This window comes from Formosa algae, from assembly GCF_001439665.1.
Taxonomy (GTDB): Bacteria; Bacteroidota; Bacteroidia; order Flavobacteriales; family Flavobacteriaceae; genus Formosa; species Formosa algae.
In genome coordinates this window covers 1-104,504 of record NZ_LMAK01000082.1, presented here as the reverse complement: position 1 = coordinate 104,504, position 104,504 = coordinate 1, and the positions used below count along the sequence as shown (strand labels likewise).

Here is a 104,504-nt window from a genome sequence, read left to right as displayed (position 1 = left end):
AGACCTGCAATTATGGCTATTGCAATCGCATTTGAAGATGATTTAATAGGGGGATCTACTACACGCGTCATAAGTAAATATTATAAGTTAATTAGGGAGTATTATTTCTTTAAAGGATTGGATTAGAGTAAAAAAAAATCACTTGGTGTTTTTTATAACATCCTAGTGATTTTTTTTATAATTTAATTATTACCAACCTGGGTTTTGGGTTAGATTAGGATTTAATTGTAATTCGTCTGTGGGTAGCGGATTTAAATACGCTTTACTTTCATCAAAATTATAATTACCAGTACTAGCAAATGGTAATATAAAGCCGTCTGAATCTAGAGTAACATCAGACTCATCTAAAGTGGTGCTTACAATACCATCATAGTAGTATGCGCCTCTTGGCTGATCACCATCAAATAAAGCATGTGCTCTCCATCTATATAAATCATCTGCTCTAAAACCTTCAGCCATTAATTCTACAGAACGTTCTCTACGCACTTCGTATAATATATCTGTTAACGTATAACCGTAATTAGGCCAATTTGGATCTGTTACGATACCTGCTAAATTTAAATCTGGCATATCTACACGAGCACGTAATAAATTTATAGACTTATCTAAATCTCCTTGAGTAATAGTTCCTAATTCTGCTTTAGCTTCTGCAAAGATTAATAAGGCTTCAGCATATCTCATAATGATTCTAGAAGTATCCTCTGTAAAATCATCATAATTTTCATCATAAACTACGTTTCTATACTTTTCAGATTCATATCCCGTTAATCCAGAATTTGTTGAACCGAAATCTGGATACTCCCAATATTCTTCAGTACCATCATCTTTAATTTCTATTAAATCGCCAGGAGCCATTATAGTTGCTGCTAACCTAGGATCTCTATTCATTTCAAGCGTTGCAAAATTTTCATTTCCTTGATATAAAGAACTCACCGCAGTTGGATTACCATCTATACATAAATAACTATCTATAGCAAATTTTGTAAAACCACTTCTGTTAGGCCAGGTCTGTTGTAAAACATTATTTATACCTAAGTCTATTGAGTTATAATCTCTCCAAAGCATCACTTCACTATTACCAGCATATCCTGTTTGGTTAAATAATGTTTTATAATCGCTATATAAAGAAAACACACCTGAATCCATTAAATCTTCAGCAGCATCTGCAGCTGTTTGTAAAAATGTAGAACCATCTAAACCAGATACTCCAAAATCGGTACCACTATGGTAATGTTCCCAAGTTCCTTCATACAAAGCAACTCTTGCTTTAAGTAGTTGTGCTGCTTCTTTACTAACACGTGATGTTGCAACTTCTGTAAAAGATTGCATTAAAGAAATAGCTGTATCTAAATCTGAAATAATAAAATCTGCAACTTCATTTCTTGGATCTCTTGCTGCATACACATATTCATCATCAAGATTATCAAAATACACAGGGAAAATTGGCACATCTCCATATCTCTTTAATAATTCAAAATAAAAATAGGCTCTAAAGAAATATGTTTCTCCGGTGTACTGATCTATTAACGTTTGGTCTCCTGAAGCTTGATCTACATGATCTAAAAGCCAATTGGTCTCTCTAACTTCATCGAAACTCCAAACTGAAGCAGTTGCACTAGTTGGTACAGTATAACTTAAACCACTTAATCTATTACTAGGCTCTTCTGCAGTTCCAACATCAGAGTACATATCTGGTAAGATATTATAACCAATAGAAGTGGCAGACCAACCAGGCAAATCGTTATACCAGCCATTTACTGCGGCTTGTAGATCTGAAGGTGTGCTATAAAAAGCATCTTCAGAAACTTCATCTAAGGGTGTTTTATCTAAAAAATCATCACAAGATGTTAATGCTAGAATACCACTTAGAAAAAATAATTTTAATATATTTTTCATAATTATTTGTTTTTTTAATTTAGAATGAAACATTTATTCCTGTAGAAAGTATTCTTGATAACGGGTAAGACTGTGCACTACCTGTTAATCCAGTTGTATTTGTTTCAGGATCAAAGAACATTAAATCAGTAATAGTAAATAGGTTTTCTCCTGTAAAATAAAGTCTTAATTTATCTACATGAAACTTACGTGTTACATCACTTGGTATAGTGTATCCAATTTGTAAACTTTTTAATCTTGTGTAAGCTGCATTTTGCATGAATCTATCTGTATTATAACTGTAGTTTTTATTGTTTCTACCACCTCCGGTTTGATACGGTGTTGCGAAATACGCATCTGTATTTGGCCCTAGTGGACTAGCCGTATCTTCTGGTCTGAAATAATCTAAGTGACCTTTCCAAACAAAAGCATGGAACGGACCTTGAGATGGACCTAGAAAACGTTGTTGCGTTGCGAATGATAAATCACGTTTTCCTACACCTTGTATTAAAGCGTTAAAATCCCAGTTTTTATATGTCATTGCCAAATTAACCGAGTATTGGTAGCGTGGCGTAGAATTTCCTAAAACTTTATAATCTCCAGTATCTCCAAGAACATAATTACCTCTATCTATAACATTATCTCCGTTTACATCTTTGTACTGAATATCTCCAGCAACACGTGACCATCCTGTAATGAATGAATAATCTATAACTTCTGTTACAGCCGTAGCATCTTCATCTGTTTGGAATAATCCTTCAGTTTCAAATCCCCAGATATCTCCTAAGTTTTGACCTGCAAAATAATTAGTTAATGCTTTAGTTTCGTTAGGGTAATCTACAATAGTTCTTTCGTAATCACTTAATACAGCTCTAATACTGTAGCCAAAGTCTCCAAGTTTTTGTTTCCATGTCGCTTCAACTTCCCATCCTTCAACTCTAGATGTACCAATATTTGTTAATGGAGCAGACGTTCCTAATTGTGCAGGTAAATCAGCACCTTGTGCAGCCATATCTTCAATATCTGTTCTATACCAAGAGAAGCCTACACCCAATTTATTATTAAATGCACTAAGATCAAATCCTAAATCTGTAGTTTTTACAGTTTCCCAAGTTAAGCTTTCACTTTCTAAATCAGGTGTTTGAGCATAAGTTAAACGATCTCCATCAAATAAATAAGACGTTCCTGCTGTATTTAAAGATATCGTGGTAAGATATAAATAGTTATCTACGTTTTGATTACCTAACGTACCATAAGATCCTCTTAACTTAAAGGTGTTAATGGCATCAATCGGCCAAAAATCTTCTTTTGCAAGATTATATCCTGCAGAAAAACTAGGAAATCCTGCCCATCTATTTTCTGGCTCAAATCTTGAAGACCCATCCTTACGGTAACTAAATTCTACCAAATATTTTTCTTTATAATTATATCTAAATCTACTGAACACTCCAACTGTAGACCAGTGTGAAATAGATTCACTAACATCTTGATCATCATCCAAAGATGCATTTAAAGACACTATATTATTAGAAATTAAATAATCTGTAGAAGCACCTAGTGAATAATAGTCGTAAATTTCACTTTGGAAACCTACTGTTGCATTAAAATTATGATTGTTTATAGATTTATCATAATTCGCGTAAATATTAGGAGAGAAATACGTGTTGAATATTACTGTAGGATCGTAAGACGTAGACTCTTGAGAAACATGATCTACTAACCCATTAGGCACAACTTTCTGACTCGCTAAGATAGAGATCTCTTGAAAATTATTATTTCTTTTATAATTTAAATTGAAATTAAGTTGAAGACCTTCTAACGGTTCTATTATAAATTTTGGAATTACAATTACTTGATCGTTTTCGGTCTTAACACGTTGTTTATCCCAAAATGGATAATACGTGTGTTGTAATAATTCTAAACCATAAATAGGATCATATTGCGGTAAAGTTGGTTTAAGTTTTGTAACTAAATCCAAAACCCTAGATTTATTCCAGAACGTACTATTAGTACTTACTTCTGTTGGAAAATCTGTATAACTCTTTCTGTATTTGGTTAGTAACTCTATTCTTAACCAATCTGTAACTTGACTAGCAATTTTAGCATCTAAATTATATCTTTGGTAAGATTCGTCTCCTACTGCTAAAAGTCCGTCCTCATCATAAGCACCTGCAGAAATGTAAAAATTAGTTTTAGCATTACCACCAGAAATACTAAAATTACTCTTTATTCTCTGTGCCCATTTTTTCATAATAACATCGTCCCAATTTGTAGCACCAGTACCTTCAATACCAATTGTACCATAATCCCAATCGTTTCCTGAAGCATTAGAAGAAATTGATGGTGCACTTCCTGGGTTAGCCATGTTAGCAATAATGTTGGCCAAACCTTCATCGTCGTAATACGGAGTCTGATTATTATTTAAACGTGCATCATTCATAGTGTAAGCAAACTCTATAGGACTAGCACTTTCTGGCCATATAGAAGGTTGCGTTACAGAATAACTGTTACTAAAGCTAACTTTTACATCACCATTTAAATTTTTACCACTTTTAGTTGTTACGATAATAGCTCCAGCAGCAGCTTGTGATCCATATATAGATGCAGCAGCAGCATCTTTAAGTACTGAAACCGTTTTAATATCTTCAGGATCAATATCTGTTAAACTCATTTCAATACCATCTACAAGGACTAAAGGAGATGCTTCTCCAATTGTTCCAGTACCTCCACTTGTTACAAACCCACGAATATTAATATTCGTATCTGCCCCTGGTTCTCCACCTGAAGCTGAATTTGAAATTTGTAAACCTGGCACTGTACCTTGTAAAGAACGCGTAGCACTTGCCGTAGGTCTGTTTTCAAAAACTTCTGTACCTACTTGAGAAACAGCTGCAGTAAGATTTACTTTTTTCTGCTCTCCATACCCTACAACGACCACTTCGTCTAACTGAGACACGTCCTCTTCCAAAACTATAGTAATATCAGTTTCTCCTGCTACTGATACCTCTTTAGAAATATACCCCATATAGGATACAACTAGTATAGGTTTTGGAGTAATATGTGTAATTGTAAACTTACCATCGAAATCTGTTTGAACTCCATTAGCTGTACCTTTTTCAAGAATATTTGCTCCCAATAAGGGTACGCCATTAACATCTGTAACAACTCCTTTTATTTCAAGTTGCTGTAAACTAGAATTTATCTTATTCTCGATTTTTATTGTGTTACCATACAAGCTAAAAGCACTTGTAAAACACAAAAAAGCAAAAGAATTTAAAATTGTTATTAACAGCCTCTTTCTTAAGCAGAAAAAATTACTGTTTATCTTATTTTTCATAAGCTTCATTTTGGTTTAATATTAGACATTAGGTTAATTATTATTAGTTATTTTAAAATCATTTAAAAGTTTAAAATTTATTTCAAATAATTGATTTTCAATATTTTAATCACACCCTTTTTTAGCAAGGCATGTTTTAATAAAATACTCTTTATTAAGCCGTGTTTATGGCTGACTTTAAAAAGTTAACTAAACTTAAATATTTTTATAATTGTTTGTTAATTAATTCGACCAATAACTACTGAACTTCGACCAATACTGAATTGTTTAATTAATTTTTATTTAACACAAACATTATAAAATAAACATTTTGAAACCGTTTTAACACACACTATCATATGTTTTCCTAAAAAAACACATGATATTATGTAGATTATTTAAATAATCTAGAATTTAACTCTTTTTTAATGTATAAGATATTGAGAAGTTATATTAAAGAATTGTTAAGAATAGTTTAAGGATAACAATATCCGTTTTTTATTTAAGAATCCTAATCTGAAGGTTTAGAATATTGCTAACTATTATTAAAAATCTGTAGGTAAAGGCGGTACGTTTTGTACTTCTTTAATATTTTTATTCGCGTTAGAAGTGGTTTCTAAAGTACTGTACCAATACACACCTACACCGTATCCCATATCGCAATCTTCCCAAGACCAAACTTCCATATCTAGTTTTAGAGCAGTTTCAAATGGCATCACATCTAAGGCACGCGTACGGGTTTCTGTACTATATCCCATAGTATTACGTTCGCCTTCTTCTGTTTTTCTGTTTAATTTATTGTACTTATTAGACATGGGTTGTGCATGAAAAGGATGCTCGTAAAAATCTGTACTGACTCCTCCCCAAGAATAGGCGTAATAATCTTCTGTTCCAGTTCCAAAAATTGAAGGAAAAGCTTCGTTATCTACCCAAATTTTTTCATCGCCTTCTCCCCACCAAACTTTTGTTGGATTCATAACTGTAAGCGCATCGCCTACATAAACCCCTTTTCCTTTTAAAGTAATATAGTTCCAATCTGAATATGGACGCGTCGCTACTGGATATTCTCCTCTCCATGCTGCATTAAAGTACATCGAATCGTCCTCCCATTTCCATGTTCCTACCGACGCATTAACGTTTACTGAAACTGGAGCATCACTTAAATTTAAAATAGAAATTTTTGCAGACTCTTGATATGGCATCACCCAGCGTGACGTCATAAAACCTAATTCAGACACACTCGTATTCCAACCGCTTACTGGATTTAATCCTATTCCAGAACCAAAAAAATCACCTATTGGACACCAAACGGTCTCTTTACCATCAAATTCTATTTTTAAAACTACTTTTCTTGTAATTTCAGGATCGTTATAATTATCTAATGCTACAGATAATTCTCTAATTGCTGCATTTCCAGATGGTAACGCCATACCGTGTGCTTCGTTTGGAACCAGAACTTTTTTGAAATCAAAATGTGATGTAGACATCGAACTTTTAGGATGTAACAATGCTTCCCCAACCTGCTGAATTTTCTTTTTCGCACTGTTAAAATCAGACATGGTAAACGATTTTATTTTAGTAGCTGCATTATATTCTCTAAACGTAAATTGATAAAAGAATGCAGGTGCTCTTGTGGTGATTTTACAACTTTTAGCATAAGGTATCGGAAAAAAAGAGACTGCAGATCGGATAGATTTATGTGCAAATGGAAATGGGATTAATCCTGAACCATTAAAAAGTTGCAACATATTACCTTCTATCGTTGGCTCTGTAGCACCATCTATATAAATGCGAATTATAATATCTGTATCTGGAGTGTTTTTAGATCTAAACGGCATCCATGTTCTAACCAATGCCCCAGGAGCTTGGTGGTCCATTAACACCCACTCTTGTTCGCCTTTGCTATTTTTTTCAATACGAATAAAATTAGCATCCTTATCACTAGTGTTATTATCTTTATTATCAAACCAACCTGTAGGTTCCATTTTAGGGGCTTCAACCTCAACAGAATTTCTATTGTAACTACTGTGTTGTTTTAATCGGAAATTAGTTGATGGAAAACGCGCTATTTTATCGCGATCTACCATATCATGTAACAACGTCTTTATAGAAATTTCTGTCTGAATTTGTCCTTGAGCAGACACAGACACACACACACCTAACAAAAGTATGGCAAACATTAAAATTTTGGTTGGTTTTATCATTATAGTAATTGGTTGGTTATTTAAACTAAATAACATGAGTTGTGATATATTATAAAGGCTGATTTAATTCGTACTTTCTCTTAACGTATCGACTTTAAGATTTGCATTATTTGCAATGTGTCTTTTATAATCTTGAGTGTATAATGTGGCTATGCTGCTATATTTTTCTGCAAGTTTATTATAATCTTCCCATGCTTTATCATAGGCTTTAATCCATTTTTTTACATCCTTAGTGTTTCCGCGATCGTCTGCATATTTCATATACACTAAAGTTCTGTAAATTTTATACAGCTTTAAACCATATTCGGCAGATCCGATAGCGTGATTTTTAGTAGCCTCATTTTTCCAATCTATAGATTTCGCTAATTTTACAATCTCTTCCCACTTGGCAATAGATTCATCTTTCTGAGCTAGATTTCGCTCTTGTTCTATATCTCCTTTTACAACCATTGGCCAAGCAATACCTTGATCTCTTGTCCACCACGGATTCATATCTCTATAGGTACTATTTCTACCTCTTACTACAGCCTCTGCAGATAGCAAACATAGTTGTCTAAATTTTGCAATATTATCGCCTTCTAAATGTAGGCGTTCTGTAGCGTATCTATTAAAAATAAAGGCTTCACTTTTATCTGTATGTTGCCCCCATTGTGCGATAACCCAAGAATTTAAATCGCACCACAATTCATCTTTAATATACGGCCCATCCCAGCCTCCTCCACGAGACCATGTCCACATTCCAGCATATAATTCTGGTTTAGCATCTACAAACTCTTGAATACTATTAATGCGTGCTTCGGGCATTCTTGCATGTTCTTCAAATCCTTCTATAACACCATTGGCTATATAATTTGGATATGCTCCTTTACCTTCATATTCCCTTGCAGATTGCACCTCTATAATTTGACGATGACGCCCTTGCCCTATTACTTTACTGAATGCATTAGATCTATGAAAATCACCTTCACAGTGTTTTATACTTATAATTAAATTCTCATGTGGTTCTACAGCATTGCTTACTGCCATATAATTATCTAGATTGGTATCGAAAGCACCCCAAGTACGAAAAATAAGTTGTTTGTCTCGTTTTTCACAAATCTCTTCTTTTAAAATATTGATTAAAGGAATTATCGTTTTTTCAGGATCGTTTTTATCTTCAATAGCTCCTAAATGATAAGGCGCATCATGCAAATACGTTTCTCCAATACGGACCACTAAGCCATCAAGATCTGGAAACTGATCGAACATTTCATTTATCTGTGCACGAATTAATTTTTCCGTTATGGCATCATTTGGATTTCCAAAAGTGGTTTCAATATTATATTTTTCTATTAATCGTTTCGGAAATAACACCAAGTCTGACATGGCATAAATGGCCATATCTTGAGCTTTACATGCCGCATGCATCTGTTTAATTTGTGCGGCTTTTGCGTCTACCCACTTACGATCTTCAGTTCCTTTGGGTAAAATATCTTTATCAACAGATTCCCAATTAATGGCCAATGCTGGAGATTCAAAAAGAAAATAAACTTTTCCATTATACCCCATTTCTTTAATAACTGCAGGATCGTTATATTTAGATACATATGGTGTTTCTCCAGGATTATGATGGACCATATCTAAAATTAACGGATTCTCTGTTGTGTTTTGAGCACCTACGTGTAGTGCTGAAACGCTAAACAGCAACACGACTACTGAGATTATATGCTTTTTAAAACTTAAATGATTCATGTTTTATTATTTTAATTCTTTTTAAAATTGATTTTAAATTCTTTTTCTCTATAATCTCTAACCCCAATTAATGTAACCTGTTCTCCTTTATGTTTTCTCATGAATTTCTGCAGTGTTTTAATGTCTTTTACGATATTTCCATTAATCTTTTGAATAACCCAATCTCTATCCAAACTAGCATCTAACCACATCTTCCCTTTTTCTGAATCTATTTCTTTTATATAACATCCATAATTATAACCTCCTGTTGCATCTATTAAATCTGGATCATCAGCTATATTAATCATCACAGCACCTTCAATTTCTAATTCTAGTGCTTTTTTACTTGATGGTAGTTTTCCTTCTACTTTATACTCTCCTTTTATTAAGGTATCATACCAACTAGGGTAAACAACTTTGTTTACTTTATTAAATTTAACTTCATTTGTAAATCCTAAAGAAATACCATTTGGATTTATCGTTATTGCTTTTATAGTACTTGATTTTTTTATCTGAATAGGATGCTCGTATAACATGGAATTTTGATTTGGTTCAGTACCATCCAACGTATAGTATATTTTAGCTTTTTTATTTGCTCTTACATCTTTTTTTAATGTAACACTTATTTCATCTGAAAAATCTCCTCCAAAAGGTATAATTCGGGTCATTTCGTGTCCAAAACTATCCATCGGAAAATTCTTAAAACCTAATTTTAAAGCGGGTGAATTTTCTTTTACTTGATAATTCGCTTCTTCGACATTTACAAACATAGGATCTGCCGAAACAGCATGTTCATCATAGCCTTTATTTTGCCAATCTTTAAGACCAACACCTTTTATCACTTCAGAATTACTTGGATAATTAATATTCCAATATAAATTATGATCATAATGTTTACTCCACTTCGTTTCGGTTGGTAATCCAACATCTCTAAGAAAAATCTTTGTAGGTTCTTTTTTACCGGGTAGCGCACCAGAGATTACAAAAATATTATTATAAATTTCATCTTCAGAATCTTTTGGCCAAACATGAAATCCTAATGGAACTGCACTTACCGTTATATTATTAAAAACTTTACGAGACATTCCATCTCTTAATTTAATAGTTGATCCTAAACTAAGATTATTATAGATTTCATAATAGCTAGAGCCATCATCTAAATCTATTGTCCAGTTTCCTGCACTAATAGATTTACGGTAGTTAGCAATACGATTATTTCTAACAATAACATTATCTATCGCATCAAGCTTGGTTAGTTTTTTTATAAAATGTTCATCACTACCTCTAGAACCTCTCCATTGCCTTTCTCGTCCCCAAGAATTAAATGGCCCATGTTCTCCTGTTTCTCTAACCGTTTCCCAGATATCATTAAACTCTATTACATGGCCTCCCCAAGTACCATCATTGATACAAATACCTGCTCTTGGACAATTATAAATTGTATTGTGAGCTACTGTAATTTTATGACTCATAGAAATATAAACACCAGCAACTTGCTTTCCATAATCACCAAAATCGTGCATTATATTATTTTCTACAATACAGTTTTTAGGATAATCTAATGATTTTGGTCCAGGCTCCAAATCCATGTTTTTACGCATATCATCCCAATTTTTTCCATCAATATCTCTATCATCCCAAGTTTGATAAAAACGCACAGCCGAAGGTAGACCTACAAAAGCAACAGCACTTTCTCCAACATGTACAAAACGACTATTACTTACAATATTGTTACGATTATAGCCACTTAAAAACACCCCATTACCTCCTAAATATTCAAAATTATTATTAGTAATGGTACAGTTTTCTGTTCCTTGCAAAAAAATTGCTCCACCACGATGTATAGCCCAATCTCCACGTGCTAGAGGTTCATACAACTCCATAAATGTTGATTTTGAATGAGAAAATTCTAATCCATTTATTGTAATATGCTTTACAGGCTTTTCTGCATCTCCTTTTATTTGAATTAAATCTTTTAAAACAGGAACTTCAAACGTTGCATTATGTACATCAATTCCTTCTTCTGGATAGTAATACAACATGTTTTTTTCAACATCTAAAAACCACTCTCCAGGTGTATCTAACTCTTCAAAAATATTGTCTATAAAAAACAATGATAAATTTTTTCCTTTTCCTCCTATTCCTAAAGAACGCTGTAATTGCCAACCTCCTTCGCCCAAAAGGATTTTCTGTTCTTCAATATTAATCCCAGAAATACGGTATTGCATGTTTCCCCAATTATGACTTTGAAATGCATGTACAATTCCTGTACTTGGATTTTGCCATTTCTTATCTGGAAAGTCTTCTTTTTTTAATGTAAACCAAGTATCATATCTTTTATCGGTACCATCTAATACTTCTAAATAACCTTTTCCTCCTCTTAAAGGATTTTCATAATCGTAATTTGGATATCTAGAGCGTATTTTACGATTTCCGTTTACGAAAAGCTGATCAAAATCAATATTTTTTGGAACTTTTGTAGCATAAATACCTTTATCAAACAAATTCCATTTAAGATTGTTTAATGTTTTAGACCCTTTAAGTTTTACTATAGCTCCTGGTAAACTAGAAATAATGATAGGATTTTCTGCTGTTCCTGAAACTTCAGAATTAAATAGAATCGCTTCTTTTAAATGATAAACACCTTCATAAAACCATATTGTAACTGGCTCTCTACCTGCTATTTTTTTTAATTCTTCATTTGCTCTATTAAAACTAGCAAATGGTCTCAATTTTGTTCCTGAATTGGTATCACTACCATTAGGCGAAATAAAAAACTCCTTCATTGCCATTGTTTTTACAGAGCAAAAAAGAGAGTAAATAAAAAATAAACAATAAATTTTTTTCATGTTTTTTTAATTAAATATTTCTATGATATAATTCCCTGCTTCTAATGCAATATGATCTAAATTACCATGAATTATTTTATTATTCACTTTTATTGTAGATGTTCTTTTTACCATAAATTCTGCCTTCATATTTGCTGGAATATCAATAGTAAATTGTTTAGTTTTATCATCTTTTAAAATATAATCGCCCTTAATTTGACCTCTTAACGTAGGCACAACAATAGAGCTAGAATTTAAATTGTCTAATTGAGGTTGAATTTTTGCAACAGCATATCCTGGTGTTTTTGGCTGTATTCCCCAAAGATATCTTGGAATAATATTAGCAGGAGCTGCTCCCCAAGCGTGGTTCCAATCGGCATTGGGTTTATATTTCATATCCCAAGCTTCTAGCGTTATTGTCGACCCGATGTCTATCATATTATACCAACTTCTGTCGTGTGTAGCCGTCATGAGTTCTAAGGCATAATCACTTTCATTAGCATTATATAAAGCTTCAAGTAAATATTGCGCACCATACACACTACAAGCCATACCTCTTGTTTTAATAAAATCTACTACTGTTTTAATATCATTTTCAGGAACAATATTAAATGCCAACGCCATCATATTAGAGTGTAATGAAGCATGGGTTGTATCTTCTCCATCTGTATATATACCTAAATCTTGATTAAATAATTTAGTGTTGATAGATGCTTTAACCTGCTTGGCTAGTTGTTCGTAATCTATTACTTCGTTTGTTTTATTTAGAATTTTGGCAAAATCGGCCATGATTTCTAAATTTTTATAATACAAACAATTTATGACTGTATTAATAGGTGTAAACACAAAACCATCGCGTTCGCCTTCTACAGTGGCTAATTTCCATCCTGTATCTTTTTGTGCAGGGGGCCAATCTACAATATCTTTCAACTTTGTTTTCGGATTTTTAAATCCTAATTTTTTCATGAATTCTGGAGTTGCTTTAGAAGAACTTATTAATCCATCTGCTCTGCGAAGCTCCATTAGCGTTTTATATTTTAATTTATCGTAATACGTCTCGATAAGTTCTGTATTTCCAGTATACATATAATCGGCATGAAACATAAGCGCCACATGTAATTGCCATTCTGTGGGCCATGTTGGTTGTTCCATAAAATACTCTATGGTTTGTCTGGCCATAGCATATTCTCTATCTGTAGTGTAATGACTTAATTGATTTAGGTAAGCATCGGCCTCATAAGGAATACGTTCGCGATCGCCATCGACATACACGCCTGCAAATGTGGTTGCTTTGATAGAGTATTTACACAACTCCCAAACTTGATTTAAGATGGTATCTGAACTTTTAAAATAACTCTCATTATCTTCCCAATATCCAAAATATGCAATCTGATTAAAATCTGCCGCCTGTATTTCCCCCTTAACGTGCTCTATTTCTACATATCTAAAAGGCATTAATACCGGAAACGATACTGGTAAATGTATTGCTTCTGGCTTTGTGTTTCTTTTATCGGGTTTTATAGATATTGTATATGTGTGTTGCTCTGGATGTACAGGAACTACAATCTTTTGATACCGAATAGTCCCTTTAGGTGTTCTGTTTATTTTATAATCTGTAAGTTGCTCGCCAATATGAAACACAAGTGTATCGACTTCCGGTGTGTTATAATTAAATTCTAATGTTGCAAAGGCCGCTTTACCAAAATCTAAAAAATAAGCATTGTTAGATGTTTGTTTCAATACTTTAGGTTTTATACGGTCTATTCTAAAGCTATTCGCACTAGTTATGGTACCTGTATTTGCTCCAATTGTAAAATTTTGCGATTCTGAATATGGACTTTCCTTATGGTTTTCGTCCCAAATTTTTACTTTCCAAAAATACGTTTTACTTACTTTAAGCGCAGTGCCTTTAAATGCTATATCTATAGATTGATTACTAAGTACTTTGCCCGAATCCCAAACATCTCCTTGATCTTGCTCTAGAAATTCTTGAGTTGATGCGACTAAAATTTGATATGCAGATTGTGCCGTTATCGTATTTGGTAATTCCCAAGCAAATTCAGGTTTTTGATCTATAATTAATACTTCCTGAGGTTTTCGAATATATTCTACAGATAATCCTAATGGCGCAGATTGTGTATGGTCTTTAGCTGAAGGATTAGATTTACAAGCTGCAAATAAAGACATGCTTGTAACGAGCACGACAATCATTATATTATTAAATCTTAACTTTAGGAGTTTCAACATAATTATTGTTCTAATGAATATTCTATAGGTACAATGGTTCCATCTTCTCTAAAAGACATTTTTTCAAAACAAGCTGACCTTTTATGAAAAGATCCGTTATTAACGTCGCCACGGTGATATAAGAAATACCATTCATTTTTAAATTCTATAACTGAAGTATGATTTGGTGCATCTGGTGCGTTTGGAGCCAATTCGCCTTTAAGCGTAGCATAATGCTTTGGTAATGCAGAATCTGCCATCCAGTATTTTGTAACCGGCCCTACTCTCGCACTAAAATAATAAATATCATTTCTTTTAAAAATGTGTACAGCTTCACTTACGGTTTCTTCACTTAAACGAATCCAAGGCCCATCAAGTTCAACCATATTGTCTTTTAATTTTGCGCCCATAATATGAGCTCCGGGTGCTCCGATATTTACTTTATGGTCGTTCCCATAAATGTAGGCTTGACCATCATCATCTACAAAAACTGTTGGATCAAAAATAGTTGTAATCTTATCGGTTACAGCTTCTTCCCATGGACCAATTGGCGACTTGCTTTTTGCAACACCAATATCTGTTTTATTGTAAGGAAAATACAAATAATACCAACCATTTTTATAAGCTGCATCCGGCGCATTCATTTGTCCGTCTGCCCAACTATATGCTCGAGGTTTTAGCACAACACCATGATTTATCCACTTGTCTAAATCGGCAGATTCTAAAATCACATAATCTTGCATGGTACTATAAGACACCGCATTTTCTACATCTCTAGAACAATATACATACACTTTATCATTAAAAACTTCTGCAGCAGGATCTGCAGCATATACAAATCCTGTATCACTATCTTTTAAAATAGGATTTTGAGCTGTAATGTATTGAGTAATTAGCACCATACATACTAATGTAATCGTTCTTAATGATAATATATTTAAACCATTTTTCATGTTATATCTAGTCATGTGTGATTTTACTATGCTACAACCGATTATGAGTATGCATTACAAAACGTTTTTTTATCTGAAATTAAAATCCGGTAACCGAGCTATCTAAAGGTAATAATTCCTCGCCTTGTAATCCGTACTTTACCTCTATAACTCTAGGTTTATCGCTTGGTCTATATGTAATAGTTATGGGATGAAACCCTTGTTTTAAAGCTATTTTTCCGTAACGTTTTCTAGGTCCATGCCAACCGCTATTATCTACAACAAGATCTTCTCCAATCATAAGCACATCGCCACCATCTGAACGGGTTTCGAATTCATAAATACCATCTTTTTCAGCATTAAAAAATCCTTTATAAACTACAGAAAATGGTTTTCTATCTTTTAAATCTCCTAAGGCAATACTATCTACTTTTGTAAAATTAGATGTGGTTGGAGTTTTAACATCTGCCACTGTCTTAAATTTACCATCTAAAACCCATTGTTTTAAACCTTTTTCTTCTAGAGAAACCGTTACTGGATTTACATATGCTTTCTGAATAACTTTAGTCGATTTTAGATCATTATAAATATCGCCTCTATACGCACGCGCTTTTATCTCAATTGTATCATTTACTATAAACGGTCCGTCATATTTTATAGATTCTTGTGTGGGTACACTACCATCTTCAGTATAATAAATATCTACACCTTCTAAATCGTAAGCTAAATTTAAATTCACAGCTGTACTATCTACAATTACGATTTCTTTCTCTAAACCTCTCACTGCAGGAATATAATAATACACCCCTAAAGCATCTAACCTGTCATATTGATCTTCTACTCTACTGTTAAAATCTTCAAAATCTTTATCGTGTTCTGACCAAGCATTTTCAGAAATCACCAAAAATCTTGGAAAGGCCTGATATTGTAAGCGCTTAAAACTAGGAATATGCTCTGACCATAAATTTCCTTGAATTCCTAAAACATGTTTGGTTTCTTCTTCTGTAAAATCTGCAGGTACGGGCTCATAATTGTAAACGTTTTCTATAGGATTTCCATCGTTTAAATAATCGAAATAATAAGCTGCTGTAGTCGTAATTACAATATCATTCCCATTTGCTGCAGCGGTCTTTGGCGCATCTGGCACCCAGTTTCTCCACCACATTACATTAGCATCTTTTGTTAATCCGCCTTTTACAATTTCGTCCCAGCCCATGAATTGTTTTCCTTTAGATTTTAAAAATTGTTCTATATCTCTATTGAAAAAAGATTGCAATTCGTGCTCGTCTTTTAGGTTATTATCTTTAATCGCTTTCTGGCAATGCGGACACACTTCCCAAGAGGCAATATTAACTTCGTCTCCACCAATATGAACGTATTCTGCAGGAAATAATTCGACTACCTCATCCAATACATTTTTCATAAACTCATAAGTCGTTTCCTTACCTAAACACGTTGGATATGTAAATACAGTATCCCAACCAGATTCTTCGTTACATGATAAAAACGGATAGTTATCTATAGCCGATTTAAAATGCCCAGGCATATCGATTTCTGGAATTACAGTAATACATCTCGCATCTGCATACGCGACAATCTCTTTGATTTGATCTTGCGTAAAGAAACCACCATACTTACGTTCGCCATCAATTTCTTTAAAGTTAGATTCATCTATAGTATATAACTTATTTTCTACAGATCGGTCCATGCAAATGGTATCCTGATTATTTGGTGTTCTCCATGCTCCTTTTTCTGTTAGTAATGGATATTTTTTAATCTCTATACGCCATCCCTGATCATCTGTTAGGTGCATATGATACGTATTCAGTTTATACAATGCCATATAATCTAAAAATGCTTTAACCTCATCTATATTAAAAAAGTGACGACTAAAATCCATATGCATACCACGCCATTCATAACGCGGTTCGTCTTTTATAGTTACAGCAGGAACAAACCAATCTGCTGCAACGGTCTCTTGACTTTCTATAGCAACGGGTAATAATTGACGAATAGATTGTACGGCATTAAAAAATCCGCTTTCTTCTGAAGCTTGAATTGTAATTATGGTTGGATTAACCTCTAAATTATATCCGCCTTCTTTTAGTCCTGCTACAGTTTCAAATACAATTGCATTATCTGCACTAGTATTCTGAATAGCTAAATTGAAACCTGCAGCTTTACCGAACAAACCCGTTAAATAATTTGCCGCTTTTTTCTGGCTATCGTCTTTTAGAATAAGTGCTGTATTCGATTCTACTTTAAAAAAGCCTTCATTTAAATTTAAACTTAACGGTTTAGGAAGTATAGAAACATCTTCTTGTTTAAAAGTCGGATTGGGTTGTTGCGAGCATGAGGTAAAAATAACCGTTAACAACATTAGTACTACATATTTTCTCATACCTTATAGAATTATATTCTGTTTGTTTTTATTGTCTATATTTTAAAATTGGCAAAATTTCGCTTTCAAAATTTAACCTCTACTTGGATTAAGTTGAACGTTTTTTTCAACGGCTTTATCAAAATCTTCAATAATTGATTGCGATAATTTCGCTTTCTCTTTCCAAGACTTATCTCCGAATACACCTGCTTCAGAATAATTAAAAGGTTTAAACTTTATTTTTTTATAACTTTTTTTACTCTTAAAATTAAAATCAGCTTCTAATGGATTGTTAAACTCTGGATCGATTAAAAAGCTATGCTTATCAAATCCCTTTTTACGCCAATCTTTAAACGAGTGCTTATTGAAATCGTACTCTGTTCCAGCGGTATTCCAGTATATATTATAATCTATATCTGCAATAACATCATCCCAAGCGCCTTTAGCAACCATCCCTTCATTAAACACCACAATATTGTTGGTGAATGTAAAAGATTTGTGATCTTCAGCAATTGTGCATTGCATCTGATATTTTTTAGCAAAGGCCAATATGTTGTTGGTTACTATATTTTCTTTACCGTAATTTTCTTGAAAACCACCAGTTTTGGTATTGTAAACTAAATTGTTTCTGAATATAATTCCAGAAGACCCTTCATCTGCATACATTCCCCAGCCACCGTAAGAATACGAATGTATGTGATGAATCAAATTATTTTCGACCACCGTACCTTCTGAAGCCCCCAAAGTATAAATTGCAGCCATATCACTCAACAAATCCCAACCAATATGATGGATATGATTATAAGAAATTCTATTACGTTTGGCTAAACTTGGGGTGTATCCCCAAACCCAACCTACAGAAATTCCAGTGTAGTAAAAGTTTCCAATATCGTTATGTGTAATGTCATTATCGGAACTGTGTCCGACCCAAATTCCTACAGCTGCAGGAAACTCTTGTCCGCCAGACTGAATGATATTATTATTTATGGTGATATGATGTGTATGCTGCTCGCCTTCTAAAGCTTTAAAGTCGCCTAAATACACACCACCGCCTCCAATATTATGGATATATGTGTGATTGATTTCAGATTCACTAGAGCCTTTTCCAAACCAAATGGCATGCTGCCCAATCTGAGACACTTCACAATTCGTGATTTTAATATCTTTAGCGCCTTCTATCATGATTGCGGCATTAAGAATGGCTGCCGCTTGATTGGGTTCTGAACCTGTTGAAGGTATTTTGTAATGACAATGTTTAAAACTTAATCCTTCAAAATAAACATGTTCTACATAATTATTTTGTGTGGCATCTCCGGCTATCGTGATTAAATTCTCCAAAACAGGAGCAATAACTTGGGTATGTTCTAAAGTTTCTTCTGGTTTAGGTTTGTAAAATAGCTTGCCCTGATTATTTAAAAACCATTCCCCTGCAACATCTAAAGCCGCTTTGTAATTTTCAAAAACAACACGTCCACCTTTCTTTAAAGGATTCCATGGTTTCATGCCTTTTCCTGAGGTGGTTATCTTTAGACTATCTGCATCTAGAGCATCAATATGTCTTAACGTATAATCCCATTTATGGAAGGCTTTAAAACGCACATCCTTAATTTCATTTTTCTCAATTTTATGTAGCACATTAAAATCTTCAGTGTGTAAATAGAGGTCTTGTTCTGCCCGATCTGCAACTCTTGACGTTCCTGGTTTCCAAATATTTTGAGTAACTGTGTCTAGGACTATAAAACCTGTATTTGGTGTTTTTGCTAGAGTGGCACGTGAATTATTTACATAAAGTTGATCGAATTTCCATTTATAATATACGCTTTCTGGAATGGTCTTTTCCCACATCCCATCTTCATTTACAGAAAACCCTGAAATTAGTTTACCACCGCTAAATACCGGATGTGCACCTTCTTCTGCCTTATAAATTATAGGATCTGTTGCAGTTCCGCTATCTTCTGGCAATAATAAAAGAGGCGCTTTCATAAAATACATACCGTCTTCAATAATAACGTGAAACGTTTGTGTTGTAAAAGATGGATTTTTTTTAATTTCTCTTATAGCATCTCTGGCAGCCGTTAATGTCGCTAAAGGTTCTGCTTTTGTTCCCTTGTTTGTATCGTTCCCATTTGGAGAAATATATAGCAACTGTTGTGCATACATATTCATACCACATAAGCATAACAAACACCATATGTAATTATATATTTTCAATTATCTTTTTTTTGTAGATTAATGTTCTTGCGCTGTTAACTTTAGAAACTGTTCTTCATTGGCTAACCCCATCATATTAGTTTTACGGCCTTTTGTGCGCGCTGCAGTTTTACGTATAACCTCTAATTTTATATCTGTTGGTAAGCCTTTTGTTTTTGAATACTTTGGATTACTATCTGATTTAGGCAATGCATCAACTTTAATTTGAAATTCGTTTAAAACCGATTGCATTTCGGAATGATCTATTAAATTCTGAGTTTCGTACGGATCGTTTTCCATATCAAATAGGCGATGAATTTGCTGAAGCGTATCGACATAAACTTTATATTTTTCATTACGTAAAACCCGATCTCTAAATATAATATTGTTGACTAATCTGCCTTCTGTATTGACATGACCAGATAATCCCCCCATAGAAAGGATATAATCCCGTTCACTATTTTTGTCTTCTGCTCTAATTACATTCGCGAATGAATAGCCATCTAATTCATAGTCTGATGGTTTATCTGCACTTGCTAACTCTAACAATGTTGGAAAAACATCTGTAAAATCGACTAAAGCATTCGTTTCAAAATGTTTCTGATCTGGGGTTCTTACAATAAACGGAGCATTAATTCCATTCTCGGTTAAATAGGCTTTTCCACCACGTATATACGCACCATTTCGTTTTCCTATTATAGATGGCGATGTACCGTTATCTGTAGTTAAAACCACATAGGTATTATCTGAAAGTCCAGATTTTTCTAAATGATCTAGAATTTTTCCAACAATATAATCAGTATAACGCACCATAGCCAAGTGCTTTTCATATTTGGTTTTGGCTTCTGGTTCATGCGGTGTGCGCACAAACGGACTATGAGTTAATACCATAGGATAATACACACAAAATGGCACCTCTTTATTTTCTGTCATAAATTTAATGACGAAATCGGAGAAAATATCTGGGCCAAACTTCCCGGAATAGGTTTTACTTCCTTCTGTTGTAAAAATATACGAATCCCAATACCGATTATCACTCGGGGCATTTCCAGATTCGTAACCCGTCCACATACAAAAGTCATCGAATCCCGCTTTTTTCATGGCATTAGGTTCTATTCTAAAATCGTTTATTTGCCATTTACCTGCAATACACGTTTTATAGCCTAGCTGTTGTAAAGACTTGGCGAAACTCGGATTTTTATCAGCATCAAAATTTGCGCCGTGTCCCCAACGTGGCACGTCGTAATGGTTTACCCAACCGTTATTGTAAGGATATTGTCCTGTAATTAATGCCACACGACTTGGTGTACATTGCGGCATAGAATACACATTATTAAATTTTATACTTGTATTTACTAAAGCATCAATACGTGGTGTCGTTATTTCTGTTGCACCGTAGGTAGGAAACCACTCTTTCCCTAAATCGTCAACCATAATAAATACAAAATTTGGTTGTTTTTCAAGCTCCTCCTTTTTTACTACTTCGGCTGTCTCTTCGACTTTTTCTTTACATGAACACAAGCCTACAACTAAAGTGAGTAGTAACAGTTTTTTTATAATGTTGGATTTCAAAAGTTTGGTATCGTTTTAGTTAGTCTTCCATTCTATGTCACCTTGCTCTAAACTCCAGTCGTTACCGTAAAACCCAGTCGCTTCAATACCATTTATACCTTCTTTAAAAATGGTATTATTAAAAATCATAACATCGGGTGTATCGGTACCAGAACCAAAATATTTATTAGGTATGGCGGCTTTAAATCCGTTTAATCCTGTTCCTGTAATTACAGCAATTGAAGCTGTATCACTATCGGTTCTCGGGTAAGTTAAATAAGCACCATAATGATCGCCTTTAAACGACTGATCTCCAATTTGTATTTCGTTACGTTTAACTTGAACTGGACTATCATTAAGCAATACCTTCCAAGCACTGTTTGTTGAAGCATTACCATAAAGTATTACCGAACGATCTTTATATTTTTTCAATGAAAAATCTTTGTCCGAAATAATATCTATTGAACCGTTACCTCTGTAGTAAAACGTTTCGGCATCAAAGCGAGCCTTATTAAATGCCCAATCGTTTTCTGCTTTGGTTCCTTTAGTACCATACACAAAAATCATGTTGTCTTTAAAAGCTTCTTTAAAATTACCATAACGTGTTGGGTTTTTCTCAAACGCATCTGTAGGTGCTTCGGTTAATACCCAAGTTTCATTGTCTTTTTTAAACCAAGCTTCAGTTTTATTTTTCGCATCTAAATTCTGAAACTTAACACCATCAATATTAATATTTACGGTGTCTGAAGCAATCGTATGTTTTAAATCGACTTTAAATGTTTTTAAGTTTTCGGTTTCTATAGAAATATTACGTGTTTTTAAAACCTCATCCTTTTTAATTTGCTTTTCAGTTCTAACGTTTTGAGTCGCTTTTACACCTGAAAATTCAAATAATTTTTCCTGCTGATATAAGGTGATATAACGACTTTCTGAAGACACACCTGGATTAACTGTTCTAAACTCGAATGTTTTAACCACATCGTTATCCGGAATGGTATGCCATTTAAAATAATCGAAAATGGTATGAAAATCGATTCCAAACCAATGCTTTTTATCTTCATATTCTAAGTACGCAAAATCGGTATGAAACTCTGCTAAATGCTTACGCATAAAACGGGCTTGGTCTACAGAGACCACATCGTCTGCATCGCCATGTTGAATGTAAACACCATGATGTAAATAATTTCTTGACAGTTCTAAAGTATGACTGGCATGATTCGCTCTTGTAAACATATGCTCTAAAGCAGAGGCTTCTTCTAGCTTATCTTTACCAGCATAAGAAAATAGCGAATACCAACCAGAAATAGGTGCAATGGCTGCCCACTTATCAGGAAAAGTAGCACCTAAATGCCAAGTTCCGTGGCCACCCATTGAATGCCCCGTTAAATACGTACGTTTAGGATCTGTACCGTACATCTCTTCGGCAATATTCTGAACTTCCATGGCATCCCAACGGCCCCAATCTTCCCAATTAAAACCAAAATCTCTTCGATTTGTGGGTGCAATAACATGCCCCCAATCTTTTGCTTTATATTCTGCTGCTTGTCGTCTTGCTTCTACACTTGCGCCATGCACAGATAAAAACATGGCCGGTTTATCTTCTGTTTTTAAGTCGCCTTCTTTAACAGAGAAATATTGCACACTACCATCTATATCAGAAATAAATGTTCTAGAATAAAACTGCTCTGGTGATTTAACTTTATATAACACAGAAGCTTCATCTAAAAGTGTATTACCTTTATATAACTTCACTTTTACTCTAACCGTATCCTTTTCTGTATAATTATCTTCTACATAATAAGGTACTTTTCTCATAGCCATAGGAATTATAGCAGGAACTTTGGTCGCAATACTATGACCGTTAGTTTCTGTTACAATTTTTAGACCTTTTAGATTTTTTAAGGTTGAATTTAAGATACGTATAGATCCTATTTTAGTATCGTTTTCAGTGGTTAAAAAATCTGGAATAGTCATATCGCGTTCTAATAATGCGATAGGTTTTTTTATCGCTAACAGTTGCATGTTAACCTGACCACGACCACCTTTTACTAAAAATGTATTTTCGCCTTCTTTAAGTTGAATCGGATGAAAAGTTAAATGCTTATTATATACATCGCCACCACGAGGAACGCCATTTACATAGACTTCGTTATGCCCAGAAATCTCTAAGATTTTAAGTGCTTTTTCAGGTGAATTATAGGTTACAAATAAGTAACCCCCACGTAATTTTCGGCTTTTAAACACGCCCTTTCCATCGGCTTTAATCTTTTCCCAACGTTCGGTTTCTTCGCGTCTGTTTACACCTATACTATCACCTTCTTTTGGTCTGTAAACATCTTGTGTTATAAAATCGCTAAATACAGGATCTTTGTAAATAATAGTACGTCTAGCCTGATTTGTTGCTCCAACAACTAATCCATTTACTAATGGAATGGTGTCTTGAGCGCATAGCACTATACTTGAAAATAAACTTATAAATAATACCGAAACGTTTTTAAAATTCATTGTAATCGCTTATTTTATTTTTAGTTTTAAAACCTCATCGATGTCGTTTATATTCGCCGTATCGATATAAATAAAAGCGCCTTCTTTGTGTTGTTTAAATTTGTATTTGGTTTTACCATCAAAACTTGTAGCAGATACTATTTTAGCATCTAATTCTGGAATAAACAAATACGATTCTTTTGGTTGGTTTATAATATGTACATATAACGTATTATCTTTTTTGGTAATAGTTCCCCATTCTTGATCTTTAATTACGTTACCTCTAGTTCCGTAAATACTCTCTCCATATTTACTTGTCCACTCACCAATTTCTCCTAAAGTATCAACAAATTCTGGTTGAATTTTACCATTAGGCATAGGCCCAACATTTAATAATAAATTCCCGTTTTTTCCAGCTGCTTTCACTAAAAAATGAATCAGTTGTTTTGTAGTTTTAAACTTTTTATCATAAATACTATAGCCCCATTTTCCTGCCATAGTTGCACAAGATTCCAATGGTAATTGGCTTACGTGCACACCATCACTGTAACCGCCATGATTTTCTCCTGGTAAATCACGTTCGAAAGTTTGAATATCGTCTCCAGCTATTGGCTGAATGTGATGATTATTTGCTATTAACGTACTCGGACTTAGTTTGTGTATTAATGAATAAATCTCATCATATTGCCAATTTGCTTCTTTTTGATCCCAATGTCCATCAAACCAAATACATCCAATCTCACCGTAATTCGTTAATAATTCAGTTAACTGCGCTTTCATAAAATCTACGTATTTATCCCAAGCTTCAGCATCTCCTTTTTTACCTTGTTTATAATCGTCGCGTTTCCAATCTAATAACGAATAGTAAAAATTCAATTTAATACCTTCTTTTTTACAAGCTGCAGCCAATTCCTTCAATGGATCTTTACCATATGGAGTCGCATCAACAATATTAAAATCACTAGCATCTGTATCGAACATACTAAAACTATCATGATGACGCGAGGTAATTGTAATGTATTTCATCCCTGCATCTTTCGCTATTTTAACCCATTCTTCAGCATTAAATTCCTGTGGATTAAAAAAGTCTGCTAATCTGGAATAGTTGTCTCCATTTATTTTCTTAATTAACATGACCCATTCGCCATCGGCTAAAATACTATAGACTCCCCAGTGAATAAACATACCGAATTTCATATCCTGAAAATCCTCACGTGCAGCTAAGTTACCTGCTGTTGGTGTGTATTCTGGCATAGGGTAATCGTAATGCTTCTGCGCATTAACCGTCATTATGACCAAACTAAATAAGATGACTAAAACTGATTTTTTCATTGTATATAAATTATTATTTCGTGTTGTTGATTTAATTTAATTGCGGTGTTGCTCCCATTTCCATTTCTAAAACTCCCCCTTGAGTAATTTCTTCGTGAGTAATCCAATAGCGGTCTAATGGTTTGCCATTAAGTTTTAAAGATTGAATGTAAAGGTTGTCTTCAGAATTATTATGAGCTAAAATTTTGAAGGTTTTCCCTGTGTAATATTCATTATCTAATTTTATTTCAATGTCGTTAAACACCGGACTTGTTATTTGATAAATATTATCGCCAGGATTTACAGGATGAATACCTATTGATGCCAAAACATACCATGCAGACATTTGTCCAACATCCTCATTTCCGCACAATCCAAAAGCATCTGTTCCATATGCATTGCTACATATTTTACGAGTATATTTTTGGGTTAAATGTGGCACACCAGCTTCATTTAACATAAATGGCACGTGGTGTACAGGTTCGTTTGGATGATTGTAGTAATTATTCCAAAGGAAATCTTCCGGCGTATTATCAAAGAATGAAATTAATTCGTTTTTAAAAGCTTCTTCTCCGCCCATTAATTCCTTTAAACCATCTATATCATGCGGAACAAACCAGCCTTGCTGATACGGATTACTTTCTATACAACCTTGTCCATGCACCGTTTTGCCTTTCCACTCTAACCATATTCCAGAACTGTCTTTCGCTCTAAACCAATTAACCTCCTCGTTCCAAATGTTTTTGTAATTTTTACTCTTTTTGAAATACGTCTCAGCAATTTCATGTTTCCCTAAAGATTCTGCAAAAGTTGATAATGCCCAATCTGAATACGCATATTCTAAGGTTTTTGAAATGTGTTTGTTTGCATAGCCTAATTCGCCATTACCCGTATTATTTACAGTATTTAATGAGTATTGAAAAGCTTTCTCTACATCGTAATTTCTGATACCTTTCTGATACGCATCATTAATCACTGAAACAGCTGGGTTTCCTAACATCACTCCTGAATACGAGTTTAACATTTCCCAACGTGGCAAGTATTCTCTACCACTAAACTCCGCCATTTGTAATAAGGAATTAATCTCATCGTTTACCAAACTTGGATTGATAATGGTTTGCAAAGGAAATTGCGACCTAAACACATCCCAACCACTAAATATAGTGCGGTAGGTAAAATTGTCTGTTTGGTGTACTTTTTTATCCGCTCCGATATAATTACCATTAACATCTGAAAATGCACGCGGATCTATTAACGTGTGATAAAGTGATGTGTAAAAGATTGTTTTTTCTTTATCTGTAGCACCTGAAACCGATATATTAGATATGGCATCACTCCATAAATCACGTGCTTCTTGTCGTGTTTTATCGAAATCCCAATGATTAATATCATGCTCTAAATTTTCTTTAGCACCAGCAATACTCACAAAAGAAATACCACTTTTTACCAAAATTTCTTCTCCTTCTTTGGTGTCGAAATTATTATAAAAGCCAAGATGTTTCCCTTGCATTTCATTTTTGCCTTCAAAAATATCGGCATTTTTAACTGCATCTTGATAATTGTCTCTTCTAATAAAACGCATCTTTCTTGGTACATCTGGAATATTAGCGCTCCAAATACCATAGTCTTTTAGAGGTTTACTAAACTGACAATAGAAATACACCACGTAATCGGCATTTCCTTGACCAGCACCCCAACCTCCACCTTCTGGCGGACATTTCATCCAACCTTCAATGGTGTTTTCGTTTACTACTTTAATGTATTGTTCTGTAGACGTACCGCCCACTCTACGCGATAAATCTATTTGTATACGAGAACTATCGCTCTCAGGAAAAGTAAATCTGATAATTCCTGCTCTTGGTGCAGAAGTCAGTTCTGTTCTTACTTTATAATCATCTAAAGTGACGGCATAATATCCGGCTTGGGTGATTTCAGTATCGTGAGAATAACGCGAACGGTACCCACTTTCTGGATTATCTGGTACTCCTCGATTGGTTTGTAGTTTCCCTACTGTTGGTGTAACTAAAAAGTTTCCTAAGTCGCCAAACCAACCAATACCACTCATATGTGTAAAACTGAAGCCTTCCATAGTAGGATGCTCGTAAGAATATCCTGGACCATTATCGCCTCCTGTAAATGTATCTGGACTTAATTGCACCAAACCAAAAGGAGTTGCCGAACCTGGAAATGTTTTTCCAAAACCGTGCGCATCCTTAGATTTTTTACCATACGTTACGGCTCCAATTATTGGGTCGATATAATCTACGGCTTCACGTTCCTGTTTTACAACCGCATCTTGTACGACTTCTTCTGTATTTGATTTAGAAGATGAACAAGATACAGCAATAAAAACGCTGAATAAAAGCACACTAAATACAGCACTATGTTTATTAATTATTGTCATAAATTATAACTCTTTTTTAATGTGCAGCTGATGCTTTGGTCTGTCCTGTTTTAAACATATCTACCTTAACATCATTCTCTTGTAACGTTCCTGAAGTTGTTCTTCCATTTTCAACAATTTCTTTCAATTGTGCTGTCATTTTTTTAACAAGTTTTGGATGTTTATCATACACATTAGTCGTTTCTTCCACATCTGTTTTCATATTATACAACTGAATGTCTGGATAGTTTTCTTTCATCGCTTTACTATCTGTCGGACTAGACCATCCGCCAGAACCTGGAGTAAGTTCTAATTTCCATTTTTTATTACGAATAGAGAATTTTCCATTAATAGAGTGATGCACCACTAAGTTATAATCTGTTTTCGCTTTTTTATTCTCTAACAATGGTAAAATACTATATGAATCTACTCCTTCATCATCGCCTAAACTTAACCCAGCAATTTCTGCACATGTAGCCATTAAACTGGTTTGACAAATCAGTTTATCGTTTTCTGAACCTGCTTCTATTTGGCCTGGCCATTTTACGATAAATGGAATACGATGTGCCCCTTCCCAAATATCAGATTTATAACCTCTGAAATTTGCACTAGGATAATGTCCAAATTCTTTTTCTAATTTTCCTGCTTTTGCCACGGGTGCAGAACATCCATTATCACTTGTAAAAAACACCAAAGTATTATCTGCTATACCATTTTTTTCTAGAGCTTCTAGTACACGACCTACAACATCATCGGTTTCCATTACAAAATCTGCATAAGCACCCATACCACTTTTACCTTGCCAAGCTTCTGAAGGAACAACTGGACTATGTGGCGAATTCAACGCTAAATACATAAAGAACGGTTCATCTGTTTTAGAAGCATTAGCGATATAATCTTCAGCATTATCTCCTAAAAATTGTAACATTTTAATTGGCGGCATTTTATCTACAACCTTATCATCTTTAATCACGGTTTTCATCACTCTAGAGTGGTGGAAACCAATATAAGAATCGAAGCCACGTGATACTGGTCCGTTTGGCACTGTAGATCCTATTGCTGGTCCTACAACTTTTTTACCATCGTAAACCTGAACAGGATTTCCATCATCATCAACAAATTTGAATCCAAGATGCCATTTCCCAATCGCTGCTGTTTTATATCCTGCTTTTTTAAGCATTTTAGGAACGGTTGTCAGATCTTCAGCAATTAATGGATCTAATTCATCTCCACTCGCTAACACACCATGTTGTAATCGTGATCGCCAAGAGTAACGCCCCGTTAAAATGGCATATCGTGAAGGCGTACAAACTGCAGAAGCTGAATGCGCATCTGTAAACGTCATGGCTTCTTTAGCAAAAGCATCTATTTTAGGCGTCAGAATTTTTCCTTTTTCAGGATTTAAAGCCTGTACATCTCCATACCCCAAATCGTCACAGATAATATATAGGATATTCGGCTTTTTTTGAGCCGACATCGTACTCACAAAAAGCATTAGCAATAGTGTTAATTTTGAAATTTTCATATATTTCTATTTTAATCTTATTTCAGTAATTTCTCCTAATAACTCCCCAGCTTCGTTAAATAATCCTGCTTTTAAAAGGTTTTTAGGTTTAGTCTTAAAATGTGATTCATATTTATTCGAATTAACTGTAGGCTCGCTGCCGTCAACAGTATAATAAATATCGAATCCTACAGTTTCTGTCTCTAAATACACAATAGCTTCAGTATGTAATTGATCTATCGCAAATGCTGGGTAAACCGTAAACATACTTTTGGCCACGTTGATATTATCCCGTTCTAAACGTTCAAAATGAGCGTTTTGTAAAGCATATTGAAAACGTTCCCAACTTTTCACTTTAGGCTGACTCCAAGATACTTCGGCGCTTGCTAAAGTTCGTGGATACAACATATATTCAAAATGTGAAGCAGTTGGCGTAAATTCTGCCCATAAGCAAGTTTCGTTACCTAATACGCTACTCGCCTCTTCTTCTGTTAATTCTGATGGAATCGGTTCGTGATTATATACCTCAGATAATGGCAAGACCGAATTTGGTCCTTCAGGCTCCATAAACGTCGGACCTTGTACTCTGCTAATATAAGAATGCAAGTACGATGCCATAATTGTTGGATACCCTTCTCTTGGCGCTTGTAATTCTGGTGTATGCTTCCCTCTACGCCATGCCATAATAGTTGCACCTTTTGCGCCTTTTCCGCTTAAAATTTCATCCCAACCAATCATGGTTTTCTTTTGCGCAGTCACAATTTTATTCATACGTTGTATAAAATAACTTTGTAACTCTTCTTCATCTGCTAATTGATGTTCTTCCATTACAGATTGACAATGCGGACATTTTTTCCAATTGCTTTTGTTACACTCATCGCCACCAATATGGATGTATTTAGATGGAAATAAATCGGCAACTTCTTCAATAACATCTTCTAAAAAAGCATAAGTTGTTTCTTTTCCTGCACAAACTGCATTATCTGGTGCTTTACCACCAACAGCAACTTCAAAGTTTGCATCAGTTTCTCCATCATAACAAAATAATTCAGGATAAGATGCCACTAAAGCTTTACTATGACCAGGCACATCGATTTCTGGAATAACGTCTATATTTCTATTTTTAGCATAAGCAATCACTTCTTTAATCTCTTCTTGTGTATAAAAACCTCCTATAGGTTTAGGTTCTTCGGCAGTAGCAGGTTTTCTGCTCCACCAATGTATACTATCTCTTTCTGCACGCCAAGCTCCTTTTTTAGTCAGGTTTGGATATTTTTTTATTTCAATTCTCCAGCCTTGATCGTCTGTTAAATGCCAATGAAATGTATTGATTTTATAGGCTGACAATACATCAAGTTGTTTTTTGATAAAATCTACAGTTTGAAAATGACGAGACACATCAAACAACACCCCACGCCAATGAAACCTCGGATTATCCTGAACCAACATACTCGGAATTGCTGTTTCGGTTGAAGCACCTAAAGGAATTGCTTGCCTTAAGGTTTGAAATCCATTAAACAAACCAGCATAATCTGTTGCTTTTATAAGAATATTCGTTGGCGTTACTTCTAAAACATAACCTTCAGCATCTATTGATGCGTCCTTTACTTTTTTAAACGCAACGTAATTGGAATTAACATTCACACGGCTTGTTTTCACCTCTAATGTTAAGCCGACTTCTTGCTCCAGTTTTTCAACAAGTATTGGTTGTAATGCCTTTGCATAAGCTTTAGGTATAAATACTGTAGTTTTTGCATTTAATTTAAAGCCACCATCTTGAAATACGACAGATTCCGGTTGTGGAATAAACGTATTTTTCTGGTCTTGTGCCCAAACATTAAGCGTTAAAACAAAAAATAATATTGTAAGAATTATTGACCTCATAGTTATAAATTTTCTGCAATTAGTTTAGCAACTTCCTGTCCTTGTGCGCTTTTTCCTAATTGATTGTAATGCACATTATGTGGCTTTATAAACCACTCACTTTCATGTGGTTTAGTAAAAGCATACAAATCGTTTATTTGTATTGATGGATAATTTTCCAAAACAGATAAAGCAGCAACATTGTATTTTTCGCTGTCGCCTGCAAATCGTCCATCGGCACCTTCGCTTGGCACTGCTGTTGTTGTTGCAAAAATTAATTTTGCCTTTGGATATTCTTTCATTAGATACTGACAAATCTTATGTAGGTTAGCTTTGTAAGCGTCTATACTATTAACTTGTTTACCATTTATTTTATCAAGTTTCCCATCTTTCAAATACTTTAAATCGTGTAATCCCACATTAAAATGGATCACATCCCAATCAAAATTCCAACCTTCTTTTAAATAAGGCTGAAACATGGTTGTTTTAAAAGTTTCCATAAAAGGAATAAACTTATCACTAGATTGCCCATTTTTATGAAACCTAAACACATTGGCTTGTCCTTCTAATTCTTTACGTACTTTTGGTGTGTAGCCTATAGAAATAGAATCGCCATAGATAAACACATTAGGCAATTTTTTATTCGGACTTACATATTTAAAGGCTTCGCCTGAATTGGCTAGTTTTTTCCAAGCTGCACGTGACACCTCTTCATTATAAGCATCACCAAACACATTTATAGACGCACAAGATGTTGCAGTTGCATATAATGTTGTAGCACCTAAATATTTTACAAATTGTCTTCTATTCATATTTCAACCTATAAAGTAACAGTTAATGTGTTAAAAGATTTAGCACCTAAAGACGTTGTAATTTGTTCATTGTTTATATTAAACTGAAAGTCTTTAGTTTCTGTAGCATCATTATAAGCTAAAATAACTACAGTGTTTTCTGTTTCGTTATAAAACACGATAGCATGCTCATCATCTCCATTCGTATCAATTTTAACAGAACCAGGCGCTACAAAAGCACTTAGATGTTTCATTAAATAAAACTCTGGATTATAAGTAATCGCTTTGCTTTGGCTGTCTATAGAAATCATAGAATTTTGTTTCCATCCCCACTGGCTTTTACCTGTTTCGTCTAAAACCATATTCCAGTACATGTATGAATTTGCACCATTTTCAAAATAGTGTTTCATTAAATTAAAAGTATATTCTGCCGCTGCCCAGTCGTTAGATCCGTCTCCACATTCGGTTTCGGTTTGCATAAGTTCCATGTCTGGATATGTAGCATGAACGGCTTCTATAGCACCTTTTCCAGCCCACTGAAATCCAACACCATCAATATATTTCTTTGCATTTCCGTATTCAATAACATCGGTTACGCGCTCTAATTGCGGACGCTCTACTGTTCCTAACCAAATTTCTGAATCGATATGTTCTGCTTCAAATTTAGGCCCTAAATAATCTGCAATAAAGATTCCTAAATCTTGAGGCTTCCATACACATGATGGAAAATTTTGAGCCGAATTGTATTCATTTTGCACATGTACAGCACTAATATCAATCCCTTCTTGCTCGTAAGCTTTTACAAATTTCGCGAAGTATAAAGCGTAAGCTTCATAGTATTCTGGTTCTGTAATAAAACGTGACACTAGCTCTTCTGTAGAACTCCATTCTTCTGGTAAATCGTTAAACTCTGGATTCGCTTTACACGCATAATGTTTGCTGTGTTTCATCCACGATGGCGGACACCAAGGCGATGCCCAAACAGCTACATCTGGATTAATTTTTTGAGCTTCTTTTATGTACGGAATTAAACGTTTTTTATCGCGATCTATAGAAAAGTTTTCCATAGCAAAATCGCCTTCAGTTTCATTATGGCTATACCAGTCTACAGCATAATCGTTCGCACCAATTGGCATTCTGCATAGACTGAATTTACATCCTGTTTCTGGATTAAATAAATCGTTTAAAATTTGTTGCTTTTCGTCTGGAGTTACCATGGCCAAAGCATCCCACCCCAATTCGTTAAAGCACCCTCCAAAACCTGTAATTTCTTGCTGTTGTGCTGTTGTATTTACAACAACCGTAGCATCAGGTTTAGAATCTGCTGTGTTTTTAGAATATGTTTTATTGGTCCAAACCGCATCTTCTGTACTTGTTTTCCAAGTGACTGCTAAAGCTTTTTCTTCTTCTTTACATGCTGAAAGCACAACTAAAGCGCATACTACAAGTCCTTTTATATATCTCATATTAAATTATTTTACGGTTAAAATTTTTCTTAATCTTATGTCTTTAGACGATGCGCCAATCATGATTCTAAAATCTCCTGATTCTACCACACGTTTTAAATCTTTATCTAACATAGATAAAGCTTCAGGTTCTAAAGTAAATGTGATGATTTTTGAAGCTCCTGCTTTTAAAAATACACGCTGAAACCCTTTTAATTCTTTTATAGGTCTTGATACTGAAGACAACTCATCTCTGATATACAATTGAATCACTTCATCTCCATCAACAGCACCTGTATTTTTAACAGTACAAGTCACTTGTATAGCTTCTGTTGAAGCAATATTATTTTTACTAAACGTAATGTTTGAATACTCAAAAGACGTGTAACTTAAACCGTATCCAAATGGAAATAAAGGTTGTCCCGTTAAATTATGATAGTTATCTCCTCGACCTGTTGGTTTGTTGTTATAGTATAACGGACATTGAGCCTCGTCTACCGGGAATGTTATTGGCAAACGTCCTGCTGGGTTTTCATCTCCAAAAAGAATATCGGCAAAACCGTTTCCTCCATTTTCTCCAGCATACCACGCCATAATAATACCATCTACATCGTTAATCCAATTGGCCATTGTAATGGCGCTTCCTCCAACTAAAACTACAACTGTTGGTTTTCCTGTTGCAGCAACCGCCTTAATTAAGGCTTCTTGATGTCCTGGTAAAGCCAATAATGCACGGTCTCTAAATTCGCCTTCGTGTATACCTGCAAAAACTACAGCGACATCACTTTGTTTTGCCTGATTTACTGCGTCTTCAATTTGCTGCTCCCATTCTTGATTAATTTCTGCATCCCAAACCAATTTAAATTTGGCATTTCCTGCAGATTCATAAAACTCAATTTTCACATCATAAGATTTATCTGCTTCAAAAGAAAAGGGTTTTAAAATGGTATTATACGATTGTTTTTTCCAGTTATCAATTATCAACTTACCATCTAAATACATGCGGTAACCATCGTTCCCTTCTATTCCAACATTAAATGTTCCTGATTTAGGCGCTTTAATTTGTCCTGACCAACGTACAGAATACCAATCGTAAGCTAAACTTTCGTCTGGTGAAAATAACGTCCACCCAAAGCCTACTTTTTTATCTATGCGCTTAACTTTTGGCGTTCCACTTAATGTAATATTATCATAATAATCGCCTTGTAAACCTTCAACAACTTTTCCATCTTTTGTAGTCGATAAGTATTTGGTAGGAATAACACTATGATTTTCTTCTTTTAGAGATACGCCTTCTGCATAATTAATTTGCGCTGCTCCTATTTTGTTAGCAACACCATCAAACATAGAAACTAAATTATTTCCTGGTCCGCTGTAGCCTCCTAATCTTACGGTTTTAACATCGTGACCTATTAAGGCAATTTTTTTAGTGTTTTGAGAGACCGGTAACACATTGTTACTGTTCTTAAGTAATACCATAGATTCTGAAGCTGCTTCTCTTGCTAATGCTCTATGCGATTCGTGTCCGTTCCAAACGGCAGCTTGTTTTGCATCTACATAAGGATTTTCAAATAATCCCAATTCAAACTTAGCTTTTAGAATTCTGCTTACTGCTTCATCTATAGCTTTAATATCGACCATCCCTTTTTCATAAGCTTCCCAGAATAACGGGTAATGATTATAGTTGGTTTGAAACATAACATCTAATCCGGCCTCAACCGCATCTTCTGTAGCTTCAGCATAATTTGCCGCTGTAAAATGTAACACATTTGCACCTCCAGTTGCTCCAGCATCTGAAATTACAAATCCGTCAAAGCCCCATTCTTCTTTAAGTTTAGTACGTAATAACCATTCATTAGATGTACAAGGTGTACCATCTAATGAGTTATAAGCCGTCATTACAGAACGTGCGCCTCCTTCTTTAAAAACTGCTTTAAATGCTGGAAAATAAATTTCTTCTAATAAACGCTCGTTAAAACTAATAGGATAACTATCGCGACCACCAGCACCAACATTAGCTACAAAATGCTTTGGTGTTGTAATGACTCCTGCTTTTTCAAATTGACTGATAAAAGACAAGCCCATTTGTGTGGTTAAATACGGATCTTCACCATAGGTTTCTTCAACACGTCCCCAACGTACATCGCGAGCAATATTTAATACAGGTGACAAAATTTGACGAATACCTCGTGTTTTTGTTTCTTTTGTAATTGCACTTGCCACATTGCCTACTAAATTGGTATCCCAAGTCGCTGCTAATCCAATCGCTTGCGGATACGTCGTTGCACCATCTCTAGCCAAACCATGTAAAGCTTCATTAAAAGGAATAATTGGAATACCTAAACGTGTCTCTTCTAAGAAATATTTCTGAAGCGCATTAATCTCCTCTGCCATATCTTGAGCACTACCTGTAGAACCGTAATCCATTATTTGCTCGGCAGCATTATCGTTTTTACCTTTAGATGAAATTTGAAACCCGAAAATACCATGTTTCAATTTATCTTTTCCAAGACTTAAATCGCCCGGAATCATGAACATTTGCCAGAATTTCTCTTCTAATGTCATGCGGCTTAACAAATCTTGTACGCGCGTTTCTACTGGAAGTTTTGGATTTTTATACGGTGGATCTTTTTTGGTAGAAAAGCCCAAAGATAGGCTTAATACACCTCCTAAAACGACCAATACGAGAACTTGTTTTATGTTATTACTTTTTTTCATCTTATGTTTTTGACTATAATTTTATTTCTTTTAATTTCTCTAATTGTGGCCAAGCATCTACAGCATCATTTTCTTGTTTTGCGCCTGCAGTACTTCTTCCTTCATTTATAATTTGTAATACCTCTGCTTTATAGGTTTTGATAATTTCAGGATGATTTGCTTGTACATTTTGTGTTTCGGCAACATCATCTTTTATGTTATAAAGCTGAACTTGAGGTAGTGATTCGAAAACCGATTTTTTTATGTTCCGATTTGGAAAACTCCATCCGCCAGAGCCTGGACAAAAATTGACTTTCCAATCGCCTTTTCGATACGCAAATTCACCTTGAACAGAATGATGAATGATACTTTCGCGTTTTGGCGCATCGCTATCTAAATTGGTTGACGATAAATGACTGAAACTATCTTCAGCAACATCATCTGCTATATCAATATTTAAAAGATCGGCAATGGTCGCGAAAAAATCTGTAGTACATACCAATTGATCTGATTTTGATGGCTTAATTTTATTTTTCCATGTCATGATATAAGGCACACGGTGTCCGCCTTCAAAAATATCAGATTTAAAGCCTCTGTACTCATAACTGGGATTATGCCCTTTAGATTTTAACTGTTTAAAGTTTGCTGTTGGAGAACATCCGTTATCACTAGTAAATACAATTAATGTGTTTTCTGAAATGCCATTTGCTTCGAGTGCTTTGGTGACTTCTCCCACAACCCAATCGACCATAATTACAAAATCTGCATACGGATTATCTAAATTACTTTTCCCCTGAAACGCTTCTGTTGGAAGAATTGGTGTATGTGGTGCTGGAAGTGGCATATACACAAAAAACGGTTCTTTTTTACTTGCGTTGGTATTAATGTAATTTACGGTGTGTTTTGTAATGTCTGGTAAAGCTTGCTCATGTACAAAATTATCGGCTGTTAAGCCTTCACGCCAAGTTCCTTGTCTTGTCTTTCCTTTAGTTATTTTTGTAGGTATGGCTGTTGGCATATCATTTTCTACCCAAACATAAGGCGGCATATCTAAAGAACCACAAAACCCATAGCTGTAATCAAAACCATGTGTGTTTGGTCCGTTTTTAATAGGTTTAGAAAAGTCTACTTCTGGTCGTGCTTTAAGATTATCATGATCTAAAGAATCGGATTTTGTAATGTCCCAATCCCAGCCCATATGCCATTTACCAATAAATGCTGTGGTGTAACCTTCAGCTTTAAGTGCATCTGCAATTGTAGTACGCTCAGGCTTAATTAAAGATTTTGAATACCCGCTTACCACGCCTTTTTTTAAACGTGTTCGCCAATTGTAGCGCCCAGTTAAAATACTATATCGTGTTGGTGTACATACCGCAGAACTGGTATGTGCATCTGTATACATGACACCTTCTGATGCCAAGTTATCTATATTAGGGGTTTGTATTTTAGAGTTTTCATTATATATAGACACATCTCCATATCCCAAATCATCAGCAAGAATGTAAATGATGTTTGGTTTTGTTGTATTTGTAATGCTCTTTTTCTCTTCTTTTTCATTACACGAAAAGAAAACAATACTCATTAAAGTAATTTGTAAGATGTTTTTAATTGACATTATTTGCTACGTAAATGTTTTTGATTTCTTTTATTCTTTTGTAATTCTTCATCAAAATCTAGCATCAATTTTTTAAGTTTTTTAACTTTCTTAGGATATGTTGAAGCCAAATTAATTTGTTCGGATATATCGTCTTTTAAATTATAAAGTGCGACATCGTCTTTTATTATTCTTAATTTCCAATCGCCTTGTCTTACTGCTTCTAGATTAAAATCTTTGTAATAAAAGAAGCCTTCTTTTTTATGAGGTGATTTTTTATTTTGTTTACCTGAAAGTATTGGCCAAACGTTTTTCCCGTCTATTTTATACTCTGGTAAATCTGCACCTGTTAAATAGGCAACAGTTGGTAAAACATCTATAGTAGAAATAACTTTATCGCTTACTGAAGCTGGTTTGATTTCACCATTCCATTGCGCTATCATTGGAACACGAAAACCGCCTTCAAAAGTTTCATTTTTTTGTCCTCTTAAAGGTAAAGCGCTTCCACCGTTAACACCTCTTGAGGTCCAAGGCCCGTTATCTGATGTAAAAATGACTAAAGTATTTTCATCAATACCTTCTTCCATTAAAGTTTTTAAAATTTCGCCAACGCTCCAATCTATTTCCTCTACAGCATCTCCATACAAACCTCTTTTACTTTTTCCTTTAAAATTAGCTGAAGCATAAAGCGGTATATGCGGCATAGAATGTGCCAAATACAAAAAGAAGTGCTCATTTTTATTTTGTTTAATAAAGTTTAAAGCTTGCTCAGTATAGCGCTGTGTTATTCTTGATTGGTCTACGGGATATTCTATAACTTCATCTTGTTGTAATAATGGCACTCTGCCTGCTCGCCATTTATTGTCACGCAGACTATCTAAAGTCATGCCTTCCCTAAACACAATATTTTTAGCAATTTTAGATTTTGGATTTACCGACATATCATTACTAAACGGAATGCCATAATACATATCAAAACCTTGCGATGTTGGTAAATATTCTTGTTTATCGCCTAAATGCCACTTACCAATACAAGCTGTAGCATAGTTTTGTTTTTTTAACATGTTGGCAATGGTCGTTTCTTCGTTACTTAAACCTCCTGAAAGATTTGACCATAATACCTGCGGCACTCCAACACGGTTTGGATAAGAACCTGTTAATAAAGCAGCTCTTGATGGAGAACATACAGATGAAGCTGAATAAAAATCGGTGAATTTTATACCGTTTTCAGCCATCTTATCTAAGTTTGGTGTGTTAATTGATGGTGCCCCAAATACACCAACATCTTGATACCCCTGATCGTCTGTAAAAACAATAATAATATTTGGTTTAGAATTCTTAGCTTGAGCCAATAACGTGGCTTTAGCACTAAAAAAGACTATTGTAAAAAGTAATATAAATGTTAATTTCTGCATTACGATTTTTTGTTTAATAAACCATCAAAATTGTATGTTTTACCTGCTTCAGTTTCAAACTCAATAGATTTATCTCCATACTTTAAAACACAAGGCATGCCACTTTTGGATGACACTGATACGTCTTTAAGTTTACCTGCTTCCCAAGAAAATGATAATTCGAAGCCGCCTCTAGCCACAATACCTTTAACAGTTCCTTCTGGTAAAGCCGTTGGTAAGGCTGGTAATAATTCAATTTTATCTAACTGACTTTGTAAAATCATTTCTAAAATACCAGACGCTCCTCCAAAATTTCCATCGATTTGAAAAGGTGGATGGGCATCAAAAAGATTAGGATAAGATCCGCCGCCAACTTTACCATCTTCGCGTTCTGCTGGACTTAATAATTTGTGTAATAATTTATAGGCGTGATCACCATCTCTAAATCGAGACCAAAAATTAATCTTCCATGCTAAACTCCATCCTGTCCCATTATCGCCTCTATATTCTAAGGATTGCTTTGCCGCTTGCATTAATTCTGGCGTGTCTTCATAATTAATTTCATTTCCCGGATGCACAGCCCAAAGATGCGATACATGTCTGTGATGACTTTCTGGATCGTCAATATCTTGCATCCACTCTTGTAATTGTCCGTGTTTCCCAATTTGATTAGGTGCAATTTTAGCCATTAAAGGTTCTAAAGACGATGTAAACTCTAAATCTGAATTTAAAATTTTAGATGCTGCAATTGTGCTTTTGAATAATGCTCTAATTAATTGATGATCCATAGTTGGTCCAGCCACTAATCCGCCAATTTCAGGTGAATTTGAAGGGGAACTAATTAAAAATCCGGTGTTTGGATCTTCATATAAAAACTGACTATAAAAGAGTGCTGCATTTCGCATTAAAGGATAACGCTCTTCTAGAAATTCTTTGTCTTGAGTAAACAAATAATGTTCCCAAATATGAGAAGACAACCAAGCTGCTCCGCCTAACCAAATACCATGGTGCGATGCATTTACGGGAGCTGCGCCTCTCCAAATATCTACGTTATGATGTACAATCCAACCTTCTGCATCATAATGTGCTTTAGCCACTTTAGCGCCTGTAACTGAAATATCTTCAATAAAATCGAATAAGGGCTCGTGACATTCACTAAGATTATACATTTCTACCGGCCAATAATTCATTTCTAAATTAATATTCGTGGTATAACTACTAAACCATGGCGGTGTTAATTTATCGTTCCATATACCTTGAAGCGTAGCTGGAAGTGTACCCGGACGACTACTAGCAATGGTTAAGTAGCGTGCATATGCAACATACAATGCCACCAATTGCGGATCGTTTGGAGTCATACTGAAATCTGAAATACGCTGATTTGTTGGGTTTTTAGATTTCCCATTGTCACCAAAACTTAATTGAAAACGATTATATAAGGCTTGATAATCTTCTAGATGCTTTGCTTTTACAGCATCAAAACTAGAATCTTCAACTTTCGCTAAAGTTTCAGGAACTTTATGTTCTGGTTGCCCAGAAACATCTTCAAAATTTATATAATTTGTAGCTGCAGTTAAATATACCGTTGCTTGAGATGCTTCAGTAACTTGAAGTTTTCCATCTACATTCGTAATCTTTCCGTTGGTTTTAATTTTTAAAGTTGAAACCCCTCTTAAAACACCATCTTTAACTTTTACAACTAAAGTTTGAGAATCGTTAGAGGTAATCACCGATTTGTCTTCGTGAATGGCGTCTAACCACAAATCAAACGCTAAGTTTTTGTCTTTACTAGATGTTAAGTTTATAGCAATAATTTGATCGGGAAAACTAGAAAATACTTCACGAGTATACTGTACATCATTTACAGTATATGACACTGTATTAATGGCTGTATTTAAATCTAATTCGCGTTTATAATTACTGAAATTTTCATGATTTTTAAAATCGATAAACACATCTCCAAAAGGTTGATAATGGATTTGTTTTATAGGATCGCTCATAAAATGTTCTTGAGCTATTTTTTGAGCTTGCAGTTGCTTGCCAGTATCTAACAAAGTTCTAATGGTATCTAAATAAGCACTTGCACCTTCATGAACATAGTTATGAGGTTGACCTCTCCAAAGGGTTTCTTCATTAAACTGAATATGTTCTTGAGTCACTCCTCCATAAACCATAGCACCTAAACTACCATTTCCTAAAGGCAATGCTTCTGTCCATTTTTCGGCAGCTTCTGTGTATTGTAGCTTAAATTCAGCTTTAGGCTCTACAACGTCTGCTTTAGGTTTTGCACAAAACATTAAAGTAAAACATAGAGTAATTACTAAAAACTTCTGAATAGCGATGTGATTTTTTATTTTCATTTTATTAACCTTTTGGGTTATATTATCCTTTAATTTCTATATAAAATGGATATGTAAATTTTAATGTTCCTGCTTCTTTTAAGTACACTTTTGGTACTATAGTTAATGCTCCTTTTTCTAATGTGATTGTATTAAAACTATATTGTGTTTTTCCATCAGCTTCAATAGGTAAGTTTAAAGTTGTTTCTCCTAAATCTAACTCTAAAGTGCCAGTGGTTTTTATAGGACTATCAAAATGAACCGTGATATCAAAAGTTTTAGTTTCATTAATAATAACATCCCAATACATAAGTTCTTTTTCAACTCCTGCTTCTTTTATAAAAAGTGCATCGTTTTGATTAAGCATAACTGGATTTTCAAAATCAGTTCCAATAATAGGTCTTGGAGCCTCTACTATATGCTCAGAAGTTTCCATAGTGTCTAACCAGGATGTCATCTCTGCTTTTAATTCTGACACCAAAGCAGGATTTGTATCAGAGAGATCATGCTGTTCGTATGGATCTGTACTTAAATCGAACAGCTGAAAAGCATCCTTTCCATTTTCATCTTTTCCAATACCAACCAATTTCATATTGCCCTTTCTAGTCGACACATTTCGGTATCTTATTGGAGCAGTTCTTGCCCAGTATCTATTAATAACTCGCTGTGGTAAGGTCTCTTTTTCTTCCTGTAACAAAGGCAGTAAACTTTGTCCTTCTATCGTTAAATTGTCAGGCATTTCTGCACCTGTAAATGCAACTAAAGTTGGTAAAATATCGTAATGAGCAGCAGGTGTTTTAATATCTCTAGGGGCTTTAAAAGTCTTTGGATAATACCAAAAGCTTGGCACTCTAACACCTCCCTGTAACACAGATCCTTTTTTTCCGCGCATACCAGCTATATACCTTGGGTGTTGCGGCCCATTGTCCGTCATAAAAATGACTAAAGTATTTTCTTCTAAATCTAAATCGTCCAATTTCTTGAAAAACAATCTCAAGTTATCGTCTATATTCGTGACCATACCATAAACTTTTCTAGAGTTTTCTCTACTGTGGTCGGTGACATTTGGGTATGGTTTTCCTTGGTTAATTAAGCCGGCATCAATATCGACATCCTTATACATATCGTAATATTTCTGAGGCAATTGCAATGGTCCGTGAGGTGCGTTATAGGATAAGTATAAAAAGAATGGATTGTTTTTATGATCTTCTACATAATCTATCGCCGCTTCGGTGAAGACATCGGTACAATAGCCTTGAGTTTGCACTTGCTTTCCGTTTTCCCAAAGTATAGGATTAAAATAACTGCTGTCTTTTTTTAAGGTATTTGGCCAATCGCCATATTGACCAATGCCTCCAGATAAATGATTTAAAGTGTAATCGAAACCTTGATCTTGTGGACGCATAGGATAATTATCGCCTAAATGCCATTTGCCTATCATTCCAGTATCGTAACCAGCAGCTTTTAGAATTTCTGCAATGGTGATTTCAGAGCCTGCCATCATTGCACCACCACGATACGTATCGTGTACACCAGTAGTCATTGAATACTTACCTGTCATAATTGAAGAACGTGTTGGTGCACATACAGGATTTACAATAAATTCGTCAAAACGAACGCTACGTTGAGCCAAGCTATCTAAAACTGGAGTTTTTATATTTGGATTTCCGTAGTACCCTAAATCGCCAAAACCTTGATCGTCTGTAATGATTAAAATCACATTCGGCTTTACAGTTTCTTCAACCTTTACGGTTTGAGAACAACTGTATAATCCCAGTAACAAGACTAAAAGCGTTATGTAAATTATAGGTTTCATACTTATTTTTTATTTGACGTTACATAAACATCTTCTCCCCAAGCTTCTAATTTTTTAAGCATGGTTGAGACTAATTCTGGATGCGCTCCAGCTACATTATGCGTTTCTGAAATATCTTCTTTTAAGTTAAATAATAACGGTTGGCCTTCTTTTTTATTCAAGATGAGTTTCCAGTCGCCTTGACGAATGGCTTTTCTACCAACATAACCCCAAAACACATCTCTTTCAGGTAAAGCTTTACCTTGAAGTAAATTATCTTTTAAACTTATTCCATCTAAATGTTTGGGTTGCTTAGCACCCACAAAATCTATAATGGTTGGAAATAGATCCATCGTTAAAATGGTTTCACTATTCACTTGATTGGGTTTAATCGTATCTGGATACCAAGCCATTGCAGAGACGCGATGTCCGCCTTCCCATAGCGTAGATTTATAGCCTCTTAAATCGCCATTACTACCTACTTTACTAGAGGCACCATTGTCTGAACAAAAGAATACCAAAGTATTTTTGTCTAAGTTTAACGCTTTTAAAGTAGCCAATACTTCACCAACGCCTTCATCCATGACTTCAACCATTTCTTTATATATGGTGTTCAGTTGGTCTTCAGACATTTTATTTTTTTGTTTGGCTCCTTTTTTCCAGCCTACATAACGCTCGGCTTCTGAAGTTCTACCTTGAAAGGGACCGTGCGGTGCTTCATGCGGAATGTATAACAAAAACGGTTCATCTTTATGGCGCTTTATAAAATCTACTGAATGTTTTGTGATTAAATCTGTAGAATACCCCTTTTCATTTTGCTTTGTATCTCCGTTCCACCAATCTTCATAACCTTGTTGATCAATATGAGAATGATAATCTACATTACCAGATACATAACCAATATATTCATCGAATCCTTGATTAATAGGATTAAATTCCGTTTTATACCCCACATGCCATTTACCAAACATGCCGGTAACATAGCCCGCAGATTTTATAGCTTCTGCAAATGTGTGTTCACTTGGAGCTAAACCTTTATCGCGATCGTGTTTTGCGGTAACTACACCATCGATACCAACGCGTTGTTGATATTTCCCGGTTAATAAGGCTGCTCTTGTCGGACTACAAACTGGACCGTTGGCATGGAAATCTGTAAATTTAATTCCTTCTGCCGCCATTTGATCTAAGTTGGGCGTAATGATAAACGTACTTCCATAACATGATAAATCGCCATACCCCATATCATCTGCCATAATGATAATGATATTGGGTTTGTTTTCTTTTTGAGCAAGACTATTAAAAGTCGTAAGGCTTAAAAAGAACAAGATAAACAGGCGTATATTGGATTTTATAATCATATTAAGGCGTTAATCACTTTATTGTTTTTATTAATCGTTCCAATGTTTTTCAATAATTTCTAATATTTCCGGATTGTCTAAATCGGTATCTCCCAAGGCTTTCTTCTTGTTTAAAATCTCGACCTTCATCTCTGCGATAATGTCTTTGTATTTCGGATCGTTGTAAGCATTATGTAATTCTTTCGGATCTGCTTCTAAATCGTAAAAATCCCAGAACTGATCTTGAGCAGCACCTTCAAATCCATTTCCGTAGAAAAAAGCCAATTTATAACGTTGTCCTCTAATTCCGAAATGCCCAGGTCTGTCTTTAGAATGATCCCAATACCTGTAGTAACCATACGTTCTCCAATCGCTTGGTGTGTTTCCTTTTAAATTTTCACGAAAACTACGACCTTGCATATCTTCTGGATAATCTATTCCTGCATAATCGGCGAATAAGGCTGAAAAATCTACATTTTCAATAAGATCTTTATTTCTTGAGCCAGCAATTATTTCTTTAGGATAACGAATAACAAATGGCATATGAATGGATTCTTCAAAAATTAAACGCTTATCAAACCAACCGTGTTCTCCAAGAAAATACCCTTGATCTGCAGTGTAAATAACGACAGTATTTTCTGCAAGTCCTGAAGTTTCTAAATACTCTAAAAGTTTTCCAATATTATCGTCGACACCGGCTCCAGAACGCATAAAATCTTTTATCATTTTCTGATACGTTTTGTATCTCGCTTCTTCATTTGTTAAACCGTCTACAGAAAACGGTAAACCTGGGTAATTCATAAAATCTTTACGTAATTCTGGATGCGCAGTTGCGTCTAAATAACGTTGTTTTAGATTATCCATAGATTGCCCTAAGAACGAGCGCCCCGTTGTAGATGCACTACTATCGTAAAACGATTCCGGTGCAGGAATTTCCTGATCTTTATACAAATCTGCAAAGCGTTCCGGATAATCGTAAGGTTCGTGCGTGGCTTTAAAATGACACATCGCTAAAAATGGTTTCTCTGTGTCGCGATTTTCTATCCAATCGATAGTCATATCTGCAATAATATCTGTACTATAACCTTGGTATTGCTTACCTCCTTCGTAATAATCTTTCCAATTATCGGCTGTTTTTATAATAGGATTATGGTATTCACCTTGACCTGGAAGCACAGCATAATGATCGAAACCAGCAGGTTCTTGTTTTAAGTGCCACTTCCCGATTATAGACGTTTGATATCCGCCTTTTTGCATTTCTTTAGCAATATTATTATATTCTGGAGACAGCCCTGCATCTAGAATTTTAACTCCGTTTTTATGGCTGTATTGTCCAGTTAAAATAGTCGCTCTACTAGGTGTACAAATTGAATTTGAAACTAAGCAATTTTCTAAAACTGCCCCTTCATCTGCTAAACGTGAAATGTTAGGTGTATGTACATAATCTTCTAAAATACCACCATAAATTCCCCAAGCTTGAGCCGTATGATCATCAGACATAATAAATAAAATATTAGGTCGCTCTGTTTTTTCCTCTGCTTTTGGAACTGTAGTCACCTTAGGTTTATCTTTGCAATTAGTTAACGTTGCCATAGCAACAAAAAGTAATGCTCCTATTTTAAATACATTTTTCATTTTAAAATTATTTATTTTGTCACGTTTAGTGTTACAGTTTCAAACTTGTTAGAAGCTGGTCCTATTCCTATTTTAAATTGTCCAGGCTCAACCACTTTCTTTCTAAGTTTAGTATCAAAAAACTCTAAATCTTCTGCAGTAATTTCAAAGGTTACAGTTGTAGATTTTCCAGGTTTTAGAGTTATTCTTTTAATACCTCTTAAACTTTTTAAAGGTCGTTTTACAGTACTTTCTACGTCTTTAACATATAATTGAACAACTTCTTCTCCTTCACGTTTGCCCACATTAGTCACCTTAACAGATACTGTTGTAGTCCCGGTTGTGTTTATTTTGTTTTCAGATAACTTCAGGTTATTATAAGTAAAGTCTGTATAACTTAAACCATATCCAAAAGGATATAGTGCTTTGCCATTATAATATCTGTATGTACGCCCTTTCATACTATAGTTTACAAAAGGAGATAATTCTTTAGTCGAAGTATAAAACGTCACTGGTAATCGTCCTGACGGATTATAATCTCCAAACAAAACATCTGCGATAGCCGTCCCGCCTAGTTCTCCAGGATACCACGCTTCTAATATCGCTGGTAAATTATCATTTTCCCAATTTACAGCTAAAGCACTTCCGTTTAATAAGACTAATACGACTGGTGTTCCTGTAGCATGTAATGCTTTTAATAATTCTTTTTGTACTTCTGGTAATTCGATATCGGTTTTATCTCCGCCATCAAAACCTTGAGCGTTTACAGGCATTTGTTCGCCTTCTACACCTGGAGATATTCCTCCGACAAAAACAACGACTTCTGATTTTTTAGCCAAGTCAATAGCTTTTTCAAAAGATGTTTTATCTGGTGATGCCCACATAAATTTTAATTTGGCAGGATAACCTTCATGCATATACTGGATTTTAACAGCATACGCTTTTCCTTTTTCTAAAGCGATAGTTTCTTTTACAACTCTGCGTTTTAAATCTTTTGTATTATCTACAATCACCTTACCGTCTATAGCTAAAGTATAGCCTCTACTGCTTTGAAGTCCTAAATCGTACATACCACTCACGTCAACCTGAAGTGTTCCTGTATATTCTACCCCAAATTTAGCTTCGTTTAATCCATTAACAGGATTTAAATTCCAATTAGAATTAATAACATCTTCTACCCTTGTAGCTATTGGTGTACCTGTAAAATCGTGAGTATTAAAATACTTTGCTTGTAAACCGTGTTCTTTTCCAAAACTTAGAACTTCTGTTGGAATTAAAGACATGGTTGGTGCTTTAGAAATTAATTCGGTACCAGCCTCATAATAAATCTTTGTTTTCTTAGATACTTTATTTTTTATACCATCTAAAGGTGTAAAATATTGCGATGGAAATCCGTTATAGTTTCCTAAAAGCACTTCTAAATCGTTAGCGTTTGGACCAACTATAGCAATAGATTTTAAATCTTTTTTAAGTGGTAACGTTTTATTTTCATTCTTTAATAATACCATAGATTTTTGTGCCGTTTCTAAGGCTAAAGCTCTATGCGAATCTGAGCTTACCACATTCATAGGTATGTTAGAATATGGTACCATATCGGCAGGATCAAACATTCCTAATTTAAAACGCGCTTTTAATATGCGTTTTAAAGACATATCAATTTCTGATTCTTTAATAGTACCAATGGCCACGCCATTAATTAAATATTCGTAACGTGTACCACAGTTTAAATCGGTTCCAGCTAAAACGGCAACTGCGGCAGCTTCTTCTTTAGAATCAACATAATTATGATAATCGTGAATATCTCTAATCGCATTACAATCTGACACGACATAGCCTTCAAACCCCCAATCTTTACGTAGAATTTCTTCTAACAACAGATGACTTGCACAACATGGCTCTCCCATATATCTGTTATAAGCCGCCATTACAGAATAGGCTTTTCCTTCGACTACCGTAGCTTCAAAAGCGGGTAAATAAGTATCGTATAAATCACGTTCAGTACTTGTAGCATCAAAAAAATGACGTTCTGGTTCTGGTCCACTATGTACAGCAAAATGCTTAGGGGTTGCTACAAGTTTTAAATATTTATCATCGTCACCTTGCATTCCTTTTACAAAACTCACACCCATTCTAGAAGTTAAATACGGATCTTCACCATATGTTTCTTGTCCGCGACCCCAACGTGGATCACGAAAAATATTCACATTTGGTGTCCAATACGTCAGTCCTTCATATCTTTCAAAAGAATCATTTCGTAAAGCTTCATGATGTTTTGCTCTCGCTTCGTCTGAAATCACTACAGCATCATTAAAAATTAAATCGGTGTCAAAAGTCGCTGCTAAACCAATAGCCTGAGGAAATACCGTCGCTTTTCCTGCCCTGGCTACACCATGTAAACATTCGTTCCAATATTCATGTGCGGGAATGTTAAGTCTAGGAATTGCAGGCGCATCATTCATCATTTGTCCTACTTTTTCCTCTAGAGTCATTCTAGACACTAAATCATCTACACGTTCATCAAAAGATAATGATGGATCTAAATACGGAAGATTTTCCTGTGCTTTACTTGTTAGGCCAACTAAAGCTAAAAAAAGGAGTATGGCAACTTTTGATGTTTTCATTTTAAAAACTACTATTAATTATTTTTATAATTCACTTCGACTACTGAAATGGTATTTGCAGGAATATCGACTACTTGCGCATGATCATCTTTCAACCAAATATCGAACGTCTTAACAGCGTCTGAATCGTTCTTTAGAAATAGGTATACATTATTGTCATCGGCAAGTGTAATGGTATCTCCATACCAAGAAGCCGAAGCTACACGCTTCATACCTGGTTTCATAAAACGTCCGAAAAGTGCCATAGCTGCATAATCTGGATTATAAGTTACAGTTTTACTTTGTCTATCAATTTTAATTAAGCTGTTTTGTTTCCAATCCCAACCACTTGCAGAATCTTCATTTAAAATCATGTTCCAATAGCAAAAATTAGGCACACCATGATTAATAAATGCCGCCACTTCATTAAATCTAGAAAAGGCTTGATCCACACTGTTTTTACCACCATAGCAATTTCCTTCTGTGTGTAAAAATTTTATATCCGGATAAATCGCTTGCATATTTTCTACTTGTCTGGCATTCATATATTGTACACCAATACCATCAACAGCTTCTCTCCAACTGGTATTACTTACATATTCTAAGCCATCAAGACGTTTTGCCGTACGGAAAGAACCTGCCCAAATTTCGGCTGAAGTGTTGTCTTTTTCGAATTGCGGACGTAGATAGTTAATTACAAAATCGCCCATTTGTTCTGCTGGCATATGACAAGATGGATATTTAGTTGAAACATCTTGTTCGTTTTGAATCACGATTTTATCTACTGTTATCCCTTCTTTTTTATAAGCTTCAACATATTTTGAAAAATATAACGCATAGGCTTTGTAAATTTTAGGATCGTCTTTCAGTACATTTTTTTCTGGAAACTCTTCACCTCTATCCATTAATCCAGATTCTTTCATCCAACCTGGAGGACTCCAAGGTGACGCGAACAATTCCATATCTGGATTGTATTTGTAAGCCATTTTTATATAAGGAATAACGCTTTTACGTTCTCGTTCTATAGAAAATTTTTTCATTTTAAAATCGTTTGGTACTTCGCTATAACTGTAAGCATCAATTCCGAAATCACTTGCTCCGATTGCCGTTCTACAAACTGTAAAATTTGCACCACTAACATCGAATAAATTTTTCATAACCTCGTTTTGCTGATCTTCGCTTAACGTCATTAAAGCTTCTCCTCCTATTTCGTTGAAAGCACCACCTATTCCTGTAATGGTTTGAAATGAAATATCTGGATAAATACGTACAGAAATCCCTTTACCTTCAGATGTTCCGTCTATGTGTTCTATTGGATTAGGAGCAATGTCTGTTCCTTCAACAAGCTTAACATAATGTACTTTTGCTTTGCTTTGAGCTGCAACCGATAACGATATTGTTAAAAAGATGAATACTGAATACACTAATTTTTTCATATTATCTCTTACTTAAAATTGGCTTTTAAAACCACAGGATAACTATCGCCATTTACTGCTGGCATATTAATAAGTAGTCCTTTATTTGTTTGTTTAAACGATAGGGTTCTCCCATCGTATATTTGTGTTAATTCTTTTAAGACACCAGGATTAGACTCTTTCTTTTTTGCAAAAGACGGTATAAGAAACTCCCCTCCTTTCGGATTCATGACAATTATATAAAAATCGTCTCCTTTTGTAGTGTAACGCACTTCGTCATGAGAAAAAGCAGGAGTTGCTGTAGTACGCTGATTGAAATGTTCGCCATGTTTTTGTGAATCTGTTGCGTTTCTTAATTCGCCTTCTACTGTTTCTGTAGCCTCGCCTCTTACACTTTTTCCATCTCCATACACAGTCCACGGACGTGTATCGTAAATGGCTTCTCCATTAACCTTAAGCCAATCTCCAACAATTTTCACACTCTTTTTAATTTCGTGAGGAATGGTTCCGTCATGATTTAATTCCATACTCAATAATAAATTTCCATTTTTACTGACCGCTTCAATCAGCATTTCTAAAATGGTACGTGCATTATGCGTTAAATGACGATCTTTTTTATAAAACCAATCTGTAAAAGTAATTTCTGATTGCCAAGGGTATGCTCTTAATGTATTACTTCCACCAGATTCTACTTCGTTAACGGTTCCTTTAGCTTTTCTTTTTAAAAGCATTACAGCATCAATAGATCCATTTTCCTTTAAACTGTTAGTATATAATTCGCGGGCAACCTCTTTACCATATTCACCATATGTAAAGTTAAATCCATCATTATATAATACATCTGGTTTGTATTTATCAACCAACTCTATGTGACGCTTTAACCAGTTTTTCTTAATATCTTCAATAATTTCTGGTGTACGATCTTCTGGTGCAGGACCATATAAATCTTTAGGATCTAAACCTTCCCACCATAAGCCTTTTCCGTCGGCTTTAGTTAAATGACCATCGTAAGGCATGCCAGCTTTTTCTCCTGTTTTATCGGCTCCAAAAGCCGGAGTCCACCAATTTAAAAACCGATCGTCGTGACTTGTAACACCAAATTTTAAACCTGCTTTACGCGTCGCTGCTTCAAACTCGCCTATAATATCTTTTTTAGGACCTACGTTTACTGAATTCCAAGGGTGATAAGAGGAATCGAACAAATCATAATGATCATGATGATTTGCTAAAGCCATAATGTATTTTGCACCATTTTCTTTTGAAAAATCGATTAAAGCTTGTGCATCAAAATTCTCGGCTTTCCACTCATTAATCACATCTTTAAATCCAAATTCCGACGGATGACCGTAGGTTTGTAAATGATATGGATAAGCCATTTTTCCGAATTTTTGTCGCCCAACATCTTGCATATACATGTGACGTGCATACCAACCACCACCTTGTTCTGGCACACTTTGTGGGCCCCAGTGAAACCAAATTCCAAACTTAGCGTCTCTAAACCATTCTGGACATTCGTATTGATTCGCTAATTCATCCCAAGTCGGTTCTTTATCTTGTGCATTAGCAGAAAGACTATTTAAAAACAATAGGAAACCTACAAAAAACAGCTTGTAAATTACTGTTTTCTGAAGGTTGTTTTTAAATGAAACATTAAAAATCATTAGTTTTTATTTTTAAAATTAAAGTCCTCTGGATGATCAAAAAGTCCAAACTCTTTTTTAGATAAATCGGCAGAATCGCCTGCATTTTTAATTAACATATTAAGTTCAAGTAGTAAGTCTTCCTTTATATTGTTATAATTTTCATCTTCAATTAGATTTACCAATTCCCAAGGATCATTTTTCACATTAAACAATTGATAGGTATAGGTGTCTTTTTTAGAACTTACAATAAGTTTAAAATCTCCCTTACGTACTGCTCTGTGTCCTCCATGATTATTGACCTTTGGTTTATAATCTTCTCCTGGCCAAGAGTTATACGCATATAACATACTTGTTCTAACTTCTTCTGCTTCTCCCGCTATTACAGGAGTTAAATCTTCTGTCTGTACAGATTCAGGAATATCTAGCCCTGTTAATCCACAAAGTGTTGGAAAAACATCATGTAAGTAAGCCAAGGCTGCTGTTTTTTTGTTTTTAGGAATGTTTGGACCTACAAAAACTAAAGGAACACTTACACTATGTTCGTAAACATTTTGCTTCCCTAATAACCCATGTTGCCCTAAAGCCAATCCGTTATCTCCAGCTAAAACTATAATGGTATTAGCTGCTTTACCGGTAGCTTCTAGTGCTTTTAAAATCCGTCCTATTTGGACATCTGTAGCCGTAATCATAGCATAATAGTCTGAAATTTCTTTTTGAACTATAGCTTCTGTTCTTGGAAAAGGTGCCAAGATCTCATCTCTAATGTGATCATCGGCAATTTCAAACGGATGCTGTGCCATATAATTCTCTGGTAGCGCAATATTTTCTGCAGGATACATATCGTGAAATTCTTGAGGCGCTGTTCTTGGATCGTGCGGCGCTGTAAAAGCAACATACATTAAAAACGGCTTGTCGCCTTTATACGCATCTAAATATCCCACAGCTGCATCTGCAAAAACTTCACTACTAAATTTTTCATCGTCTTTATAAGATTCAGACCAACCCGTTTCTGGATTATAATCTTTTACCTTTGTACCAAAATGTCTGGTCATTCCGCCTAAAAAAGCAGATTTTATGGTATTAAAACCACGTTCTAACCAGATTTCGCCATTGTGTTGTTTTCCCGTAGCAAAGGTTTCATATCCGTTTGATTTAAAATATTCTGGAAATGTAAGTTTATCACTTTTCCCTTTATCTTCTTTATCAAAAGCGAATTGCGCATACACGTTAGGCTCAATATTAAAATAATGACGCCCAGTCATTAACATCGCTCTACTTGGTGAACATACTGCAGCCGTTGTAGCTCCTAGAATATAAGAATTTGTAAAAGATGTACCTTGTTCTACAATTTGATCCATATTAGGTGTTTGCACTTCATATTTATCCATTGCACCAATAGTTCCTCCTCTTTGATCGTCTGTGAATAAGAACAGTATATTTGGTTTTTCAGAAGTATTTTCAACTTGAGTAGCATCCAAATCTACAACCTCTGTTTTTTTGTTTTTACAGCTTAAAGCTGTTAAAGTTAAAATGGCAAAACCATAGCATATTTTTCTTGTAACCATACCTATTATTTTTCTTCTTTAGCCAACATTTTTCCAACTTCAATTAAAATTTTCGCAGATTCTTCAGGAACATTTCCATCGCCATCTGGACCGATATTTAATAAAAAGTTACCGCCTTTCCCATTAATATCTTTAAGTTTCTCATAAACCACTTCAGGAGTTTTCCAATCTGTATCTTTAATTTTAAATCCCCAAGAATCATTTAACGTATAACATGCTTCCCAATAGTAGTCTACTTTATTTTCTAAGTGAAACTGCTCAGGCGTCCCGAAATCTTTTTTAAATATTTTTCGTTTAGCCACTCTGTTATTAATAATAATACTTGGTTTAAGTTCTCTGATATATTGATACAATGCTTTACCATCTTCTAATGTCCACCAATCTACCCAGTCGGCATCGAACCAAATAATATTGCTATCGTACTTTTCAATTAATTCTTTAATTTGATTTTTCATGTAGGTAACATATTCTTGCTTTCTACCTTCATGCATTAAGGTCATTCCCCAACCTTTACCTTCTTCGATATATTGAGCACCTTGATGCCAATCTGTAATACTATAATAGGTACCGAAAACAATACCTTCTTTTTTACAAGCGTCTGCTAATTCTTGAACTAAATCGCGACCTTTCATTGGGGTATTTGCAATATCGAAATCGGTGTATTCAGAATCCCATAGACAAAACCCTTCATGATGTTTAGTTGTAATCACTAAATATTTCATACCGGATGCTTTAGCTAACTTTACAATCTCATCTGCATCAAAATCTTTAGGGTCCCAAGTGTCTATTAATTTAGCATATTCATCTGACGGGATATTTTGATTCCCTTGAATCCACTCGGCATAACGCCCTTCATCATTTCCTTTGTAGATTCCTCCCAGTTGACTATACAAACCAAAATGAACAAACATACCATATTTAGCATCTGTGAACCATTGCATTCTTTTACTAAAGTCTGCTTCCGATTCTTCTAAATAATTAACTTTAGATTGTGCGTAGCCAGAAGCTACTACTAGAAGCAACATAAAAGCAATTAGATTCTTTTTTTTCATTTGACTATTTTTCATTAATGATTAATATTTTTAGCATCTAAATAATGATCTAAACTCTTCTTATCAAGCTCGTCACTATCTCCATATTTTGTTCTCATACGTTCCAACTGCTTATGCATATCTTCTTGCACACTTGAATATTCCGGATTGTTATAAAGATTGTGCATTTCTGATGGATCTTTTTCTAAATCGTATAATTCCCATTGATCGATATCGTAATAGAAATGAATTAATTTATAACGATCTGTTCTCACACCATGATGACGTTTAACACGATGTTCTCCTGGGAACTCATAAAACGTATAGTAAATTGCATCTCGCCACTCGCTTGCTTCTCCTTTAACTAATTTTCTTAACGATTCGCCCTGAATATCTTTAGGAATTTCTACACCAGCATAATCTAAAAAGGTTGGAGCGAAATCTAAATTTTGAACCAATTCATTAATTACGGTCCCAGCTTTAATTTCATTAGGGTATTTCATTAAAATTGGCGTTCTAAAAGATTCTTCATACATAAAACGCTTATCAAACCAACCGTGTTCTCCTAAATAAAATCCTTGATCTGAGGTATACACAACTATAGTATTTTCTTCTAATCCGTTTGCTTTTAAGTAATCTAAAACCTCTCCAACACCATCGTCTACAGACTGAATAGTTCTTATATAATCATGCATATAGCGGTTATATTTCCATATAGCAAGCTCTTTACCTTCTAATTTTTTAGATTTAAAATCGGCAATAATCGGATCGTAATACGCATCCCAAGCCGCTTTTTGTTCCTCGGTCATTCTATCATACTTTCTTTGGAACATGCCTCGGTATTTGGTTTTAATATCTCCATCTTTATCCAGCATTTTTAAATCGTAAACCAAATCCATATCTTCTAGAATACTCATTTCTTGAGCAGCTGCAGCAGGTCTTCCTTCGTAATCATCAAAGAAATTTGCTGGCGGATCGAAGGTTACACTATCCATTAAGGTTAAATATTTTTCTTCTGGCATCCAGGTTCTATGCGGTGCTTTTTGATGATATAACATTAAAAAAGGCTTATCCTTTTCTCTTTTATTTTCTAACCAATCTAAAGCAATATCTGTAGTGACTTGAGTGATATAACCAGGGTATGTTTTTTTAATACCGTTCTCTATAAATTCTGGTGAATAATACTGACCTTGACCAGGTAATACATTAGAATAATCGAAACCTTGTGGTAAACCATCTAAATGAATTTTACCTATCATGGCCGTTTGATATCCCGCTTTTTGAAGCGATTTAGCAAAGTTATCTTGATCCCAATTAAAAGGACTCACATTATCTACTTTACCATTTATAAAGCTGTGCTTACCCGTTAGCATTACCGCTCTACTTGGAGCACAAATGGAGTTAGTTACAAATCCTCTATTAAAAATAGCACCTTCTTTAGCGATTCTATCAATATTAGGTGTGTTATTTAATCCGTAACCATAGGCACTGATGGCTTGATAGGCATGATCATCACTCATTATAAACACGATATTTGGAGTCTGAGCCTCTTTTTCAACGACTACAGCTTCTTTTTTATCCTCTTTACAACTAAAGCACAACATTAAAAGTGTGATAATAATTATACTAACGTTTTTCATGTGGTTATTAATATTTGTATGATTTTGTTTTAATAATTGATTTTCAATGCATACCGTTAAAATGATCTAAAATCTTAGTTCTATTTAAAAGCTTATCTAGTATTTAGATTAGTATTCTTGCAATTAGTTTAATTATTTCCGAAATATTTTAAGACATTAAAAGGAGAAACTTTAAACATCTCTCCCTTTAATTATTAACTAAACAAACAAACTAACAGTTATAAAGTAAATACCTAATTCAGAATTTATAAAATTAGTTCGACCAATAACAAATCTAGAATGGTGTTGGTTAGAAAAACATATATTTCGTTAATAATTGTATTGTAAATGTTAAGATATTACTAAATCTAACTCCTTAGATAGCTGAAAATACCTTTTTTTTAACAAAAAATTATCAATAACATACATTTATAAACTATTCTTGGATTTAACTTTTTTAGTATCAATAAGATGCAATCTGATTTATATTATCTATCATAGATATACAATAAATGATAGTATTTATGATTAAAACATAAAAAAACCTCGTAAAAATTTCTTTCTACGAGGTTTTATTCTTTTGAGACAGATTTCTTAATCTGTGGTGATTTTTAAATTTGAGCCCTTGATTAAATCTGAATGATTAATGAAGTAGCTTTTATGTGCTTTTCCATTAAGTTGAATTGTTTTGACGATATCATCTTTAGAACCTACTTTTTCAATAACAAGTGTTTTTCCTTCATAGTAATTTTGATCTAGAGCGATTGTTATTTTATCGAATACAGGCGTTGTTATGGTATAAAGCGGTTCACCTGGCGATACAGGGTAAATTCCCATCATGCTATAAATTAACCATGCAGACATGGTTCCTGTGTCATCATTCCCAGGCAAGCCAGCAGGTTTGTTCTGAAAATATGTTTTAATTAACTCTTGTACTTTTTGTTGTGCGCGCCACTCTTCGCCTTTAACATAATTGAATAAGAACGGATAAGCAATATCGGGCTCGTTAGCCATATCGAATTGATCGGTATTAAATAAGGTTTGCAATTGTTTGCTAAATGCTTTTTGTCCACCCATTAATTTCATTAAACCTTTTATATCATGCGATACCATAAAAGCATATTGCCAAGCATTACCTTCTATAAATCCAATGTTTTCTGTGAAATTTGCTCCAGCTAACGGATCGAAAGGTTCGTAAAAAGAACCATCTGCATTTCGCGGACGAAGTAACATTAAATTTTTATCGAACAACTTTCTATAAGAAACGGCTCGTTTTGAGAAACGTTTATAATCGTCTTTTTTATCTAAAGCTTTAGCTAATAATGCAATCGAAAAATCGGTTGCATTATATTCTTGAGTTGTTGAAACGGCACCTCTTTGCTTACTGGTTAAATAACCTTTATTAATATACGTTTCTATATTGGGACGTAATGGATTATCTTCTAAAGCATCGGCACTTTTTACCATGGCTTCGTAAGCTTTTTCTATATCAAAATCTTTTATCCCTTTTAAGTAGGTATCAGTAAGTATAATACCTGCTGGATCGCCAACCATAGTTGTTGTTTCTGTTGCATTAAGTTCCCATTTTGGTAACCAACCACTTTCATCATAAATATCTAACATGCTTTTTACCATATTAGATTGTTGTTTGGGATACACCAAAGACATTAAAGCATGTAAGTTTCTATATGTATCCCAAAACGAGAACACCGTAAAACGTGTATCGGTAGTATTTAAAGTTTCTCGTGTGGCCATTTTTGGATAGTCGCCATTGTAATCATTTAAAATATTAGGATGTATTAAACTGTGATATAAAGCCGTGTAAAAAATAACCTTATCATCTTGAGAGCCGCCTTCAACCTTTATTTTTGATAATTGCGTGTCCCAAGCAGTTGCTGTTTCATTATAAATATCATCAAAAGATAAATCTTGTGTTTCTTTTTCTAAATTTTCGCGTGCATTTTCTATACTCACATAAGAAATCCCAACCTTTACCTCTACTTGCGTTGGCTTATCGAAATTATAACTAAAATAACTCCCAATACTATCGCCCACCACTTCTTTTTGGTAACCTTCCATAATTCTTGGTTTCCCATTATATACCATCCATTCTGCTTCTGCACCTTTATATGGTCTAGCCGTTTTCCAAACTCCATACTTTTCTGCAGGCTCACTAAATTTAGCTACAAAATAAACCGGATACGCTTCTTCTGGCTTGTAATAACAAAATGACCCTACACTACGCATACCTTCAATTTCTGTTGCAGACACTATTTTTACAGAAGCACCTTCTTCATTAGTCAACCCTAACCCCAGATTCAATAATATATTAGATTCTCCTTTTAGAAACGTATAGCGAGACACACCCGTTCTGGTTGTAGCTGTGGTTTCTACTTTTATATTATATTTAGATAATACATTAGAATAATAACCCGCTTTTGCTACCTCGTTAGTGTACGTACTGCCGTATTTTAAATGATTCGTTTCTAATGCTCCGGAAGTTGGCATGAATAGAATAACACCTAAATCTGGACAACCTACTCCACTTAAATTTACATGAGAATAACCTGTTAAAAACGTATTTTCATTCACGTAAGGATTAGACAACCAACGGCTGTCTTTTTCTAAAGTATTTTGTGATCCTGCTACATTAAAAGGTGATACACTTGCCATACCACGCGGAGCTATAGCTCCCGGGTTAGTGGCTCCAAAATTTGATGTTCCGATAAACGGATTCACATAATTTGAAAATTCTTGTGCATTTAAAATTATTATATGCATTAAAGCACATAACATTAGGAATTTCTTTTTCATAGAAAACTATTGGGTTTAGATACCTTTCAGACATCTAAAATATTAATTTAATTTAAAAAACCTACATAGCACAAATTGGACTAAATAGGCTTTAACCACGATTTAATTAATTAAAATTTCGTCTACAAACAACCAACGCTCTTTAGCATTTTCTACATTTTTAGCGATACTTGCTTTTACTTTTATAAATCTTGCGTGCTGTAATTTAAAATCTAATTTAAAATTGTGTAGTTCTGGTTCTGTATTAAAAACAAACGGTCTATTTATACTTCTAACACTTTTATATGTTATCCCATCTTTAGATACAAGAACTTCTATTGATGATGGATAATAAATACCATTTTTTTGATTTTCCATAGTCCCAAACGTGATCTGACTTATTGGTTTCTCATCTTCTAAATCTATGGTAACTTCTAGAGGCGTATTTAACCATGCTTGCCAGCGGCCATCTCTAAAATTTTTAGTTCCGCGCAAAGTATTCACCAAATTAGACGTTCCTGTTCCTGCATATCTTTCATGATATATGGTCTGATAATTCACCTTATGAGCCACAGCATTATGGAACGTAATGGTATCTGTAAAAATAGGACCAACTAGACTATCATTTTTGAATAATCCAGCTTTTACAATAGTTGTGTTATTTAAAACAATAGGCTTGGTATAAGGTTTAGATTCTCTATTTAACTGCGCATCATTTAAAGCATACCGAATATCTGAATCTGCATATTCATTATGTAAAACTAAAGACACTGTTTTTTCTTCTAAATCGGTCTGCATATCGGAGGTTACAATAAAAGAACTTTTGGCATAATTAATTCCAAGATATTCATAACGCTCGAAAGCAGAAGGTAAACGTTTAGAAAAATCATCCCAATTCCGTAACGCTTTCGCACTCCAAACGGTTTCGGCTAAAGCTGTAAGTCTCGGAAATATCATGTATTGTGAATGCGATTCTGTAGGAATATGTTCTGCCCAAAGGTTAGCTTGTCCACCTAAAACATGTTTAGCTTCTTCTTCAGTCATGGAGTCTACAACTGGATCGAACTGATACACTTTACTCACGGTAGTAACACTACCACCAGCAACAGGTTCTAATTCAGGAGGCCCTTGGTAATAATCGAAATAGGAATGAGAAACCGGAGTCATCACCACATCGTGACCTTGAGCAGCTGCTTCCAAGCCACCTTTAAATCCGCGCCAACTCATTACTGTTGCATCAGGTGCCAATCCGCCTTCTAAAATCTCATCCCAACCAATTAGTTTTTTTCCTTTAGAATTGATGAATTTTTCAATACGTTTTATAAAATAACTTTGTAATTCTTCAACATCTTCTAAATGCTCGTCATTAATTCTTTTTTGGCAATACGGACACGTTTCCCAATGTGTCTTAGTAGCTTCATCTCCTCCAATATGAATATATTTTGAAGGAAAAACAGTCATCACTTCGGTTAAAACATCTTCTAGAAATTCAAACGTATGCTCTTTCCCGGCGCAATAAATATCTGTAATTGGCCACAATGCACCAGAAGGTACAGCAATTTGTTTCGGATTATCAAAACAAGACAGTTCAGGATAAGCCGCAATTGCACTAGATACATGGGCTGGCATTTCTATTTCTGGAATAATTTCTACACCTTTTAATTGAGCATAAGCGACAACTTCCTTTAATTGGTCTTGGGTTAGAAACCCACCATAAGTTCCTTTTTCATCAGGACTGTTTACAGTTCTAGAACCCCATGGTTTGTCTTCTTGATCTACGCGCCATGCTCCTATTTCTGTTAACTTCGGATATTTTTTAATTTCTATACGCCAACCTTGATCATCTACTAAATGCAAGTGAAGCACATTCATCTTCAACAAAGACAAAGCATCTATAGTTTCTAACAAATAATCTTTGTCAAAAAAATGACGCGATAGATCTAACATTAATCCACGCCATTTAAAACGAGGGCCGTCTTCAATTTTTAAACTAGGAACTTCCCAATTGATACCAATTACTGGAGATTGACTTTCTATTGCAGTTGGCAATAATTGACGCAGTGATTGCACAGCATATAAAAATCCTGAATTATCTGAGGCTTTAATTATTATCTTTTTTTCTGAAACATCTAAGATGTAATGTTCTGGTTCTAGATTAGAATCCAATTCAAAAACAATTACATTTTCGTCTGAAGATTGTGCTGTAATTTCTAAGTCTAATTGAGCGGAAGATTTAAATTTATTAATTAATAATTGAGCAGCGGGTTTCTGACTTTCGTTTGAAACTACAAACTGAGTCGTTTCATTAAACTTAAAAACACCCGACTTTAGTTGAAGGGTTTCAACTTTAGGAATAATGTGTATATCTGCTTCCGTATAAACTTTATCGTTTTTACTTTGGCATGCACTAAGCAAAACAAAAAAGATAATTATTAAGGTATAATTGATATTAAGCTTGCTTGTCTTTGTCATTTTAATTCTATTTACTTCAATCTTTCCAAGTCATTTTAGAACCTGGCTTTTCCATTCTATTTCCTTTTTCTTCATCACAAACGGCATAATTAAAACCGCCACGTAAACTATAACCACCATATTCCCCTTGTTTATTTACAGCAATAAAACCGACCTGCAAATACGGCATGTCTTTATGGTTTTTGTGTTTATTATAAATACGCTCTACAATTTCTTTACAAGCTTCGTTAGGTGATTTCCCTTGACGCATAAGCTCTACAACCATAGCGCTTCCGGCAGTTCTAATAACTGCTTCACCTAAACCAGTAGCTGCTGCTCCGCCCACTTCATTATCTAAAAATAAACCTGCACCAATAATTGGCGAATCTCCAACACGACCATGCATTTTCCATGCTGCACCACTTGTTGTGCAACCGCCAGTAAGATTCCCCTCGGCATCTATAATTAGCATGCTTATTGTATCGTGATTTTCAATGTTAATTACCGGCTGATATTTTGATTTTTCTAACCAGTTTTTCCATGCTTTTTCAGACTCAGGAGTCAGTAAATTTTCTTCTTTAAAACCTTGAGACAATGCAAAATTAAAAGCACCTTGCCCCGTTAACATCACGTGAGGTGTCTCTTCTAAAACTTTTCTAGCTACAGAAATAGGATGTTTTATGCCTTGTAAAAATGAAACAGAACCACAATCACTATTTTGGTCCATAATGCAAGCATCTAACGTGACTTTACCTTCACGATCAGGTAAACCGCCGAAACCTACACTTCTTACTTTTGGATCGGCTTCAGATATTTTTAAACCTGTTTCTATAGCAGATAATCCAGATTCACCTTTTTTTAAAGTCTCCCAAGCAGCTTGGTTTGCAGCTAAACCATGATTCCAAGTTGAAATTATTAAAGGTTTTTTCGCGATATTAGCACCGTAATTTTCTGAAGTTAAAACAGTATCTTTTGCAAGAGCTGTATTAGTATATAATGCACTAAGTCCTACTGTACCTAAAGCTGCTTTTTTTAAAAATTTCCTTCTACCTGACATAACTTCTAAATCAATTAATTAAACACCTGTGATGATGGCGCCATTACAAACGCATCATTTTTATTAGGCTGATCGCCCATAACAAAAATCAATTCTCCACCTTCCATAATGGTTTTATGTGTAATATAACTTTGTTTAATAGCCGTTCCGTTTAAGGTTATGGATTGGATATACTTATTCGCCTTACTGTTATTTTCAGCTAAAACAGTAAATGTATTTCCGTTTTCTAAATTTAAAGTGGCTTTATCAAACAATGGTGAACCAAAACTATACACTCCTTGTGCAGGATTTACAGGATAAAATCCTAAACTACTGAAAATATACCAAGACGACATTTGTCCGCAGTCTTCATTACCGCAATGTCCATTAGGTGCATTTTTATATTGTGTTTCTAATATTTCTCGCACTTTTTCTTGCGTTTTCCAAGGTTTACCAATGTAGTTATATAAATATCCAACATGGTGACTTGGTTCATTACCGTGTGCATATTGCCCGATCATTCCTGTACTAAAAATTGGCAGTTTATCGTTTGCTAGCGGATAATAAGAAAACATAGAATCTAACTTTGTCTCGAAAGCCGTTTCTCGACCAATCGTATCTATTAAACCTTCCACATCTTGTGGTACAGACCATACATATTGCCATGCATTACTTTCGCAAAAATATGGTGTGTATTCTTTAGGAATAAAATGTTCTATAAACTTACCATCTTTATACTTCGGACGCATAAATGTACTTTTAGAATCGTAAATATTTTTCCAGTTATTGGCACGTGCAGAAAAATATTTATAATCGACTTCCTTGCCTAAATCTTTAGCGAATTGCGCAATACACCAATCATCGTAAGCGTATTCTAAAGTTTTAGACACGGACCAATTTTCATGATCGTCATCAATAGGCACATAACCATATGTCATATAATCATCAATTTGTCTGCTGTCATCCATCGCACTTTGCTTACATGCTTCAAAAGCCAATTCGGCATCAAAATTTTTAACACCTTTAAAATAAGCATCTACTATAACAGGAACGGCATGGTAACCAATCATCATATTGGTTTCGTTCCCTTGCATAGACCAAACAGGCAATAAACCTGTTTCGTTATAATGTGCTAAAAGTGAATTTATCATGCTAGACACACGCTCTGGATGTAAAATGGTGTGTAATGGATGTGCTGCTCTATAGGTATCCCAAAGAGAAAATGTATCATAACGATCGTAACCTTGGGCACTCATAATACTATCGTTTGCCCCTTTATAATCACCATTTAAATCGCTTAATAAGGTTGGTGCTAACATGGATTGATACATCATGGTATAGAAAATTGTTTTCTTTTCCACATCATCTGTTTCGATCTTTATTTTTTGTAGTTGTTTGTTCCAAACATCATCTGCTTCCGCTTTTATGTCTTCAAAATTAAAACCTGGAGTTTCTGATTGAATAGATTTATACGCCCCGTCGATACTGGCTGTAGACAAACCTGTTTTTAAAACAATCTTCTCTTGTTCTGCAGTACTATAATCTAAAATAAGTTGTGTATTAACGCCTGTTATTGGAGATTCTACCCGTTCGCCTTCACTTAACAATGTGTAAGATTTAAAAGGCTTTGACAGCTTAATTACAAAATATAAACGCTGGTCTCTGGCCCAACCTTTAGACAATCTATAACCTTCTATGGTTGTATCGTCAACAATATTGAAATGCGTTTCGGTGGGTTTGTCCCAATTTAAAGAATAGCCTAAATCGATATGAATTTGAGATAAACTATCTTTAGGAAATGTGTATTGATGAATTCCTGTTCTGCGTGTAGCAGTAACTTCTGCATGTATTCCAAAATCTGAAAGCATCACGCTATAATATCCAGGAGAAGCCGTTTCATTATCGTGAGAAAAACGAGAAAACGGTTTAAAATTATTCTCTTTAATTTTTTTAGACGATCTGCTATTGGTTGGCATTACCAAAATATCGTACATATCGCCTGCTCCTGTGCCACTTAAATGGGTGTGCGAAAATCCGGAAATAATAGAATCCGGATAAAAATACCCAGAAATTCTATCCCAACCCGGAATCCCATGGTCGGGACTTAATTGCACCATTCCAAAAGGCACGGTGGCTCCTGGATACGTATTCCCAGGGCCATCGGTTCCAATAAAAGTATTTACAAACGATGTTAACGCATCAGGTTTAACTTCTACTTCAACTTGTTTTTCTTTTTTACAGGCATAGCAACAAATTATTAATACCGCTATGTAAATACTTTTATTCATGTATTTATTCTTTAGAATTTTTAATAATTTCGAATTGCTCTTCTGTCATTTTTCCATCATCAAAAAATGCAATTCCACTTGCGCCGTTATCTTTTGCCATTTGAATAGCCTTTTTTAAATCTTCTGGCGTTAATTTAGGTGTAAATAAACCCGTGTGTAATTCTGTTGGTTTTCCTTCTAAATCTTCCACACCTTGCTTTGTAGCATATCCAATCCAGTCTAATTCTTCATTATAAAAATTATAATAAATCATTGGTAAAACCATATCAATTTTCCATTTATCCCAACGTTGACGTACCATATGATCTGCCATTTCTGGATAAGGAAATACTGCAGCACTTAATTTTTTATCATGTTTATGTACCACTTCGTATGCTTCGTTTACAAGAGATCTTATTTCATTTAAACGGAAATTTTTCCATTCAATATCAATCGCAGGGTTTTCCATTTTACGAGGATCTTTATGGTGAAGTGCCATAAATTTTTCTACACTAGCATCAGAATAATCGAAATCGTAATCTGGTAATTCTTCTTCTTGTTTTAAATCGTATTTTGGAAGTAATCCAACTGGTAAATACACATCTGGATAACGTATATAATCTAAGTGTACACTTGTTACCCCTTCTACCTTAGCCAAACCTTCTACCAGACTTAAAATGTGTTTTCTTGCTTCTGGATGACTTGGAGATAACCATTGATAATATCCTACATACGGTCTGTCTTCTTTTACAAAACAAGACTTTCCGCTACGACTAACCATATACCAATCTGGGTGTTGTTGCGCTATAGAATCTCCTGGTCTGTTTGTGGTAAACATCCAAGCATGCACCTCTAAACCTAACTTATTTGCTATTGGTGCTGCCTTAGATAATGTTTTAGGATCTGCATTTGTATTGATTAAAATAGCATCAATACCATTTTCTTTTAAAATACTAAATCTCTTTTCTATACTAGATGCTGATTCTTTATCTCCTACAGCAATCCATTTCCAATATTTAAAACTAGTAGGCGCTTCTGCAACAACCTCTTTAGTTTTTAAATTTTCTTTTGGTGCAGTTGTATTATCATTACAAGACACCACACTTAATATAACGCTTAGAAAAGCAATTTTTAATATTCTCATAGTATTATTATTCTGATATAAATTTTCCGTCTTCTTTTACCGTTAGCATTTTATTTGTGAATGGACTTTTAACTGATATGTTCCATCCCATGCTGTGGGTTTCTAATTTCGGCTGTATTAATTTTCCGTCGACTTTAATCTCTGATTGTTTTAAATGTGCTATTGAAGTAAAATAACTAGTTGTCTCTTTAAAATGTGCCGTTTGTTTGCGATACATTTTATACAATTCCCATTTTATTTTATCGTCTTGAGGAATTTCGAAGGTATTTTCTTTTTTAGGTGTTTCTGAAGAGAAAAATACATATCCCCATTTTTCTGGTTCGTGCATGTTTATAACGCCCATAGGCGACCATACCCAATTGTATTCGTGTAAGCGCTTTCCATTAGCATCTTTTTTTCTTTCGTATTTTCCATCGGTAATTTGATGATCCCAATTTACACGAGAAAAATTAACGCGCCAAAATTTATCTGTAGGTACATTTTTATGGAAATACCCCGTTTTATATGCTGACCACGGAATCGCGATTTCTAACATCCAACCTGTATCGGTATCGTTAGGATTATTTAGCGTACCATTTACTGTAACAGCCGATTTTAAACCTATAATATTCCAATCGTTTAATACCACATTTGGATTACGATATGGTTTAGACACAAACAAATCCCAAGCCGTATTTAACGCGTTTAGTTCTAACTCGTAATAATTATGTGTATCGCCCGTAGGATCTACAAACACTTCAAAATCGTTATTATGAAATATAATAGCATCCCTTTTAGTAATGTCTGCCCACACATGAGGTTCTTCCATTTTGGCTAACACATAAAAATACGTATCGTCCCAAAGCATTTTAACTTCCGTTTTATATTTGGGTTGTTTTTCACCTTCAATATCAATGAACAAATTTGTCCATGCAACTTCATTCCATGCGGCATCGTTAGCTTCACCATCAATAGTAATCGTTTCTGGTGTTTTATAAGCGGTATAAGTTTGCGGAATAATATCTTTTTGATCTTGAGCATTGCTTATGCTTACTAAACCACAACATAATACCCACAAAAACGTATTTTTAACCTGCATGTTTAATGTTTTATAAACTATTATTTTTAGTAAAATCGATAACTTCACTTAACTTTCCAAAAGCCATAGCTACTACTGTATCTGCAGCACCATAATACACTGCTAATTTATCTTCTTTAGTATCGTGCAATGCGGCACAAGGAAACACAACATTAGGCACATCTCCTACTTGCTCGTAAATTTCGGCTGGACCTAATAAATAAGGTTGCGTTCTATATTTTACTTTATCGGGTTCGTTTTCGTCTAATAACGCAGATCCCATAGCATATCTAAAGCCGTTACAGGTATTAATTACACCATGATAAATCATTAACCAACCTTCGTCTGTTAAAATAGGAATTGGTCCTGCACCAATCTTTGTACATTGCCAAGCACTATCTTCAAAATTAGACGCTTTCATAACACAACGGTGTTCTCCCCAATATTTCATATCTGGACTGTAACTAATATAAATATCACCAAAAGGTGTATGTCCATTATCACTAGGTCTGCTTAACATGGCATATTTACCATTTATTTTCTGCGGAAACAAGACTCCATTTCTATTAAATGGCAAAAAGGCATTTTCACACTGGAAAAATTCTTTAAAATCGAATGTATACCCAATACCAATAGTTGGTCCGTTATAGCCATTACACCAGGTAATCCAATAACGATCTTCTATAAATACCACACGTGGATCGTATTTATAATCAGATTCAATCATGTCGGTATTTCCAGCCTTCATAACAATAGGCTCGTGTTCTATATCCCAGTTTATACCATCTTTACTAAAGCCTGCAAAAATATTCATTTGCACAGCTTTATTGTCACAACGAAAAACCCCTGCAAACCCATCTTTAAAAGGCACAACGGCACTATTAAAAATACTATTTGACGACGGAATACTATATCTATCTATAATAGGGTTTTCTGAGTAGCGCCACATAACATCATTACAGTTACTGGGCTTATCTTGCCAAGGTATTTGTTTCATTCTTATTTACTTTTGAGTTTGTTGGTTATTATTTTTTTTAATCGACATCTGGAAGTTTTCGTACTTTATCTAACCAGGTGAATTTTAATATAATTGTGGTGATTGCAAAGATTCCCAATGCCATGAATGTTTTAGGATAATCTCTAATCATGAAATATATTGGTAGTAAAATCATACTAGATTGCCATACTATACCCACGACGCAATTTAACATATCTGATACAAAATCTCCATTTTTAGTTATGGTCTTATCCTCTTTCTGAAGTTCTTTTAAAACCGGTTTCCACCATCCCCAAGGTCGTACATTAAAATAAAACGCTTTTAAGGTTTCTATATTGGTTGCTGGCGTTAAAAATGTCCCTAAGAAAGAACCTAATAAGGATACCGTAAATATGATTGGAAAAATATAAATAACAGGAATATGTGCACAATGATACATAAAGGAATCGACTTCAAAATTCGCTTTATTCATATCTAACAGAAACTGTAAAGTTGCAATAATTAATCCCGAGGTCATGCCCCAAAAATATCCCCAACCATTAAATCGCCACCAAATCCATTTTAGAAAGTTTGCTGCCACATAACCACCATAAAGCGCACTAGTAATCCAAAGCGTGATGGCATTAATAGACTCTGCGAAAAATCCCATAATAACACCTAAGATTACAATAATAAACGAAGTAATATGACTCGCTTTTATATAATGTTCCTCTTTTGCATTTGGTTTGTAGTATTTTTTATAAATATCGTTTACAACATAAGCTGGCCCTGAATTTACAAACGCAGAAAACGTAGACATAAATGCGGCTAAAAGCCCGGCAAGTAATAATCCTTTTATCCCGACAGGCACATGATTATTAATAACTGTAGGTAAGATTATTTCTAGATCGCCTAAACTCAACGTCGGAGATGCAGCCATAAACGGTGCAAGATAAACCAAGGCTAACACTACAATACCTCCAATAAGCAAATAGCGTGGTATAAATAAAATAAGGTTTGTAAATCCACTCATGTATGCCGCCTCTTTTACAGATCTAGTAGATAAAATACGTTGCATATCGTAACTTGGAGTTGGTCCTGCAATACTCGCAAAAAAACCTTTAAACAAACACATACCAATAAAAGCTCCGAACATTTTATACCCTTGTGTATCTACAAGATTATTAAAAGCCGTAAGTTGCCCTGTCCAAGAACCTTCTATAGAATTTCCGAAAAAGATTGTACTCCATTCTGCAGAGATGATATTATTAATTTCTAAATCTGTAACGGTTACAAATGCATAAATAGCGACCAATACACCCGACAATACCATAATTCCGTATTGTAATACTTCTGTGGCTACCACAGAAAACATACCGCCTTTTATGGTATAAATAGTCGTTAAAAATATAATGATTAGGGCGTAACTCTGACTTGATGTAATTAATACAGCGTTGTTAAATTCTATAGCAATGTCCCAAGGTAAAATAACAGACATAAATTTACCTACACCTTCAAAGAAATACGCTATAAAACCAACAGAAGCTACAATAGCGAAAATAGCCACAATTAAGTGAGAAGCTCTACCTGCTTTATCATCTCCAAAACGTGTTAAAATCCATTCGGAACCCGTCATAATATTCGAACGTCTTATCCAAACGGCTAAGAACACCATAATGAAAATTTGATTCCAAATGGGCCACATCCACATAAACATGAAACTCTTTGCACCATACAAAAACAGTAAACCAACCATCCATGCTGTTCCGGACACATCAAACATTCCTGAACCATTACTTAATCCTAAGTAATACCATTTTATACTTTTACCTCCTAAAAAATAAGAATCTAATCCTTTTGATGCTCTTTTAGATATCCAAATACCAACCCCAAGTGTTAATAGAATATACAGTACTATAATTATTACGTCTATACTATGCATTAGCGCTTGTTGTTTTTGTTAATTCCCCATGATTTATTTGGTGTGTCCCCCATTACAAAATGAAGTGTCCCTCCATGCTTTATGGTTTCATGGGAAATGGAAGATTGATTAAACAATTCGCCATTTAGTGTCGCTGACTGTATATATATATTTTGAGCCGAAACGTGTTCTGCTTCTATTACAAAGGTTTTATCTTCTGAAATTGAAAGGGTTGCTTTCTCAAAAATCGGACTCCCAATTTCATATACTGTTGAAGCTGGATTCATTGGGTATAAGCCTATAGAGCTTAACGCATACCACGCACTCATTTGTCCGCAGTCTTCATTTCCACTTAATCCATTTGGTGTAGTATTATACTGGGTATCTAAAATATGCCTGGACCAATATTGTGTGCGCCACGGTTTGTTTGCCGCATTAAACATATACGCTATATGATGACTTGGTTCGTTACCATGCGCATACTGCCCAATTAAACCAGAAATATCTGCAGAGGTATTGGTTCCTGTAATTTCAGAACTTTCTGTAAACAACTGTTCTAAACGACCAGTAAACACCTCGTTGCTGCCATGTAATGTTATAAAATCTTCTACATTATGTGGTACAAACCAACTGTGTTGCCATGCATTACCTTCTGTATAGTCTGTATGTTCTCTATGGTTAGAATATTTTGGATCGAATGGTGTATGCCAAGATTTTCCATCTTCAGCTTTACCTCTCATAAAACCAGTTTCAGGATCAAATAAATATTGATATGCTTTAGAACGATTTAAAAAGTAATTATAATCTTCTGTTTTGCCAAGTGCTTTTGCCATTTGTGCGACACACCAATCATTGTAAGCATATTCTAAAGTTATGGTTACAGATTCATCTAACAACTCGTAAGGTATATATCCAAATTCTTTATAAAATTTTAAACCACGTTCGTCTTGCATCATGGTTGTTTTCATGGCTTCATATGCTTTTTCAGCATCAAAACCATCAATACCTTTCAAATAGGCTTCAACAATTACGGGAATTGAATGATAGCCTGTCATGGTATTGGTTTCATTTCCATAAAGCGTCCAAACAGGAAGTATCTTTTTAGTATCGTAATACGCCAACATTGAATTTGTGATATCCGAAACTTTATCTGGAGCGATTAACGTTAATAAAGGATGTTCTGCTCTAAACGTATCCCAAAGTGAAAGTGTAGAATAAGCCGTGTAATTTGTGGCCGTTTCAATACTATCGTTCTCTTTTCTAAACTGCCCGTTTTTATCGCTAAAAGTCACCGGAGCCAATTGTGTATGATACATGGCCGTATAAAAAATTGTTTTTAGTGAATCTATAGGCGTTTCGACCTTTATTTTGGATAACGCTGCGTTCCATGTATTTTCTGCTGCTAATTTTACGTCTTCAAACTTAAAACCATCAGTTTCTAAATTGTCTTTGGCATTGGCAACACTTACAGATGACAATGCGACTTTGGCATATAATTCGGTATCTTCTTTAGAATCAAAAAACAATTGTGTTGCTGTCTTTTCGCCCTTAGCAATAAGACCTTCAATAGTCTGACTGTCCGAAACTAAATTATGTTTGGTGATGGGTTTAGAAAACTGAGCTACAAAAAACACTTTTTGATTTTTTGCCCATCCTGTACTAAAGCGGTAACCACTTATAGTATAATCATCCTCTACCGTTATGGACGATTCGGTAGCTTTGTCCCAATTTATTCCAAAACCTAAATCGACCACAACAGTTTGCGGATCATTTGTTTTAAACGTGTATTTATGGTATGCCGTTCTTAACGCAGTAGTTAACTCGACATTTATATCGTGATCTTCTAAATATACCTGATAATATCCAGGTGAAGCAGTTTCATTATTATGACTGTAAGCCGATTTATAGTTTAAAGAATCTCTATTTTTTGGGGTTACAGTAATATCTACTTCCTTATTAACAGGCATAAAAATTACATCGGCTAAATCACCAATTCCTGTTCCGCTTAAACTTAAGTGACTAAATCCCACTGCTATAGAATCAGAATAATGATAACCCGAACACCAATCCCAATCAGTTATACCATTTAAAGGACTTACTTGTAACATCCCAAACGGAACAGTTGCTCCTGGATAGGTATGCCCGTGACCTCCAGTTCCTATAAACGGATTTACGTGCGTGTTTACAACATCCATTTTAGGGCTCTTTTTTACTGAAGTTTGGTTACAACTGGTAATAAAAATAAAAGACAAGAGGAGTAGTATAATTTGTTTCATAAATGATTTAATGAATTTATTACATTAAAAATTCATAAATTTAACGAATATCTAAAGTTATTTAGACGGATAACATATTAACTCAGGTAAACATCACAAAACCTCCTTAATTCTTCTAAAAAAGTGCAATTTATTTCAAATCACCTTTACAAAGTATCTTTAAAACATCACATTTTATTTTGGCTGCTGTATTTTTCTTTAAACACATTAAGATGGGGAAGTTATTTTAACGACACCTCTTTCGATGGCATATTACTGTCGCCGTATTTGTATTCTTTAAAGACAAATCTCTTAGGATTCCCAATACATATGATACTGTGCTACTTAAACATTTATGTACTGATGCCTAAGTTCGCGTTTAAGAAAAACTACGTCATGTATTTAATTTTACTACTCAGTTCCATATTTGTAATGGTGTGTTTAAAGTTTAATTTAACGTACTTTTTAGTGAGCCAAAGTGTGTGGCCAGAAGGTCCAGAGATTATAAGCAACCTGACGTTAAACTATACTGTAGACATGATGTTTGGAGAACTTTATGTTATAACGTTTGTGACTTCAATAAAAATCACTTTAGATTTCTTAAAGGAACACAAGAGAGTAACCGACTTAGAGAAAGCTCAATTAGAAACCGAACTCTTATTTTTAAAAACTCAAATCTCTCCACACTTCTTTTTTAATACGTTAAACAACATTTACTCTTTAGCAGTAGAAAATTCTAAAAAGACACCCAAAATAATATTAAAGCTAGCAGAACTAATGCGTTACATGCTTTATGAAACTAAAAATAAAAGACAATCTTTAGAAAATGAAATTCTTTGTATTCAAAATTATTTAGATCTAGAACGTGTAAGATTAAATGATAATGTAGAAATAGATATGTCTATTTCAGGAGATATTGAAGACAAAGAAATTTCACCAATACTGCTCTTAACATTTATAGAAAATGCCTTTAAACATGGGGTACACAAAAACATTGGAGACGTTAAAATTGAAATTGATCTATCGATTAAGGAAGATTTTCTGTATTTTAGAATTTCAAATCCAATGCCATTAAAAACGGAACATAAAGAACGATTTGACCGCTCTAGTGGAATAGGTTTAGAAAATGTAAAAAAACGACTTGCATTGGGGTATCACAAAAACGATTATAAGTTAAAAATTAAAGCAACCAAAGATAAATTTACTGTCAAGCTTAAGATAAAAGTCTCCTAAAATACCTAAGCCCTAACTAATAGCTAATACTAATTAAGAAAAATTAAAATGGAAATAAAATGTTTAATTGTAGATGATGAGCCTCTAGCAATCAATGTTATCAAAAATTACTTAGATCAAATAGAAGATTTTAAGGTAACAGAGACATTTACTAACGGTATAGATTGTTTAAATTATTTAAAGACAAACACTCCCGATGTCATTTTTTTAGATATTAATATGCCCGTTTTAGACGGTATAAATTTTATTAAAAGTTTAGAAAATCCGCCTTTGGTCATTATAACCACTGCTTACGAAGAATTTGCAGCAGAAACTTACGAATTAGATGTCTTAGACTATTTAGTTAAGCCGATAGAATTCCCTAGGTTTATGAAGGCTTTAAATAAAGTAAATAGAAGACTAAAAAATAACAAAACACCTTTTGAAAACACCAATGAGCGTCCTTTCCTTTTTATTAAAATAGATAAAAAGAAAATGAAAAAGATTTTCTTGGACGAAATTCTTATTGTTGAATCTTTAAAAGATTATTTAAAAATAAACACCACTTCAGGTAAATTTATTATACATAGTACGTTATCAGATTTCACCAACCTTTTACCGTCAAGAGATTTTATAAGAATACACAGATCTTACACTATCGCAATTGATAAAATTGATGCCGTGGAAGGCAATAGTATAGAAATTGAAGGTTTAAGATATGTTATTGGAAGATCTTATATAGATGAAGTGAAACAAAAAATATTGAATTCAGCTATCTAAAAAACAGCTTACCCAACTAAAAAAAGAATCTCTTAACAGTTTTATCAATGTTAAGAGATTCTTTTTTTTATATTTAAATCACTTCTACCAAAATGCAGAAACGATTAACTTTCTAAAGAGACGTTATATTTAGGCTATTTTTATTTTAGACTTTCCATTCTTATAACCAAACCAAACAATGTAAGCATAGCAACAAACAATTAGTAATAATGCTTTTTTAAATGCCATCTGATCTGTTAAAAATCCAAATGTTGGAGGTATAATTGCGCCTCCTACAATGGCAGTACATAATAAACCTGAAGCTTTAGGTTTTAATGCTCCAATACCATCTATGGCCAAAGTGAATATTGTTGGAAACATAATCGAGTTGAATAACCCAACAGCTAAAATACTCCACATACTTACTAAGCCAACGGTACTAATTGATATTATAATTAAGCTAATTGCAATTGTAGCAAAAATAGCTAACACTTTTCCTGGTTTCATTATTTTGGTTAGATACGCTCCTACAAATCGTCCAATCATGGCACCAGACCAATAAAATGTTACAAAAACACCTACAATGGCTTTACTATCATTATCTGCTAATCCAGAATTCAAAATAGATTCAGCTATAAAAACCATAAATCCGTTTTCCTTAATAACAGAAACAAGATTCATATCTAAAAAATAGTTTACCAAATAACTTCCAATCGCTACTTCTGCCCCAACATAAAAAAACAAGCCTAATACGCCTTGCATTACCTTTTTGTTTTTGAGCACATCTAAATAGCTTCCTGTAGATTTTTCACTAATCATTTCAGGTAGTTTGGCGAACAAAAACATTACAGCAATAAGCCCTATAAACATGGCTAAACCTAAAAAAGGCATTTGAACAGCAGAAGCTTCTGCCGACAAATACGCTTCTTTTGCTGTCGTTTCAAGTTGTGCAATTTCTGTTTTCGTTTTTACCACATCGCTTAATATAAACAAAGCACCAACTGCCGGAGCAATTGCCGTTCCTAACGAATTAAAAGCTTGAGAAAGATTTAATCGACTGGAAGCACTTTCTTCAGGTCCCAAAACCGATACAAAAGGATTTGCTGCGACTTGCAACACCGTCATACCTGCAGCCAAAACAAAATAAGCTAACATAAATACGCCGAAAATACGATAAGATGCTGCTGGATAAAATAACAAACACCCTAATGCCATGGTTAGCAATCCTAATATAATTCCACGTTTATATCCAATTTTAGAAAGAATATAACTAGCCGGTATAGAGAGTAAGAAATAAGCGCCAAAAAAAGCAAACTGCACTAAACCTGCTTGAAAATAAGTTAACGTAAACAACTCCCGTAATCGTGGTATTAATGAATCAACAAGAACTGTGATAAATCCCCAAAGAAAAAAAAGTAATGTTAATAGAATAAATGCTGAACGGTAGGATTTCTGAGATGTCATTATTTTGAAATTTTCACAAAAGATATATCAAATTTACAAATTATGCATTAAGACTCTTAGATAAAATTATTATGATAACAAAGTCCGTTATAATCTGATATTTTCACAAAGCTAAAATATGTTCTATTTTAAGAATACCCGTAATTACTTATTATTCTGAAAAACAATTATTCACAAATAGATAGTATCTTTTTTATTAAAAATATTTTAGGGTCATTGCAAATGAAAAATATCTCAAAAAAATTTAGAAACTTTTTTATGATTTTTATAAAAACAGGTATAAAGTGAACAAATTATTATAACCACAGTTAACTTAAACTTCAATTAAAAAGTTAAAACAGGTTTAAATTCTAAGTCGTAAAAGCACTATTATTACTAATAAAAAAGCAAAAAGCGAGACAACTTTATCTCGCTTTTTCACTATATAATGTTATCTAATTCACACAAAATTTAGTGACGTTTATATACTTAAATAACTTTATTTTGTTTCTTCTGGAGACCATTCAGGAATACCAATAGTTTCCAACTGCTTATAATAGCGTTTAGCAAATGGCTGATCTTTTGGTTCTACTATTGGTAAACCTTCATTCACCATTAATGGCTTTACATTTTCCCACCACGTATTGTAAGTACTTTGTAAACGAGCAATAACTTCTGGGTGTGCTGCAGATACATCATTCGTTTCTGATGGATCGTTAGGAATGTTATATAACTGACTATTATTATCGAAACGCCACTCTTGCGTTCTTACCGCTGACTTTTGGAATTTGGCTTCTTCGCGTTCTCCAGGTGCCCATCGTCCGCAATGAATAAACAGTTCTCTATCTTCCCAAGCTACGTTAGGATTTTCTAAAAGCGGTAGTAAAGAACGACCGCTTAATTCTTGCATCTTTTTAGGCAATTTTACTCCTGCTAATTCACAGAATGTTTGATACATATCAATATGAGCCGTTAAGGCATTAATATCGACACCAGTTCCTAATTTCCCTTTCCAATACCAAAATGCTGGCACATGTGTTCCGCCTTCAAAAGGTGAATTTTTACTTCCTCTTAGATTAGCATTATAATGGGTTATTTTTTCACCATTTAAAGAGCCTTTTAAATGTGTGGCCCCATTATCTGTCATGAAAATAACAAGCGTATTATCTAGAGCTCCCCAAGCCTCTAATTTTTCCATCAATACTCCAAAATTATCGTCTATATTTTCAATCATACCATAGCGTCCTGCTGTGCCTTCATCGTATCCTAAATCTAGAAAACGTTTTTTATATGCATCCGGAGCCACTAATGGTGCGTGTGGCGCATTTAAAGCGATATATGCAAAATAAGGCTGCTTAGCATCCTCTTGTTGTTTGATCCAAGCTTCGGCGGCATCAAAAAACACATCGGTACAAAACCCTTCAGTTTGCACAATTGTATCGTTATGAAGTAAGACATTATCAAAATACAGATTCTCTTCATTGGGAGGAAAATCACCATATTTTGTTTGTCCGATACCTCCCGCACCATGCATAAGTACCTCATCAAACCCTCGGTTTGTAGGCAAATACGCTTCATCATCTCCCAGATGCCATTTTCCAAAAAGTCCTGTTTTATATCCAGCAGACTGTAGGGCTTGCGGCATGGTAAACACATCTAAAGCCAAACGTTCACGTTGCATAATGGTATGTGTTACCCCAACTTCAAAAGGACGCGCACCACTCATTAAAGCTGAACGTGTTGGCGCACAAGTTGGACTGACCTGAAAATCGGTGAAGCGCATAGATTCATTGTAAAAAGCATCAATATGAGGTGTTTTTAAAACTTCATTCCCCATACAAGCTAAGTCTCCCATACCTTGATCGTCCGTCATAACTAAGATAATATTTGGTCGACTATTTTTTAGGGATGTTGTTTGCGCCAAGCCATCAAATATGCAAATGGCTAGAAGTGCTAATGTGAATATTTTTTTCATTTGTCTTTTGTAATTTGTTGTTATTTATTTTTCTATAGGAATAAGTTCTAAGCCTTTAAACTCATAGCTTCCTTTTGTGGCTTTAGATGCTGGTACTTTTGGGTACACTGTCAGTTTATGAACTCCAGCTTTCTCTATTTTTATATGACCTTCTTGTTCTTTTTTAGTTAATGTTCCAATAACGCCTTTCGAATTCAGTATCACTGAGTCATCAGACGTGCTCAACGTATACGTAAATCCATCGTTCCCAGAATCTTCGCTTATAATTTTGAATGTTCCTGGTTCTTTTACATTCACCGTCCAAATTAAACCTTGTTTTACATTTTCTCCCCAACGATGAGTCACCTGTTTATCGTAATCGTAACTTATTCGTCTAATAGAAAATTCACATTTTGAAACCGGTAATGCAATACGTCCATCTGTTTTTTGCTGAAGGGTTTCATCTATAACTTTAGCCTCCTCATCTGCAATTTCTAATACCACAACCGTTACTCTAGGTTGTTTTAATTCATTAGGAATTGTAACATTAATGGTTTCATCTTTCTGATTAAAATCTAAAGCTCGTTTTGAAAAATCTGCCAAAACATATGCTTTATTAACTTTTGATAAAACACCTTTTAACTCAACTTGATTATCTTTTAAGTCCTGAACATGCAAATAGACTTTCCCTGGCTTACTTGTTATGGCATATGGGGGAAATTTTAGCGGACTTGGATCGGCGCCGTAGATAGCTTCCCCATTAACTTTTAACCAATCTCCAATCGCATTGATGCTATTGACTTGCGATTCTGGGATTGTTCCGTCAGGTCGAGGTGCTACATTTAAAAGGTAAACCCCACCATTTCCTATGATGCGACACAGACTATAAATAAAATCTGAATAATCGTCGGAACGGTCCAATTCTGCACCGCGATTCGTGTATCCCCATCCATTTTTTGTTACAGACTCATGCGTTTGCCACGGCACTTTTAAATCGGGCAACCAAGTCGCTTTACTTACACTTGGCGTCGTTCCATTATCTATGGATACATCAAAATGTCCGTAACCATTTCCTAGTCGTGCATTTACCAAAGCACCTGGCTGATTTTCTTTTACAGTATCCATCATCAATTGACTTTGTGTGTCTGTAATTTGAAAAGGTGTATCGAACCACACCATAAAAATATCGTCATAATTCGTAGTTAACTCCTTTATCTGCATCACTGCCTTTTCTCTAAAATAAGCATCAAATTCATCGGCCGGTTTTATTACGCTATCAAAATCCCAATCGTTCCCTGCGCCTCCTTTTTCATGCCAATCTTGATCTTGAGAATAATAAAAGCCCAATTTCATATCTCGCTCTTTACATTCTTCGGCTAACTCCTTAAAAATATCACGGTTAAAACCTGCAAAATCATACAAATTATAAGGATGCTTAGATTTGTACATCGCAAAGCCATCGTGATGCTTAGCGGTAAGCACAATAAATTTCATTCCTGCATTTTCAGCGATATCTACCCATTCTTTAGCATTAAACTTTTCAGGCTTAAATTTACTGGCAGCTTCTTTTTCATATTCAGTTACGGGAATAAAACTTCGCCTCATAATCCATTCAGCAGCTCCAGGTTTCCCTTCCCATTCTCCTGCAAGTTGGGCATAAGGTCCAAAATGAACAAACAAACCAAATTTATCTTCATATAATTGATTCATATTCTCCCTGATTTCCGGTGTATAATCAGACATCTTGGTTTTTCCGAAGTCTACATCGCCTACCGTTTCCGTGACATAATCTATAGATGAATTTTCTGTGTCGCTGTTCGTTTTATTTTGACAGCTAAACTGAAGAACACAAATTACCACAACACCCAATACTCTATACCTTAAGTCCTTTATATTTTTAATCATAATTTTAAAACTTTATTATTTATTTTATTCATTCCAACCTTCAATCTTTAAAAAATAACCTGCTGAAGGATCTTTATCATGACAAGCTAAAAAAAGACATTCGGGTTTGCCATCTTTCCATAAAATATTTGGCCGTTCACTGCGCGCAAGCTCTTGATTAAAGTAATGGGTGTTGGTATGGTATCCTATTTCAGGTATGCCCCAATTAACCCCATCTTTTGATGTATAGATTAATCCAGGTCTGTTACCGCCTAATTTTAATTCATCAATCGGAGTCGGATGTCCCTCTAGCATACTTTTAATATCCATACGATCTTCAACAATCATATAATACATGCCTTTATAATAAAATGCGTAGGGATCTTCAATATCACGTCCCTTATCTGCATAGCTTATTAATGGATTCTCTTGGTAGTTTTCGTATGGTCCTTCAATATCATCACTAATCGCTAGTGACATTTCTCTGAATTGTTGTGGCTTATGTTTATCTGTTACAGATTTATAATAGATTCTGTATTTTCCATTTTCATCGACTAAAAATGTAGGATTAGAAGCGTGAATAATATTCGCATCATCCATTTTCCCTGAGGCTTTAATGATGGGATTATGCGGACTTTCTACCCAAGGTTCGTCTAATGATTTTGTCGTCGCAATGCCTATTTCTTGCTGAATTCTAGGTGTTCCTTTTTTCTTTATTAAATACACTAACACATAGGTATCTCCTACTTTTGAAACCTGCGGATTATGATAACTCGCCGAATTACTAGAAAATGTGGTATCTACAAATGTATAAGGGCCTTCCGGACGATCTGCCGTAAAATGTACAATTTTACTATCAGAAATCCATCGTCCTTTATTTGGAATGGTTGACATAAATACATGTAACTTTTCATTGTCGTCGTAAATCGGAGCCATACCCCAATTCCACCAACCTTCTTCTGCTTCAAGAATAAAATTCCCAGGAACAAGTGATTTAGAAAACGAAGATGCCTTAATAGTCTGATCTCCTTTTGCTGAAATACACACCACTGTAATAAGTACAAGGCAGATGAATTTGATATATAGTTTCATTTATTATTTTTTTTTCAATTGGAAGTTTACAATTTCTCGATGTACACATAATACGCTGGATGCACTCGCCCATCTTTATCTACTAATTGCGCTTCCATATCGTATTTACCTGCAGGTATTTTCCCTTTAAAAGTCACCTCTTCCTGTCCGAGTTCAATTTTGATTTCTTTCTCTATATTGGCGACATACAAATAAGCATTATCAAAATCTGATTTCTCACTACCATCAAGCACCTTATGTAATTCTACTTTTTTTTCTTGAGCGGGAAATGTTGCGTTTATGGCCAATCCACTTTCTCTTGGAAATCTGCGAAGCGAAATAGTATAATCCCCATCCTCTACAAATTCAATTTTCCAACGTCCACTAGCCTGAACAGCTTTTGAAGCGCCGTCTTGATGCCAAGCGCCATTATGCTTCCCTGTAAACATATCGTGTGCAGAAATTCGGCTTGGATTCTCTTGAGATGATCCTACTTTTATATAACCATATCTTTCATTTGGTCCCTCTGCCATAATGGATTGCCACCAATTTTCGTAACCCATAGACAAACGTCCTGCAACTTCGGGATACTGATCGAATACATTTTTGGTTTGTCCACGATCTGCAGTGATGTTATATAATTCATCGCCATTTATCAATCGCCAATCATCATCCATTACCGTGTACGTTCTGTACTTTAAAAGGTTTTGTTTACGTTGGGTATCCATGTACAATATGCGATTTTCCCAATCGGGTTCTGCATCATACATCAAGGGTTTTAAACTCTTTCCATCCAATGGTTTTACAGGATTAAAATCTAAACCAAATAAATCTACAAACGTGGGTAGCAAATCGTAATGCGCCACTAATGCATCGATATCTTTTCCTCCGGTGAGTTTTCCGTTAGGCCAACGAATAAACAAAGGCACCCGGTGACCACCATCGTACACACTGCCTTTTCCGCCTTTTAAATCGGCATTATAAACATTACGGCCCCAAGCAGAGCCATTATCTGTAGTGAAAATTAAGATGGTATTATCTGTCAGTTTTAATTCGTCTAATTTCTGTTCTAACTGTTTAAAATTATCATCGATATTGGTAATCATCCCATAAAAACGTTGCGCATTTTCATTTATAGCATCGATGTCTTTATACATATTAAAGTATTTTTCTGGCACATTTAAAGGTGCATGCGGTGCATTGGTAGAGATGTAACAGAAAAAGGGCTTGTCTTTGTTATCTTCTATAAACGTTATGGCTTCAGAAAAGAACACATCTGTGCAATAACCGTTATATTTTTGAATTTGACCGTTATGCCAATAAGAGTCATCAAAATAATCGTTCCACCAATAATCTGGTCCTTGAGTGATGCCACCACCTCCATGGCGAACCACTTCATGAAAGCCTCTATCTTCAGGGCGGAACGGATAATTATCTCCCAAATGCCATTTCCCAAACATCCCATTTGTGTAACCATTTTGTGCTAATACTTGAGGTAGAATAACTTCATCTTCAAAAAGCAAAGAGCGGCCTGTGATCGTATGAAACACATTAACCCGATTAGAATGTCTACCCGACATTAAAGCACCTCGGCTTGGAGCACAAGTTGTAGAGACATGATAATTAGTAAAACGAACGGCATTAGAATAAAAGTCATCTATATTTGGTGTGTTAATGTATGGATTTCCCATACACGACAAATCTCCCATACCCTGATCGTCGGTAATAACCATAATGATATTTGGTTTATTTTGGCCAAATACAAATGCAGGAATTAAACATAAATTTAGTATGAGGAGTCCAATTAGTTTTCGTTTCATAGGTTGATTCATATTTTTAAAATCAGTGTATTTCAACTTCAATTCAAAGGTTTTATTCTGAAATAAACGTGTCCATTGGCACACGCTCTTCAAACTCTTTTATCTCAATATTTTTATAATAAATTTCTGCTGTTTCCGATTGAAATCCGATAATTCCAGCACTCGGATTAAGATTAAAAGCGACATTAACCACTTCGCCATTCAGTTTATGAATGGCATACGCGTTCCCCATTACTATAATCTCACAGGTATTCCACTTATCGTTTAACGCATTAAAATTTGATGTCGCTTTTGCACGATGCAACCATTTTCTTCCTTTATAAGAGTCTTGACCTGTATAGAGTACTCCTCCTTTTTCTGGCAATTGGTATGCTCCTTTTTCAGGATTGAAATACCAGTCGTAAGTTTGGCCAGGAGGTCTTATAAGATCACCTGTTCCATTTCTGTCTTCAGTTTGCACATATTGAATTTGGTATTCTATACCAGTAGGGAAAACTTTATCGTCCGTGATGTGATAATACACACCGGCGTCATACTCCCACTTATCAAAATAATTTGCTTTTTTTGTGCCCCACTTATATTGAAATTTCAGATGATAGTTCTTGTAAACCTTTTTCGTATACATCATTCCAATGGTCCCGTCTGTACCTTTATTAAGATCTATGGCTTCTGGCCAACTGTCATCATACACGTGTATCATTCCATCCTCGACAGCAAATACTCTTTTAGCTAATTCTGGATCGTTATTTTTTAGTTTTAGGTACCAACCGTCAAAATTTTCTCCATTGAATAGTTTTACAAATCCATCTTTAGAATTGGCGTTTTGAGCAAACATCGCTCCGAATCCAATCCAATTACTAATCAGCACTATGAACAATATGGTTATTCTATTTCGTTTCATCTTTGGCTCTTGTTGTAAATAGTTTATTCCTGATTTAACTCCTCGTCTGCTAGGCTAATAGTTGTTGCTGTTGGAAAATTATCAGGTACTTTTGTTGTCACTTTTCCTGTGGCTAACCATTCTGTGGTTCTAATTAAAGTGGTTTGAAATCCGATACATCGAAACCCATTTGGATAGACTTCACGTTTCCATATATGTCCCATGCTCGAATTATAGACACGTCCTTTTCCGTACTTTACAACCCACTCTACAGGCCAATTAATTTGACTTTCCTTATCTGTCGCATAGGATAAGACGGTTAGATTTTTTATAGACCCTCGTACATATTTATAAAGTTCTAAATCTGCTGTTTTCCATGCCTTCGGAAACCCTTTATTTATGGGATGATTATTTAAAACATGAATAACCTCATCACTTCTTCTACCATGAAAGGTAGTTTCTCCTTCACCGCTAGGGATTTCAATAAGTTCTCCATGGTCACCAATTTGAATAGCAATACCTTCATCTACAGATCGCCAACCTGGTCCCATCATTTCATTATAAGCTGCCCAATCAGGAAAAGCATTATTAGCGGAATGAAGGATATAAAGTCCGCCACCAGATTTCACAAAGTCTTCTAAGTTTTTCTCTACGGATCTCGGCCATCTTAAGGATCTATTGTGATAATTATTTGTATTTTGAATAACCACATCATAGTTACTAAAATCAGGGTTCCAATCTGCCCATTCCGAAACACTTGGCTCAGAAGGTGCCGTAGAAACACTCACGTGAAACAGACCACTTTCAGTTAGTATTTTACTGACAAGAAAAGTCGTTTGTTGCCAATTGTGATTATTAAAACCATCAACGATTAACACCTCTATTGCATCTGATTTCTTTTGACTGAACCCAGATATGGAACATAAGAAAACAGAGAAACAAATAAGAATACCCTTAATCAACTTTATCATTTGTATATTTTAAATTAGGTGTATTTAATAATCTAAATACACCTAATAACTATAATTATTCTTTACGTAATCCTACCTGAGATAGATCAATAGGCGTTATGCCCATTTCAATTGCTGGCGAGCCTGGTTTAAATCTAAAATCACCGTTTTCAGGATCGACAAACATAGGATCTACAGCACGGCTATTTTTATCGATTCCATCCTTCTGATTTTTTTCAATAAGAGCCTTCCCTTTAGTAATATCTGGTTTGCAGAAATAAATATTATTATCGGTATCAGCATCCATAGCACGCGCTAATGCTCTTCCTCGGCGATCTTCGGAACTACCTGCTTTTCCCGGAGGTAATTCATCTATAAACGTATCGTCTTTAGATAAAGAATAAAAGATGTTATTTTTAATAGTTGCTCCTGTTAAAGGCCCTTCTCTAACAGATACATAATACCCGCGCGGTGGCGCAATTATATCGGCTACGATGTTATTTTCTACTTTATTATCAAGCTTAGTCAGTATCCCTTGCGAAGTACATTTATAAATTACATTTTCGGTAATTAGGGTTCCTGTTTGTCCACCATCGGTACGAAGTGCCGCTTGCATAATCATATCGGCTACTAAATGATGAATGTAATTTCTGCGAAAAATATTATTCTTACCTGAGCCACGAATATAGATCCCGTTACCATCGCCTAAGCGACTCATAGCATGATGAATTTCGTTATTTTCAACAATATTATCATGTGTATGTAAATACGGCAAGACCTCATCCAGACTTAATCCTTTTTCGAACTTTGGCATCTCGTCTCTACGAAGCGTACGCACTAATTCTCTACCGTTTCCGTTTTTTGCAAAGAAATCTGTCATACAGCCCGATAAAATAAGTCCCGTATAATCGGTATGATGAATTAAGTTATTTTTGATGCTGTTTGCTCCACTTTGCCAAACGAAAATCCCTGGTGAATGCCAATAAATTTCTCCGACATGATGGATATTATTATTGTAAACCGTATTCTTTTTATTTACATCTTTAGTTCCTGGTCCGTATCCAGCTAACAAAATTCCGCCGCCTCCCATATGCTCGATATGGTTACCGGAAATTGTGTTTCCTATTCCATGCAAATCCACACGGATGGCTCCACTACCACTATCTAAGAAATGACATTGCTCTATGACGCAATTCTCTGTACCACGAAAACGAACTAATGCATTATCTTTATCTAACATATCCCAGTCGTGCTGCAACCCTTTATCGTCTGTCGTTAAGGTATAGCGTTCACCATGCTTAAAAGTTAAGCCTTTAAAATGAAGGTTTCGTACTGGCACATCTTTAGGTCCTGCCATATCTATTTTTCCTTCCACACGAATAAGTTCTAAAAGTTGTGGAGCCACAATTTTCGACGTATTTCTAGGCCATAAATACACTTTATCTTCCTTGGTATTTAAAACCCATTCGCCTTCTTCATCTAGAGCTTCTAATACATTTTCTACCCAACAATTATCTGTTGTTTTTAAAAAATGAAGTACGTTCATCGCATACGTAGATTCAATAGATGTTGTAGCTATTTGAGTTTCTTCATTCACAGATTCTAAAGGCAACATATTCACAATCCAAGCATGGTGTGGTCTGACTTTAATTTCTACATCGCTTACATTCGACCAATTCTTGAGGAATCCTTCAGGAAACTGAAGACGATCTCTACCATTCTTTCCTTCTTCTGTAATAATGCCTTCCGATTGTGCACGAGGCAACATACCTTCTTCATCATAAAGCGTTTTGAAAGAATCGGAAACATCGGCAACATAAATTTGTCCTTTAGCTTTTGTAGGTAATTCTGGAATATCCGTAGTGACTTTTTTCCAACCATTAATTTCTTTTCCTGAACTAAACACAGGCGTTTCACCTGGATAGGCTGCATAAGTAATTGTAGACTCACCTTCTCCAGAATCTTCCAAACCAAAAATAACTGTTTTATTTAATTGATATACACCGTCTCGAACAAATACTGTAATATCTTTTGATATCTCCTTTTTTAAATCGCGTACCGCATCGCGTGCACGTTCTAAAGTAGCGAAAGGTCCGTCGGAACCTTTAGCGTTTGGAGCAGACAACGTTCCTGACCAACTGTCGGAACCTTTTGTAGACACGTAGAAATCAGCTTTCTCGGCTGATTCGGTTTGTGCCACGCTAGTCATACTTATGATGATTAGCGTAAACATGAAAATTAAATAGTGTTTCATAAATTCTTTTTTTTCTTCAATAACTCCTTTTAATTGTCTTTTCTATCGGTCTTTTAAACGGAAAAAAATTCTTTTCCCCCTCAATAAAAACTGTTTTTAAATTTAATTTTAGTTTTTTGCACAATCATTTATTTTCATTTAATGAAAAGCATAAGCCGAATTAATACAGTTGAGAATATTCTCATGACTATAAAAGATTTTAAAATCCGGCTATATGCTTAACACCACTCTAATAAAACAAATACAAAAAAAATATTATTTGGTCCACTTCAGCAACAAAAAAAGCTGTTAGTCTACTAGATTTAAACCTTTTAATTAATTACGCTTAACAAACTTTTTAACAAGTGTTACCCCTTCGATACTTTGTCCTTTTAAGAAATAAATACCTGTTGCTAAATGAGAAACATCTAGGTTTTGAGTTTCTGAATTATATACTTTTACAACCTTTCCTGTGATATCCATAATTCTAGCTGAACGAATTGGCATGTTTAATGAAATTTCATCCGTAGCTGGGTTTGGATATAATCTGAATGACAATGCTAAATGCTCATTGTCGTCAATTGAAAGTGACTCATCAAATTTTACAAGCACATTAATCCCTTCTATCGACCATTTATTTGTTAGTTCTTCATTTCCAGTTCCAATAGCAAACTCCTGAATATTTTCAACCCCTGTAGACGTACTTAAGTATATAGCTTCTGGTGTTAAAGACAATCTTCCCAAATCGGTTCTAACCTCATTTACTATTAGCGAAACACGATCGTTTCTAGATTGTGCATTTACAACAGTAACAGACTCAAAAGCCGTTGAAATTTTGTCTAAGGTTAGTGTTCCGCCATTGGAATTAAATTCAATAATTTGAATATTATTTATGCTATTTACCCATTCGTTATCGCTACCTGTAAAAATATCATCGGCATTTTCATCAGTCCCATCACCTAAGCCCCAGGCATATTCCGTTGCCACACCTCCGGAAAGTCCAGAGATTACAGCTTTATCACTTGGTGGAGTTACATCTATTGAGATTTTATAAGTCGCCAATCCATCTGTTGCGGTTTGTGTTTCTGAAATCATAGTCGCTATTGCTCCTATGCCATAATTAGTAACTGGAGTTGCTCTAACTTCTACAGCTACACCATCTGAAGTATCTAAAGGATCTACGGTTATTTGTAATTCGTTATCGGTTGTATGTGTACCGTCATTAAGCGTAAGTGTGAAGGTATTTTCTCCTACATGGTCTAATTCTGGTGTACCACTTAAATACCAAATCCCTTCAGACAACTTTTCTACATTAAGCCAATCTGCTCCGGCACTTATTATTATGCTAAGATCATCCTCTTCAAAATCATAAAAATCTACACCTTCTTCTAAATAATATTCAAAGAATTCTAAAACAGGTGTGTTTTCTAAAACCATTGGACTTTCTTTCCACACTGGAGAACCATCTTCAGGATCTGTAAAACCGTTAGGATTTTCTACTACTTTTAAAGTCACTTCTCTATTAGTTCCTCCATCAGCATCTTCTGCTCTAAGTTCAAAAGTATATGCTGTAGCCGATGTTTCTGTTGGTGTGCCGCTTAATGTCCAAACACCTTCTTCAGTTTCTGTAATTGTTAACCAACCTGGAGCTCCACCATCTACAATAGAAACATTGGTTACTCCTACATTTTCTGGGTCCCAAAAATCTGAGCCTTCAATTAAAGTATGACTATAATCTTGTCCAAGAATTATATCTGGTAAAATAGTATATTGTCTTGCCCAATTTGGTGCTCCTGGAAATTGATTCGCACTTAAATCGGCATCGACTAATTCTAATTGTCTAAGTGCATAAGGTTGAAGTGTTAGATTTGCAGACGCATTATTAAGATTAGTTATTACCAGAGGAGTTCCCCAAGTAATTCCTCCTCCGTTAATTAATCCTACATTATTCCACTCTACAAATTCCTCATCGGTTAAACACGGTGTACCACCATCATTCCATGACGTAGTACTTTGTTTAGGAAAGAAATGTGCGACAACATTATCATTCCAATCAATATCGTCATTTGTATAAGGATGACCATTAGTATCTCGCATATATTCACAAATACCAAAATTCACGGTATATAACGGATCTCTTGGTTCAACCATATTTCCAGCCCCTCCAAAAGGATGTCCAAATTTATAATCTTCAAAAAGTGAAGGTGTCACATATGGCACAAAAGGGTCACTATCGCGATCCCCAATTCCATTATTAAACGTAATGGCCGCATCTGGATTTCCTGCATGACAGGCATCGGCAAAAGCTTGAAACACGCGTTGCGTATCTATATCGCCCGTACTATAATCGTCGCCAGCTGCACCCATATTTACATGAGCCGCATCAAAACACCACGCATCAATTAAATCACCATAACGCATAGCATATTCTTTTAGCACAAATTCTGCATAACAGAACATGTATGGACGGCGGTCATCATTTACGCCATCTTTATGGTATGGCTGACTTTCAATAAAAGCTTGCATGGTTGGATCTGTATCGCAATATGCTTTCCAACGTTCTGAAAAATCTGGAAATTCTGAAATAGGTGTGCCAAAAGCTTCCCATTCAAGTAAATTTGCCGAGTTTACATATACTTCTGTTTTTAATCCAGCCGCTTTTATAGCTTTAAGCCAACCTAAAAACGGATCTGGAGCAGATGCACGTGGAACCACTAAATTTATAGGTTTTCCATCTGGACCCAGATCGCCTTCCCATAAACGTTCTAAAAGCGGATGTGGTGCTGTATGCACAGGAGAATAAATATATGGACTTGCTAAACCTACCTGCACAAAATCTACTGTTTTTAGATGCTGAATTTGAGTCAAGAAATCTTCTATTGAAACGCCTTCTATATTTCCATTATAATTGTTTTCTGGAAGCCATAAGAGACCTAAAGATCCGCGCATCCAGTCTGCTCTTAAGCCTAAATCTGGATCTGGAACAGGGTTTTGTTGCGCTTGCACCATGTGTAATCCAGTAAATAGAAACACGAGACCAGTTAGTAAAACTGATTTAATATATATAATTGGTTTGCTTTGTATAAATTTCATAATTAGTAAGGTTTGTTTGATTAAATATTAGATTGCAAAATTTAGGTAATGGTTAATTACGCTTCACAAACTTTTTAACTACAGTCTCTCCTACATTATTAAGACCTTTAAGAAAATACACACCTTCTGATAATTGAGAAACGTCTATATTTTGAGTTGCTGAAGTATAGACCTTAACCACCTTACCTGTGATATCCATAATGCGAGCGGAATATATTGGCATATTCAATAAAATATCATCTGTTGCTGGGTTCGGATATAGTCTGAACCCTTCGGTTAAATAAAGATCTGGTGATGATAAAGTATAACCTTCCACAAACACATATACCGTAATTCCGTCTACTGACCATCTGTTTGCTGTTGCATCATTAGCTGTACCAATAATAAATTCTGTAATTTCTGTATCATCACTAAGTCCTGTCTCAGTTGCTAAATCGATAGTTTCTGTGGCTTCTAATGCAGCTCTAGGCGTTGACACCACAGATTCTACAGTAATTGAAAATAAATCGTTAGCATTTTGAGCATTCACTAAAGTAATTGACTTAAATACACCTGTAATATCTTCTTCTGAAATAGAGCCACCATGCGCATCAAAATCGATAATTTGAATATTGTTAATGTTTTCTACGGCTTGATTGTCTGATCCTCTAAATAAAGTTTCTTGATTGGTTGTTGAGCCATCTCCCATTCCCCAAGAATTTTCTGTAGAATCACCTCCTGATGCACCAGAAGTAATAGCAAAAGGTTCCGTAGGTGTAACATCTATAGAAATCCTAAACGTCGCCATACCATCTGGAGCAGTTAACGTTTCAGAATACATAGTTGCGACCGTATTAATACCATAATTAGTATTTGCAGCCGCCTTTACTTGAACGTTACTGTCGCTAATTTCGGTAGGAATAACAGTTAAAATAAGTTCTGTATTCGATGAGTTTACACCATCACTTAAATTAAGCGTAATACTATTTTCACCTTCATCTGTATTTATAGGTGTGCCGCTTAAGGTTAAAACTCTTGTAGATGTTTCCTGAATGGTAAGCCAATCTGGACCTGCCACTTTGGTGATCGTTAATGCATCACCTTCAAAATCATAATATTCTTTTCCTAATTCCAAAGTATAATTATATGCAAATGTAGCATTAGCATCTGGAAGGTTATATGTTGAAGCAGACCAAACAGGTGTTCCATCTCCCAAATCAGTAAACCCTGAGACATGATCTACTATTATTTTTATTTCTGTTTCTGAAGACAAAACACCATCGTTAACACTAAATATAAATGAATTTTCGCCAGCATCTGCCGCTGTTGGTATGCCACTTAAACGCCATAACCCTTGAGCATCATCAGTAACAACTAGCCATTCTGGACCTGATATTTTAGTAATTGTTAGCGCATCGTCCTCAAAATCAAAAACATCAACAGTTGTTTCTAAAAGACCTGTATAGGTACTTAATGCGATTGCATTGTCTAATACTAATGGATTTGAAAACCATACTGGCGTACCATCTTCTAAATCAATAAAGCCTTCTCCTAACTTCATTACTTGTAATTCTACCTCTCTATTGGTTGTACCATCAGCATCTTGTGCACTAAATTCAAATGTATAATCTGTAGCCTCAGATTCTGTTGGCGTACCACTTAAGGCCCAAACACCTTCTTCTGTTTCTGTAATTGTTAACCATTCTGGTAAAGTTCCAGATGCTATTGTAAGATTTGTAATTCCAACTTGTTCTGGATCCCAAAAATCGACACCCTCCACTAAAGTATGTGCATAAGTTTGCCCTAAATAAGCTGGAGGTAAAATAGTATATTGTCTGGACCAATTAGGTGCGCCTGGGGATTGAAATTCTTTTAAATAAGCATCTGTAAGTTCGAACTGCGTAACCGCATAATCACGTAAAGTTAATACTGGAGAATTTTCTAAATTCGTACGTATTAACGGTGTTCCCCAAGTTATAGCTCCTCCATCAATTATTCCTTTACTTGTCCATTCTACAAATTGGTCGTCTGTTAAACAAGGCGTATTTCCAGCATTCCAAGAGGTTGCACTTTGTTTAGGAAAATAATGCGATACGACATTATCATTCCACGTTCTGTCATCGTCAAGAAATGCACTTCCATTATAGTCATCCATCCATTCTATAACTCCAAAATTGTAACCATACAAGGTTTCATTCTCGACCATATTCCCGGCGCCTCCAAACGGATGTCCAAAAGTATAATCATCAAAATAAGTTGCTGTTGTAAACGGATTTCCTTCACGATCACCCACACTATTATTGAATGAAATCGCTGCTTTAGGATTCCCTGAGTGACATGCTTCGGCAAAGGCCTGATAAATTCTTTGGTCATCAATATCGTCTGATGCTGGATCATCGCCACACTCGCCTTCCATAATATTATCTGCGGAGTCGAAACACCAAGCGTCAATTAAATCGCCATAACGATTAGCATATTCTTTAAGAATAAATTCTGCATAACAAAACATATACTTACGTCTGCCATCGCCTTCATGAAAGTCTTGACTGGCTATAAAAGCCTGCGCCTCCGGATTAGTATCACACCATTCCATCCAACGTTCTGATACATCTGGATAATCTTCTTGCGTATCCTCTGGAATTCTTGCCAGTAAATTATAAGAATTCACATAAATCTCTGCCTTTAATCCCGCAGCTCTCAAGGCTTTTAACCAACTTAAAAGTGGATCATCTACAGATTCTCTAGGAACGGCAAGATTAATCGGATCACCATTTGCATCGGTGTCACCTTCCCAAAAACTTTCAATTAAGGAGTGTGGACCAACATGTATTGGAGAAAAAATATTTGGACTTGTTAGCGGTAATTGAACATAATCGACGGTACGAATATCTTTTATTTGAGTTATAAACTCATCTATTCGTATTCCCTCAATATTCCCGTTAAAATTACGTTCTGGTAACCAGAGCATTCCATAGGAGCCACGCATCCATTCGGCTCTTAAGCCTTGATCCGGATCTGGAATTTGTTGAGCATGAAGCGATATATTTGCCGTAAATAAGCATAATAAAAAAAAGTAAACATAGTTAGTAGTTGTTTGCATTGGTTTTGGTTTTAGTTTGTTGTTTGTATATTGGTTGTGTGTTCTTCCTTATAATTTATATTTTTGAAAAAATTCTACGGTTCGTTTTGTAATATCTTCTAAAGGAGGTATAATTTCACCACCTGCTTTTCTCCAATTGTGTCCTGCTTGTTTTACAATAAACATATCGACATTTGCTCCTATACGATTTGCTTGTGCTTTCATATGGGTCGCATGCCCCACAGGAATAGTAGTATCATCATCGGCAGCCATCATAAATAATGGTGGACTATCTTTAGACAAGTAAAAGATCGGACTCATTTCTTTATACATTTCAGCCATTTTGGTTGGATTGGACTCTGTTTTGGTGATTCTAGAACTGAAGCGATCAGCTTCTTTAGTCGGATCGTCTGTTTCAAAGAGTTTTTGAATTGTAAAATCTGATGGCCCATACCAAGACACCCCGGCAATAACGTTATACGGGTGTCCATATAATTGCTCATCGCCTTTAAAATCATTTGGATCTGCAAGCGTTATCATTTGTGCTATTTGTCCGCCAGCAGAATCCCCTAACACATACACTTGATTTGCATTCAGATTTAAATCATCTGCATGTTTAGACAAATAACGCACTGCATCCATAGCATCTATAACACAATCCCGCATTAAAACTGATTGCATTCTGGTAAGACGGTAATTAATAGAAACCACAGCAAAACCTTGTTTTACCAATTCTAAGAACGGTTCTTTGACAGGCGATTTTACAATATTTTCTTTACTCCCATTAAACCAGCCACCGCCATGCGTGTACAACATGATGGGATAAGTTTTATTAGTAATTTTTGTATCTGGGTAATAAATATCTAAATACAAGTCCTCTTCTCGTGTAGATTTATATTTAATATTTAACTCTATTTTTCCATCTGTTTTAAGGTATGGGATCTCGTAGTTTGAAAACTCTTCTAGAGTTAGCGTTTTGCTATTGTCTATATCTTGTGTTCTAATCTGTTTCCAAATTTGGTTAATTTCAGATTGCTCTAATACACCATTTGTATTACTATCTAATTTTTGAAATTCGGTTTTATGAAATTCCAATTGATTAGAATTTTGAGCATGTATTACTCCTGAAAAACACAACACATATATTAAAAATCGATTCATCTTTTAAAATTCTATTACTTGTTTACCACACTAAAAAAAAAATGATTATTGTAAATCTTAGACATTAGTCTTCATAAAAAATAAAATCAATTATGAGTTTGTAAAACAATTAATGTAATAGATTTATAGTTTTCAGAATAAAAATATCATTATTGAATTTGAAGCGTTTTATGTGAGTTTTTATTTAGATTTTAAAACGTAAATTATGTTTATAATCTTCTCCTTTTATACAATTTTCATACTAAAAGGATCTACTAATTTTTAACTCGTTATTATTGAAAACTGGAATCTTTTAAACGTATTGTTTCTTCATGAATTTGACTATGATTTTAGTTGGTATACACAAATATGCATCCACCTTCCTGAAAAAGGCTTACTCTTGTCTTGCTTTTATTTTGCTGAATTCAACCAAACGGAAATGAGGAACCTAATCCCCCCATATATAGTGAGGTCTTGATGGTAATTGCTCTAATCAACTTTTGTTAAATTTTGCCGAATTCTAAAAATTACAGTTCATTTTATAAGGCAATACTAAAAACGACACGTTAATTTTATGTATTTGACACTTCTTCAGTATAAAGCCTCGCATAAAAACACAAGTAAACCTATTCATTTGCAACACAATAAACTTCAAATATACTAGACTAAATCGTCGTTAATTCTTGGATAGAATTATTAAAAACAATAAAAAACACAAAAGAATAAGGACCACACAATACTTAACTTTTCAATACTAAATAATGACTGTTTTTTTTTGATATCAAAAAAGTAAACTACAGAGATCTGTCGGTACTTTTATATCTGCGAAAGTATCGAAATACAAACACCCCATTTTAGATGTCTAAAATGGGGTGTTTGTATACTTCTAATGAATTATAATGGATCTAGAATACATGAGATTATCTTCTCCCACCACCAGAACGACCTCCACTTCTTCTGTTTTTTCCGCGGCGGTCTCCTACATTCATATTCTGGCCAGCAAAGCGTCCGAACTTATAAGTAAAGTTCAACATAAAATACTGTTCTAATATTTTATTTTCTACATCTTGAATATAAGTGTCTGACACAATTCTTCTGTATCCATTATTTTTCCCTAAAATATCGTAACCAACTAAAGTAACAGTTGCTTTATTATCCCAAAGTTCTAAACCAAGTCCGACATTCCAAAAAATAGCATCGCCATCGAATTCATCTCCTACACGACTATTATAGCGGTAAGCGACTTTATTTGACAAAAACACATTTTTAATAAAAAAGATATTAGTATCAACATCTACATTCTGAACAAAGTATTCATTATCATTAAATTCATTAGTATCATACACACTTTTGTTAGTGGTATAACTATAAGCTAAACTTAAATCTAGTGTATTATCGTAAGAATATCTAAAAGAAAAAGACGGTTTAAAAGTGGTTGTTTTCGCGGTAAATGTCACCGCATTCTGTATGGATAACGTATTATTATAGCTTCCGTTTAATCGTAAATTTAAATTCAGATTTGTTTTTTTATTGTAATATGATTTTGACACGGCCGCATTTCCTGAAAAAGAATAGTCCCCATTTATATTATCGTAAGTCGTGTATTTATTTAAATCTGTATTTGTAATTGTTGAGCTAATAATTTTGTCTTGCACAAATAACGCTCTAGCATTTCCTGAAATAGTTATATTATTAAAAGCTAAATTATTTTGATATTGAAACTTAATATCATGATTAATTTCTGGCTCTAAGTTAGGATTTCCGATATAAACATGCGTAATATTACTTACATCTGCAACAGGTTGCAATTGGTTCGCAGATGGTAAATCTACATTTTGATTGTAATTTAAATTTATGTTTTTATACCCGTTTTTATCTCGATATCGTATCCTTCCAGAATAGGTTAGATAATCAAATTCCTTCTTAAAATCGCGTGCTTCCACCAAAGCATCTTTATAATTTCTATAAGTTGTGGTACGAGCACCCTCTACTTCAAAACGGAAATACTTATAATCGTACCGCATTCTTAACGCAGGCCTAATGGTTGTTGTGATGTATTTACTATCAGAACTTAATATTTCATTAAAATCATCAAACTCTGCCGTGTTTTCGTTGTAATCATAAATCAATTTTTCATTTTTCTCAGAGTTTATACTCACATCATATTCCGGCATCATTCTAAAATTTGTAAATACCTCTTTACTCCAAATTGCACTTAAGCTAATATCTGTACTATTATCTGTAAGATCACTTATTTGATCTTGATTAACTGTTGTATCGCTATTATAAAGTATATTTTGTGAATGTGTTTCACTTTCTGAATCGCCCTGAGTAAAATTTGTTCCTAAGTTTATATTCAAGTAATCCCTCCCCGTTCCTACAATTGGAGTTACGCTAAACGCATTCTTGAACTCATAACTCGTTGCTTCAGTATTATTTGTAGCCGAATAATCGCTAACTAAATCGCCATTACTATATGCTGAAATTTTATTAGAAACCGATCCTGAAGTAGAGCTGTTTGCATTAAAATCTGTTTCGTTAGACAATTGCACCTTATTATTAGACGTTTTGTCTTTAGGCAATAGAATAAATTTTAAATCGGCTCCTGCTTTATGGTTATCGGTGTCTCTAAAACTTGAACTTTCAGAATCTGTGATATAATTTAAATCTGGTAAAAAATTTTCGGTCTTACTAATTTGTTCGTTATCGGTACTTTGGGCGCTATACCTGTAATTCCCATTAACACGGGTTTCATTCCATTTTCCTTTGGTATAGTTTGCTCCCACAAAATCAGATTCTATATAACCTGTACTGGTTTCGGCATCGGGTAATGCATTAAATCCTCTAGACATGTTTATATTATTGGAACCTGCAATTAGTCCCAGTTGTTTTCCCTCAATTAATTTAAATATATTAGTATTGACTTGATATTTATCATCGGTTCCATAGCCCAATTTAACATCTCCAAACGAAGCTCTATTTTTTCCTTTTTTTATAGTGAGGTTAATTTCTTTAGTTCCCGAATCGGATTCCTCGCCTGTAAACTTTTGCATGTTACTTTTGTAATCGGTCACTTGCACTTTATCTATCACTTGACTTGGTAAATTTTTAAGCGCCACTTCTCCATTCTTTTCACCAAAGAAACGCATTCCATCCACATTAATAGCTTCCACTTCCACACCATTCATGGTAATATTTCCATCCAAATCAATTTCAATTCCAGGTAATTTTTTTAATAAATCTTCGGCTTTATCATTTGGCAAAGTTTTAAAACTATCTGCATTATATTCTATTGTATCTTTTTTAATAATAACGGGTGGTGCTTTTCCTATAATGGAGACTACATTTAATTCTTCTACCTGATCTTCTAGCACTACAACTCCAATATTCAATGCTTTACTAGAAGGCACATTGATATCTTTCAAATAAGGTTTAAAGCCCATATAGGCCACATTAAAAATGGCTTTAGAATCGTCTTCGGTATTGACTTGCAAAGAGAATTCACCGTTTTTATTGGTTATGCTATATGCAATAGGAATACTATCTGAAATACTTTGAACATATACCGTTGCACCATCTAGAACATTAGATTCTTGGTCTTTTACAATGCCCTCTAAAGTAAATTTCTGAGCAGACAACGAAGTAGAAATAAAAAATGCGAATACTATTATTAAAATTCTCAAGGTCAATAAATTAGTTGGTTACAGTTTAGACCTAAATTGTCTTGAATAGTTTAACCTCTTTAATATTTTAACTTAAAAATTTAATTGTAATTTGATATTTCTAATTTTTACAGCCAATAAACGTCTTAATCAATAGGCTTTGCTCGTTTTATTCTTACATAGTTAATTTTGATTGTTTATATAAATATAACGTATAACCCAACTATAATTAATCTATTGTACGTAAACCAATTTCTGACACCTCTATAGGAATAATGCCCATTTTTAGAGCAGGAGAATTGGGTTGGAACCTAAAATCGCCATGTTCAATATCTATAAACATTGGATCTGTAGCCACACTATGTTGATCGGAATAATCTTCGGCTTGTAGGCTCTTCAACGTTTTTTCTGCGATACTATTATCTGCTTTATTGTAATAAATATTAAAGTCAGAATCTACGTCCTTCATAGTCGCTGGTATTCTACCACGGCTATCTTCACCGACCAAACCTTTTCCTGGAGGTGGTTGAGAAATGAATGTACTTTCTTTGGAAAGAGAATAGAAAATATTCTTCTTATTACTAGCGCCTTCCATCGGTCCTTCTACAATCTTTAAATACACTTGTCGTGGCTCAAAAATTTCAGCTATGATATTGTTTTCAAATCGGTTATTCAATTTTAAAATCATGCCTTGCGATCTGCATTTATAGATTATGTTTTCCGAAATTTGTGTATCCATTTGTCCGCCATCAGTACGGATACCACTTTGTTTTCCTGTTTCTGCAACCAAATCGTGAATATAATTTCGACGAATAATATTACCAGGACCAGACGCACGAATGTAAATCCCGTTACCATCTCCTAACTTATTCATGACGTTATGAATTTCGTTATATTCTATAATATTATTTTTACTGTGCCAATACGGACGCACCACATCTGGAGTTAATTCATCCGGTAACTCCCCGATTTCGTGCCACCGGATTGCTCTATATTGTTCTCGTATATCAGAATGTTTAAAAAAGCGAATCACACAACCAGACACTATTAATCCACAATAATTGGTGTCGTGTATTAGGTTGTTAGCGACTTTATTTTCACCACTATTCCAAAGAAAAATCCCTGGCGATTGCCAATAGATTTCACCTACATGATGAATGTTATTATTATAAACGGTATTCTTTTTATTAACATCTTTTGTACCTGGTCCATACCCGCACAACAGTATACCTCCGCCTCCCATATACTCAATATGGTTATTGGAAATCGTATTGTTTTGCCCATATAAATCCACACGGACTGCTCCGCTTCCGCCATATAAAAAATGACATTTTTCAATCACACAATGTTCTGTACCTCGTAACCGCAGCATAGCATTATTCTTATCTAACATATCCCAATCGTGTTGCAAGCCAGCATCATCTTTAGTTAAGGTATAGCGCTCTGCGTGTTTAAAGGTTAGTCCGCTAAAATGAATATTACGAACAGGAATATCTGTAGGGCCATCAAAATCTATTTGACCTTCAACGCGAATCAGTTCTAAAAGTCTTGGAGCGATAATCGCTGAATTATTTCTTGGCCAGAGATACACTTTCCCTTCCTTGGTATTAAGCACCCATTCACCAGGTTCGTCAAGAACTTCCAGAACATTTTCTACCCAATAGCCTTTTCTTTGCATTTCATAAGTAGCTTCAACGGCAGTTGTTGCAATGCCTTTTTCCTCATCTACAGATGCTAAGGGCAACATGTTTACAATCCAATCTCGTGTTGGACGCACTAAAATTTCTACATCTTCAACATTAGACCAATTTTTCAACTCACCTTCTGAAAAATGAAGTTCATTTCTTGTACTCGTATTTAAGGGTTTATATTCCTTAGATTGGGCTCGGGGGAGCATGCCTTCATCGTCATAAAGTGTTAAAAATTTGTCAGACACATCGGCTACAAATACTTTTCCTTCTGCTTCTTTAGGTAAACCAGGAAGATTTGTAGTTACTTTTTTCCAATCGTTTATTTCTTGCCCAGAACTAAATACTGGTGTTTCTCCGGGATAAGCAGCATAGGTGATAATTGATTCGTCTTCACCTGAATCCTCAAGACCAAATACAACCGTCTCTTTTAATGGGTAAACTCCTTCACGAATAAGGACTTTAATATCTATCGGCTTACTTTTTTTCAGAAGTCGAACGGCATCACGTGCTTGTTCTAGAGTGGCAAATGGACCATCTGTACCTTTAGCATTTGGCTTCTCTAAGGTTCCTGACCAATTATCAGAACCTTCAGTTGACACATAAAAGTCAGCTTTGTTGTCTGTTTCACTTTGAGCAATTCCGTTACAACTTGCTGTGATACAAGCTAAAACTATAATCAAATATTTTTTCATAGGTGTACGTTTTCTAATTCCTACTTCCAAGTAATTTTAGCTTTTCTGCTTTCTATATTTATCCAGACATTTGCGTGTTCAAACTCCCGCGTGAATTCCCAACCGTTTGGAATGGTTCTGTGATAAGCTCCTTTAGGTGCTCCTAATGGCTTTTGCAGTTCTGGATAATCGACTAAAGACCCATCGGCCAAAGCCCAACCCCAACTATACATAAAATAAGAATAAGGTTGTGCACCAATTAAATAACAGGCCAAGGCATATTCTAATTTTTCTTGAGAGATCTTAGGCATGACCTTATACTTTTCTTCATTACTTATACTTCTAAGAAATCCGCGATCGTGACCTTCTACTCCAAGACGAAACACAGACACTTTACCTTCCTTTGCATTTTTAAGCATCCCATCCCAATCTGAAAGTAGATTTTCTTTTTTATAATGTACGGCGCTATAATTTTCGAACATAAGCGCATCGCTTACCGGATATACAAATTTAGCACTATCGCTATTTGCGTTATTTGCTAACAAAATTTTGTCGTCTCCTAACCGCTTTTTAAGGTTTCCCATCATCTCTCCCATGGCAATTTCAATGTCTTCTTTTTTGTCTTTCATTAGGTTAACATTGCCATGCATTTGATCTATAAAAGCGCCATCGCAACCTGAATCTTCAACACCTTTCGCTACCGTTTCTACCCACCAATCACGAAAATCTGGATTTAACACATTAAATAAGAACGCAGTATGCTTCTCTGCCAACTCCCCTGTTTTGGGATTTTCGATTAAAAAAGACTTTAATTGAGGTGATGAATCGATACGTTCTTTTGTAAAATCTTTGCTGTAAGATGTGTATGGCCAAGCCAAGGCTGCATTAAAATAGAACAACACTTTCATATCGGGCTTAATCGCTTTAAAGGCTGCTGCTTCATGCTTTGCTCCTAACTCAGCAGCCCCTAATTCCTCATAGCCGTGAGATTTTTCAATGCAAATAAAATGAGTCCGTTCTGCAATGAATTTGAGCTCATCAGATGATAATACCCTTTCCTTATCCCCAAACATATAATACGTCGGGGTGGTATCCCAACTGAATTGAGGATAGGAATCTTTTGGTACAAAAGGTGTTCCATCACTAATAACCCATGGTTTTTGATGATCTGTTTTTGTCTGTGATTGTAACACAGTTCCCGAAATAAGTAACAGATATAAAATTATATTTTTCATGATTTTTTGTTTCTATTTTTCTAAAGTAATTTCTAACACATAACCGTCAGGTCCAATTTGGATATCTGTTAAATCGACCACTAAGCCGTCTTTTCCATGTTTCCATTTTATTTCTGAAGTATCTCCAAGTAACCTCACGTTTTCAACTATTCCATTAGTCAATTGAAATGATTTTATTTCAACTTGAGACTTTGGATTAACAAACGATATCGCAAATACAGTATTGGCTTTACTTGTAAACCAAAAATCGTTAGCCGAAAAGGAACGTGAAAATCCTTTTTTAGCACGATGTTCTGTTCCGCCTAGAAGGCCATCTTCATTACCTTCCCGAGTTATCTTCCAACGTGTCGTGCCGTAAATCGCATCACCATTCGTTTTCAACCAATCTCCGATTTCGAGTAATCCTTGTGCACTTTGTTCTGGCACACGACCTTCTCCGTCTGGTCCGATGTTTAGAAGAAAATTTCCGCCTTTAGACGCAATGTCGACCAAGTAATACAACAATTCTTTGGTGCTTTTCCAATCGTTGTCGTACGATTTATAAGCCCACGAATTATTAGTTGTGCCACAGGTTTCAAAGTATTTCGTCATTTTTTCTGAGGCTGAAGGAATTTTATTATCACCAGCATCTAAATAATCGCCAAAATCGAAACCGACTCTACGATTTACTAACACATTTGGATTGATATTATAAACGGTTTTATAAAATTCAAAAGCCTGTTTTTCGGTAATATATCCATCACCATCAAACCAAATAAGTCGCAACTCAGGAAGTGCATCTAAAAGTTCGCGGACTTGTGGCAAGGCTTTTTGTGCTATATATTCAGCATGCGTATTTGGACTTGGATCCCATAAATTTTTCCCATTAGCATGCGATAAGATTCCTAGCGAATCATTTCCCTTTTTTACATTCGTAAAATTCCCATCGGCACCATCGTACCAATCATTTCCGTGCGAATAATACACACCAAAAGCTAAACCTTCAGCCAAACACGCCTCATATAATTCTTTTACAACATCTTCATTATAAGGTGTAGCATCAACCATATCAAATTCAGAAACTTTTGAATCGAACAAGGCAAAACCATCATGATGTTTAGAGGTGATTACCACATATTTCATTCCAGCATCCTTAGCCAATTTCGCGATGTTTTGAGCAAAAGATTTATCAGGATTGAAGGTTTTAGCCAACTCAGCATATTCATCCCGAGGAATTTCAAATTTATACATGAGCCATTCCGAAACTTTTGGTCCCGTGGTGTTCACTTCTTCCATGCGCTCACCTTTCCATATACCTCCAGCCTGAGAATATAAACCCCAGTGAATAAACATGCCGAATTTGGCTTCTTTAAACCAATCCAGTGCTTTTTGTTTTTCTGGTGAATTGTGCATTTTCAACCAATCGTCGTAATAAGTATCGGTTCCAAAACCTAAATTTTTACTGTATTGTGGCGTAATACGGATTTTATCTATTGGCAGATCAGATTTTAATGTGAGTGCATGTATACCAGCATTCTCGAATTTGATCGTTTTAGCAAATTGTGAAATGGTTTCTTCTTGTCCCGGTTCCCCTAAAACAAAAATGGTTTCCGGATTTCCTTCCAACACCACGCCAGCACTCTCTACCGAAACTTCTCCCAAACTCGCATCTTGTTTTCCAAGTCGTAAGATTTGGATATTATAATCTCCTGGGCGGTCAAGTTGAAACTCCCAAGACCATTCCCCTTCTTTTCCTTGAGCAGCTTCAGAATTTAAAACCACCCAAAATTTATCATCTTGACTAATTGTATGTTTCTGTTCAGAACATGACATAACACTTAACAAAATAAGAGATACTACTGAACGTATTATAGTCCTTATCATAATTTTAATTTTTTAAAAAAGAAGAATGCTATTAAACTTATTTCTTTTGCAATACAACATCATCCCAATATCCGGCACCATCAAAGCCTTCTGAAGTGATACAACGTAATTCAATTTCTGTTAAGTCTCCACTATTAAATTCGCTTTTAAATGATACCCATTCTCCAGCTTTCGTTTTTGCATCCAAGTCAAACTTGGCTGTGTTGTCAAAACTGCCATTCGTATCAAATATCACTTCACCTAACGTTCCTTTTTCAACTTTAAGTTTTGCACTTAATTCATAGGTCGTATTAGGACTAAGACTTACTTTTTGAACCAAAGCTTTGGGTTTTTCACTTCCCTTATATTGAAGTGCATAATATCCGGAAGCTGTGTCATCTTTAGTTCTAACAAATGGTCTTGGTGCACGATTAAACCAATATTTAACTTGACCTTGAGTTGCCAATTCGAAAGAGGCATTTTTTACCAGATTTTCAACTTTAGATTTTGAAATTTTTAAAGATGATATTTTATCATTACAACCCATTTCATTTAAATCGATTCTATTTTCCTTAAATGTCCAGGATTTTCCTTTAAAATTATCTTGTTCAAAACCTTCCACAACATAACCTTCAGGAATTTCTATAGATGAAATATCGTTTGGTAATATTCCTGCTTGCTTTAAGTCCGATTGCGTATAATCTCCCAAAGCTAAGGTTCCCATCATGCCATTAAAATTAATGTCTTTATGAAAGGTTGGAAGTTCTACACCAAGTGTCTGCCTTACCATATTTATAGTGCCGTCTTCATTAAATTCTAAAGGTTCGAAACAAATAGAACGGTTGGTTGGAATCCCTCCTGAAAGGCTTCCATTATGATAAAACACATACCACTGATCTTTAAACTCTACCGCAGAGCCATGCATAGTAATAATATCTGTGTGATCTAAAAACACACCTTTGCACTCGAATGGCCCAAACGGATTATCACTAACCGCATAACGCATTTTATTATATTTTGGAAAATCGTCTGGATACATGGCATAATACAAGTTCTCTCTTTTAAAAATAAAAAGCCCTTCTCGAAAACCATCTAAACCTGTAATGATGTGACGTTCTCCATCAATTTCCATCATATTTTCTTTCAGCTTATAAGCATGAGCAATGTCTGGACCACCATGATATAAATACGCTTGCCCATCGTCGTCGATAAACACACATGGATCTATTAAAGATTCTAATCCTTCAATATAGCCTTGAACTTTAAAATCGGAAGCGGGTTTTGTGCTGGTTGCGACACCTATTTTCCAGGTTTTTTTAAAATCTGTTCCGCTTGGATGCGGAAAATAGTAATAATACGTTCCATTTTTATACGCACAATCTGGCGCCCACATAAATCCGCCTTCTTTACGTCCCCATTCCACCTGACTAGAATGTAAAATTTCTCCATGATCTTTCCATGTTATCATATCGTCTGTAGAAAACACATGATAACCATCCATAGTTTTATAGCCTTTTGGTGGTGCATTATCTGTAGACGGATAGACATACAAGCGACCATCGTCCCAAACATGAGCCGAAGGATCGGCGGTAAACATATGACTGACTATAGGATTTGATCTTCGGTCTTGTGCATTAAGTTGAGCTATTATTGTACAAGCCAAAAGCGTGAAAAAGATTTTTATTTTCATTTTGAATTAGTTTATCAAGTGATTTTTTAAGGATTTGTAACATATTGATTCCAAAAAGATGCTATATCGTCTGCCTGGTTTCCTAGGTCGAATATGTACCAATTTTCAACACAATCTGAAAAATCTATTCCTCCTGAAGCAATCCATTTATTGGTCCATTCGCCTTCCCAGGCATCACAAATTTTATCGGCTTCTGTCCAAATATCTCGTGCTTCCGCATTCGGATTATTTACAGATTTAGCACGTTCCAACCATATACTGTCTTTGGTGCGGTAGCCTGGTGTATCATTATCGTCCGTATTTCCATCATCTATTTTTTTATACACTGTATGAGCTTTTAACCATTCCAATTCTGATGGCGTGGTATTGTTTTCATTATAACGACTGTGTTGTACAATGATTACTTGTTTCTCAAAAGTATCAAGAGAAATACCTTCTGCTAAAACGGCCTGTAATACATCGTAAGTGAAATTGGATTGCCCTGCTTCTTGTACAAAAACGTGTCCTCCAGAATTTAAAATGGGTATTATTTTATCTTTAACACGAGTGACAGATGCATCCCAATATTCATGTGCATTGGTCCAATTCGAATTCTCGGCACCAAACAACACATTATAATAATCGGGAACGCCTGCAGTAATAAAAAGATGATTCTGATCGCCATAAGCACCCGCCACAGC

At 34.9% G+C, this 104,504-nt stretch carries 58 protein-coding genes; 2 read left to right on the top strand and 56 right to left on the bottom strand.

The features are described 5' to 3' along the window. Window positions 1-189: 189 nt before the first annotated feature. The 39 genes from AST99_RS18330 to AST99_RS18140 all read right to left on the bottom strand — a co-directional run bounded on the left by AST99_RS18330 (window position 190) and on the right by AST99_RS18140 (window position 71,557). Window positions 190-1,896 carry a RagB/SusD family nutrient uptake outer membrane protein gene (locus AST99_RS18330; protein ID WP_198151562.1) on the bottom strand — a complete coding sequence of 569 codons (1,707 nt, stop codon included), beginning with the start codon at window positions 1,894-1,896 and terminating at the stop codon, window positions 190-192. Window positions 1,897-1,915: 19 nt separating this feature from the next. Then, entirely contained in the window at window positions 1,916-5,110 is a 3,195-nt protein-coding gene (locus AST99_RS18325) for a SusC/RagA family TonB-linked outer membrane protein (protein ID WP_057784306.1), read from the bottom strand. A gap of 626 nt (window positions 5,111-5,736) precedes the next feature. Next, complete coding sequence (locus tag AST99_RS18320; protein ID WP_083495744.1) at window positions 5,737-7,371, bottom strand: glycoside hydrolase family 172 protein; 1,635 nt, start codon at window positions 7,369-7,371, stop codon at window positions 5,737-5,739. A gap of 87 nt (window positions 7,372-7,458) precedes the next feature. Continuing rightward, window positions 7,459-9,126: a hypothetical protein gene (locus AST99_RS18315; RefSeq protein WP_057784304.1), complete on the bottom strand. Its 1,668-nt coding sequence runs from the start codon at window positions 9,124-9,126 to the stop codon at window positions 7,459-7,461. A gap of 11 nt (window positions 9,127-9,137) precedes the next feature. Then, window positions 9,138-11,891 carry an FN3 associated domain-containing protein gene (locus tag AST99_RS18310; protein WP_198151560.1) on the bottom strand — a complete coding sequence of 918 codons (2,754 nt, stop codon included), beginning with the start codon at window positions 11,889-11,891 and terminating at the stop codon, window positions 9,138-9,140. A 69-nt stretch (window positions 11,892-11,960) separates the two neighbouring features. Continuing rightward, window positions 11,961-14,180, bottom strand: a complete 2,220-nt coding sequence (locus AST99_RS18305; protein WP_083495739.1) for an alpha-L-rhamnosidase-related protein — start codon at window positions 14,178-14,180, stop codon at window positions 11,961-11,963. A gap of 2 nt (window positions 14,181-14,182) precedes the next feature. Continuing rightward, window positions 14,183-15,127 carry a family 43 glycosylhydrolase gene (locus tag AST99_RS18300; RefSeq protein WP_083495738.1) on the bottom strand — a complete coding sequence of 315 codons (945 nt, stop codon included), beginning with the start codon at window positions 15,125-15,127 and terminating at the stop codon, window positions 14,183-14,185. 64 nt (window positions 15,128-15,191) lie between these two features. Continuing rightward, window positions 15,192-17,492 (bottom strand): family 20 glycosylhydrolase, encoded by a 2,301-nt coding sequence (locus AST99_RS18295; RefSeq protein ID WP_069727885.1) that lies wholly within the window; start codon window positions 17,490-17,492, stop codon window positions 15,192-15,194. A 72-nt stretch (window positions 17,493-17,564) separates the two neighbouring features. Beyond that, the gene (locus AST99_RS18290; RefSeq protein WP_057784294.1) at window positions 17,565-19,637 is read right to left on the bottom strand and encodes a right-handed parallel beta-helix repeat-containing protein; all 2,073 of its coding nucleotides are present in this window, start codon (window positions 19,635-19,637) and stop codon (window positions 17,565-17,567) included. Window positions 19,638-19,700: 63 nt separating this feature from the next. Continuing rightward, the gene (locus tag AST99_RS18285) at window positions 19,701-21,233 is read right to left on the bottom strand and encodes a sulfatase family protein (protein WP_157486466.1); all 1,533 of its coding nucleotides are present in this window, start codon (window positions 21,231-21,233) and stop codon (window positions 19,701-19,703) included. Between the two features lie 15 nt (window positions 21,234-21,248). Further along, entirely contained in the window at window positions 21,249-23,717 is a 2,469-nt protein-coding gene (locus AST99_RS18280) for an alpha/beta hydrolase-fold protein (protein ID WP_057784291.1), read from the bottom strand. 9 nt (window positions 23,718-23,726) lie between these two features. Beyond that, window positions 23,727-25,028: an alpha-L-fucosidase gene (locus AST99_RS18275; RefSeq protein ID WP_083495737.1), complete on the bottom strand. Its 1,302-nt coding sequence runs from the start codon at window positions 25,026-25,028 to the stop codon at window positions 23,727-23,729. 31 nt (window positions 25,029-25,059) lie between these two features. Then, complete coding sequence (locus AST99_RS18270; protein ID WP_083495736.1) at window positions 25,060-27,411, bottom strand: GH92 family glycosyl hydrolase; 2,352 nt, start codon at window positions 27,409-27,411, stop codon at window positions 25,060-25,062. Window positions 27,412-27,427: 16 nt separating this feature from the next. Beyond that, complete coding sequence (locus tag AST99_RS18265; protein WP_069727884.1) at window positions 27,428-28,915, bottom strand: sulfatase family protein; 1,488 nt, start codon at window positions 28,913-28,915, stop codon at window positions 27,428-27,430. 6 nt (window positions 28,916-28,921) lie between these two features. Beyond that, complete coding sequence (locus AST99_RS18260) at window positions 28,922-30,778, bottom strand: beta-N-acetylhexosaminidase (RefSeq protein ID WP_057784286.1); 1,857 nt, start codon at window positions 30,776-30,778, stop codon at window positions 28,922-28,924. Window positions 30,779-30,780: 2 nt separating this feature from the next. Then, window positions 30,781-31,569 (bottom strand): SGNH/GDSL hydrolase family protein, encoded by a 789-nt coding sequence (locus tag AST99_RS18255; RefSeq protein WP_057784284.1) that lies wholly within the window; start codon window positions 31,567-31,569, stop codon window positions 30,781-30,783. Window positions 31,570-31,577: 8 nt separating this feature from the next. Next, the gene (locus tag AST99_RS18250; RefSeq protein WP_057784282.1) at window positions 31,578-33,014 is read right to left on the bottom strand and encodes a glycoside hydrolase family 30 protein; all 1,437 of its coding nucleotides are present in this window, start codon (window positions 33,012-33,014) and stop codon (window positions 31,578-31,580) included. 6 nt (window positions 33,015-33,020) lie between these two features. Beyond that, window positions 33,021-35,711, bottom strand: coding sequence for a glycoside hydrolase family 3 protein (locus AST99_RS18245; RefSeq protein WP_057784280.1), 2,691 nt, complete (start codon window positions 35,709-35,711; stop codon window positions 33,021-33,023). 13 nt (window positions 35,712-35,724) lie between these two features. Continuing rightward, window positions 35,725-37,272 carry a sulfatase family protein gene (locus AST99_RS18240; RefSeq protein WP_083495742.1) on the bottom strand — a complete coding sequence of 516 codons (1,548 nt, stop codon included), beginning with the start codon at window positions 37,270-37,272 and terminating at the stop codon, window positions 35,725-35,727. Window positions 37,273-37,304: 32 nt separating this feature from the next. After that, entirely contained in the window at window positions 37,305-38,699 is a 1,395-nt protein-coding gene (locus tag AST99_RS18235) for a sulfatase family protein (protein ID WP_083495735.1), read from the bottom strand. Beyond that, window positions 38,699-41,038 carry a glycoside hydrolase family 95 protein gene (locus AST99_RS18230; RefSeq protein WP_198151558.1) on the bottom strand — a complete coding sequence of 780 codons (2,340 nt, stop codon included), beginning with the start codon at window positions 41,036-41,038 and terminating at the stop codon, window positions 38,699-38,701. The genes AST99_RS18235 and AST99_RS18230 overlap by 1 nt, the downstream gene beginning before the upstream one ends. 22 nt (window positions 41,039-41,060) lie before the next feature. After that, on the bottom strand, window positions 41,061-42,833 hold the full coding sequence (locus AST99_RS18225) for an arylsulfatase (RefSeq protein ID WP_057784274.1): 1,773 nt from the start codon (window positions 42,831-42,833) through the stop codon (window positions 41,061-41,063). Between the two features lie 2 nt (window positions 42,834-42,835). Beyond that, complete coding sequence (locus AST99_RS18220; protein ID WP_057784272.1) at window positions 42,836-44,170, bottom strand: sulfatase; 1,335 nt, start codon at window positions 44,168-44,170, stop codon at window positions 42,836-42,838. 30 nt (window positions 44,171-44,200) lie between these two features. Next, complete coding sequence (locus tag AST99_RS18215; RefSeq protein ID WP_198151557.1) at window positions 44,201-45,784, bottom strand: sulfatase family protein; 1,584 nt, start codon at window positions 45,782-45,784, stop codon at window positions 44,201-44,203. Window positions 45,785-45,795: 11 nt separating this feature from the next. Next, entirely contained in the window at window positions 45,796-48,384 is a 2,589-nt protein-coding gene (locus AST99_RS18210) for a glycoside hydrolase family 3 C-terminal domain-containing protein (protein WP_057784270.1), read from the bottom strand. A 14-nt stretch (window positions 48,385-48,398) separates the two neighbouring features. Then, on the bottom strand, window positions 48,399-49,799 hold the full coding sequence (locus tag AST99_RS18205; RefSeq protein WP_057784268.1) for a glycoside hydrolase family 30 protein: 1,401 nt from the start codon (window positions 49,797-49,799) through the stop codon (window positions 48,399-48,401). Between the two features lie 8 nt (window positions 49,800-49,807). Continuing rightward, window positions 49,808-51,439, bottom strand: a complete 1,632-nt coding sequence (locus AST99_RS18200; protein WP_057784266.1) for an alpha-L-fucosidase — start codon at window positions 51,437-51,439, stop codon at window positions 49,808-49,810. Then, window positions 51,439-52,986 (bottom strand): sulfatase family protein, encoded by a 1,548-nt coding sequence (locus AST99_RS18195; protein WP_057784263.1) that lies wholly within the window; start codon window positions 52,984-52,986, stop codon window positions 51,439-51,441. The genes AST99_RS18200 and AST99_RS18195 overlap by 1 nt, the downstream gene beginning before the upstream one ends. A gap of 5 nt (window positions 52,987-52,991) precedes the next feature. Next, window positions 52,992-54,038: an alpha-L-fucosidase gene (locus tag AST99_RS18190; RefSeq protein WP_209542091.1), complete on the bottom strand. Its 1,047-nt coding sequence runs from the start codon at window positions 54,036-54,038 to the stop codon at window positions 52,992-52,994. A gap of 14 nt (window positions 54,039-54,052) precedes the next feature. After that, window positions 54,053-55,657 (bottom strand): sulfatase family protein, encoded by a 1,605-nt coding sequence (locus AST99_RS18185; protein WP_057784258.1) that lies wholly within the window; start codon window positions 55,655-55,657, stop codon window positions 54,053-54,055. Window positions 55,658-56,230: 573 nt separating this feature from the next. Continuing rightward, a complete protein-coding gene (locus AST99_RS18180; protein ID WP_057784256.1) occupies window positions 56,231-58,450 on the bottom strand; it encodes a GH92 family glycosyl hydrolase in 2,220 nt (739 codons plus the stop codon). 102 nt (window positions 58,451-58,552) lie between these two features. Further along, complete coding sequence (locus tag AST99_RS18175) at window positions 58,553-60,901, bottom strand: beta-N-acetylhexosaminidase (RefSeq protein WP_057784254.1); 2,349 nt, start codon at window positions 60,899-60,901, stop codon at window positions 58,553-58,555. A 16-nt stretch (window positions 60,902-60,917) separates the two neighbouring features. Then, window positions 60,918-61,937: a glycosylasparaginase gene (locus tag AST99_RS18170; protein WP_057784252.1), complete on the bottom strand. Its 1,020-nt coding sequence runs from the start codon at window positions 61,935-61,937 to the stop codon at window positions 60,918-60,920. A 14-nt stretch (window positions 61,938-61,951) separates the two neighbouring features. Further along, complete coding sequence (locus AST99_RS18165) at window positions 61,952-64,204, bottom strand: GH92 family glycosyl hydrolase (protein ID WP_057784250.1); 2,253 nt, start codon at window positions 64,202-64,204, stop codon at window positions 61,952-61,954. Between the two features lie 4 nt (window positions 64,205-64,208). Further along, the gene (locus AST99_RS18160) at window positions 64,209-65,327 is read right to left on the bottom strand and encodes a family 10 glycosylhydrolase (RefSeq protein WP_057784247.1); all 1,119 of its coding nucleotides are present in this window, start codon (window positions 65,325-65,327) and stop codon (window positions 64,209-64,211) included. Window positions 65,328-65,334: 7 nt separating this feature from the next. Further along, window positions 65,335-66,405: a carbohydrate-binding family 9-like protein gene (locus AST99_RS18155; RefSeq protein ID WP_057784245.1), complete on the bottom strand. Its 1,071-nt coding sequence runs from the start codon at window positions 66,403-66,405 to the stop codon at window positions 65,335-65,337. Window positions 66,406-66,415: 10 nt separating this feature from the next. Continuing rightward, window positions 66,416-67,381 carry a glycoside hydrolase family 130 protein gene (locus AST99_RS18150; RefSeq protein WP_057784243.1) on the bottom strand — a complete coding sequence of 322 codons (966 nt, stop codon included), beginning with the start codon at window positions 67,379-67,381 and terminating at the stop codon, window positions 66,416-66,418. Between the two features lie 37 nt (window positions 67,382-67,418). Continuing rightward, window positions 67,419-69,302, bottom strand: a complete 1,884-nt coding sequence (locus tag AST99_RS18145; protein ID WP_057784241.1) for a sodium:solute symporter family protein — start codon at window positions 69,300-69,302, stop codon at window positions 67,419-67,421. Continuing rightward, window positions 69,302-71,557 (bottom strand): GH92 family glycosyl hydrolase, encoded by a 2,256-nt coding sequence (locus tag AST99_RS18140; RefSeq protein ID WP_057784240.1) that lies wholly within the window; start codon window positions 71,555-71,557, stop codon window positions 69,302-69,304. Before AST99_RS18140 ends, AST99_RS18145 begins: the two co-directional genes overlap by 1 nt. A 375-nt stretch (window positions 71,558-71,932) precedes the next feature. Here AST99_RS18140 and AST99_RS18135 point away from each other — a divergent pair, with 375 nt between their 5' ends. Continuing rightward, entirely contained in the window at window positions 71,933-72,769 is an 837-nt protein-coding gene (locus AST99_RS18135) for a sensor histidine kinase (protein WP_338044124.1), read from the top strand. 48 nt (window positions 72,770-72,817) lie between these two features. Further along, window positions 72,818-73,528, top strand: a complete 711-nt coding sequence (locus AST99_RS18130; RefSeq protein WP_057784236.1) for a LytR/AlgR family response regulator transcription factor — start codon at window positions 72,818-72,820, stop codon at window positions 73,526-73,528. A gap of 129 nt (window positions 73,529-73,657) precedes the next feature. Here the strand turns inward: AST99_RS18130 and AST99_RS18125 are convergent, their stop codons facing one another. From AST99_RS18125 to AST99_RS18810, 17 genes are all read right to left on the bottom strand, one after another. After that, complete coding sequence (locus AST99_RS18125; protein WP_057784235.1) at window positions 73,658-74,971, bottom strand: sugar MFS transporter; 1,314 nt, start codon at window positions 74,969-74,971, stop codon at window positions 73,658-73,660. A 478-nt stretch (window positions 74,972-75,449) separates the two neighbouring features. Continuing rightward, the gene (locus tag AST99_RS18120; RefSeq protein WP_057784233.1) at window positions 75,450-76,925 is read right to left on the bottom strand and encodes an arylsulfatase; all 1,476 of its coding nucleotides are present in this window, start codon (window positions 76,923-76,925) and stop codon (window positions 75,450-75,452) included. Between the two features lie 24 nt (window positions 76,926-76,949). Next, on the bottom strand, window positions 76,950-78,809 hold the full coding sequence (locus AST99_RS18115; RefSeq protein WP_057784231.1) for an alpha-L-fucosidase: 1,860 nt from the start codon (window positions 78,807-78,809) through the stop codon (window positions 76,950-76,952). Between the two features lie 24 nt (window positions 78,810-78,833). Next, on the bottom strand, window positions 78,834-79,880 hold the full coding sequence (locus tag AST99_RS18110; RefSeq protein WP_157486464.1) for a glycoside hydrolase family protein: 1,047 nt from the start codon (window positions 79,878-79,880) through the stop codon (window positions 78,834-78,836). Between the two features lie 26 nt (window positions 79,881-79,906). Beyond that, window positions 79,907-81,679, bottom strand: a complete 1,773-nt coding sequence (locus tag AST99_RS18105) for an arylsulfatase (RefSeq protein WP_198151555.1) — start codon at window positions 81,677-81,679, stop codon at window positions 79,907-79,909. Between the two features lie 52 nt (window positions 81,680-81,731). After that, window positions 81,732-82,580: a 3-keto-disaccharide hydrolase gene (locus AST99_RS18100; protein ID WP_057784225.1), complete on the bottom strand. Its 849-nt coding sequence runs from the start codon at window positions 82,578-82,580 to the stop codon at window positions 81,732-81,734. Between the two features lie 23 nt (window positions 82,581-82,603). Next, complete coding sequence (locus tag AST99_RS18095) at window positions 82,604-83,530, bottom strand: ThuA domain-containing protein (protein ID WP_057784223.1); 927 nt, start codon at window positions 83,528-83,530, stop codon at window positions 82,604-82,606. A 55-nt stretch (window positions 83,531-83,585) separates the two neighbouring features. Then, a complete protein-coding gene (locus AST99_RS18090; protein ID WP_057784221.1) occupies window positions 83,586-85,763 on the bottom strand; it encodes a right-handed parallel beta-helix repeat-containing protein in 2,178 nt (725 codons plus the stop codon). A 315-nt stretch (window positions 85,764-86,078) separates the two neighbouring features. Beyond that, the gene (locus AST99_RS18085; RefSeq protein ID WP_057784219.1) at window positions 86,079-88,835 is read right to left on the bottom strand and encodes a T9SS type A sorting domain-containing protein; all 2,757 of its coding nucleotides are present in this window, start codon (window positions 88,833-88,835) and stop codon (window positions 86,079-86,081) included. Between the two features lie 52 nt (window positions 88,836-88,887). Further along, window positions 88,888-91,914, bottom strand: a complete 3,027-nt coding sequence (locus tag AST99_RS18080) for a T9SS type A sorting domain-containing protein (protein WP_057784217.1) — start codon at window positions 91,912-91,914, stop codon at window positions 88,888-88,890. Window positions 91,915-91,962: 48 nt separating this feature from the next. Beyond that, window positions 91,963-93,054 carry an alpha/beta hydrolase gene (locus AST99_RS18075; RefSeq protein ID WP_057784215.1) on the bottom strand — a complete coding sequence of 364 codons (1,092 nt, stop codon included), beginning with the start codon at window positions 93,052-93,054 and terminating at the stop codon, window positions 91,963-91,965. Window positions 93,055-93,953: 899 nt separating this feature from the next. Continuing rightward, window positions 93,954-96,716, bottom strand: a complete 2,763-nt coding sequence (locus AST99_RS18070; protein WP_198151553.1) for an outer membrane beta-barrel protein — start codon at window positions 96,714-96,716, stop codon at window positions 93,954-93,956. Window positions 96,717-96,924: 208 nt separating this feature from the next. Continuing rightward, window positions 96,925-99,078 (bottom strand): right-handed parallel beta-helix repeat-containing protein, encoded by a 2,154-nt coding sequence (locus AST99_RS18065; RefSeq protein ID WP_057784310.1) that lies wholly within the window; start codon window positions 99,076-99,078, stop codon window positions 96,925-96,927. A 20-nt stretch (window positions 99,079-99,098) separates the two neighbouring features. Further along, window positions 99,099-100,292, bottom strand: coding sequence for a putative glycoside hydrolase (locus AST99_RS18060; RefSeq protein ID WP_057784211.1), 1,194 nt, complete (start codon window positions 100,290-100,292; stop codon window positions 99,099-99,101). A 12-nt stretch (window positions 100,293-100,304) separates the two neighbouring features. Beyond that, window positions 100,305-102,155, bottom strand: coding sequence for an alpha-L-fucosidase (locus AST99_RS18055; RefSeq protein ID WP_083495734.1), 1,851 nt, complete (start codon window positions 102,153-102,155; stop codon window positions 100,305-100,307). 37 nt (window positions 102,156-102,192) lie between these two features. Next, window positions 102,193-103,824 carry a family 43 glycosylhydrolase gene (locus AST99_RS18815; protein WP_069727882.1) on the bottom strand — a complete coding sequence of 544 codons (1,632 nt, stop codon included), beginning with the start codon at window positions 103,822-103,824 and terminating at the stop codon, window positions 102,193-102,195. A gap of 26 nt (window positions 103,825-103,850) precedes the next feature. Next, the coding region (locus AST99_RS18810) for a hypothetical protein (RefSeq protein WP_198151551.1) at window positions 103,851-104,504 on the bottom strand (654 nt) is incomplete at its 5' end.

Coding starts and splice junctions, on each gene's coding strand:
- AST99_RS18330 (WP_198151562.1), bottom strand. CDS start 1,896: ATGAAAAATATATTAAAATTATTTTTTCTAAGTGGTATTCTAGCATTA.
- AST99_RS18320 (WP_083495744.1), bottom strand. CDS start 7,371: ATGTTTGCCATACTTTTGTTAGGTGTGTGTGTGTCTGTGTCTGCTCAA.
- AST99_RS18315 (WP_057784304.1), bottom strand. CDS start 9,126: ATGAATCATTTAAGTTTTAAAAAGCATATAATCTCAGTAGTCGTGTTG.
- AST99_RS18310 (WP_198151560.1), bottom strand. CDS start 11,891: ATGAAGGAGTTTTTTATTTCGCCTAATGGTAGTGATACCAATTCAGGA.
- AST99_RS18305 (WP_083495739.1), bottom strand. CDS start 14,180: ATGTTGAAACTCCTAAAGTTAAGATTTAATAATATAATGATTGTCGTG.
- AST99_RS18300 (WP_083495738.1), bottom strand. CDS start 15,127: ATGACTAGATATAACATGAAAAATGGTTTAAATATATTATCATTAAGA.
- AST99_RS18295 (WP_069727885.1), bottom strand. CDS start 17,492: ATGAGAAAATATGTAGTACTAATGTTGTTAACGGTTATTTTTACCTCA.
- AST99_RS18290 (WP_057784294.1), bottom strand. CDS start 19,637: ATGAATATGTATGCACAACAGTTGCTATATATTTCTCCAAATGGGAAC.
- AST99_RS18280 (WP_057784291.1), bottom strand. CDS start 23,717: ATGAATTTTAAAAACGTTTCGGTATTATTTATAAGTTTATTTTCAAGT.
- AST99_RS18275 (WP_083495737.1), bottom strand. CDS start 25,028: ATGAAAAAATCAGTTTTAGTCATCTTATTTAGTTTGGTCATAATGACG.
- AST99_RS18270 (WP_083495736.1), bottom strand. CDS start 27,411: ATGACAATAATTAATAAACATAGTGCTGTATTTAGTGTGCTTTTATTC.
- AST99_RS18265 (WP_069727884.1), bottom strand. CDS start 28,915: ATGAAAATTTCAAAATTAACACTATTGCTAATGCTTTTTGTGAGTACG.
- AST99_RS18260 (WP_057784286.1), bottom strand. CDS start 30,778: ATGAGGTCAATAATTCTTACAATATTATTTTTTGTTTTAACGCTTAAT.
- AST99_RS18255 (WP_057784284.1), bottom strand. CDS start 31,569: ATGAATAGAAGACAATTTGTAAAATATTTAGGTGCTACAACATTATAT.
- AST99_RS18250 (WP_057784282.1), bottom strand. CDS start 33,014: ATGAGATATATAAAAGGACTTGTAGTATGCGCTTTAGTTGTGCTTTCA.
- AST99_RS18245 (WP_057784280.1), bottom strand. CDS start 35,711: ATGAAAAAAAGTAATAACATAAAACAAGTTCTCGTATTGGTCGTTTTA.
- AST99_RS18240 (WP_083495742.1), bottom strand. CDS start 37,272: ATGAGTATTGTTTTCTTTTCGTGTAATGAAAAAGAAGAGAAAAAGAGC.
- AST99_RS18235 (WP_083495735.1), bottom strand. CDS start 38,699: ATGCAGAAATTAACATTTATATTACTTTTTACAATAGTCTTTTTTAGT.
- AST99_RS18230 (WP_198151558.1), bottom strand. CDS start 41,038: ATGAAAATAAAAAATCACATCGCTATTCAGAAGTTTTTAGTAATTACT.
- AST99_RS18225 (WP_057784274.1), bottom strand. CDS start 42,833: ATGAAACCTATAATTTACATAACGCTTTTAGTCTTGTTACTGGGATTA.
- AST99_RS18220 (WP_057784272.1), bottom strand. CDS start 44,170: ATGATTATAAAATCCAATATACGCCTGTTTATCTTGTTCTTTTTAAGC.
- AST99_RS18215 (WP_198151557.1), bottom strand. CDS start 45,784: ATGAAAAATGTATTTAAAATAGGAGCATTACTTTTTGTTGCTATGGCA.
- AST99_RS18210 (WP_057784270.1), bottom strand. CDS start 48,384: ATGAAAACATCAAAAGTTGCCATACTCCTTTTTTTAGCTTTAGTTGGC.
- AST99_RS18205 (WP_057784268.1), bottom strand. CDS start 49,799: ATGAAAAAATTAGTGTATTCAGTATTCATCTTTTTAACAATATCGTTA.
- AST99_RS18200 (WP_057784266.1), bottom strand. CDS start 51,439: ATGATTTTTAATGTTTCATTTAAAAACAACCTTCAGAAAACAGTAATT.
- AST99_RS18195 (WP_057784263.1), bottom strand. CDS start 52,986: ATGGTTACAAGAAAAATATGCTATGGTTTTGCCATTTTAACTTTAACA.
- AST99_RS18190 (WP_209542091.1), bottom strand. CDS start 54,038: ATGAAAAAAAAGAATCTAATTGCTTTTATGTTGCTTCTAGTAGTAGCT.
- AST99_RS18185 (WP_057784258.1), bottom strand. CDS start 55,657: ATGAAAAACGTTAGTATAATTATTATCACACTTTTAATGTTGTGCTTT.
- AST99_RS18180 (WP_057784256.1), bottom strand. CDS start 58,450: ATGAAAAAGAAATTCCTAATGTTATGTGCTTTAATGCATATAATAATT.
- AST99_RS18175 (WP_057784254.1), bottom strand. CDS start 60,901: ATGACAAAGACAAGCAAGCTTAATATCAATTATACCTTAATAATTATC.
- AST99_RS18170 (WP_057784252.1), bottom strand. CDS start 61,937: ATGTCAGGTAGAAGGAAATTTTTAAAAAAAGCAGCTTTAGGTACAGTA.
- AST99_RS18165 (WP_057784250.1), bottom strand. CDS start 64,204: ATGAATAAAAGTATTTACATAGCGGTATTAATAATTTGTTGCTATGCC.
- AST99_RS18160 (WP_057784247.1), bottom strand. CDS start 65,327: ATGAGAATATTAAAAATTGCTTTTCTAAGCGTTATATTAAGTGTGGTG.
- AST99_RS18155 (WP_057784245.1), bottom strand. CDS start 66,405: ATGCAGGTTAAAAATACGTTTTTGTGGGTATTATGTTGTGGTTTAGTA.
- AST99_RS18150 (WP_057784243.1), bottom strand. CDS start 67,381: ATGAAACAAATACCTTGGCAAGATAAGCCCAGTAACTGTAATGATGTT.
- AST99_RS18145 (WP_057784241.1), bottom strand. CDS start 69,302: ATGCATAGTATAGACGTAATAATTATAGTACTGTATATTCTATTAACA.
- AST99_RS18140 (WP_057784240.1), bottom strand. CDS start 71,557: ATGAAACAAATTATACTACTCCTCTTGTCTTTTATTTTTATTACCAGT.
- AST99_RS18135 (WP_338044124.1), top strand. CDS start 71,933: ATGTATTTAATTTTACTACTCAGTTCCATATTTGTAATGGTGTGTTTA.
- AST99_RS18130 (WP_057784236.1), top strand. CDS start 72,818: ATGGAAATAAAATGTTTAATTGTAGATGATGAGCCTCTAGCAATCAAT.
- AST99_RS18125 (WP_057784235.1), bottom strand. CDS start 74,971: ATGACATCTCAGAAATCCTACCGTTCAGCATTTATTCTATTAACATTA.
- AST99_RS18120 (WP_057784233.1), bottom strand. CDS start 76,925: ATGAAAAAAATATTCACATTAGCACTTCTAGCCATTTGCATATTTGAT.
- AST99_RS18115 (WP_057784231.1), bottom strand. CDS start 78,809: ATGATTAAAAATATAAAGGACTTAAGGTATAGAGTATTGGGTGTTGTG.
- AST99_RS18110 (WP_157486464.1), bottom strand. CDS start 79,880: ATGAAACTATATATCAAATTCATCTGCCTTGTACTTATTACAGTGGTG.
- AST99_RS18105 (WP_198151555.1), bottom strand. CDS start 81,679: ATGAAACGAAAACTAATTGGACTCCTCATACTAAATTTATGTTTAATT.
- AST99_RS18100 (WP_057784225.1), bottom strand. CDS start 82,580: ATGAAACGAAATAGAATAACCATATTGTTCATAGTGCTGATTAGTAAT.
- AST99_RS18095 (WP_057784223.1), bottom strand. CDS start 83,530: ATGATAAAGTTGATTAAGGGTATTCTTATTTGTTTCTCTGTTTTCTTA.
- AST99_RS18090 (WP_057784221.1), bottom strand. CDS start 85,763: ATGAAACACTATTTAATTTTCATGTTTACGCTAATCATCATAAGTATG.
- AST99_RS18085 (WP_057784219.1), bottom strand. CDS start 88,835: ATGAAATTTATACAAAGCAAACCAATTATATATATTAAATCAGTTTTA.
- AST99_RS18080 (WP_057784217.1), bottom strand. CDS start 91,914: ATGCAAACAACTACTAACTATGTTTACTTTTTTTTATTATGCTTATTT.
- AST99_RS18075 (WP_057784215.1), bottom strand. CDS start 93,054: ATGAATCGATTTTTAATATATGTGTTGTGTTTTTCAGGAGTAATACAT.
- AST99_RS18065 (WP_057784310.1), bottom strand. CDS start 99,078: ATGAAAAAATATTTGATTATAGTTTTAGCTTGTATCACAGCAAGTTGT.
- AST99_RS18060 (WP_057784211.1), bottom strand. CDS start 100,292: ATGAAAAATATAATTTTATATCTGTTACTTATTTCGGGAACTGTGTTA.
- AST99_RS18055 (WP_083495734.1), bottom strand. CDS start 102,155: ATGATAAGGACTATAATACGTTCAGTAGTATCTCTTATTTTGTTAAGT.
- AST99_RS18815 (WP_069727882.1), bottom strand. CDS start 103,824: ATGAAAATAAAAATCTTTTTCACGCTTTTGGCTTGTACAATAATAGCT.